The sequence below is a fragment of the Pseudomonas serbica genome (genome assembly GCF_028823535.1).
Taxonomy (GTDB): domain Bacteria; phylum Pseudomonadota; class Gammaproteobacteria; order Pseudomonadales; family Pseudomonadaceae; genus Aquipseudomonas; species Aquipseudomonas serbica.
In genome coordinates this window covers 57,672-173,014 of sequence record NZ_JAQIYM010000012.1, presented here as the reverse complement: position 1 = coordinate 173,014, position 115,343 = coordinate 57,672, and the positions used below count along the sequence as shown (strand labels likewise).

General features: G+C 61.1%; 91 protein-coding genes and 1 pseudogene (1 of these 92 only partly in view). 44 read left to right on the top strand and 48 right to left on the bottom strand.

Annotated elements, in window-relative coordinates; all coding sequences use genetic code 11:
• The first annotated feature begins 404 nt into the window (after positions 1-404).
• Positions 405-1,343, top strand: a complete 939-nt coding sequence (locus NQL71_RS20825) for a hypothetical protein (protein ID WP_274643192.1) — start codon at positions 405-407, stop codon at positions 1,341-1,343.
• A gap of 91 nt (positions 1,344-1,434) precedes the next feature.
• Here NQL71_RS20825 and fabI read toward each other — a convergent pair whose 3' ends face one another.
• From fabI to gloB, 8 genes are all read right to left on the bottom strand, one after another.
• On the bottom strand, positions 1,435-2,229 hold the full coding sequence (gene fabI, locus NQL71_RS20820) for an enoyl-ACP reductase FabI (protein ID WP_025213267.1): 795 nt from the start codon (positions 2,227-2,229) through the stop codon (positions 1,435-1,437).
• Positions 2,230-2,249: 20 nt separating this feature from the next.
• Positions 2,250-3,860, bottom strand: coding sequence for an ABC transporter ATP-binding protein (locus NQL71_RS20815; protein ID WP_046818046.1), 1,611 nt, complete (start codon positions 3,858-3,860; stop codon positions 2,250-2,252).
• Position 3,861: 1 nt separating this feature from the next.
• The gene (locus NQL71_RS20810; RefSeq protein WP_274643191.1) at positions 3,862-4,881 is read right to left on the bottom strand and encodes an ABC transporter permease; all 1,020 of its coding nucleotides are present in this window, start codon (positions 4,879-4,881) and stop codon (positions 3,862-3,864) included.
• A 1-nt stretch (position 4,882) separates the two neighbouring features.
• Entirely contained in the window at positions 4,883-5,956 is a 1,074-nt protein-coding gene (locus NQL71_RS20805) for a microcin C ABC transporter permease YejB (protein WP_046818048.1), read from the bottom strand.
• 4 nt (positions 5,957-5,960) lie between these two features.
• Positions 5,961-7,802: an extracellular solute-binding protein gene (locus NQL71_RS20800; RefSeq protein ID WP_046818049.1), complete on the bottom strand. Its 1,842-nt coding sequence runs from the start codon at positions 7,800-7,802 to the stop codon at positions 5,961-5,963.
• Positions 7,799-9,607, bottom strand: coding sequence for an extracellular solute-binding protein (locus tag NQL71_RS20795; RefSeq protein ID WP_410454528.1), 1,809 nt, complete (start codon positions 9,605-9,607; stop codon positions 7,799-7,801). The genes NQL71_RS20800 and NQL71_RS20795 overlap by 4 nt, the downstream gene beginning before the upstream one ends.
• Before the next feature lie 190 nt (positions 9,608-9,797).
• On the bottom strand, positions 9,798-11,234 hold the full coding sequence (locus NQL71_RS20790; protein ID WP_046818051.1) for a transglycosylase SLT domain-containing protein: 1,437 nt from the start codon (positions 11,232-11,234) through the stop codon (positions 9,798-9,800).
• A 99-nt stretch (positions 11,235-11,333) separates the two neighbouring features.
• Complete coding sequence (gene gloB, locus NQL71_RS20785; protein WP_046818052.1) at positions 11,334-12,101, bottom strand: hydroxyacylglutathione hydrolase; 768 nt, start codon at positions 12,099-12,101, stop codon at positions 11,334-11,336.
• Between the two features lie 65 nt (positions 12,102-12,166).
• Here gloB and NQL71_RS20780 point away from each other — a divergent pair, with 65 nt between their 5' ends.
• The 5 genes from NQL71_RS20780 (at position 12,167) to NQL71_RS20760 (ending at position 17,449) form a co-directional block, all read left to right on the top strand.
• Positions 12,167-12,925, top strand: coding sequence for a class I SAM-dependent methyltransferase (locus tag NQL71_RS20780; protein ID WP_077183796.1), 759 nt, complete (start codon positions 12,167-12,169; stop codon positions 12,923-12,925).
• Positions 12,926-13,016: 91 nt separating this feature from the next.
• Positions 13,017-13,469, top strand: a complete 453-nt coding sequence (rnhA, locus tag NQL71_RS20775; protein ID WP_008062270.1) for a ribonuclease HI — start codon at positions 13,017-13,019, stop codon at positions 13,467-13,469.
• 213 nt (positions 13,470-13,682) lie between these two features.
• Positions 13,683-14,441 carry a DNA polymerase III subunit epsilon gene (dnaQ, locus tag NQL71_RS20770; protein ID WP_046818054.1) on the top strand — a complete coding sequence of 253 codons (759 nt, stop codon included), beginning with the start codon at positions 13,683-13,685 and terminating at the stop codon, positions 14,439-14,441.
• A gap of 123 nt (positions 14,442-14,564) precedes the next feature.
• A complete protein-coding gene (ldcA, locus tag NQL71_RS20765) occupies positions 14,565-16,820 on the top strand; it encodes an Orn/Lys/Arg family decarboxylase (RefSeq protein WP_046818055.1) in 2,256 nt (751 codons plus the stop codon).
• Positions 16,821-16,834: 14 nt separating this feature from the next.
• Positions 16,835-17,449, top strand: a complete 615-nt coding sequence (locus NQL71_RS20760) for a GNAT family N-acetyltransferase (protein WP_046818056.1) — start codon at positions 16,835-16,837, stop codon at positions 17,447-17,449.
• Here the strand turns inward: NQL71_RS20760 and NQL71_RS20755 are convergent.
• Both NQL71_RS20755 and NQL71_RS20750 read right to left on the bottom strand, forming a co-directional pair.
• The gene (locus NQL71_RS20755) at positions 17,415-18,308 is read right to left on the bottom strand and encodes a LysR family transcriptional regulator (protein ID WP_274643190.1); all 894 of its coding nucleotides are present in this window, start codon (positions 18,306-18,308) and stop codon (positions 17,415-17,417) included. The two genes, NQL71_RS20760 and NQL71_RS20755, sit on opposite strands and share 35 nt — an antisense overlap.
• 88 nt (positions 18,309-18,396) lie before the next feature.
• Positions 18,397-18,630, bottom strand: a complete 234-nt coding sequence (locus NQL71_RS20750) for a hypothetical protein (protein WP_077183794.1) — start codon at positions 18,628-18,630, stop codon at positions 18,397-18,399.
• Between the two features lie 183 nt (positions 18,631-18,813).
• Here NQL71_RS20750 and NQL71_RS20745 point away from each other — a divergent pair, with 183 nt between their 5' ends.
• Positions 18,814-19,374 (top strand): NADPH-dependent FMN reductase, encoded by a 561-nt coding sequence (locus NQL71_RS20745; RefSeq protein WP_046818059.1) that lies wholly within the window; start codon positions 18,814-18,816, stop codon positions 19,372-19,374.
• 9 nt (positions 19,375-19,383) lie between these two features.
• Here the strand turns inward: NQL71_RS20745 and NQL71_RS20740 are convergent, their stop codons facing one another.
• On the bottom strand, positions 19,384-20,043 hold the full coding sequence (locus NQL71_RS20740; RefSeq protein WP_077183793.1) for a TetR/AcrR family transcriptional regulator: 660 nt from the start codon (positions 20,041-20,043) through the stop codon (positions 19,384-19,386).
• Between the two features lie 56 nt (positions 20,044-20,099).
• Here NQL71_RS20740 and NQL71_RS20735 point away from each other — a divergent pair, with 56 nt between their 5' ends.
• Positions 20,100-21,203, top strand: a complete 1,104-nt coding sequence (locus NQL71_RS20735; RefSeq protein ID WP_166620187.1) for a DUF2855 family protein — start codon at positions 20,100-20,102, stop codon at positions 21,201-21,203.
• 103 nt (positions 21,204-21,306) lie between these two features.
• Here the strand turns inward: NQL71_RS20735 and NQL71_RS20730 are convergent, their stop codons facing one another.
• Complete coding sequence (locus NQL71_RS20730) at positions 21,307-22,257, bottom strand: DUF1853 family protein (protein ID WP_046818062.1); 951 nt, start codon at positions 22,255-22,257, stop codon at positions 21,307-21,309.
• Between the two features lie 111 nt (positions 22,258-22,368).
• Between NQL71_RS20730 and NQL71_RS20725 the strand changes: the two genes are divergently transcribed.
• The 8 genes from NQL71_RS20725 to NQL71_RS20690 all read left to right on the top strand — a co-directional run bounded on the left by NQL71_RS20725 (position 22,369) and on the right by NQL71_RS20690 (position 32,788).
• Positions 22,369-23,259 (top strand): NAD(+) kinase, encoded by an 891-nt coding sequence (locus NQL71_RS20725; protein ID WP_027923400.1) that lies wholly within the window; start codon positions 22,369-22,371, stop codon positions 23,257-23,259.
• The gene (locus NQL71_RS20720; RefSeq protein ID WP_410454527.1) at positions 23,256-24,230 is read left to right on the top strand and encodes a metallophosphoesterase; all 975 of its coding nucleotides are present in this window, start codon (positions 23,256-23,258) and stop codon (positions 24,228-24,230) included. Before NQL71_RS20725 ends, NQL71_RS20720 begins: the two co-directional genes overlap by 4 nt.
• Positions 24,227-25,096 carry a rhomboid family intramembrane serine protease gene (locus NQL71_RS20715; RefSeq protein ID WP_046818064.1) on the top strand — a complete coding sequence of 290 codons (870 nt, stop codon included), beginning with the start codon at positions 24,227-24,229 and terminating at the stop codon, positions 25,094-25,096. The genes NQL71_RS20720 and NQL71_RS20715 overlap by 4 nt, the downstream gene beginning before the upstream one ends.
• Positions 25,097-25,130: 34 nt before the next feature.
• Positions 25,131-25,391, top strand: coding sequence for a YeaC family protein (locus tag NQL71_RS20710; protein ID WP_020799300.1), 261 nt, complete (start codon positions 25,131-25,133; stop codon positions 25,389-25,391).
• Positions 25,388-26,218, top strand: a complete 831-nt coding sequence (locus tag NQL71_RS20705) for a DUF2797 domain-containing protein (RefSeq protein ID WP_077183792.1) — start codon at positions 25,388-25,390, stop codon at positions 26,216-26,218. The genes NQL71_RS20710 and NQL71_RS20705 overlap by 4 nt, the downstream gene beginning before the upstream one ends.
• Positions 26,219-26,228: 10 nt before the next feature.
• Positions 26,229-28,886: an aminopeptidase N gene (gene pepN, locus NQL71_RS20700; protein WP_274643189.1), complete on the top strand. Its 2,658-nt coding sequence runs from the start codon at positions 26,229-26,231 to the stop codon at positions 28,884-28,886.
• A 430-nt stretch (positions 28,887-29,316) separates the two neighbouring features.
• Positions 29,317-30,375, top strand: coding sequence for a YCF48-related protein (locus NQL71_RS20695; protein WP_274643188.1), 1,059 nt, complete (start codon positions 29,317-29,319; stop codon positions 30,373-30,375).
• 28 nt (positions 30,376-30,403) lie between these two features.
• A complete protein-coding gene (locus tag NQL71_RS20690) occupies positions 30,404-32,788 on the top strand; it encodes an efflux RND transporter permease subunit (protein WP_046818068.1) in 2,385 nt (794 codons plus the stop codon).
• Positions 32,789-32,952: 164 nt separating this feature from the next.
• On the opposite strand, the gene NQL71_RS20685 is transcribed toward NQL71_RS20690, so the two are convergent.
• Complete coding sequence (locus NQL71_RS20685) at positions 32,953-33,672, bottom strand: FadR/GntR family transcriptional regulator (RefSeq protein WP_274643217.1); 720 nt, start codon at positions 33,670-33,672, stop codon at positions 32,953-32,955.
• Between the two features lie 184 nt (positions 33,673-33,856).
• On the bottom strand, positions 33,857-35,593 hold the full coding sequence (locus NQL71_RS20680; protein ID WP_046818070.1) for an IlvD/Edd family dehydratase: 1,737 nt from the start codon (positions 35,591-35,593) through the stop codon (positions 33,857-33,859).
• A gap of 193 nt (positions 35,594-35,786) precedes the next feature.
• Between NQL71_RS20680 and NQL71_RS20675 the strand changes: the two genes are divergently transcribed.
• The 9 genes from NQL71_RS20675 to NQL71_RS20635 all read left to right on the top strand — a co-directional run bounded on the left by NQL71_RS20675 (position 35,787) and on the right by NQL71_RS20635 (position 42,719).
• Positions 35,787-37,109: an MFS transporter gene (locus tag NQL71_RS20675; protein WP_046818071.1), complete on the top strand. Its 1,323-nt coding sequence runs from the start codon at positions 35,787-35,789 to the stop codon at positions 37,107-37,109.
• Between the two features lie 156 nt (positions 37,110-37,265).
• Positions 37,266-38,258, top strand: coding sequence for an AraD1 family protein (gene araD1 / locus NQL71_RS20670; RefSeq protein ID WP_077183787.1), 993 nt, complete (start codon positions 37,266-37,268; stop codon positions 38,256-38,258).
• Positions 38,259-38,268: 10 nt separating this feature from the next.
• Positions 38,269-39,849 (top strand): aldehyde dehydrogenase (NADP(+)), encoded by a 1,581-nt coding sequence (locus tag NQL71_RS20665; RefSeq protein WP_248687507.1) that lies wholly within the window; start codon positions 38,269-38,271, stop codon positions 39,847-39,849.
• A 122-nt stretch (positions 39,850-39,971) separates the two neighbouring features.
• The gene (locus NQL71_RS20660) at positions 39,972-40,313 is read left to right on the top strand and encodes a DUF5629 family protein (protein ID WP_248687506.1); all 342 of its coding nucleotides are present in this window, start codon (positions 39,972-39,974) and stop codon (positions 40,311-40,313) included.
• Positions 40,306-41,475, top strand: a complete 1,170-nt coding sequence (locus NQL71_RS20655; protein WP_274643187.1) for a lactonase family protein — start codon at positions 40,306-40,308, stop codon at positions 41,473-41,475. The genes NQL71_RS20660 and NQL71_RS20655 overlap by 8 nt, the downstream gene beginning before the upstream one ends.
• 156 nt (positions 41,476-41,631) lie before the next feature.
• Entirely contained in the window at positions 41,632-41,811 is a 180-nt protein-coding gene (locus tag NQL71_RS20650; RefSeq protein WP_007941320.1) for a hypothetical protein, read from the top strand.
• A gap of 200 nt (positions 41,812-42,011) precedes the next feature.
• Complete coding sequence (locus NQL71_RS20645) at positions 42,012-42,137, top strand: hypothetical protein (protein WP_265183385.1); 126 nt, start codon at positions 42,012-42,014, stop codon at positions 42,135-42,137.
• A 115-nt stretch (positions 42,138-42,252) separates the two neighbouring features.
• Positions 42,253-42,465: a hypothetical protein gene (locus NQL71_RS20640; RefSeq protein WP_046818075.1), complete on the top strand. Its 213-nt coding sequence runs from the start codon at positions 42,253-42,255 to the stop codon at positions 42,463-42,465.
• Positions 42,462-42,719: a hypothetical protein gene (locus NQL71_RS20635; protein WP_077183782.1), complete on the top strand. Its 258-nt coding sequence runs from the start codon at positions 42,462-42,464 to the stop codon at positions 42,717-42,719. The genes NQL71_RS20640 and NQL71_RS20635 overlap by 4 nt, the downstream gene beginning before the upstream one ends.
• A gap of 36 nt (positions 42,720-42,755) precedes the next feature.
• Here NQL71_RS20635 and NQL71_RS20630 read toward each other — a convergent pair whose 3' ends face one another.
• From NQL71_RS20630 to NQL71_RS20620, 3 genes are read right to left on the bottom strand one after another with little or no spacing between them, the layout of a single operon-like run.
• The gene (locus NQL71_RS20630; protein WP_274643186.1) at positions 42,756-43,352 is read right to left on the bottom strand and encodes a glutathione S-transferase; all 597 of its coding nucleotides are present in this window, start codon (positions 43,350-43,352) and stop codon (positions 42,756-42,758) included.
• Positions 43,349-46,990: an AAA family ATPase gene (locus NQL71_RS20625; protein WP_274643185.1), complete on the bottom strand. Its 3,642-nt coding sequence runs from the start codon at positions 46,988-46,990 to the stop codon at positions 43,349-43,351. Before NQL71_RS20625 ends, NQL71_RS20630 begins: the two co-directional genes overlap by 4 nt.
• A complete protein-coding gene (locus NQL71_RS20620; RefSeq protein ID WP_274643184.1) occupies positions 46,987-48,231 on the bottom strand; it encodes an exonuclease SbcCD subunit D C-terminal domain-containing protein in 1,245 nt (414 codons plus the stop codon). The genes NQL71_RS20625 and NQL71_RS20620 overlap by 4 nt, the downstream gene beginning before the upstream one ends.
• 354 nt (positions 48,232-48,585) lie before the next feature.
• Between NQL71_RS20620 and NQL71_RS20615 the strand changes: the two genes are divergently transcribed.
• Positions 48,586-49,941 carry a lytic polysaccharide monooxygenase gene (locus NQL71_RS20615; RefSeq protein ID WP_274643183.1) on the top strand — a complete coding sequence of 452 codons (1,356 nt, stop codon included), beginning with the start codon at positions 48,586-48,588 and terminating at the stop codon, positions 49,939-49,941.
• Between the two features lie 114 nt (positions 49,942-50,055).
• Here the strand turns inward: NQL71_RS20615 and NQL71_RS20610 are convergent, their stop codons facing one another.
• The 7 genes from NQL71_RS20610 to NQL71_RS20580 form a co-directional block, all read right to left on the bottom strand.
• On the bottom strand, positions 50,056-51,708 hold the full coding sequence (locus NQL71_RS20610; protein ID WP_274643182.1) for a BatD family protein: 1,653 nt from the start codon (positions 51,706-51,708) through the stop codon (positions 50,056-50,058).
• Positions 51,705-53,438 (bottom strand): tetratricopeptide repeat protein, encoded by a 1,734-nt coding sequence (locus tag NQL71_RS20605; RefSeq protein WP_248687499.1) that lies wholly within the window; start codon positions 53,436-53,438, stop codon positions 51,705-51,707. Before NQL71_RS20605 ends, NQL71_RS20610 begins: the two co-directional genes overlap by 4 nt.
• Complete coding sequence (locus NQL71_RS20600) at positions 53,435-54,514, bottom strand: vWA domain-containing protein (RefSeq protein ID WP_046818082.1); 1,080 nt, start codon at positions 54,512-54,514, stop codon at positions 53,435-53,437. The genes NQL71_RS20605 and NQL71_RS20600 overlap by 4 nt, the downstream gene beginning before the upstream one ends.
• Positions 54,507-55,001, bottom strand: a complete 495-nt coding sequence (locus tag NQL71_RS20595; RefSeq protein WP_046818083.1) for a DUF4381 domain-containing protein — start codon at positions 54,999-55,001, stop codon at positions 54,507-54,509. Before NQL71_RS20595 ends, NQL71_RS20600 begins: the two co-directional genes overlap by 8 nt.
• Positions 54,998-55,942 (bottom strand): DUF58 domain-containing protein, encoded by a 945-nt coding sequence (locus NQL71_RS20590; RefSeq protein ID WP_046818084.1) that lies wholly within the window; start codon positions 55,940-55,942, stop codon positions 54,998-55,000. Before NQL71_RS20590 ends, NQL71_RS20595 begins: the two co-directional genes overlap by 4 nt.
• A gap of 5 nt (positions 55,943-55,947) precedes the next feature.
• Positions 55,948-56,907, bottom strand: a complete 960-nt coding sequence (locus NQL71_RS20585; protein ID WP_020800601.1) for an AAA family ATPase — start codon at positions 56,905-56,907, stop codon at positions 55,948-55,950.
• 319 nt (positions 56,908-57,226) lie between these two features.
• Complete coding sequence (locus NQL71_RS20580) at positions 57,227-57,580, bottom strand: hypothetical protein (RefSeq protein WP_046818085.1); 354 nt, start codon at positions 57,578-57,580, stop codon at positions 57,227-57,229.
• Positions 57,581-57,937: 357 nt separating this feature from the next.
• Between NQL71_RS20580 and NQL71_RS20575 the strand changes: the two genes are divergently transcribed.
• Positions 57,938-59,332, top strand: coding sequence for a hypothetical protein (locus NQL71_RS20575; protein ID WP_274643181.1), 1,395 nt, complete (start codon positions 57,938-57,940; stop codon positions 59,330-59,332).
• A 489-nt stretch (positions 59,333-59,821) separates the two neighbouring features.
• A complete protein-coding gene (locus NQL71_RS20570; RefSeq protein ID WP_046818087.1) occupies positions 59,822-64,711 on the top strand; it encodes an NAD-glutamate dehydrogenase in 4,890 nt (1,629 codons plus the stop codon).
• 114 nt (positions 64,712-64,825) lie between these two features.
• Here the strand turns inward: NQL71_RS20570 and NQL71_RS20565 are convergent, their stop codons facing one another.
• The 4 genes from NQL71_RS20565 to pdxR form a co-directional block, all read right to left on the bottom strand.
• The gene (locus NQL71_RS20565) at positions 64,826-65,536 is read right to left on the bottom strand and encodes an ATPase (protein WP_077183777.1); all 711 of its coding nucleotides are present in this window, start codon (positions 65,534-65,536) and stop codon (positions 64,826-64,828) included.
• Between the two features lie 220 nt (positions 65,537-65,756).
• Positions 65,757-66,176: a cupin domain-containing protein gene (locus NQL71_RS20560; RefSeq protein ID WP_274643180.1), complete on the bottom strand. Its 420-nt coding sequence runs from the start codon at positions 66,174-66,176 to the stop codon at positions 65,757-65,759.
• Between the two features lie 196 nt (positions 66,177-66,372).
• Positions 66,373-66,666: a putative quinol monooxygenase gene (locus tag NQL71_RS20555; RefSeq protein ID WP_046818089.1), complete on the bottom strand. Its 294-nt coding sequence runs from the start codon at positions 66,664-66,666 to the stop codon at positions 66,373-66,375.
• Positions 66,667-66,790: 124 nt separating this feature from the next.
• Positions 66,791-68,224: a MocR-like pyridoxine biosynthesis transcription factor PdxR gene (gene pdxR, locus NQL71_RS20550; RefSeq protein ID WP_274643179.1), complete on the bottom strand. Its 1,434-nt coding sequence runs from the start codon at positions 68,222-68,224 to the stop codon at positions 66,791-66,793.
• 205 nt (positions 68,225-68,429) lie between these two features.
• Between pdxR and NQL71_RS20545 the strand changes: the two genes are divergently transcribed.
• From NQL71_RS20545 to NQL71_RS20530, 4 genes are all read left to right on the top strand, one after another.
• Entirely contained in the window at positions 68,430-68,870 is a 441-nt protein-coding gene (locus tag NQL71_RS20545) for a carboxymuconolactone decarboxylase family protein (RefSeq protein WP_274643178.1), read from the top strand.
• 73 nt (positions 68,871-68,943) lie between these two features.
• Positions 68,944-69,921, top strand: coding sequence for a LysR substrate-binding domain-containing protein (locus NQL71_RS20540; RefSeq protein WP_274643177.1), 978 nt, complete (start codon positions 68,944-68,946; stop codon positions 69,919-69,921).
• 81 nt (positions 69,922-70,002) lie between these two features.
• Positions 70,003-70,524 carry a GNAT family N-acetyltransferase gene (locus NQL71_RS20535; protein WP_077183770.1) on the top strand — a complete coding sequence of 174 codons (522 nt, stop codon included), beginning with the start codon at positions 70,003-70,005 and terminating at the stop codon, positions 70,522-70,524.
• Positions 70,525-70,634: 110 nt separating this feature from the next.
• Entirely contained in the window at positions 70,635-71,129 is a 495-nt protein-coding gene (locus tag NQL71_RS20530; RefSeq protein WP_166619936.1) for a hypothetical protein, read from the top strand.
• A 70-nt stretch (positions 71,130-71,199) separates the two neighbouring features.
• Here the strand turns inward: NQL71_RS20530 and NQL71_RS20525 are convergent, their stop codons facing one another.
• From NQL71_RS20525 to NQL71_RS20465, 13 genes are all read right to left on the bottom strand, one after another.
• Entirely contained in the window at positions 71,200-73,560 is a 2,361-nt protein-coding gene (locus NQL71_RS20525) for a tetratricopeptide repeat protein (protein WP_274643176.1), read from the bottom strand.
• Between the two features lie 167 nt (positions 73,561-73,727).
• Positions 73,728-76,241: a fused MFS/spermidine synthase gene (locus NQL71_RS20520; protein ID WP_274643175.1), complete on the bottom strand. Its 2,514-nt coding sequence runs from the start codon at positions 76,239-76,241 to the stop codon at positions 73,728-73,730.
• A gap of 184 nt (positions 76,242-76,425) precedes the next feature.
• Positions 76,426-78,006, bottom strand: coding sequence for an arylsulfatase (locus tag NQL71_RS20515; protein ID WP_046818097.1), 1,581 nt, complete (start codon positions 78,004-78,006; stop codon positions 76,426-76,428).
• A 75-nt stretch (positions 78,007-78,081) separates the two neighbouring features.
• Positions 78,082-79,110, bottom strand: a complete 1,029-nt coding sequence (locus NQL71_RS20510; RefSeq protein WP_046818098.1) for an HAD family hydrolase — start codon at positions 79,108-79,110, stop codon at positions 78,082-78,084.
• Complete coding sequence (locus NQL71_RS20505; protein ID WP_274643174.1) at positions 79,107-80,483, bottom strand: hypothetical protein; 1,377 nt, start codon at positions 80,481-80,483, stop codon at positions 79,107-79,109. Before NQL71_RS20505 ends, NQL71_RS20510 begins: the two co-directional genes overlap by 4 nt.
• Positions 80,480-82,060: a VWA domain-containing protein gene (locus NQL71_RS20500; protein ID WP_274643173.1), complete on the bottom strand. Its 1,581-nt coding sequence runs from the start codon at positions 82,058-82,060 to the stop codon at positions 80,480-80,482. The genes NQL71_RS20505 and NQL71_RS20500 overlap by 4 nt, the downstream gene beginning before the upstream one ends.
• Before the next feature lies 1 nt (position 82,061).
• A complete protein-coding gene (locus tag NQL71_RS20495; protein ID WP_046818101.1) occupies positions 82,062-83,054 on the bottom strand; it encodes a vWA domain-containing protein in 993 nt (330 codons plus the stop codon).
• On the bottom strand, positions 83,041-83,616 hold the full coding sequence (locus tag NQL71_RS20490; RefSeq protein ID WP_274643172.1) for a DUF4381 domain-containing protein: 576 nt from the start codon (positions 83,614-83,616) through the stop codon (positions 83,041-83,043). Before NQL71_RS20490 ends, NQL71_RS20495 begins: the two co-directional genes overlap by 14 nt.
• Complete coding sequence (locus tag NQL71_RS20485) at positions 83,613-84,548, bottom strand: DUF58 domain-containing protein (RefSeq protein WP_046818103.1); 936 nt, start codon at positions 84,546-84,548, stop codon at positions 83,613-83,615. The genes NQL71_RS20490 and NQL71_RS20485 overlap by 4 nt, the downstream gene beginning before the upstream one ends.
• The gene (locus tag NQL71_RS20480; RefSeq protein ID WP_046818104.1) at positions 84,545-85,525 is read right to left on the bottom strand and encodes an AAA family ATPase; all 981 of its coding nucleotides are present in this window, start codon (positions 85,523-85,525) and stop codon (positions 84,545-84,547) included. Before NQL71_RS20480 ends, NQL71_RS20485 begins: the two co-directional genes overlap by 4 nt.
• Before the next feature lie 8 nt (positions 85,526-85,533).
• Complete coding sequence (locus NQL71_RS20475; protein ID WP_046818105.1) at positions 85,534-86,481, bottom strand: SphA family protein; 948 nt, start codon at positions 86,479-86,481, stop codon at positions 85,534-85,536.
• Positions 86,482-86,627: 146 nt separating this feature from the next.
• The gene (locus NQL71_RS20470; protein ID WP_274643171.1) at positions 86,628-88,079 is read right to left on the bottom strand and encodes a DUF1254 domain-containing protein; all 1,452 of its coding nucleotides are present in this window, start codon (positions 88,077-88,079) and stop codon (positions 86,628-86,630) included.
• Between the two features lie 10 nt (positions 88,080-88,089).
• Positions 88,090-88,881, bottom strand: coding sequence for a hypothetical protein (locus NQL71_RS20465; RefSeq protein WP_046818107.1), 792 nt, complete (start codon positions 88,879-88,881; stop codon positions 88,090-88,092).
• A 354-nt stretch (positions 88,882-89,235) separates the two neighbouring features.
• Here NQL71_RS20465 and NQL71_RS20460 point away from each other — a divergent pair, with 354 nt between their 5' ends.
• Entirely contained in the window at positions 89,236-89,535 is a 300-nt protein-coding gene (locus NQL71_RS20460) for a hypothetical protein (RefSeq protein ID WP_274643219.1), read from the top strand.
• A gap of 245 nt (positions 89,536-89,780) precedes the next feature.
• Here the strand turns inward: NQL71_RS20460 and NQL71_RS36990 are convergent.
• Both NQL71_RS36990 and NQL71_RS20445 read right to left on the bottom strand, forming a co-directional pair.
• A pseudogene (locus NQL71_RS36990) lies at positions 89,781-90,275 on the bottom strand (RHS repeat-associated core domain-containing protein); the annotation flags it as partial.
• A 185-nt stretch (positions 90,276-90,460) separates the two neighbouring features.
• Positions 90,461-90,886, bottom strand: coding sequence for a YciI family protein (locus NQL71_RS20445; RefSeq protein ID WP_274643170.1), 426 nt, complete (start codon positions 90,884-90,886; stop codon positions 90,461-90,463).
• A gap of 221 nt (positions 90,887-91,107) precedes the next feature.
• On the opposite strand from NQL71_RS20445, the gene tpx reads away from it, so the two are divergent.
• The 7 genes from tpx to NQL71_RS20410 all read left to right on the top strand — a co-directional run bounded on the left by tpx (position 91,108) and on the right by NQL71_RS20410 (position 103,993).
• Positions 91,108-91,608 carry a thiol peroxidase gene (gene tpx / locus NQL71_RS20440; RefSeq protein ID WP_046032182.1) on the top strand — a complete coding sequence of 167 codons (501 nt, stop codon included), beginning with the start codon at positions 91,108-91,110 and terminating at the stop codon, positions 91,606-91,608.
• 177 nt (positions 91,609-91,785) lie between these two features.
• The gene (locus NQL71_RS20435; protein WP_046818109.1) at positions 91,786-93,102 is read left to right on the top strand and encodes an MdtA/MuxA family multidrug efflux RND transporter periplasmic adaptor subunit; all 1,317 of its coding nucleotides are present in this window, start codon (positions 91,786-91,788) and stop codon (positions 93,100-93,102) included.
• Positions 93,099-96,203 carry an MdtB/MuxB family multidrug efflux RND transporter permease subunit gene (locus NQL71_RS20430; RefSeq protein ID WP_077183759.1) on the top strand — a complete coding sequence of 1,035 codons (3,105 nt, stop codon included), beginning with the start codon at positions 93,099-93,101 and terminating at the stop codon, positions 96,201-96,203. The genes NQL71_RS20435 and NQL71_RS20430 overlap by 4 nt, the downstream gene beginning before the upstream one ends.
• Positions 96,200-99,307: an efflux RND transporter permease subunit gene (locus NQL71_RS20425; RefSeq protein ID WP_274643169.1), complete on the top strand. Its 3,108-nt coding sequence runs from the start codon at positions 96,200-96,202 to the stop codon at positions 99,305-99,307. Before NQL71_RS20430 ends, NQL71_RS20425 begins: the two co-directional genes overlap by 4 nt.
• Positions 99,304-100,785 (top strand): efflux transporter outer membrane subunit, encoded by a 1,482-nt coding sequence (locus tag NQL71_RS20420; RefSeq protein ID WP_046818112.1) that lies wholly within the window; start codon positions 99,304-99,306, stop codon positions 100,783-100,785. Before NQL71_RS20425 ends, NQL71_RS20420 begins: the two co-directional genes overlap by 4 nt.
• A gap of 288 nt (positions 100,786-101,073) precedes the next feature.
• A complete protein-coding gene (locus NQL71_RS20415) occupies positions 101,074-103,155 on the top strand; it encodes a putative bifunctional diguanylate cyclase/phosphodiesterase (RefSeq protein ID WP_274643168.1) in 2,082 nt (693 codons plus the stop codon).
• Positions 103,156-103,246: 91 nt separating this feature from the next.
• Positions 103,247-103,993 (top strand): SDR family oxidoreductase, encoded by a 747-nt coding sequence (locus NQL71_RS20410; RefSeq protein WP_046818114.1) that lies wholly within the window; start codon positions 103,247-103,249, stop codon positions 103,991-103,993.
• Positions 103,994-104,056: 63 nt separating this feature from the next.
• Here the strand turns inward: NQL71_RS20410 and mapR are convergent, their stop codons facing one another.
• The 3 genes from mapR to NQL71_RS20395 all read right to left on the bottom strand — a co-directional run bounded on the left by mapR (position 104,057) and on the right by NQL71_RS20395 (position 107,457).
• Positions 104,057-105,466, bottom strand: coding sequence for a GntR family transcriptional regulator MpaR (mapR, locus tag NQL71_RS20405; protein WP_046818115.1), 1,410 nt, complete (start codon positions 105,464-105,466; stop codon positions 104,057-104,059).
• Between the two features lie 131 nt (positions 105,467-105,597).
• The gene (gene ccoG, locus NQL71_RS20400) at positions 105,598-107,028 is read right to left on the bottom strand and encodes a cytochrome c oxidase accessory protein CcoG (protein WP_274643167.1); all 1,431 of its coding nucleotides are present in this window, start codon (positions 107,026-107,028) and stop codon (positions 105,598-105,600) included.
• 195 nt (positions 107,029-107,223) lie between these two features.
• The gene (locus NQL71_RS20395) at positions 107,224-107,457 is read right to left on the bottom strand and encodes a DUF3203 family protein (RefSeq protein WP_046818117.1); all 234 of its coding nucleotides are present in this window, start codon (positions 107,455-107,457) and stop codon (positions 107,224-107,226) included.
• Positions 107,458-107,584: 127 nt separating this feature from the next.
• On the opposite strand from NQL71_RS20395, the gene NQL71_RS20390 reads away from it, so the two are divergent.
• Positions 107,585-108,088, top strand: a complete 504-nt coding sequence (locus NQL71_RS20390) for an MgtC/SapB family protein (protein ID WP_046818118.1) — start codon at positions 107,585-107,587, stop codon at positions 108,086-108,088.
• A 55-nt stretch (positions 108,089-108,143) separates the two neighbouring features.
• Here the strand turns inward: NQL71_RS20390 and NQL71_RS20385 are convergent, their stop codons facing one another.
• Together NQL71_RS20385 and NQL71_RS20380 are read right to left on the bottom strand one after the other, a co-directional pair.
• Positions 108,144-108,365 carry a hypothetical protein gene (locus NQL71_RS20385; protein ID WP_218586558.1) on the bottom strand — a complete coding sequence of 74 codons (222 nt, stop codon included), beginning with the start codon at positions 108,363-108,365 and terminating at the stop codon, positions 108,144-108,146.
• Between the two features lie 279 nt (positions 108,366-108,644).
• Entirely contained in the window at positions 108,645-108,812 is a 168-nt protein-coding gene (locus NQL71_RS20380) for a hypothetical protein (protein WP_162837839.1), read from the bottom strand.
• A 205-nt stretch (positions 108,813-109,017) separates the two neighbouring features.
• On the opposite strand from NQL71_RS20380, the gene NQL71_RS20375 reads away from it, so the two are divergent.
• The 3 genes from NQL71_RS20375 to glgB form a co-directional block, all read left to right on the top strand.
• Complete coding sequence (locus NQL71_RS20375; RefSeq protein ID WP_248687485.1) at positions 109,018-111,012, top strand: alpha-1,4-glucan--maltose-1-phosphate maltosyltransferase; 1,995 nt, start codon at positions 109,018-109,020, stop codon at positions 111,010-111,012.
• A 155-nt stretch (positions 111,013-111,167) separates the two neighbouring features.
• Entirely contained in the window at positions 111,168-114,509 is a 3,342-nt protein-coding gene (gene treS, locus NQL71_RS20370) for a maltose alpha-D-glucosyltransferase (RefSeq protein WP_274643166.1), read from the top strand.
• Positions 114,510-114,511: 2 nt separating this feature from the next.
• On the top strand, positions 114,512-115,343 hold the 5' end (the start) of the coding sequence (gene glgB, locus NQL71_RS20365) for a 1,4-alpha-glucan branching protein GlgB (RefSeq protein WP_077183748.1). It continues 1,403 nt past the right edge of the window; the window shows 832 of its 2,235 coding nt (coding positions 1-832); its start codon is at positions 114,512-114,514; its stop codon lies off the right edge, out of view.

Genomic DNA, 115,343 nt, shown 5'->3' with positions numbered 1-115,343 from the left:
GGATGTGCCTCGACTGTGGATACAGACCGAGTTTAGCTCCGTGATTTTTGATTGAAAGACGATAATTCTTGCGTCGAGCTCAAACTATTTCTATCAACTGGAACCGTTATGCTACGGGAACTGAAAACCTTTATTCGTTATAGCCAGCGCACACAGCCGATCCAACAGCTGTTCGCGCAATGCCTGATACAAATGGATGGCTGAACACAAATACCAAATTTGTCCGAGTCCAATTTGAGACCGCAGACGAAGTGTGGCCGGTAAAGATACTAATACGGCGTATTGAGACACTAAAGTTGTCATTTTATACAGGTGCCAAACCAGCGCTACGTAGGCAATAGTCCTTCATGTAACCACGCCCGATCTTTTCTCCGTGATCCGTGAAGTTGTGGCAGAGACTGCTTGTGGAAAGAAGGAACCAACTTCCTGAAGGACTGGAACAACGGCTAAACAAGATCGCTCCACCTGATCCTGGACGGCGCAAGCCAGCCTTGACGAGATTTAACGAGAACGGTAGTCCTGATCTGGTTTTTGGTAACAAAATCCTGCCTGGAACAGATACCATTGTTGGACTCTCTGGTTGTTTGCAGGCAGACGCAAAGATATTGCTGCTGGTGAGTAGCTCGGTTAAGGCCGGTGATAAAAAAACCGTTCTTTATCGTCTGCTGCCTGATGGTGATTTCGATCTTGAGTTTGGTGGACAAGGATTCATCGACGTCCGCTTCGACGATCAGCTATCTCAAGGTCAAGCCGTGGCCATCAGTGCCGATGGTAAAATTCTGGTGGGTGGTAATGTCGAGCGAAAGGATCCTGACCAATTGAGCGCGGCGGTTGCCAGGTATTTCCCGGATGGACGTCTTGATCCATCTTTTGGGCGGTCAGGTATGTGGGAGTCGGAGAAGGATAGGACAATTCATAACATGATCGTTGACCAAGACGGTGTTACGGGTGTCGGCCATTACCTTTTGGCTGGGGAGGGGTATGTTGCGAGCATCTCCAGATTAACCCCCGATGGCGCTTGTTCGCCGACGTTCAATAAGGGCAAATCCCTCAACATCGATGTTCCCGCCGATGTTCCCCGCTACTTTGTGAGTTGCGAATCAGTATTAGTGCAATCCGATAAAAGTATTGTCGTTGGTGGTTGGGTGGGGTTTGAGACTTGGGCTTTCTGGTTGCGTATTTTGCCTGATGGTACTCCTGATCCGGCTTTTGGCAGCCAGGGGATTGTCGTTCACGATAGGCCATCCCTTCTCTATAACCTGCATCTGCAAAATGATCAGCAACGTGTGCTCGCTGCAGTTGTCGACACTCGCAGGCCTTATGTCCTTGGGATCCGGCTTTAATCGAGGAGCCCAGGAAGTATTTGGCGCTGTTGATATCACAGGCATTAAAAACCCGCCTGAAAAGGCGGGTTTTTTAGTGGCTAACCGAAGATCACTCTTCGAGGTTGCCCATGGCCGTGGTGTTGAAGCCACCGTCCACGTACATGATTTCGCCGCTGATGCCGGACGCCAGGTCCGAGCACAGGAAGGCGCCGGCGTTGCCGACTTCTTCGATGGTGACATTGCGACGCAGCGGGGTTTGCGCTTCGTTGGCGGCCAGCATCTTGCGGAAGTTCTTGATGCCGGAAGCGGCGAGGGTGCGGATCGGGCCGGCCGATACGCAGTTCACGCGGGTGCCGTCCGGGCCCAGGGAGCCGGCCAGGTAACGTACGCCAGCTTCCAGGGAAGCCTTGGCCATGCCCATCACGTTGTAGTTCGGCATGGTGCGCTCGGCGCCCAGGTACGACAGGGTCAGCAGGCTGCCGTTGCGGCCTTTCATCATTTCGCGGCCGGCCTTGGCCAGGGCCACGAAGCTGTAGGCGCTGATGTCGTGGGCAATGCGGAAACCTTCACGGGTGGTGGCTTCGGTGAAGTCGCCGTCCAGTTGGTCGCCCGGGGCGAAGCCTACGGAGTGCACGATGCAGTCCAGGCCGTCCCACTTCTTGCTCAGTGCTTCGAAGACCTTGGCGATTTCTTCATCGCTGGCCACGTCGCACGGGAAGCACAGCTCAGGGCTCGAGCCCCAGCCTTGGGCGAACTCTTCGACACGACCCTTGAGTTTGTCGTTCTGATAAGTGAAGGCAAGCTCAGCGCCCTCGCGATGCATGGCGGCAGCGATGCCGGATGCGATGGACAGCTTGCTGGCGACACCGACGATCAGTACGCGCTTACCGGCGAGAAAACCCATGTGTTGCTCCTCTTTTCAGGTTATTGCGCAGTGGCTGGTGCCAAAAAGGCGGCTTCCAGCAACTGCTGTGTATACGGATGTTGGGGGGCGGCAAAAATGCTTTGCGCGTCTCCCTGTTCGACCACTTGGCCATGCTTGACCACCATCAGCTGGTGGCTCAGCGCCTTGACGACAGCCAGGTCATGGCTGATGAACAGATACGTCAGGTTGTACTTGCTTTGCAGTGATCGCAACAGCTCGACCACTTGGCGTTGCACGGTGCGGTCGAGGGCCGAAGTCGGCTCGTCCAGCAGTATCAACGCCGGTTTTAGTACCAGTGCCCGGGCAATGGCGATTCTCTGCCGTTGCCCACCGGAAAATTCGTGGGGGTAGCGGTTCCGGGTTTCCGGGTCCAGGCCTACCTCCTTCAATGCTGCAATTATCGCCGCTTCCTGTTCCTCGGCGGTGCCCATCTTGTGGATCCGCAGGCCTTCGCCGACGATCTGGCTTACGCACATGCGCGGGCTCAGGCTGCCGAAGGGGTCCTGGAACACCACCTGCATCTGCCGCCGCAGCGGACGAACCTGCTGCTGCGTCAGGCAGTCTAGCTGCTTGCCTTCAAAACGGATGCCGCCTGTACTGCCGATCAACCGCAAGATCGCCAGGCCCAGCGTGGATTTACCGGAACCGCTTTCGCCCACAATCCCCAGGGTCTGGCCCTGGGGCAGGCTGAAATTGATGCCGTCTACCGCCTTGACGTGGTCCACGGTCTTTTTCAGCAAGCCTTTCTTGATCGGGAACCAGACTTTCAGGTCCTCGACCGCCAGCAAAGGCGGGCCGACGACATTGGTCGCGGGCTTGCCGCTGGGCTCCGCTGCCAGCAGTTCCCGAGTGTACGGGTGCTGCGGCGCGCGGAACAATTCTTCACACGATGCCTGTTCGACGATGCAACCGCGCTGCATGACACATACGCGATGCGCAATTCTTTTAACCAGGTTCAAATCGTGGCTGATCAGCAGCAATGCCATGCCCAGCCGGGCCTGCAGTTCCTTGAGCAATTCGAGGATTTTCAGCTGGACGGTCACGTCCAGCGCGGTGGTCGGCTCGTCGGCAATCAACAGTTCCGGCTCGTTGGCCAGGGCCATGGCGATCATCACCCGCTGGCGCTGGCCACCGGACAATTCGTGGGGCAGGGCCTTGAGACGTTTTTCCGGCTCGGGAATGCCGACCATCTCCAGCAGCTCCAGGGTGCGCTTGGTCGCGACTTTGCCGACCAGGCCCTTGTGGATGCCCAGCACCTCGTTGATCTGTTTCTCGATCGAGTGCAGTGGATTGAGCGAGGTCATCGGCTCCTGGAAGATCATCGCGATCCGGTTGCCACGGATGTGGCGGATGGTTTTTTCTTTCAGCTCCAGCAGGTTCTGCCCGGAATACTCGATGGTCCCCGACGGGTGCCGGGCGAGTGGGTAGGGCAGCAGGCGCAGGATCGAGTGCGCGGTCACCGATTTGCCGGAACCGCTTTCACCCACCAGCGCCAGGGTTTCGCCACGCTTGATGTCGAAGCTGACGCCTTCTACCACCCGCTGGCAACGCTCGCCAACGACAAATTCGACGGCCAGGTCGCGCACTTCGATCAGATTGTCCTGATTCATTTCACTTCCTCGGGTCGAAGGCATCGCGAGCGGACTCGCCGATGAACACCAGCAGACTCAACATCAACGCCAGCACGGCAAACGCGCTCATGCCCAGCCACGGCGCCTGCAGGTTGGATTTGCCCTGGGCCACCAGTTCACCCAGGGACGGGCTGCCGGCCGGCAAGCCGAAGCCGAGGAAGTCCAGGGCGGTCAGGGTGCCGATGGCGCCGGTCAGGATGAACGGCATGAAGGTCATGGTCGAGACCATGGCATTGGGCAGGATGTGGCGGAACATGATCGTGCCATTCTGCATGCCCAGCGCCCGGGCCGCACGTACGTATTCGAGGTTGCGCCCGCGCAGGAACTCGGCGCGCACCACGTCCACCAGGCTCATCCAGGAAAACAGCAGCATGATCCCCAGCAGCCACCAGAAGTTCGGCTGCACGAAACTGGCGAGGATGATCAGCAGGTACAGCACCGGCAAACCCGACCAGATCTCCAGGAAACGCTGCCCGGCCAGATCCACCCAACCCCCGTAGAAACCCTGCAGCGCCCCGGCAATCACACCGATCAGTGAGCTGAGCAGGGTCAGTGTCAGGGCGAACAACACGGAAACCCGGAAGCCGTAGATCACCCGGGCCAGCACATCGCGGCCCTGGTCATCGGTGCCCAGCAGATTGTCGGTCGAGGGTGGCGCGGGGGCTGGCACTTTCAGGTCGTAGTTGATGCTCTGGTAGCTGTAGGGAATCGGCGCCCAAAGCACCCAGGCGTCCTTGGCCTTGAGCAGTTCGCGGATATACGGGCTCTTGTAGTTGGCCTCCAGCGGGAATTCGCCGCCGAAGGTGGTCTCCGGGTAACGCTTGAGCGCCGGGAAGTACCAGCCGTTGTCGTAGTGCACCACCAACGGTTTGTCGTTGGCGATCAACTCGGCGCCGAGGCTGGCGCCGAACAGGATCAGGAACAGCCACAACGACCACCAGCCGCGTTTGTTGGCCTTGAACAGTTCGAAGCGCCGGCGATTGAGAGGGGACAGGTTCATCTCAATGCTCCCGGCTTTCGAAGTCGATGCGCGGATCGACAAAGGTGTAGGTGAGGTCGCCGATCAGCTTCACCACCAGCCCCAGCAGGGTGAAGATGAACAGCGTGCCAAAGACCACCGGGTAATCGCGGTTGATCGCCGCTTCGAAACTCATCAGGCCGAGGCCGTCGAGGGAGAAGATCACTTCCACCAGCAACGAGCCTGTGAAGAAGATGCCGATGAATGCCGAGGGGAACCCGGCGATCACCAGCAACATGGCGTTGCGAAACACGTGGCCATACAGCACGCGGTGATTGGTCAGGCCCTTGGCCTTGGCGGTGACCACGTATTGCTTGTTGATTTCATCGAGGAAGCTGTTCTTGGTCAGCAGGGTCATGGTCGCGAAGTTGCCGATCACCAGGGCAGTCACGGGCAGCGCCAGGTGCCAGAAGTAGTCGAGGATCTTGCCGCCCAGGCTCAACTCGTCGAAGTTGTTCGAGGTCAGCCCGCGCAACGGGAACCAGTCCAGGTAACTGCCGCCGGCAAACACCACGATCAGCAGGATGGCGAACAGGAACGCCGGGATCGCGTAGCCGACGATGATCGCCGAGCTGGTCCAGACGTCGAAGTGGCTGCCGTGCCGGGTGGCCTTGGCGATCCCCAGCGGGATCGACACCAGGTACATGATCAGGGTGCTCCACAGTCCGAGCGAGATCGACACCGGCATCTTCTCCTTGATCAAGTCGATCACCTTGGCATCGCGGAAGAAGCTGTCGCCGAAATCCAGGGAGGCATAGTTCTTGACCATGATCCAGAGGCGTTCCGGCGCCGATTTGTCGAAGCCGTACATGTGCTCGATTTCCTTGATCAGCGCCGGGTCCAGGCCTTGTGCACCACGATAGGCTGAGCCGGCCACCGACACCTCGGCACCGCCGCCGGCGATGCGGCTGGTGGCGCCTTCGAAGCCTTCGAGCTTGGCGATCATCTGTTCCACCGGGCCACCGGGGGCGGCCTGGATGATAACGAAGTTGATCAGCAAAATGCCGAACAGTGTCGGGATGATCAGCAGCAGTCGCCGAAAAATATACGCCAGCATCTGATTACTCCATGCCCGCAGGGTCGGCTTGCAATTTGGTTTCGATCTCTATGGCCGGTTTCGCATCAGGCTTGATCCACCAGGTGTTGACGCCGATGTCGTATTTAGGCGAGACCTTGGGGTGGCCGATGTGGTTCCAGTAGGCCACGCGCCAGGTCTTGATGTGCCAGTTGGGTATCACGTAATAGCCCCATTGCAGGACCCGGTCCAGGGCGCGAGCATGGGCCACCAGGCTGCGGCGCGAGTCGGCGTTGATCAATTGTTCGACCAACTGGTCCACCACAGGGTCCTTGAGGCCCATGGAGTTGCGGCTGCCGGGCTTGTCGGCGGCCGCCGTCATCCAGAACTCGCGCTGTTCGTTGCCCGGCGAATTGGACTGCGGGAAGCTGCCGACGATCATGTCGAAGTCCCGCGAGCGCACTCGGTTGACGTACTGCGAGACGTCGACACGGCGAATCACCAGCTCGATGCCAAGGTCGCTCAGGTTACGCTTGAACGGTAGCAGCACCCGTTCGAATTCGGTCTGGGCCAGGAGGAATTCGATGCTCACCGGTTTGCCGTTGGCGTCGACCATCTTGTCGTCGACGATGCGCCAGCCGGCTTCTTGCAGCAGTTGGTAAGCCTTGCGTTGCTGGGTGCGGATCATGCCGCTGGCGTCGGTCACCGGGTTCTCGAACGCCTCGCTGAACACCTGCTCGGGAATCTTGCCGCGAAACGGGTCGAGGATCGCCAACTGATCGGCGTCCGGCAGGCCGGTGGCGGCCATTTCCGAGTTCTCGAAATAGCTGCGGGTGCGCGCGTAGGCACTGTTGAACAACTGCTTGTTGGTCCATTCGAAGTCCAGCAGCAGGGTCAGGGCCTGGCGCACCCGCACGTCCTGGAACACAGGGCGGCGCAGGTTGAAGACGAAGCCCTGCATGCCGGTGGGGTTGCCGTTGGGGATCTGTTCCTTGATCAGTCGGCCTTCGGTCACCGCCGGGATGTTGTAGGCGTTGGCCCAGTTCTTCGCGGTCATCTCCAGCCAGTAATCGAACTGCCCGGCCTTCAGGGCTTCCAGCGCCACGGTGTTGTCGCGGTAGTAGTCGGTGGTCATCACGTCGAAGTTGTAGAAACCACGGTTGATCGGCAGGTCCTTGCCCCAGTAATCCTTGACCCGCTCATAACGCACCGAGCGCCCGGCCTTGACTTCGGTGACCTTGTACGGGCCGCTGCCCAGCGGCACTTCCAGGTTGCCCTTGTTGAAGTCGCGGCTGGCCCACCAATGCTTGGGCAATACCGGCAACTGTCCGAGGATCAGCGGCAGTTCGCGGTTGTTGCTGTGCTTGAACTTGAAGAGCACCGTGAGCGGATCTTCGGCGACCACGTCGGCGACGTCGCTGTAATAACCGCGGTACATCGGCGCGCCATCCTTGACCAGGGTCTGGAAGCTGAAAACCACGTCTTCGGCGCGTACCGGATGGCCGTCATGGAAGCGCGCTTCGGGCCGCAGGTAGAAACGCACCCAATCGTTGTTCGGCGCTTTTTCGATCTTGCCGGCGATCAGGCCATATTCCGTGAAAGGTTCATCCAGGCTCTGCCGGGCCAGGGTGTCGTAGATCAAGTCGATGTCGTTAGCCGACACGCCCTTGCTGATGAACGGGTTGAGGCTGTCGAAACCGCCGAACCCGGCCTGGCGGAATTTTCCACCCTTGGGCGCGTCCGGGTCGACGTAATCGAAGTGTTTGAAGTCGGCCGGGTATTTCGGCGGCTCGTTGTACAGGGTCAGGGCATGTTGCGGGGCGGCGCAGGCCAGCCCTGCGAACAACAGTGCGCTGGCCTGCAGGAGCAGGGCGCTTGCGGATTTCATCGATCTTTCTCCGAAGATTTCAGCCACCACGCGCTCAGGCCCAGGGTGTAGGGCGGCGTCGTGACGAAGGCCAGCCGGTTGCGGTAGGCCAGGCGGTGATAATTGAGGTACCAGTTGGGAATGATGTAGTGCTGCCACAGCAATACCCGGTCGAGGGCCTTGCCGGCGGCGACCTGTTCGTCACGGCTCTTGGCCGCGAGCAGTTGATCGAGCAGGTGATCAACCAGCGGATTGGCGATCCCCGCGTAGTTCTTGCTGCCCTTGACCCCGACCTGGCTGGAATGAAAGTACTGCCATTGCTCAAGGCCCGGGCTAAGGGTCTGGTTGAGGGTCATCAGGATCATGTCGAAATCGAACTGATCGAGGCGCTGCTTGTACTGGGCCCGATCGACCGTGCGCAGCCTGGCATCGATGCCGATGCTGGTAAGGTTCTCGACGTAGGGCTGGAGGATGCGCTCCAGATTTGGATTGACCAGCAGGATCTCCAGGCGCAGCGGTTGCCCGGCCGCATTCTGCAGGCGCTGGCCATTGAGCTTCCAGCCGGCCTCGGCCAGCAGGGTCAAGGCCTTGCGCATGGTTTCCCGGGGGATGCCCTGGCCCTGGGTCTGCGGCAGGCTGAAGGGCTCGGTAAACAGCTTGGCCGGCAATTGCTCGCGATACGGCTTGAGCAACAGCCACTCATGGCCGACCGGCAGCCCGCTGGCGGTGAATTCGCTGTTGGGGTAGTAACTCATGGCGCGTTTGTAGGCGCCGCTGAACAATGTGCGGTTGGTCCACTCGAAGTCGAACATCAGGCCCAGTGCTTCGCGAACCTTGGCCTCGGCGAAGATCGGGCGGCGGCTGTTCATGAACAGGCCCTGGGTCTGGGTCGGGATCTGGTGCGGGATCTGCGCCTTGATCACCTCGCCACGGCGGCTCGCGGGGAAGCCATAGCCGGTGGCCCAGTTTTTCGCCTGGTGCTCGATATAGATGTCGAACTCGCCAGCCTTGAACGCTTCGAACGCTACGTCGCTGTCACGGTAGAACTCGACTTCCATGCGATCGAAGTTGTACTTCCCCCGGTTGACCGGCAGATCCTTGCCCCAGTAGTCCTTGACCCGCTCGAACACGATCTGGCGCCCTGGATTAACCGATGTGATGCGATACGGTCCGCTGCCCAGCGGCGGTTCGAAGGTGGTCGCCTTGAAGTCGCGACCTTTCCAGTAATGCTGCGGCAACACCGGCAACTCCCCCAGGCGCAGGATCAGCAAGGGATTGCCGGCACGCTTGAAGACGAAACGAATGCGCTGCGGATTGAGGATGTCGACACGCAACACTTCCTGAAGGTTGGTGCGGTATTGCGGATGACCTTCCTTGAGCAGCAGGCGGTAGGAAAATGCCACGTCGTAGGCGGTGATCGGCGTGCCGTCGTGAAAGCGTGCTTCGGGGCGCAGGTTGAATACCACCCAGCTGCGGTCCTCGCTGTATTCCACCGACTGGGCGATCAGGCCGTAACTGGAGGTCGGCTCGTCCCCGGAGGGCGCGTATTGGCCGGTGCCGACCATCAGCGGCTCGTTCAGCTCGTTGATGCCGTACTGCAGGAAATTCGCCGTGGTCACCGGGCTGGTGCCCTTGAAGGTGTAGGGGTTGAGCGTATCGAAGGTGCCAAATGCCATGACCCGCAAGGTACCGCCCTTGGGCGCTTGCGGGTTGACCCAGTCGAAGTGGGTAAATCTGGCCGGGTACTTGAGCGTGCCGAACTGCGCATAACCATGGCTTTCGCTGATCGTCGCGCTTGCGGTGGAGCTCAAGGCCAGGCTGATCAGGAGCGGGAGGAGGGGACGCTTCAAATAAGGAATCCGATCCGGGCGGCTTGGGCATTGTGGATCGTACAGTAACAGCTTGTATGGACAGGAAAAAGACGGCGGTTGATGGGGGTGCCGGTTGTGCGACGGCGGTGCGGGGAGGTCGGGTAACATGCGGATAAAAAAAGCCCCTGAATTCAGGGGCTCATTTTTAATGCGGGTTGGAAACCGTCAGCATCTGCCCCGGCTTCAACGCCTGGCCGACACGAGGATTCCAGCGCTTGAGGTGCTGCATTTCAACGTTGAAGCGCTTGGCCACCATGTACAGCGAGTCGCCTTGCTGAACCTTGTATTGCGACTGCGGCTTCTGGGTCTTGGACTTGGCCGCGACCACGGTGTTGATGCGCCCCGAGTTGCGCTTGCTGGTGTCTTGCATGACCAGCGTCTGGCCCGGCTTGAGATTCTTGCCGCTCAGCTTGTTCCAGCGTTGCAGGTCCTTGACGGCGACATTGTTGGCCTTGGCAATGGAGCCCAGGTTGTCGCCGCGCTTGACACGATAGCTCCGTTTGGCACTCGCCAGTTGAGTATCGTTCGAGCGTTCGAAAACCGGTTTGAGCGGCTTCTTGCTGATCAACTCTTCCGGGCGCATGGTCTGCAGGCTGGTGGTCAGTAGCTGTGCCTTGGACGTGGGGACGAGCAAGTGCTGCGGACCGTCGATAGTGGTGCGCTGCTTGAAAGCGGGGTTGAGCTGGAACAGCTCGTCTTCGTCGATGTTTGCCACCGCGGCGACCTTGGACAGGTCCATGCGCTGGTTGATTTCGACGACCTGGAAATACGGTTCGTTGGCGATCGGGTTGAGGTTCACGCCGTAGGCATCCGGCGCCATTACCACCTGCGAGAGTGCCAGCAACTTCGGCACATAGGCCTGGGTTTCGGCGGGCAGTGGCAGGTTCCAGTAGTCGGTTGGCAGGCCGAGTCTCTCGTTGCGCTCGATGGCGCGGCTGACCGTGCCTTCACCGGCGTTGTAGGCGGCCAGGGCCAGCAGCCAGTCGCCGTTGAACATGTCGTGCAGGCGAGTCAGGTAATCCATGGCCGCCGTGGTCGAGGCGGTGATGTCGCGACGGCCATCATAGAAACGGGTCTGGCGCAGGTTGAAGTAACGCCCGGTGGAGGGAATGAATTGCCACAGGCCCACCGCATTGGCCCGGGAATAGGCCATGGGGTTGTAGGCGCTTTCAATCACTGGCAACAGCGCCAGTTCCAGCGGCATGTTGCGCTCTTCGAGGCGTTCGACGATGTAGTGGATGTACAGGCTGCCGCGGTCGCCGGCGTTTTCGAGGAAGGACGGATTGCTGGCGAACCACAGGCGCTGTTGCTCGATGCGCGGGTTGACGCCCAGGCCGTCCTGGAGCTGGAAGCCTTGGCGCATGCGTTCCCAGACATCCTGCGGAACCTGCGGTGTGGGTTTCTCGCTGAGCCAGACGGGCTTCTGCTTGGCGCGCGCGGCAATGTTCGGCGTATGCGCCGCATCGGTCTGCGGCGCATGACTGGAACAGCCCGCCAATGTCGCGGACACAGCCACCGCTATGGCTTGCGCCAGGCGGGTGAGGGCGTCCGAATTGATGGCTTTGCGTATAGATGACGACATTGGCTGGAAGTAAGTTCCGGGCAAAAATGTCGGGCGATTCTAGAAAGCGCACCCTCTGCGGTCAACCTTTCAGAGTTTTTGGACCATCGTGCAAACAGCTCAGAACGTATCTTTCCAGGCCCTTAGTGCAGCAAAAACCATATCGGGCGCGGAGTTATCGGTGCCGGTCCGTTCATCCGCTTTTTCTTTAACGGATGTTTCGCCGGTGCGCAAAAACGGATTTGTACGCTTTTCCAGGGCCACCGTGGAGGGCAGCGTGATGACCCCGGCTTCCCGCTGGCGGGTCACGCTGGCCAGGCGTTCGAGGGTGTCGACGTTGCCGGGTTCGACCGCGACAGCGAAGCGCAGATTGCTCAGGGTGTACTCATGGGTACAGAACACCTGCGTTTCCCCGGGCAGGGCGGCGAGGCGCGACAACGAGCTGTACATTTGCCTTGGCGTGCCTTCGAACAGGCGTCCGCAGCCGGCGGCGAAGAGGGTGTCGCCACAAAACAGCAGGCCGGTGTGATAATAGGCAATGTGTCCCAGGGTATGGCCGGGAACAGCGATGATGTCGAAATCATGGCCTAGCACATTGATGCGATCGTTGTCCTCGAGGGCCACGTCCCGCGCCGGGATGTTTTCGCTGGCCGGGCCGTAGACGGTCGCGTCTGTCGCTTTCTTCAGCGCTTCGACGCCGCCGACATGGTCATGGTGGTGGTGAGTGATCAGAATATCGCTCAAGGTCCATTGCGGGTTGTCCTTGAGCCAGGCTTGTACTGGCGCGGCATCGCCCGGATCGACCACCGCACAGCGGTGGGTACGGGGATCTTGTAACAACCAGATGTAGTTGTCGGTGAAGGCGGGCAGGGCAGTGATCTGTATCATCGTCGGATTCGCCAAGCGGAAAACAATGGCGCATCTTAGAACTTCCTGGCGCGTTGGAGAATGCAATGACCGATAAAGCGTTCGCTCAGGCTGATCCTGACTGGCTGGCGTTGATCAGCGCAGCCCGTGAGTGGCTGTCCGGCCCCCTCGGGCAATTGCTGCTGGATGAAGAACGGCGCATGCTCGAAGACGAGCTGGGGCGCTTCTTCGGTGGCTACCTGGTGCATTACGGGCCGTCGGCCCAGACGCCGCCGTCGGCGCCGCAGGTGCAGCGCAACGTGCGCCTGGGTGCGCCGTTGCCCGGGGTCGAGATCGTCTGCGAGGAACAGGCCTGGCCGCTCAGTGAGCATGCCGCCGATGTGGTGGTGCTGCAGCACGGGCTGGATTTCTGCCTGTCGCCCCACGGTTTGCTGCGCGAGGCGGCGAGCAGTGTGCGGCCAGGTGGGCACTTGCTGATCATCGGCATCAATCCCTGGAGCACCTGGGGGTTGCGTCACGTATTTGCCCATGACGGCTTGCGCAAAGCGCGCTGCATATCCCCGTCGCGGGTGGCCGACTGGTTGAACCTGCTGGGGTTCGCGCTGGAGAAACGCCGCTTCGGGTGCTATCGTCCGCCGCTGGCTTCGCCCACCTGGCAGACTCGTCTGGCCGGTTGGGAGCGCAAGGCCGGTGACTGGCAGCTGGGCGGTGGCGGCTTCTATCTATTGGTCGCGCGCAAGATCGTGGTGGGCCTGCGGCCAGTCCGTCAGGAACGTCGCGAGCCGATGGGCAAGCTGATCCCGTTGCCGATGGCCAAGGTCAATCGTCGCAACATCGAACCGTGATACTCCCTTTTTTCCGGCCGGGGTAAAACCCGGTCCTGGGCGTCGTCGATCATCGATTGGCGAGCCACTGTATTTTTCTGGATAGATTGGCATGAGCGATAGCGTAGAACTCTTCACCGATGGCGCCTGCAAGGGCAACCCTGGTCCTGGCGGATGGGGCGCATTGCTGGTGTGCAAGGGGGTCGAGAAGGAACTTTGGGGCGGCGAAGCCAACACCACCAACAACCGCATGGAACTGATGGGCGCGATTCGCGGCCTGGAAGAACTCAAGCGATCGTGCGACGTATTGCTGGTAACCGACTCCCAATACGTGATGAAAGGCATCAACGAGTGGATGGCCAACTGGAAAAAGCGCGGCTGGAAAACCGCCGCGAAAGAGCCGGTTAAAAACGCCGACCTGTGGAAGTTGCTCGACGAGCAGGTCAATCGCCATAACGTCACCTGGAAATGGGTACGTGGGCACATTGGCCATCACGGCAACGAACGGGCCGACCAACTGGCCAACCGTGGCGTGGATGAAGTGCGTGGCTTCAAGCAAGCGTGATTTGAGCTCGACCGATGCACCGAGTCGCGACCTTCGCGAGCAAGCCCGCTCCCACATTTGATCTCCTTGAGCGCAAATCTTGCACTCCCCAGCGATCCAGTGTGGGAGCGGGCTTGCTCGCGAAGGGGGCGACACGCTCTATCTGAAAGACCCCGGCAGGCGTGTTAACATCGCCGCTTTTGCACGATTGACCGATTGAGAGCTGAGCACCCGATGGCCACCAGATCCGTTGTACTCGATACCGAAACCACCGGCATGCCGGTGACCGACGGCCACCGGATTATCGAAATCGGTTGTGTCGAGTTGGTCGGACGGCGCCTGACCGGCCGGCATTTTCACGTTTACCTGCAACCGGATCGCGAAAGTGACGAAGGTGCCATCGGCGTCCACGGCATCACCAACGAGTTCCTGGTGGGCAAGCCGCGCTTCGCCGAGGTGGCCGAAGAGTTCTTCGAGTTCATCAAGGGCGCGCAGCTGATCATCCATAACGCGGCATTCGACGTTGGCTTCATCAACAACGAATTTGCCCTGATGGGCCAGCACGATCGCGCGGACATCACGCAACACTGCTCGATCCTCGACACCCTGTTGATGGCCCGGGAACGTCACCCAGGGCAGCGCAACAGCCTCGATGCCTTGTGCAAGCGCTATGGCGTCGACAACTCCGGCCGTGAGCTGCACGGCGCCTTGCTCGACTCCGAGATCCTGGCCGACGTCTACCTGACCATGACCGGCGGCCAGACCAGCCTGTCCCTGGCGGGCAATGCCTCGGACGGCAATGGCTCGGGTGAGGGGGCGGACAACTCCGCCACGGAAATCCGCCGCCTGCCAGCCGACCGCCAGCCAACGCGCATCATTCGCGCCAGTGAAGAGGACCTGGCCCAGCACATGGCTCGCCTGGAAATCATCAGCAAGTCCGCCGGTGGGCCGGCGCTGTGGCTGCAGTTGGCAGAGGCCAAGGCCTCGGCGTAGATCCTGCCCTTGATAAGGCGCAGCTGACCCATTTCAGTGCGTCGAACTCGCCACATCCGCTCCAACCCTCTACCCTGAGGTGATTGGCAGTCTCTAGCCTGCCGCCTCAGGACACTGAGCACCATGTATAAAGATCTGAAATTCCCGGTCCTGATCGTCCATCGCGACATCAAGGCCGACACCGTCGCTGGCGATCGCGTGCGGGGTATCGCCAGGGAACTGGAGCAGGAAGGTTTCAGTATCGTCTCGGCGATGGATTACACCGAAGGCAGGCTGGTGGCTTCGACCCATCACGGCCTTTCGTGCATGCTGATTGCGGCAGAAGACGCCAGTGCTCATTCGCATCTGTTACAGAATATGGCCGAGCTGATCGGGCTGGCGAGGGTGCGCGCGCCGGATTTGCCCATCTTCGCCCTGGGTGAGCAAGTGACCCTGGAAAACGCGCCTGCCGATGCCATGGCCGAGCTCAACCAGTTGCGCGGTATTCTCTACTTGTTCGAAGACACCGTACCTTTCCTTGCACGCCAGGTGGCGCGAGCCGCGCGCAAGTACCTGGATGGCTTGCTGCCGCCATTCTTCAAGGCGTTGGTGCAGCACACCGCCGATTCCAACTATTCCTGGCACACACCCGGTCACGGCGGAGGGGTGGCGTATCACAAAAGCCCGGTGGGGCAGGCGTTCCACCAGTTTTTCGGGGAAAACACCCTGCGTTCGGATTTATCGGTATCGGTGCCGGAACTGGGCTCGCTGCTGGACCACACCGGGCCCCTGGCCGAGGCGGAGGCGCGTGCGGCCCGTAACTTTGGCGCCGATCACACCTTCTTCGTGATCAACGGCACCTCGACTGCGAACAAGATCGTCTGGCACTCCATGGTCGCTCGTGACGACCTGGTGCTGGTGGACCGCAATTGCCACAAGTCGGTGTTGCACTCGATCATCATGACCGGTGCCATCCCGCTGTATCTGTGCCCGGAGCGCAACGAGCTGGGGATCATCGGGCCGATTCCACTGAGCGAGTTCAGCCGCGAATCGATCCAGGCCAAGATCGACGCCAGTCCGTTGACCCGGGGCCGCGCGCCAAAGGTCAAGCTGGCGGTGGTGACCAATTCGACCTATGACGGCCTCTGCTACAACGCCGAGCTGATCAAGCAGCAGTTGGGCAACAGTGTCGAGGTCTTGCACTTTGACGAGGCCTGGTACGCCTACGCGGCGTTCCATGAGTTCTTTGCCGGGCGCTACGGCATGGGCACGTCGCGCAGTGAAGACAGTCCGCTGGTATTCACTACCCATTCCACGCACAAGTTGCTGGCGGCCTTCAGCCAGGCGTCGATGATTCATGTGCAGGACGGTGGCGCCCGGCAGCTGGACCGCGATCGATTCAACGAAGCCTTCATGATGCACATTTCCACGTCGCCACAGTACGGCATCATCGCTTCGCTGGATGTGGCGTCGGCGATGATGGAGGGCGGGGCCGGGCGTTCGCTGTTGCAGGAAATGTTCGACGAAGCCCTGAGTTTTCGCCGGGCACTGGCTAATCTGCGCCAGCACATCGCCGCCGACGATTGGTGGTTTTCCATCTGGCAGCCGCCGTCGGTGGAAGGTATCGACCGGGTGGTGACCGCGGACTGGCTATTGCACCCGGCGGATGACTGGCACGGCTTTGGCGAGGTGAGCGATGATTATGTCTTGCTCGATCCGATCAAGGTCAGCCTGGTGATGCCGGGCCTGACCGCGGGCGGCGCGCTCAGCGAACGCGGAATTCCGGCGGCGGTGGTCAGCAAGTTTCTTTGGGAACGCGGGCTGGTAGTCGAAAAGACCGGGCTTTATTCGTTCCTGGTGTTGTTCTCGATGGGCATCACCAAGGGCAAGTGGAGCACGCTGCTGACCGAGCTGCTGGAGTTCAAGCGCAGCTACGACGCCAACGTCAGCCTGGCCAGCTGCTTGCCTTGCGTCGCGCAGCAGCATGGTGCGCGCTATCAGGGCATGGGCTTGCGTGACCTGTGCGATCAGTTGCACGCCTGTTATCGCAGTAATGCCACGGCCAAGCACCTCAAGCGGATGTACACGGTGCTGCCGCAAATCGCCATGAAGCCGGCGGACGCCTATGATCAGTTAGTACGTGGCGAAGTCGAAGCGGTCTCGATCGATGCCCTGCAGGGGCGCATCGCAGCCGTCATGCTGGTGCCATACCCGCCGGGCATTCCGTTGATCATGCCCGGCGAGCGATTTACCGAGGCGACCCGCTCGATCATCGACTACCTGGCGTTTGCTCGCACGTTCGACAGCAGCTTCCCGGGTTTCGTCGCTGACGTGCATGGATTGCAACATGAAGACGAGGGCAATGGACGGCACTACACCGTCGATTGCATCAAGGAATGAGGACCTTTCCCAGTATGCAACCGGTCATGAATCCGAATTACCCAGGGCTGTCGGTGCGTGTGGCCGACGAGGGCTTTGCCGCCTACATCTGGGGCAGTGATTTCAGTTTTGAAGTCGCCGCCTACGGTACTCCCGCAATAGGACACCCCGTGGAGCAGTGGCGGGTCACGCCAATCACCCCTTATCGCAAGTGCTATGGCATCGATCCGGAGGAGTTCAGCAGCTTTCGCGATGCCCCCGACAGTGCGATTTTCATGGCGTACCTGGACGATGAACCCGTGGGCCACCTGGTGATCAGTACCAATTGGAATGGCTTTGCCCATATCGACGAACTGGCGGTGCATGCACCGGCCAGGCGACACGGTGTGGCCAAGGCGTTGCTGGATGTGGCGCAGTTCTGGAGTCGCAAGAAGAAACTGCCTGGCATCATGCTCGAAACCCAGAACAACAACCTGGGTGCCTGCCGGTTATACGAGCGTTGCGGTTACGTGGTCGGCGGCATTGACCATCTGCGTTATCGGGGTATTGATCCCAACACTGCCGAAGTGGCGCTGTTCTGGTATCGATTGTTCGACAACCCGCTGGAACACCCGATCAGTTCGCCAACATCACCACGGCTTGTTCCGTGATGATCGTTAGCAACGCCTGGACGGCGGGCGAGGGCTCGCCGTTCTTCAGCGTCAGGGCATAAAGGCTGACCGGTACGGCCGGTGCCAGCGGGCAGGCATCGAGTCCGCCCCCTTTGGCGCCGAGGGCGGTGAAAGGGTCGACAATGGCCAGGCCTTCGCCGGCCTCGACCATGCTGCGCATCATCTGGTGAGTCTGCACCCGGGTCTGTATGACCGGGGCCGGCCGCAGGGCATGCAGTTTGTGTTCAAGTGCCGGGCTGAGCGGGTCATTGCCTTCCAGGCCCACCATCGCCTGGCCGGCCAGGTCCTGTAGCGAGATGTATTTCTGTTTGGGTTGCAGCCAGCCGTGGGGGGCGAGCAGTTGCAGCTTGCCCTGGGCGATCGGCTGGCAATGAATATCGGCGTGATCGGGATCATGCAGGCTCAGGCCCAGATCGCTTTCGCGCAGCAGCAGGCTTCGGACGATGTCGCGGGTGGGTTGACTCAAGAGGGTGCAAGGTGCGTCGGGCAGGCGTCGGCGCAGGGCAGCGATGCTTTGCGGCAACAGATGCTGGGCCAGGGGCGGGGTGCAGATGATACGCAGCGGTGGCGCCAGGTATTGCCGCAGGCTATTGGCCAGGCGCTGCAGCGGTTCGAGGGCATCGTAGACACGGGTGATTTCAACCTGCAACTCCCGCGCTTCACGTGTGGCCTGCAGGCGCCCGCGAACACTGGCGAACAGCATGAAACCCAACTGATCCTCGGCGTCACGCAAGATGCGTTCGACTTCGGCCACCGGCAACTGCAGCCATTCGGCGGCGGTGCCCAGGTGACCGGTCTGCAGGAGCGCCTGGATCACTTCGATATGGCGTAAGCGCATGCGTGAAGTCCATGTTCAGCAGGTGAAGGAGTCAGCAACTGAATCCTAACCCAAGTCTGCGCATCTGCCTTCTGCTCATAACATCGAGTTATGAAACGACGTTTACCGGTTCGCGGGTGATAGTCACGCCCGACTGCACCAGCATGAATTCGTTTTCATCGAGCTTGTTCACGCGATCGCCAATGGCCAGCTTGTAGGTGGTGACGGGCGTCGAACCGGCAAAACCGTCTACCGGCGGGGTGGATTCCTGGAACTCATGTACGGAATAAATGCGGCCTTCCGCGTCTCTTGCATGGAACTGACCGACGAGTACTGCTGCCATCTGCTTAGAACCTCTGGAGATAAATCACTCAATGTGCGGTTGGATAGACCGCCATCGAGTACGGTAAGTTTTCCTGCACAAAAAAAATATAATCAGGACGCGATATACCCGCATTCATTGGTTGAACTCTCGCCTGATCATCTATAACTACAGGCTCCTCCCACGGACAATCGAGAGTCATCCATGAGCAACGTCTATAACATCGCCGTAGTGGTTGGCAGCCTGCGCAAAGCATCGATCAACCGCAAGGTCGCCCTCGCGCTGGCGGATCTGGCGCCGGCCAACCTCAAGCTGAACATCGTCGAAATCGGTGATCTGCCGCTCTACAACGAAGACATCGATGGTGCTTCACCGCCGGCAGCCTACAGTACTTTCCGACAACAAGTCAGTTCATCCGACGCAGTGCTGTTCGTCACCCCGGAATACAACCGTTCAGTGCCGGCCCCGTTGAAAAACGCCATCGACGTGGGTTCGCGGCCCTATGGCAAGAGTGCCTGGAGTGGCAAGCCGGGGGCAGTGATCAGTGTTTCGCCGGGTGCGGTCGGTGGGTTCGGTGCAAACCATAACCTGCGCCAGTCCATGGTGTTTCTCGATGTGCCGATGATGCAGCAGCCGGAAGCCTACCTGGGTGGCGCCGGTTCGGCGTTTGACGAGGCGGGCAACCTGTCCGAATCGGTCAGGCCGTTCCTGCAAAAGTTTATCGATGCCTACGGGAAGTGGGTCGAACAGCACAAAAAGCTTTGATGGCTGGGATTACATAGCGCTGGCCAGTCGGCCACAGATCAGCGTTTCCATTTCCGACAACCATGCGGCGGTTTGCGCCGCCGCAGGTTGCGCGGTGACGCAGTAACGCCGTCCACCCCAAGCCATGATGACCCAGGCATCGATCGTTGCCTGGGAGGGCTGTACTGGCAAGTCGGTACAGGCCGCGAACGCTTCACGCCATTTTCGTGACAGTTCGTCGAACACCCTTCGATGATGTTTCGGCTCGGCGATCTGGTGTTCGATGAGCGACACGGCATGGTTGAACAGGGGCTGGCGAGCATCAAAGGGATTGCAGGTCATGTAGATGAGGCGTTTGATCCGGGTCGGCCAGTCCAGGTCATTCGCTTTGACAACGGATTCATCCAGGTGCCGTAACAGGGCATCCAGTTGATGCCGTATGTAACCGGACAGCAAAGCCTCCTTGCTCGGGAAATAGTCATACAGCGTACCAATCGCTACGCCAGCCTCCAGGGCCACCTCCCGGGTGGTCAAGCCGGACCAGCCATTTCTCTGCCAAATCCGAACAAAAGCCTGGTAAATCGCTTCGACGGTGAAAATCGCCCGGGCCTGGCTCGGCCGTTTCAGCGGTTTTGCCCGGGGATTGACGGTGGGCTCGCCGCCCTTGGAGTTTCCGAACCCGCTCTTCATCGGCTGCCATTACTCTGGTGCTACCCGCCACACTTGCGCAGCAGGAGACTGGAAAGATGCAAAGTTCAAGTACGGTAACACGGCTGATAACCCGTAAAAACGCCCTTGACCAAAGCCGGATCGAACGAGTGCAACGAAGCCTGATCCCGGCAGTCGGCGAGGTGATTCTGAAGATTGACCGTTGCGCGCTGACGACCAACAACATTACCTACGCCGCCTATGGCCATTCGATGAACTACTGGGGATTTTTCCCTACAGGTTTGCCGGACTGGGGGCATGTCCCAGCCTGGGGCTTTGCCGACGTCGTGGCCTCTGAGGTGTCGGGCATCAAGGTTGGGGAGCGCTTCTACGGGTACTTTCCGCTGGCCAGTCATCTTTGGATGCGCCCCGAGCGGGTCACCGAGCGTGGTTTCTACGACGGTGCCGAGCATCGACTCGGGTTGACCTCGGCATACAACCAATACACCCGTTGCAGCTGGGATTCGTACTACAGCCCGGCAACCGAAAACCTGCAGATTTTGCTCAAGCCGCTGTTCCTGACCTCTTCAATGCTCGCAGACTTTTTGCAGGACAAGCAGTTCTTCGGCGCAACCCGACTGGTGTTCTCCAGCGCTTCGAGCAAAACCGCCTACGGCAGCGCAGCCTGTCTGGGTGATCATCCCGAGCTGGAACGGGTAGCACTGACCTCGGCCGGCAATAAAGCCTTTGTCGAGGCCCTCGGTTGTTACCAGCGAGTGGTGTCTTACGCGGAGCTGGCGAGCCTGCCCAATGACCGTCCTACGCTGTATGTGGATTTTTCCGGCGACCTGGATCTGCGTGACCGGGTGCACCGGCATTTTGCCGGGCGGTTGGTCTACAGCTGCTTTGCCGGCTCGGCACAGAGCACCGATGAGGCCCGGTTGACGGCTATCGAGGGGCCGCAACCGGTGTTCTTCTTTGCGCCAATCCAGATCCGTAAACGCAATGCCGATTGGGGGCCGGAAGGTGTCAGTCAGCACATCGGTGAGGGGTTGCTGGCGTTTTTCCAGAAGGTGACGGCCGGAGAATCGCCGTTGCTGGAGGTGGTGGAGAGTCAGGGTTACGAGGCGGCCCAGGCGGTTATTTGCCGTTTGTTTCATGGAGAGGTCGCGCCGGTGGTGGGGCATGTGATTCGGTTGTAACCGAGACGGCCCCTTCGCGAGCAGGCTCGCTCCCACAGTTCAAATGCAGTCCCTTGTGGGAGCGAGCCTGCTCGCGAAGAGGCCAGTTCAGACGCCAAGAAACTCAACCTTGCCCCGGCACATTCGGCCAAAGATCCGCCACCAGAAACAATCGTTCGGCTTCCTCCCAATCGCCCAGGGCATTTTCCGTCAGGCGCACCAGCAGTTGCGCTGGCGCCAGCGGCTCCAGATCGCTCAGCCAGGCATTCAGTTGTTCCTCGTCCCACGTCTGCTCCGCCGGGTAGTGCGCCGGTGCCAGCCAGGCATGGCGGGGCAAGGGTTGCCAGCGGCCCGGCGGACTCTGGGCGAAAAACGCCGACCAGTCCTTCTGATGCAACCAGCGACCGCGCAAGTGCTGCGGGTGCGCGCCACTGGGTGATGCGGCCTGCCCCGGCCACGGGTAGAGCAAATAACCGCCCAGCCACAAATGCGCGTTGAACTGCCGGATGTCCAGCGCCGCCAACACTTCGCGACTCTCCGGGCGCGCGGAGATCGGCAGTTGATGCTGGCTCAGGTGCGCCAGTTTGCGGTCCAGCCGATCGTGGCAACCCGGGCCGAGCCATTGCGCAGTGTCGTGCCCGTCGCCATTTTGCGGGCCGAGATACAGTTTGATCGCCAGTTCCAGGTGATGCACGCCATCGCGATCGCGCAGCAGCATGTCCAACTCGCCCAGGGTGTGACCTTCGCGGCGGATCGGCATATTGGCGGCAATCAACTCGATACCCGGCGCATGCTGCACGGCGAACTGCCAGAGACGCTCATAGTACAGGCCCAGGCGTCGGGTACGGGCCTGGGCCAGCCAGTGCAGCAAACCGTAACTGTCCCGATCCAGTTTTCGCAGCCAGCTTTCGAGGTGTTCCGGGGCCTGCACCCAGTCGCTGCCGGCCAGCGGATGACGTTGCGGCCATGGCGTGGCGCTGAGCATCGGCGGGGCGAGGATGACCCACGCCAGGTCGCGCACTTCGGGGTGGCGCAACTGGTGGGGTAACTGCAGCAAATCTGGAAATAGGATCATCTTGCGAGCATAGCCCGAATCGTGGGTACACCTTGAGGCTGAAAGGATTTTGTCTATGCCGCGCTTTCGCCCATAATCGTGCTTTTCGCCGTCGCAGAGCTTAGGGGCCCCATGGAGCAATTTCGCAATATCGGCATCATCGGTCGCCTGGGCAGTTCCCAGGTGCTGGATACCGTACGCCGACTGAAACGTTTTCTGCTCGATCGTCACCTGCACGTGATCCTCGAAGACACCATTGCCGAAGTCCTGCCGGGCCACGGTTTGCAAACCTCGTCGCGCAAGATGCTGGGTGAGGTCTGTGACATGGTCATCGTGGTGGGCGGTGATGGCAGTCTGCTGGGGGCGGCCCGAGCCCTGGCCAAGCACAATATCCCGGTGCTCGGCATCAACCGTGGCAGCCTGGGCTTTCTCACCGACATCCGCCCCGATGAGCTGGAAGTCAAGGTCGCCGAAGTGCTTGACGGCCACTATCTGGTAGAAAACCGCTTCCTGCTGCAGGCCGAAGTTCGCCGTCATGCCGAAGCCATTGGCCAGGGCGATGCGCTGAACGATGTGGTGCTGCACCCCGGCAAATCGACGCGCATGATCGAATTCGAACTGTACATCGATGGCCAGTTCGTCTGCAGTCAGAAAGCCGACGGCCTGATCGTCGCCACACCGACCGGCTCCACGGCCTATGCGCTCTCTGCCGGTGGCCCGATCATGCATCCCAAGCTCGACGCTATTGTGATTGTGCCGATGTACCCCCATACCTTGTCAGGCAGGCCGATTGTGGTCGATGGCAACAGTGAGCTGAAAATCGTCGTGTCCAAGGATATGCAGATCTACCCGCAAGTCTCGTGTGACGGGCAGAACCACTTTACCTGTGCGCCCGGCGACACCATCACCATCAGCAAGAAAGCCCAGAAGTTGCGGCTGATCCACCCGCTCGACCACAACTACTATGAAGTGTGCCGGACCAAGCTCGGCTGGGGCAGCCGGTTGGGTGGTGGAGGCGACTGATGCTCGATCCCGCGCGTAGCTACGACCTGATCGGTGACGTGCACGGTTGCGCTCTGACCCTTGAGCACTTGCTCGACCGGCTCGGTTACCACAAGCAAGCGGGCGTCTGGCGCCATGCCTCGCGCATGGCGGTGTTCGTCGGCGATATCATCGACCGCGGACCGCGGATTCGCGAGGCCTTGCACATCGTCCACGATATGGTCGAAGCTGGCCAGGCGCTGTGCATCATGGGCAACCACGAGTTCAACGCCCTGGGCTGGGTCACCCCGGCACTGCCTGGCAGCGGCAAGCAGTTCGTGCGCGAGCACACCCCGCGCCATGCGCGCCTGCTGCACGAGACCCTGACCCAGTTCGAAAACCATCCGGCGGACTGGCATGACTTCCAGCAGTGGTTCTATGAACTGCCGCTGTTCGTCGATGCCGGGCGCTTCCGGGTGGTGCATGCCTGTTGGGACGCCGGCTTGATCGAGCCGCTGCGGGCCTTGTTCCCCGATGGCTGCGTCGACGAGCATTTCCTCCAGGCCTCGGCCATCCCCGGCAGTTTCGCCTGCACCGTGTTCGACCGCCTGTTGCGTGGTACCGACATGCGCCTGCCCCATGGCCTGACCATGACCAGTGGCGACGGCCTGACACGCTCGTTCTTCCGGACCAAATTCTGGGAAGACGATCCGCAAACCTACGGAGACATCGTGTTCCAGCCTGACGCATTACCCGACCCGGTGGCCCGAACCCCGCTGTCGTCAACGGAAAAAAACAACCTGCTGCGCTACGGCGCCGACGAGCCGTTGCTGTTCGTCGGCCATTACTGGCGCAGCGGCAAACCGGCGCCGATTCGTCCGAACCTGGCGTGCCTGGACTACAGTGCAGTGCTCTACGGAAAGCTGGTGGCCTATCGCCTGGACCAGGAAAGCCGGCTCGACCCGCACAAATTCGTCTGGGTCGATGTCGAGCGACCGGAGGTGTTGCAATGAGCACCATCGCAGTCTTGCGCCTGCCGCTGGCGGTCGATCTGAGTGGTTTCGTCCAGTTGCTGCAACGCATGCAGGTACCGCATCGGGTCAGCGAGGAAGCGGGTGAGCAGGTGCTGTGGGTGCCGGCGAACATCAGCGACGACGTGCGGGTGTTGTACGAACGTTATCCGCAGGGCGATCCGGAGCAGAAACTCGACATTCCGGTGGCACAGTCGACTCGTCGACCGAACTTCGCCTCGCAGCTCCGCCATGGCAAAGCCACCGCGACGGTGCTGCTGCTGAGCCTGGTCGTCGGCGCGCTGACGTTGCTTGGCGATAACCTGACCACCTTGCGCTGGCTGACGTTTCTCGATTTTCGCGTGGTCGGCGAGTACATCCATTTCGTGCCATTGGCGGACAGCCTGGCAGCGGGGCAATGGTGGCGCCTGGTGACGCCGATGCTGATCCACTTCGGCATCCTGCACCTGGCCATGAACGGCATGTGGTACTGGGAGCTGGGGCGGCGCATCGAATCGCGCCAGGGCAGTGTCAATCTCATCGGCCTGACCTTGTTGTTCAGCCTCGTGTCCAACTATGCCCAGTATCTCTTCAGCGGCCCGACCCTGTTTGGCGGCTTGTCCGGGGTGCTGTACGGCCTGCTCGGGCACTGCTGGATCTTTCAGGTTCTGTCGCCGAACAGCGCCTATCGTCTGCCCCGTGGGGTGTTGGCGATGATGCTGATATGGCTGCTGCTGTGCCTGTCCGGGCTGGTCTCGATGATCGGCTTCGGCGAAATTGCCAACGCGGCCCACGTTGGCGGGTTGCTCGTCGGATGCTTGACCGGCTTGTTGGGTGGTTTGTACAACCGCCGTAAACTGGCCGCCTAAAACTTTTATGTGATTCAAAGAGCACGGAGACCCAATGTCCTCTTTTAACGAAATGATCAAGAACATCACCCCGGACATCTACCAGAGCCTGAAGCTGGCGGTGGAAATCGGAAAATGGTCCGATGGTGGCAAGCTCACCGCCGAACAACGCGAACTGTCGTTGCAGGCGATGATCGCCTGGGAAATCAAGAACCTGCCTGAAGAAGAACGTACTGGCTACATGGGCCCGCAGGAATGTAGCTCCAAGTCGATTCAAGTGCCCAATATCCTGTTCAAGTCGGATGCCATCCATTGATCGAGATTGGCCGCGGTGCAATCAGTAAAATGTCGGCGCGCCTGGACGGGCCGAACGTGCAATACGCATTTCGCCTGGGCGACGTCGAGGTTCCGGTCAATCCGTTGATCGGCACCACGGTGCGCCTGGAATACCTGGGGTCGATCCACTGCACCCATTGCGGACGCAAGACCAAGACCAGTTTCAGCCAGGGTTACTGCTACCCGTGCATGACCAAGCTGGCCCAGTGCGACGTGTGCATCATGAGCCCGGAACGCTGCCATTTCGACGCCGGCACCTGCCGGGAGCCGGAGTGGGGCCAGACGTTCTGCATGACCGATCACATCGTTTACCTGTCGAATTCCTCAGGGGTCAAGGTCGGGATCACCCGCGCCACCCAGTTGCCGACCCGCTGGATCGACCAGGGCGCCAGTCAGGCGTTGCCGATCATGCGCGTTGCGACCCGCCAGCAATCAGGCTTCGTCGAAGACCTGTTCCGCAGCCAGGTCGCCGACAAGACCAACTGGCGTGCCTTGCTCAAGGGCGATGCGGTGTCGGTGGATCTGCCGCAGATCCGTGACCAGTTGTTCGACAGCTGCGCCGAGGGCCTGCAAGGCTTGCAGGAACGATTCGGCCTGCAGGCGATCCAGACGATTGCCGACGTTGAACCGCTCGAGATCCGCTTTCCGGTCGAGCAGTACCCGGCGAAGATCGTCAGCTTCAACCTGGACAAGAACCCGATTGCCGAGGGCACGCTGATGGGAATCAAGGGCCAATACCTGATTTTCGATACCGGCGTGATCAACATTCGTAAATACACGGCTTATCAGCTCGCCGTGCATCGTTAAGGACTCCAGCATGCGCACCGAACAACCGAAGATGATCTACCTCAAGGACTATCAGGCGCCCGAGTACCTGATCGACGAAACGCACCTGACCTTCGAGTTGTTCGAGGACCACAGCCTGGTCCATGCGCAACTGGTGATGCGCCGCAACCCCGAGCGTGGCCCGGGCCTGCCGCCGCTGGTGCTGGATGGTCAACAGCTGGAACTGCTGGCGGTCACTCTGGCCGACCAGGAACTTTGCGCAGGCCAGTACCAGCTGACCGAAAATCACCTGACCCTGCACCCGACCAGCACCAACTTCACGGTCGACACCAGCGTCAAGATCCACCCGGAAACCAACACCGCGCTGGAAGGCCTGTACAAGTCTGGCACGATGTTCTGCACCCAATGCGAGGCCGAAGGCTTCCGCAAGATCACCTATTACCTCGACCGCCCTGACGTGATGAGCACGTTCACCACCACGGTGGTCGCCGAGCAGCACAGCTATCCGGTGCTGCTGTCCAACGGCAACCCGATTGCCTCGGGTCCCGGCGAAGACGGCCGGCACTGGGCGACCTGGGAAGATCCGTTCAAGAAACCGGCTTATCTGTTTGCCCTGGTGGCCGGTGATTTGTGGTGCGTCGAAGACAGCTTCACCACCATGAGCGAGCGCACCGTGGCCCTGCGCATCTATGTCGAGCCGGAAAACATCGACAAATGCCAGCACGCCATGAACAGCCTGAAAAAATCCATGCGCTGGGACGAAGAGGTTTACGGTCGCGAGTACGATCTGGACATTTTCATGATCGTCGCGGTGAATGACTTCAACATGGGCGCCATGGAGAACAAGGGGCTCAACATCTTCAACTCCAGCGCCGTGCTGGCCAAGGCCGAGACCGCCACCGACGCCGCGCACCAGCGGGTCGAGGCCATCGTGGCCCACGAATACTTCCACAACTGGTCAGGCAACCGCGTAACCTGCCGCGACTGGTTCCAGTTGTCGCTCAAGGAAGGCTTCACCGTGTTCCGCGATTCCGGCTTCTCCGCCGACATGAACTCGGCGACGGTCAAGCGCATCCAGGACGTCGCCTACCTGCGTACCCACCAGTTCGCCGAAGACGCAGGTCCCATGGCCCACGCGGTGCGTCCGGACAGCTTCATCGAGATCTCCAACTTCTACACCCTGACCGTGTACGAAAAGGGCTCGGAAGTGGTCGGCATGATCCACACCCTGCTGGGCGCCGAAGGCTTCCGTAAGGGCAGTGACCTGTATTTCGAACGCCATGACGGCCAGGCCGTGACCTGCGATGACTTCATCAAGGCCATGGAAGATGCCAACGGCGTCGACCTGACCCAGTTCAAGCGCTGGTACAGCCAGGCTGGCACACCTCGTTTGGCGGTGAGCGAGTCCTACGACGCCGCGGCGAAAACCTACAGCCTGACCTTCCGCCAGAGCTGCCCGCCAACGCCGGACAAGGTGGAAAAACTGCCGTTCGTGATTCCGGTCGAACTCGGCCTGCTGGATAGCCAGGGCGGTGAAATGGCTCTGCGCCTTGCCGGTGAGGCGGCGGCGCAAGGCACTTCCCGCGTCATCTCGGTAACCGAAGCCGAGCAGACGTTCACTTTCGTCGACATCGCCGAACAGCCGCTGCCTTCGCTGCTGCGGGGCTTCTCGGCACCGGTGAAACTGAGCTTCCCGTATAACCGTGACCAACTGATGTTCCTGATGCAGCACGACAGCGACGGCTTCAATCGCTGGGATGCCGGTCAACAATTGTCGGTGCAGGTACTGCAGGAACTGATCGCCCAACAGCAGAAGGGCGAAGCGCTGGTGCTGGATCAGCGTCTGGTTGCGGCCTTGCGGACCGTTCTGTCGGATGAGTCGCTGGACCAGGCGATGGTCGCCGAAATGCTGTCGCTGCCAAGCGAAGCCTATCTCACCGAAATCAGTGAAGTCGCTGATGTCGAAGCCATCCACATCGCCCGCGAGTTTGCCCGCAAACAACTGGCCGATGCGTTGTTCGAAGGGCTATGGCTGCGTTACCAGGCCAACCGCGACCTGTCCAAGCAGACTCCGTACGTGGCCGAAGCCGAGCATTTCGCCCGTCGTGCATTGCAGAACATTGCGCTGTCGTACCTGATGCTCAGCGGCAAGCCTGAAGTGCTGGCAGCGACGCTGGAACAGTTCGAGGCCTGCGACAACATGACCGAACGCCTGACCGCGCTCGCCGTGCTGGTCAACTCGCCGTTCGAAGAGCAAAAAGCCAAGGCCCTGGCCAGCTTCGCCGAGCACTTCAAGGACAACCCGCTGGTCATGGATCAGTGGTTCAGCGTCCAGGCCGGCAGTGTGTTGCCCGGTGGCCTGGATCGGGTCAAGGCATTGATGCAGCACCCGGCGTTCAACATCAAGAACCCGAACAAGGTACGGGCGCTGATCGGCGCATTCGCCGGGCAGAACCTGATCAACTTCCATGCGGCGGATGGTTTCGGGTATCGCTTCCTGGCGGACCTGGTGATCGAGTTGAACGGCTTCAATCCGCAGATTGCTTCGCGGCAGTTGGCGCCTTTGACTCGGTGGCGCAAATACGATGATGCTCGCCAGGCACTGATGAAGGGTGAGCTGGAGCGGATTCGGGCTTCGGGTCAGCTGTCCAGTGATGTGTTTGAAGTGGTCAGCAAAAGCCTGGCTTGAGGTTGGTGTTGTTCCCGCAGGGTTCACTCGGACCCTGCGAGGGCATATCTCCCACAGGTGTACACCGATCAACCTGTAGGAGCCGGCTTGCTGGCGATGGCGGCCAGACAGCCGACCTGTTTTTATTGACTGTGTACAGATCCGTTATGTAGGTAACGGATATGTACACGAACCCAAAACCTAAATCCTGAAGACAGCAATCACCCCACCTGATACCCAATCATTCAGAAATACCCCATCCCCCTGCGGTTAACAAAACATAACGTGCCGTCGATTGTCAGCCCTTCAAAAACACCGATAGGATAAGCCAGCTTCCGAAGGGGCTCTGGATTGCGGGTTTCAAGACTATGTGAAACAGGTCAACCCGCGAATACCCCTTACGGCGCCCTGAAAGGTTGAATGACCTAACAATAATAATGGGGGAAGGTCTATGAGTGAGCCTGTCATGGGTGTGGGTACCTGCCGCCCGCCGGCATTGCGCAAGTTCGCGTTGCTGGCTACAGCGCTCTCGCTGTTGGGCTGTGCCGTGTGGTCGGCACCGGCACCGGTGCTGGCCGCTGACGCGCCGGCATCCGACGTTGTTTATTCCGTTGAATCGGCCAAGGCCAGCAAAAGCCTGGTGCTCGATGTCGCGCACGCCGGCAAGCGCCTGGTGGCGGTCGGGGATCGCGGGCACATTCTGTATTCCGATGACCAGGGCGCGACCTGGACACAGGCCAAGGTGCCAACCCGGCAGCTGCTGACCTCGGTGTTCTTTGTCGATGACAAGCACGGCTGGGCCGTCGGGCATGATGCGCAGATCCTCGCCAGCGAGGACGGCGGTATCACCTGGACCAAGCAATTCGAAGACCTGAAACGCGAATCGCCACTGCTCGACGTCTGGTTCCAGGACGCCAGCAGCGGCTTTGCCGTGGGCGCCTATGGGGCGTTGATGGCCACCACCGACGGCGGGAAAAACTGGGAAGACGTCAGCGATCGCCTGGACAACGAAGACCAGTTCCACCTCAACGCCATCACTTCGGTGAAGGATGCCGGCCTGTTCATCGTGGGCGAGCAGGGCAGCATGTTCCGCTCGGCCGATTGGGGCCAGACCTGGGAAAAGCTCGAAGGCCCGTATGAGGGTTCGCTGTTCGGTGTGATCGGCACCGCGCAACCCAATACGCTGTTGGCGTATGGTCTGCGCGGCAACCTCTACCGCTCCACGGATTTCGGCAGCAACTGGGAAAAAGTCGAACTCAAGGCTGAACGCGGTAATCTGGAATTCGGCCTGTCCGGCGCTACATTGCTTGACGATGGGTCGATCGTGATCGTTGGCAACGGCGGTTCCGTGATCAGTAGCAGCGACAACGGCGAAACCTTCAGCGTCTTTAACCGTCGGGATCGTATCTCGCTCTCGTCGGTGGTCGCCGCAGGCAATGGCAATCTGATTCTGGTTGGACAGGGCGGCGTTCGCGCCACTTCGCCGAACGGCGCAGAGCTGGGCAAATGAGCCGGGTTAATAATAAGAAGGCGCAGCGATGACTTCCTTAAGCACACATCATCAGGACAAGGCGACGTTCCTCGAGCGCCTGATCTTCAACAACCGCCCGGCAGTGATTACGATCTGCTTGCTGGTGAGTATTTTCCTGTTCTGGCAGGCGACGCTGATCCGGCCGTCCACCAGCTTCGAAAAAATGATCCCGCTCGAGCATCCCTTCATCCAAAAGATGATGGAGCACCGTAACGATCTGGCGAACCTGGGCAACACCGTGCGCATTTCGGTGGAAGCCACCGATGGCGACATCTTCTCCAAGGAATACATGGAGACCCTGCGCCAGATCAACGACGAGGTGTTCTATATCTCCGGTGTCGATCGCTCCGGCCTCAAGTCGCTGTGGAGCCCGAGCATTCGCTGGACGGAAGTGACCGAAGAGGGCTTCGCGGGCGGTGAAGTGATTCCGCAGAGCTACAACGGCTCCCAGCAAAGCCTCGACTTGCTGCGCAACAACGTGCTCAAGTCAGGGCAGGTCGGGCGGCTGGTGGCCAACGACTTCAAGTCGAGTATCGTCGACATCCCGCTGCTGGAGTCCTACCCGGACCCGCAGGACCAGGGCAAGTTGCTGGCGCTGGACTATCGCAAGTTCTCCCACGAGCTCGAAGACAAGATCCGCAACAAGTTCGAAGCACAGAACCCGAACGTGAAGATCCACATCGTCGGTTTCGCCAAGAAAGTCGGTGACTTGATCGACGGCCTGGTGATGGTCGTGATGTTCTTCGGCATCGCCTTCGTCATCACCCTGATTCTCCTGCTGTGGTTCACCAACTGCCTGCGCAGTACCGTCGCCGTGTTGAGCACAACGCTGGTGGCCGTGATCTGGCAGCTGGGCTTGATGCACTTCTTCGGCTTCGGGCTGGATCCGTACTCGATGCTGGTGCCGTTCCTAATCTTCGCCATCGGTATTTCCCACGGCGTGCAGAAGATCAACGGTATCGCCCTGCAATCGAGCGAAGCGGAAAACGCCCTGACGGCCGCGCGACGCACATTCCGCCAGCTGTTCCTGCCGGGGATGATCGCGATTCTCGCCGATGCCGTGGGCTTCATCACGCTGCTGATCATCGATATTGGTGTCATCCGTGAGCTGGCCATCGGCGCTTCCATCGGTGTGGCGGTAATCGTATTCACCAACCTGATCCTGTTGCCGGTGGCGATTTCCTATGTCGGCATCAGCAAGCGTGCGGTCGAGCGCAGCAAGAAAGACGCGGTGCGTGAACATCCGTTCTGGCGCCTGCTGGCGAACTTTGCCAGCGCGAAAGTGGCCCCGGTTTCCATTCTGCTGGCACTGATCGCCTTTGGCGGCGGCCTCTGGTACAGCCAGAACCTGAAAATCGGTGACCTCGACCAGGGCGCGCCGGAACTGCGCCCGGACTCGCGTTACAACAAGGACAACAACTTCATCATCAGCAACTACTCCACCAGTTCCGATGTGTTGGTGGTGATGGTCAAGACCAAGGCCGAAGGCTGCTCGCGCTACGAAGCCATGGCGCCGATCGACGAGCTGATGTGGAAGATGCAGAACACCGAGGGCGTGCAGTCGGCGATTTCCCTGGTCACCGTGTCCAAGCAGATGATCAAGGGCATGAACGAGGGCAACCTGAAATGGGAAACCCTGTCGCGTAACCCGGACGTGCTGAACAACTCCATCGCCCGTGCCGATGGCCTGTACAACAACAGCTGTTCATTGGCGCCGGTACTGGTGTTCCTCAACGATCACAAGGCCGAAACCCTGGATCGTGCGGTGCATGCGGTGCAGGAGTTCGCCAAGGCGAACAATACCGAGAACCTGGAGTTCATCCTGGCGGCCGGTAACGCGGGAATCGAGGCAGCCACCAACGAAGTGATCAAGAAGTCCGAACTGACCATCTTGATCCTGGTGTACATCTGCGTCGCGGTCATGTGCATGATCACCTTCCGCTCCTGGGCGGCGACCCTGTGCATCGTGCTGCCACTGGTGCTGACCTCGGTACTCGGCAACGCGCTGATGGCCTTCATGGGCATCGGCGTGAAAGTCGCGACCCTGCCGGTCGTGGCGCTCGGGGTGGGGATTGGCGTGGACTACGGCATCTACATCTACAGCCGACTGGAAAGCTTCCTGCGTGCTGGCCTGCCGTTGCAGGAGGCGTACTACCAGACGCTGAAATCCACCGGCAAGGCGGTACTGTTTACCGGTTTGTGCCTGGCGATCGGCGTGTGCACCTGGATCTTCTCGGCCATCAAGTTCCAGGCCGACATGGGCCTGATGCTGACCTTCATGTTGCTGTGGAACATGTTCGGCGCCCTGTGGCTGCTGCCGGCGCTGGCGCGGTTCCTGATCAAGCCGGAGAAACTGGCGGGGCAGAAGGGCAATTCGTTGTTTGCTCACTGATCCACGCTGAAATGAAAAAGCCGCAACCCTGGTTGCGGCTTTTTTGCATCTCAAATTCACAACCAACCCCTGTAGGAGCTGGCTTGCCAGCGATGGCGTGTCAGCCGACATCAATGTGTCTGACACACCATCGCTGTAAGCCAGCTCCTACAGGGGATCGTGTTTTATGAAGGATCGCTGCCAAGCACCACATTCAACGCACTGCGCGCATCATCCAGCTGCACCAGCGTGGCATGGCGCGCACCCAGCGCATCGCGATTTTCGATGGCCGTGAGAATCGCCTTGTGCCGTGGCAGGGCCAGCTCATGCAGGTTCGGCCGCTGGTTGGAATGCTTCAACGCCTCGGCAATCGCTACCGAGAGCATGTTGCACAGGTTCGCCAGCAAGTCGTTGTGGGTCGCATCGGCAATACGGCTGTGGAAATCCAGGTCCGGTTGCAGCAAGGCTTCCGGCGTCGGCGCAGCTTCCATGCGTTGGTAGGCTTCACCGATGGCGGCGATATCCGCGTCGGTGGCGAACTGCGCGGCGAGTGCGGCGGCGGCCGGTTCGATGATGCTGCGCACACTGGTCAGCAGGTCAAAGAACTGGTTTTGCGGGCTGCTTTGCATCAGCCAATGCAGGACGTCCGGGTCAAGCATGTGCCATTCCTTGCGCGGCTTGACCACCGTGCCGACCCGTGGACGGGAATACACCAGGCCCTTGGCGACCAGCACACGGGTGGCTTCGCGCAAGACGGGCCGGCTTACCGCGTATTCCTCGCACAGCAAGGCTTCGGCAGGCAGCTTGTCATCGGGCTGGAAGCGTCCGGAAACGATCTGCATGCCCAGTTCCTGGACGATGCGCGAGTGCATGCTTTTGCGGTCGGAGGGTTTGCGGTAATCCATGGGGAACGGCGCGGTCCTGGGCGGTGGAGATGCGGGCATGATAACAGGCACGGCACAATACTGAGGCGGGCATGGAGCAAATGTGGGAGCGAGCCTGCTCGCGAAGGCGGTTTATCATTCAACACTTATATTGACTGACACTACGCTTTCGCGAGCAGGCTCGCTCCCACAGGGCTTTGTGTAATCAGTGAGAATGACGCGGCACTTCGGCCCCACGGCAGCCGACCAGGAAGTCGAAGTCGCACCCTTGATCCGCCTGCAGCACATGGTCGATGTACAGCTGGCGATAGCCGCCCACCAGCAATTGCTGGGGTGGTTGCAGGTCCGCCATGCGGGCCGCCAGTTCGGCATCCGGGATGTCCAGGTGCAACCGGCCGCTGGCGCAGTCCAGCTCAATCCAGTCGCCTTCCTTCACCGCCGCCAAAGGCCCACCGGCCGCCGCTTCCGGTGCCACGTGCAGCACCACGGTGCCATACGCCGTACCGCTCATGCGCGCATCGGAAATGCGCACCATGTCGGTCACGCCCTGGGCCAGCAGCTTGGCCGGCAAGCCCATGTTGCCAACTTCGGCCATGCCCGGATAACCCTTGGGTCCGCAGTTCTTCATGACCAGGATCGAGTTGGCGTCCACGTCGAGTTCCGGATCGTTGATCCGCGCCTTGTACATGTCGAAGTTTTCGAACACCACCGCACGTCCACGGTGCTGCATCAGCTCTGCGCTGGCGGCGGAGGGCTTGAGCACCGCACCCAGCGGCGCCAGGTTGCCGCGCAACACGCAGATCCCGCCATCGGCGCGGATCGGGTTGTCGAGGGTACGGATCACTTCGTCTTCGCCATAGATCGGCGCATCCTTGGTGTTCTCGCCGATGGATTTGCCGTTGACGGTCAAGGCGTTCGGGTTCGGGATCAGATTGGCTTCGCCGAGGCGGCGTAATACTGCTGGCAGACCGCCGGCGTAGTAGAACTCTTCCATCAGGAAACGACCGGACGGTTGCAGGTCGACGATGGTCGGCATGCCGCGACCGATGCGCGTCCAGTCGTCCAGGTCCAACTCCACGCCGATGCGGCCGGCGATGGCCTTGAGGTGAATCACGGCGTTGGTCGAACCGCCGATGGCGGCGTTGACCCGGATCGCGTTCTCAAAGGCTTCCTTGGTCAGGATCTTTGACAGCTTCAGGTCTTCACGAACCATTTCCACCGCACGCATGCCGGACATGTGTGCCAATACATAGCGACGCGCGTCAACGGCGGGAATCGCCGCGTTGTGGGGCAGGGAGGTGCCCAGTGCTTCGGCCATGCAAGCCATGGTCGAGGCGGTGCCCATGGTGTTGCAGGTACCGGCCGAGCGGGACATGCCGCCCTCGGCCGCGAGGAAGTCATCGATGGTGATAGTGCCGGCCTTGACCTGTTCGCTGAGCTGCCAGACCACGGTGCCCGAGCCAATGTCCTTGCCCTTGTGCTTGCCGTTGAGCATCGGCCCGCCAGTGACGACGATCGCTGGCACGTCGCAACTGGCCGCGCCCATCAGCAATGCCGGGGTGGTCTTGTCACAACCGGTCAGCAGCACCACGCCATCGATGGGGTTGCCGCGAATCGCTTCTTCGACGTCCATGCTCGCCAGGTTGCGGGTCAGCATGGCGGTTGGGCGCAGGTTGGATTCACCGTTGGAGAACACCGGAAATTCCACCGGGAAGCCCCCGGCCTCGATCACGCCGCGCTTGACGTGTTCCGCAATCTGGCGGAAATGCGCGTTGCACGGGGTCAGTTCCGACCAGGTATTGCAAATGCCGATGATCGGCTTGCCATGGAACTGGTGGTCGGCGATGCCCTGATTCTTCATCCAGCTGCGGTACATGAAGCCGTTTTTATCGGCGGTGCCAAACCATTGGGCGGAGCGCAGGGTGGGTTTCTTATCAGACATGATCGCTTCTCTTATTGTATGACTATATTGTTCGAGCTGAAGCGTAACATAAGCGCAAATTCGTCTCTTTGGAAGTGTTGTTGGTTAAATAGTATTACTATATAGTCCTTTTCAGCGGAGGGATGGCCCTGACGGTTTGCCGTGAGAGGCGTCCCCCGAGGTTCTATAAAAACAACAATCGGAGACCGATCTCATGAGCCAGGAACTGCGGCTGATACGTCGCATCACGCTGAAACTGATTCCCTTCCTGATCCTGCTGTACCTGATCGCCTATGTGGATCGCTCCGCGGTAGGGTTCGCCAAATTGCACATGGGCGCCGACATCGGTCTGGGTGACGCGGCGTACGGGCTGGGCGCGGGGCTGTTCTTCATTGGCTATTTCCTCCTGGAAATCCCCAGCAACCTGATGCTTGACCGTTTTGGTGCGCGGCGCTGGTTCGCGCGGATCATGGTCACCTGGGGCGCCATCACCATCGGCATGGCCTTCGTCCAGGGGCCGAACAGCTTTTACCTGATGCGCTTTCTGCTCGGTGCAGCGGAAGCCGGATTCTTTCCAGGCGTTCTCTACTACATCACCCAGTGGTTCCCGGTGCGCCATCGCGGCAAGATCCTGGGCCTGTTCATCCTCTCCCAACCTATCGCGATGATGATCACCGGGCCCGTGTCCGGCGGTCTGCTGGGCATGGAAGGCATTCTTGGCCTGCATGGCTGGCAGTGGCTGTTCATCGTCATCGGCACCCCGGCGATCCTGCTGACCTGGCCGGTGCTGCGCTGGTTGCCGGATGGTCCGCAACAGGTGAAATGGATGGATCAGGCGGAAAAGGACTGGCTCAGTGGCGAGCTGAAAAAGGACCTGGAACTGTACGGCCAGACCCGTCACGGCAACCCGCTGCACGCCCTCAAGGACAAACGCGTATTGCTGCTGGCGCTGTTCTACCTGCCGGTGACACTGAGCATCTATGGCCTGGGCCTATGGCTGCCGACCCTGATCAAGCAGTTTGGCGGCACCGACCTGGTGACCGGGTTTGTCTCATCGGTGCCGTACATCTTCGGGATTATTGGTCTGCTGATCATCCCGCGCAGCTCCGATCGATTGAATGATCGTTACGGCCATCTGGCGGTGCTGTACGTGTTGGGTGCCATCGGCTTGTTCTTCAGCGCGTGGCTCTCGGTGCCGGTGTTGCAATTGGCGGCGTTGTGCCTGGTGGCGTTCTCGCTGTTTTCCTGCACGGCGATTTTCTGGACCTTGCCCGGTCGCTTTTTTGCCGGCGCGAGTGCGGCGGCGGGGATTGCATTGATCAACTCGGTGGGCAACCTGGGCGGCTACATCGGTCCGTTCGTGATTGGCGCACTCAAGGAATACACCGGCAACCTGGCGTCGGGGCTGTATTTCCTGTCCTGCGTGATGCTGTTCGGCCTGGTGTTGACCGGTGTGGTGTATCGCCTGTTGGAGCGCAAGCATGTGTTGCCGGCGGATGAGTTCGCCGCCAGTGCCCGTGGCGCGACCCGCACCTGACCCAGACATTTGGCAATCACCATCACCCCTGTGGGAGCGGGCTTGCTCGCGAATGCGCAGTGTCAGTCACCTGTGACGTTGTATGTGACGACCTCTTCGCGAGCAAGCCCGCTCCCACAGTTGGATCTGTAGCGTTTTCGATAATGGAGAAAATTCATGCGTTTGGTTCAGTTCGAATTGAGTAACGGCGAACGCCGCGTAGGCGTGGTCGAGGAAGGATTGGTCCGTGAAGTCCAAGACGCCCGCACGGTGCGCGACCTGGCGCTGGCGGCCATCGAGGCGGGGGTCAATCTTGAGCAGCAGGTGCGCAGCCTCGGGTTGGGCATCAGCCATGACTACGCCGAGCTGCTGGCGCAGCTGCGCATCTTGCCACCGCTGGATCACCCGGACCCGGCGCACATGCTGGTCAGTGGCACCGGCCTGACCCACCTGGGCAGCGCGTCGGCCCGGGACAAGATGCACCAGCAGGCCGGTGATGAAGCTTTGATGACCGACACCATGCGCATCTTCAAGTGGGGCGTGGAGGGCGGCAAACCCGCGACGGGCCAGGCGGGTGTGCAGCCGGAATGGTTCTACAAGGGCGACGGCAGCATCGTCGTACGCCCTGGCCAGCCGTTCCCGCTGCCACCCTTTGCCGAAGACGCCGGAGAAGAGCCCGAACTCAGCGGCCTGTACGTCATAGGTCACGACGGCAAGCCGTACCGCCTCGGTTTTGCCGTCGGCAACGAGTTTTCCGATCACGTCATGGAGCGCAAGAACTACCTGTACCTGGCCCACTCGAAGCTGCGCAGTTGCAGCTATGGACCAGAGCTGCGGGTCGGCGAACTGCCGCAACACCTGGTTGGTACCAGCCGCATCCTGCGCGACGGCCAGGTGCTGTGGCAGGACGAGTTTCTCAGCGGCGAGGCGAACATGTGCCACAGCCTGGCGAACCTTGAGTACCACCACTTCAAGTACAGCCAGTTCCTGCGTCCGGGTGATGTGCACATTCACTTCTTCGGCACCGCGACCCTGTCCTTTGCCGATGGCATTCGCACGCAACCTGGCGATGTGTTCGAGATCAGCCAGGGTGAATTCGGCGCGCCATTGATCAATGGCATCGCTCCTGTCGATGCGGCTTTCGCACCCGGCACCGTCGGCACTCTTTAAGGAGGTACCTATGACCCCAATTCTTGGCCACAACTACATCGGCGGCCAGCGCAGCGCGTTGGGCAGCGTGACTTTGCACAGCGTCGACGCCGAAACCGGTGAGGCATTGCCCTACGCCTTCATTCAGGCGACGCCCGACGAAGTCGACGCCGCCGCCAGGGCCGCCGCCGCGGCGTATCCGGCTTACCGCCGCTTGAGTGCCGAGCGTCGCGCACAATTTCTCGATGCGATCGCCGATGAACTGGATGCGCTGGGGGATGAGTTCGTATCCCTGGTGTGCCGCGAAACCGCGCTGCCTGCCGCACGGATCATCGGCGAGCGTGGCCGCACCAGCGGGCAGATGCGCCTGTTCGCCAAGGTGCTGCGGCGTGGCGATTTCTATGGCGCGCGCATCGACCGGGCCTTGCCTGAGCGTCAGCCATTGCCGCGTCCCGACCTGCGCCAATACCGTATCGGGCTGGGGCCGGTGGCAGTATTCGGGGCGAGTAATTTTCCGCTGGCGTTTTCCACGGCCGGGGGCGACACCGCGTCGGCTTTGGCCGCCGGCTGCCCGGTGGTGTTCAAGGCCCATGGCGGCCACATGGCCACGGCCGAGCAGGTAGCCGATGCGATGATTCGCGCGGCGGAAAAAACCGCCATGCCGGCCGGCGTGTTCAATATGATCTATGGCGGTGGGGTGGGCGAAGCACTGGTCAAGCATCCGGCCATCCAGGCAGTGGGCTTTACCGGTTCGCTAAAAGGCGGTCGAGCCTTGTGCGACATGGCTGCGGCTCGCCCGCAACCGATCCCGGTATTCGCCGAGATGTCGAGCATCAACCCAGTGATCGTGCTGCCCCAGGCGCTGCTGGCGCGCACGGAAACCATCGCCCGTGGCCTGTCGGCTTCGGTGGTCCAGGGTTGCGGTCAGTTCTGCACCAACCCCGGCCTGGTGATCGGCATCCGCTCGCCGCAGTTCACGGCCTTCCTCCAGTTACTGGCCGACATGATGGCCGATGAACCGGCGCAGACCATGCTCAACGCCGGGACGCTGGGCAGCTATGCGAAGGGCTTGCAAGCGCTCCTCGATCATCCTCGTATCGAGCACCTGGCGGGCCATCCGCAACAAGGGCGGCAGGCGCAGCCGCAACTGTTCAAAGCTGATGTCAGCCTGCTGATCGAGGGTGATGAAGTCCTGCAAGCGGAAGTGTTCGGCCCGACCACCGTGGTGGTCGAAGTGGCGGACCAGGCACAACTGAGCGCCGCGCTGAACGGGTTGCACGGCCAATTGACCGCGACCATCCTCGGCGAGCAAGCGGACTTCGAGCAGTTCAGCGAGCTGACCGGGTTGCTGGAGCAGAAGGTCGGGCGAATCCTGCTCAATGGTTACCCAACCGGCGTGGAGGTCTGCGATTCGATGGTCCATGGCGGGCCGTATCCGGCGACGTCGGATGCCCGCGGCACGTCGGTGGGCACCCTGGCCATCGACCGCTTCCTGCGCCCCGTATGTTTCCAGAACTATCCGGATAGCTTGCTGCCGGATGCGCTGAAAAACAGCAATCCACTGCGCATTCAGCGATTGGTGGATGGCCAACCGTCTCGTGAAGCGATCTAACAGCCAAATACGATTCCTTGTGGGAGCGGGCTTGCTCGCGAAGGAGGCCGACCAATCAATAGGGATGTCCCTGACCCATCGCTTTCGCGAGCAAGCCCGCTCCCACATTGGTATGAGGCGCAATGAGCTATCATTGCGTTTTTCCCATTCAAAGATTGACTGCCATGACTGCCGTTACAGACACCTTGCTAAACGCCCTCGAACACTGCGGGATGGTGGAAATCGATGGGCTGCATGCCTTCGAATTCGCCCTCGATGAAGACGATAACCTGCATATCGAATGCATGGATGGTCGAAATGCCCTGCACTGGGAGTTCACCCCCGCGCAAATTCAGGCGGCAACGTTCGATGCGACCCTGCAAAGCTGGCTGATCAACGACAACGATGGCGAACACCGCCTGGTCTGCCTCGGCGATGTCATCAGCGGCGACAACGACGACGATGATGATCAACAGGATGCGTAACCTCTGGCCGCTGTTGATCGCTGGCAGCATCGGTGCAATGGGCGTCCAGGTGGCCGCCGCCGACGACTATCAATTGCTCGTGGGTTCCTACACGGCCGGCCAGAGCCAGGGCATTTATCGCCTGGCCTTCGACAGTGCCACCGGACAGATCGACCCCAAGCCACTGCAGGTGGTCAAGAGCGAAAACCCGTCCTGGCTGACCCTGTCCAAGGACCAGCAGCGCCTGTTCGTGGTCAATGAAAACGGCCCGGGCCAGGCCGATCCGGTCGGGCGCGTGAGCAGTTTCGCCATCGATCCCAAGACTCATGCCCTTAGCCTGATCAACCAGGTGCAAACCCTGGGCAACGAGCCGACGCATTCGAGCCTGAGCAGTGATGCGAGCCATTTGTTCGTCAGCAACTACTCGGTGGCTGAAGACCCGGGCGGCACCCTGGCGGTGATACCGGTAGCGGCCGATGGCACGCTCAAATCGGTGGTGCAGTTGAGCAGCCATACGGCCAGCCGGGTCAACCCCGAGCGGCAGATGTCGGCGCATGTGCATTCGACGGTCTCGTCGCCGGACGGAAAATACGTTTTTTCCAACGACTTGGGGGCAGACAAGGTGTTCGCCTACCGCTTCGACCCCAAGGCCAATCCTGACTTGCCGTTGACCCCGGCCACTCCTGCATTCGTCCAGCTGCCACCCGGTAGCGGGCCGCGCCATTTGCTGTTCAGTGCCGATGGCAAACATGCCTGGCTGACCATGGAAATGAGCGCGCAAGTGGCGGTGTTCGATTACCGTGACGGCAAGCTCGAGCAAACCCAGAGGGTCGATCTGGCTGCCGGCCAACCGGTTTCGGACAAGGCCGCCGCGGCATTGCATGCATCGAAGGACGGCAAGTTTCTGTATGTCAGCAACCGTGGCACCGCCAACCAGTTGCTGGTGTTCGCCATCGACCCGGCGACCGGCCATCTCAAGGAACTGCAACGTCGCGCGGTTGAGGGCGATCATCCAAGGGAGTTCAGCCTTGATCCAAGTGGCAAGTTCCTGCTGATCGCCAACCAGAAAAGCAACCAGATTATCGTCGTCGAACGCGATGCCACGACCGGCTTGCTGGGCAAAACCGTGCAAAAGCTGCCGATGGATGCGCCCAGCGACTTGAAATTCCTGGTGCGTCAATAGGCCGCAGGCCTCGTGTGGTGGGGCCTGCATCCTTCTATCAATGCGGGTGATATGTGGAAGTGCTACAAAGCATTTCAAGCTGCTAAGCCTCGAAGGTTAAGTTTGCTTCACGGCCCCACCGGGCACGCAAGCCAACTGACTTCGAGGTACACCCGCATGAACTTCAATCTCTTCTCCGTAATCGCCGCTTCCGCCATTTCCGCCACCGTTGCGCTGCCTGCCAGTGCTAACGTTGAAATCAGCGACAAGAAATCCCACACCCAGAGCTACACCCAGAAATACCTGCAACAGAGTGCCAACTTCTACGCCGCGCTGGATCACAAAGCCCAGCACTGAAATTCCAGTCCTGCCGCCTTTATGCAGGAGCGAAGTCACTTGCCGTTCGAAGCCCAGGCCGCGAAAGGCGTTGAAGTGATGTCGCTCCTGCATAACGCGTTTGCGACAAGCCATCCTGTAATGCTTGATATCAGGAGGCCATGTCTCTAAATTTGACGCTGATTTTTTGACTCCTCCTTCTACAGAAAAGGATTGCCAAAATGACCCTGCGTCTCGCCGTTGTGCTGTTGTTCCTCTACTCGACCCCAATCCTGTCCGCTGCGGTACCCGTTCCCGGCGAACCCGACGCTGCCCGCGAGCGCATGATGAGTTTTATTGAAGACTGAGATAGTCTGGATCAATGATCAACGAAGTTGATATTTGCTATGCATCAGACTCGTTGGTTACCGGTACTTTTTTGATTGATTCTGTGGACTCTGAAACATGTCCACGGAGCTCATCATGGCCAGCACCCTCATCACCTCAGCCAAACACGGCGCCTATGTGGCTATCGGTCTTTACCTGGTCATGGTGCTGGTTGTCAGTCTTTCGCCGCAGTCGCAGCAAAGTATCGAACCACCGATTCATGTCGCGCACCCTGGCATCCAGTTCGAACATCGCGCGCAACAGGCGATGGTCGATCCGGCAGAACTGGCGGGAGTGGGCGGAGCATGAACCGTTGCAAACTTTTGGTCATCGCATTCCTGGCCTTCATCACCAACGGATTTTCCTTGCTGGGGATAGGGCAAGGTTCGATAGGCGGGGTAGCCCGGGCCATCGAAGCCAACCACAACATCGCGCGCAACATCGAAACGGCAAAGGCCATGGGCATGCTGGCCGGCAATCCGCCGATCAAATCCGATGAAGGTTTTTTCGGACCGTTTCACGTCGATTGCTCGGCGATAGGCATGTGCGAAGTACTAGCCTGAGAACAGCACCACCCCTGTAGCGGCTGGCGCAGGGGCTTATTTCTTCATGATTGATGTGAACAAATCGGACTCCAGAAACCGCTGCAGCCACGCTTGCAAACGTCGATAGGGCGTTTGCGCGAACCACTCGCGATCGACATGGGCGAATTGCCGTACGAACGGCATCAGCGCCACGTCGGCCAGGCTTGGGTGATCCGTAAGCAAGTAGTCGCGTCCTTCCAGTAACTCATCCAGCTTGCGCAAGAACACCTCGCCTTCGGCGCGATAGAACGCCATCGGTTGTTCCGGATAGCGCTCGGCATACTTGTAGCGGTTCAGATGCACCTTGAAGCGTTGATCGTTCTCCTCGATCAACGCTTCAATGGCCAGTTGGCCTTGCGGATCCTCCTTGAGCCACCAGTCCTGCGGGTCATGGTGCGCCAGGGCCCAGCGCATGATGTCCAGGCTTTCATCGATGACCTGGCCGTCCACGTTCAGCACCGGCACCGTGCCTTTGCTCGACAGTGCGAGCATCTCGGCGGGTTTGGCCTTCAGGCTGACTTCGACAATGTCCACGGCCACTTCGCAGTAGCGCAGCGCCATGCGTGCCCGCATGGCGTAGGGGCAGCGGCGGAACGAGTAGAGCGTGATCATTTCACCTCCAGAGTGCTCAGGCCGTTGCCCTGGCGACGGACCTGGATCTGCACCGGAATCCGTTCATGCATTTCCTGCACATGGGAAATCACCGCGACCTTGCGCCCCTGGGCTTGCAGGCCGTCGAGGGCGTCCATCGCCAGTTGCAGGGATTCCGGGTCGAGGCTGCCGAAACCTTCGTCGATGAACAGTGATTCGATTTTCAGCGTACTCGAGGCCATCGATGCCAGGCCCAACGCCAGGGCCAGCGACACCAGGAAGGTCTCGCCACCGGACAGCGAATGAACCGAACGCAGTTCATCGCCCATCTCGGTGTCCATCACCAGCAAACCCAGCATGCTGCCGCCGCGTTTCAGACGGTAGCGCCGCACCAGTTGGCGCAATTGCACGTTGGCGTGGTGCACCAGCAGGTCGAGGTTGTAGGCCTGGGCGATCTTGCGGAAGGTGTCTCCGGTGGCCGAACCGATCAACGCGTTCAAGCGTGCCCAGCGCTGGTATTCGGCATAGGCGTCGGCGATCTGTTGCGCGAGGGCCTGATTGGCGTTCTGCCGGCGCTGGTCCTCGGCCTGTTCGGCACGCAGTTGCGCGCAGAGCTGTTCGCTGACGTCGAACTGGGTTTGCAACTCGCTGAGCGCGCTGGCGAGCTGTTCGGCATCCAGGTTGCCGTTGTGCTGTGCCTGATGCTCGAGCAGGCGCTTGTCGCGCTCCTGTAGCAGGACAGTGGCTTGTTCGATGGCTTTTTCGCTGTGCTGCAAGCGTTGACGCAGTTCGCTGACATGGGCGTCGTCGACCCGCAGGAGGTCTTCGAGGCCCGCGTCATCCAGTTCCGGGTGACGGGCGCGCCAGTCAGCGATTTTGTCGCCGAGTTCGCGCTGCTCGCTTTCCAGGATGTGCAAACGCTCTTGCTGCGCCTTGAGTTCAGCAGCGATTCGCACCCGCTGCGTGAGTACGTTTTGCAGTTCCGCGGCCGTGCTGGTTTCGGCGTTGCGCGCCTGTTCCACGTCCTGCTCCAGCTGCTGCTGCCACTGTTCGGCACTGGCGTGGGAGGCGAGCAATTGTCCGAGCGCCTGCTGGCTGGCCTGTTGTTGCGCGGCCAGTGCAGTGAACTGCAGCTCGGCGGTTTGCAGTTGCTGTACGCGGGTCTGCTGGCGATCCTGTTCCTTCTCCAGGTGTTGCTGGCGCTGTTGCTGCTCGGCCAGCTCTTCCTTTTGCTGATCGAGTTGCGCCAGGCGCTCGACGATCTGCCGATCCAGCTGCATGAAGGTCGCGGCAGGCTCGCTGCGCAGCGCTTGTAGGGTTGTGGCGGGCAGCAGGTTGGCGAACGCGCCGAGCTCTTCGTCGAGGCGTTGGCGGTCATTGCCCAGTTCACGCTGCTGATTGTCCAGATGCTGGGCCGCTTGCTGGTGCGCGATTTCAGCGTGGCGCAGTTGCTGGGTCAGGCGCGCGGCGTCCTGTTGCAGGGTGAGCAGGGCGGTTTGCCGTTGTTCGTCCTGGGTGATGCTCTGGTTCAACTGGGCATTTTGCTGGTTGAGCCAGGCGCCACGCTTGGCGTAGTCCTGATTGAGCAGTGGGGTGGCCAGCGGATGCGCTTCAAGGCTTGGCGTCAGGGCTTGCTGCTGGGTGGCCAGTCGTTCCTGCTGTTGCAGCAGTTCTTTTTGCTGGGCGATCAGTCCGCCCACTTCCCCACGCAGTTCGGTGAGCTTTTCCTTGAGCAGATCGACTGCTTTTTGTGCCGTGGCCTGTTCGCTTTCATCAAAGCGACCCAGGCTTTGCAGCAGGGCTTCGGGCTGATGATAGGGATGCTCGTTACTGCCGCAGACCGGGCAGGGCTGGTCGTCCTGCAACTGCGCGCGCAGCTCCTCGACACTGGCGCTGCGGGCCAGGCGCTGGCGCTCCAGCAGCTCGCGGGTGACGGTCAGGGTCTGCTCGGCGACGACGAGCTCAGCCTTGGCCTTTACCCCGTCCTGGGTCAGGCGCTCGCGTTCCTGTTGCGCAGCCACCTGGCGTTGTTGCAACTCGGCGCCGCGCTTATCCAGGTCCTGCTGGCTGTCCCACAGCCGCGTCAGGTCTTCGATGGCACGCAGTTGCTTGCGGTTGTCCTGCAACAGGCTGGCGAGGATGCCGATCTGTTCGGCGACGGCATCCGGCTCGGCGCCGGCCTCCTTGAACAGCACCTCAAGCTGCTGTTTCTGCGCAGTGAACGCCTGCGCGGTGCGCAGGGCATTCTGTTCGAGGCTGGCCAGTTCGGCCTGTCCCTTGTTCAGTCGATTGCCGATCAGCATCAGCTGTTGCAGGCGATCGCGGTAGGCATTCCAGGCTTCGCTCAACGGCGCCAGGTGAGCGCTTTGCTCAAGTTGCGCAGCCATGCGCTGCAGGTGTTCGGCAGCCCGGGCCTGTTGCTCGTGCAAGGTTTGAATCGCGCCTTGGCCCTGAGTGCAGGCCTGCTCGGCGGTCTGCCTGGCTTCGGCGCTGAGTGCCGCATCCTTGGCCAGGCGGGCGAGGGTGCTTTGTTCCTCGAACGCCTGACGCAATAGTGGAGCACAGTCAGTTTGCCGTTGCTGCGCTTCGCTCAACGCGATCCGGCTTGCCCCGAGTTGCTGTTCCAGCAGCGCCTGACGCTCACCGAGTTCGCCATGCTGGCGGGTATGTTGGGCGATTTGCTCGGCCAGGGGCGTGAGTAACGCATCGACCTCGGCCTTGCGGGCGAACTGGTGCCGCTGCGGGGCGAGCTGTTCGAGGCGCGTCAGCTGCAAGCGCTCGCCGGCCAGGCTTTCCCAGGTTTGGCGGGCACTGTGCAGTTGTTCGGCAGCAGCCAATTGCGCGTCATGCAAACGGCGCAGCTCCAGGAGCCAGGCATGCTGCAACTCAAGTTGCTTGAGCTGCGCCTGCTGATGTCTAAGCTGCTGTTGCGCGGCGTTGAAGCGCTCATCGAGCTCGGCACGGGCCTCAGGCGCCAGTGGCGTGACGCCGCTGGCCTGGTCCTGCAGCTGTTTGTGGGCCTCACGGGCTTCCTTGGTCTTGTCGAAGGCCCGACGGCCCAAGCGGGTGTAGAGCGCGGTGTCGGTGAGTTTTTCCAGCAGTTCGCTGCGGTCGTTGTCATCGGCCTTGAGGAAGGCACTGAACTCGCTCTGCGCCAACAGTACGGCGCGGGTGAACTGTTCAAAATTCAGGCCCAGTGCGGCCTCGAGTTGGGTCTTGTATTCACCTTTCTGGCTGGCCAGCAGTTGATCCTGATCGAGGTCGCGCAGGCTCTGGCGACTGGCTTGCAGCTTGCCACCGGCCTTTTCCCGGGCGCGATTGGCTTCCCAGCGTGCGCGATAACGACGGCCATCGACACCGACGAAATCCACTTCGGCATAACCTTCGCCGGTGCCGCGGCGCAACAGGGTGCGGGGGTCGCCGGTGCCGATTTCGCCATCGGCGTCCGGCACCTTGGCGTCACGCCCGGTGTTGTTCAGGCGCGGGACTGCGCCGAACAGGGCCAGGCACAAGGCGTCGAGCAGGGTGCTCTTGCCCGCGCCGGTGGGGCCGGTGATGGCGAACAGTCCGGCGCTGGCCAGCGGTTCGGCGGTGAAGTCGATTTCAAACGGCCCGGCCAGGGAGGCGAGGTTTTTCAGGCGGATGGCGAGGATCTTCATGGCTGTTCGTCCTCCATCTGCACGTCCTGCAGCAGCTCGGCAAAGTCCTTGAGGGTCTGCTCGTCGACCTCGCTGCCGTAGTTGTCCTGCCAGGCGCGGCTGAACAGTTCATGGGGCGTGAGCTGGTCCAGCTCGATCAACGCGCCAGACTCGTCGGCGCCTTCGCGGTTGCCGTTTCCCGCATATTCGGCGGCGATGCGCACCAGGCGCACGGCCTTGCCCAGCAGGGCGCTTTCCACTTGATGGCGCAAGTCCGGTTGCGGCTCGTCGAGGCGCACCCGCACTTCCAGCCAGGGCTGGCGCTGGTAGTCGGCCAACAGGTCGATGATCGGCAGGTCGGCCAGTTGCACGAGGATATCGGCCAAGGGCGCAGGGCCGATACGTTGCAGGTTCACTGAGCGGGGGATCAGTTTCGCTTCGACGCGGACCAGGGTTTCGCCGTCGAGCGTGACATCGAGAATCTGATGCTGGTAGCCGATCTCGGAGAATGACAACGGAATGGGCGAGCCGCTATAGCGAATGCGCTCCTCGCCATTGACCTTCTGTGGCTTGTGCAAATGTCCCAGGGCGACGTAGCTGATGGAGGCGCCGAACAGGCTGGCGGGCAGTGCTTCGGCGTTGCCGATGATCAGGCTGCGTTCGGAGTCTTCCGACACCGAACCGCCGGCCATGTGCGCGTGGCTGATGGCGATCAGCGCCTGACCGGATTGACGCTTGGCATTGGCCGCTGCGATCAGCCATTCGTGAACCTGGCCGATGCCGCGCAGATAGTTATCGCCCAGATGCGCACCGGTGACTTCGGCCGGGCGCAGGAACGGCAGCGCCAGGCACCAGGCGGCAATTTCGCCTCGGGCATCGGGCAGCGGCAGCAACAGGCGCTCGGCATCCAGTTGTCCGTCATCGAGCCACAGCACGCGGCCCAGGGCGTGGGTGCGCAAGCGGCGCATCAAGGGGGCGGGCAGCTCGATCCGCGAACCGGAATCATGGTTGCCGGCAATCATGACGATGGTCAGCAGTGGTTGTTGCTCATGGGCGCTGACGATGAAGTCGTAAAGGCGTTCCTGGGCTTTGACCGGCGGGTTGACCGTGTCGAAGATGTCGCCGGCGATCAGCAGCACATCCGGCTGATCCAGTTTGAGCTGGCGCAGCAGCCACTCGAGAAAACAGCCGTGCTCGAAATCGCGATCCTGGCCGTGCAGGTTCTGCCCGAGGTGCCAGTCGGAGGTGTGGAACAGACGCAAGGCGAACTCCGCTACAAAAAAGGTGATGGCCGCCAAAAGACACATGACAGCGGCTAAAGGGCTGAGAGTTTACTGGCAAAAGACTGTTGTTGCTGAACACCTTTAAGGGCGAGACGTCGACACCCGGGGAAGAACACCGACGACCGTCTGTCCCCACTGTCACATCTGTCAGTAGCCTCTATTCACGAGCCAGGTATCCAATGGGTTGGAGCATGGAGCCTAATAGTTCAACCGACAGGGTGTGCCTTTCAATAGATAAAGAGATGAGGCGGGTCGAGCTGAAACTGAAGTGGTTGGGGCGTTACATGCGATCCGAAAAATCGAAGCATGAACGGTCGTCAATGGAGAAATACTATGTCACAGGATCGTCCGAACACTATCAGTAGAAGTAACAATCCGCGTCATGGCCACGTTTTTTCACCCTCTTCACGGGCACATTTTGAGTGGTTGGCGGGGAGACTCGACGAAGGAGCGCTTAATCAACGCGAGTCCGGCAAGTTTTTTCCTCTGACTGCCGGCGGACTCCGAGATGTGTTTGCAAAGGATGACGACGCCAACGTCCCGCCGCCACCGGATGGAAAAATTGCCAGTGCCAATCAACTGACCGGCGCAGTACTGGATGAACCCGGGAGTCACTGGCAAAAGCATGACGTGCGAAGTGGCGAAATACTGGACATTTCCTGGAATTTCAGCGCAAAGCACGCGACTCGGCGCTGGAACTATTTCATCACGAAGGCAGATTGGGATCCTGCCAAGGTCCTGTCGCGGGATCAGTTTGAGGTAGAGCCGTTCTACACAGTGCAAATCAACCTGCAGCCGCATTGGGCTCATGGCGAGCAAATGTTGCCCGCTTCACCCACTAGCCATGGCGTCCCGCTACCAAAACGGCTCGGGTACAACGTGTGTCTGGCGGTGTGGGAAGTTGCCAATACTTCGATGGCTTTTTACCAAGTGATTGACCTGAATTTTCTGCCTCCGGAAGGCGGCGGTGAATTGCCTGATCCACCGACCGGGCTGGCTGCTGTCAGGGTCACTGACAAGCAGGTATTGTTGAATTGGAATGCAGGAACCGGCTCCATTCCGATCGCCTCCTACCGCATTTCGCGTAACGGAAGCTTCCTGGTTGGTGTAGACGCTCCGAATCTTGCTTTTGCCGATAACAGCGTGGCACCTGAAACCCTGTACAACTATGCCATCAGCGCAGTCGATGATCACGGCAATGTTTCCGCACCGAGCCGGCCGATTCAAGTGCACACCTTGCCAGAAGGCGGAGAGGGGCCTACCGCACCGACGAACCTGCACAGCATGGGTCAGACCGCACAAAGCGTCACCCTGATGTGGGGGGCAGCTACCGGCACGGCGCCGATAGTCGACTACCTGATCTATCGGGACGACATTCACGTCAAAACCGTGAGCGCGGTCCAGACCTCTTTTGACGACTCTGGCCTCACACCAGATACCCAGTATCGTTACGCTGTGAAAGCGCGCGACCTCAACAACAAGCTTTCGTTATCCAGTAACGTCCTGAGCGTCAGGACCCTGAGTGATGGCGGTGAGTATCCATCGTGGAAACTGGGTACTCAGTACGCAAAGAATGACGTGGTGAGCCACGCTGGACAGAACTGGTCGTGCATTCAGGCCCATACGGCACACGTAGAGGAGTGGGCGCCTGGGGCGGGGGACAATGTGCTTTGGAGGGCACAATCCTGACCTGTTGAAAGGGTCGCCTTGAATCGCTGAAAGGCGTTAAAGATCGCAGCCTGCGGCAGCGCCTTGCACGGCGGATAACCTGCAGGAGCTACCGCAGGTTGCGAACTTTAGATCTTATTTCGGATACAGCGGCGGCAACCCACTGTCGCCAACCGGATCCTGAACCCGTTCGGCGATCGGGATCGTCCGGATAGCCCGCCATAAGTCTTCCCCTTGCCAATGCTGGCCGGTTTCGCTGTAGAGCGCGCCGTTCAAACCGTCGAGGGCGTCGGACAGGGGGACGAAGCGGGCGGCCATGTCGGCCAGGGTCTCCGGCTGCTGGCGGGCCCAGGCGTCGAGCGCCTGGCGGGTGGCGTGGGAATCGTTGGCCTGGCAGGCACGCTTGAGGTCATCGAGCACCGTGCGGGGGCTGGGGCCGGTTTGCGCTGCACGCAGGATCGCCGGTTGCCAGCGTGCCCGCCACCACAGGCCGAATCCCAACAGGGTGGTGCAGGCCAGGATCAGGGTGCTGAGTTTCCAGCGCCAGAGGGTTTCGCTGCTCGTATTGTTCTCGAGCGCCGAGGTACTGGCCGGTGTGTCGACCATCAGGCTTGGATTGGCCGCCACCTGCAGGGTCCGGGCGGGCAGGCTACTGTGCTCCAGATGGTCTTCGAAGGTGTTCCACCAGACCACCTCGACCGAAGGCAACTCAATGGCGCCGCTGCGCGAAGGCACCAGGGCTTCGCGATCCTCGCGACTGCCTACCAGGCCTCGCTCGCTGTTCTGGTTGCCCAGCACCGGTTGATCGGGATAGCGCCGCAGGCCACTGACCTCGGTACCGGGCAGAGGGGGCAGTTGCGAACTGGCCAGGCCCTCGGCCTTGATTGTCAGGCTACGGGTGAGCGAATCACCGACCTGGACGTGCTCCGGCTCCGGATTCCAGCTTTCGCTCAGCGTCAGGTCGCGCGCCGGTAGCCAGGGCAGGTCGGCAGGATAGGTGACGGGCTTGGCTTTGACCGGTAGGAGGATTTCACTGGAGCTGACGCGCATCAATTTGCCGGATTTCGGCGTCTGGGAGCTGGCGTCCTGGACGGGTTGCGCGTCCACCAGCGCGGCATTGAATATTTGCCCTGGAATGATCAATTCACCGCTGTGTTGCGGGTAGATCGCGTAGCGCATTTCGATGACACCGTGGCGTATGCCGTTGATGTCTTTCTCGTAGGTGCGTGACTCGCCCAGCTGTTCGATGCGGGCGTCGGGAATCTGCAAGGGCGGCAGGCTGCTGTCGTCGTACAGCGACACCGAATGGTAGATGCGCAAGGTCAGGATCGCCTGGGCCTGCACATACACACTGGTTTGATCGAGGCTGGCTTCGATGAACACCGGTGCCTGCTTGACAGGGCTGGCCTGGGTGTCGCTTTCGACCACCTGCACGGTGATCGGCTGGCTCTGGACGTCGCCCAGCTTGAGCGGGGGGATTTCCACGGTGCCGTTGTGCAATGGCAGCAGCGTGACGATCCAGCGGGTCGTGGCCTGGTTGTCGCCATTGAGCGTGTTCAACTGGTTGACCTGGCGGGTGCCACGCACTTCGAACAGTGGCTCCAGTGGCGTCAGGTCCGGCTTGCCGAATTGAGTCACATCGTTCGATTCCAGGGTCAGTTCGATCGTCTCGCCGGAGTTCAGGCGAGCCCGGTCGACACTGGCGACCAGCTCGGCTGCCTGGGCCTGGGCGGCACAAAGTAGCAAGGCGGGCAGCGGGGCAAGCAGGAAGGCGGTGAAGCGGGTCATCGAGTTTTTCCCTGATCCTGATGTTGTTGCTGTTCGTACCAGAATTTGCGTCTGAGCAATTCACCCGGATCATCCGGGATCTGCCTTAGCCATTGCTCCAGCGCCTGTTGCTGCTCGGCGTCGAGACTGGCACTGGCCGGGGGCATGGGGGCAATGGTGTGCTGTTCGTCGCCCAGTTCGCTGCCCGGGACCTCGTTGGTGCCGGGACGAGGCGGTGTCGTGGCGGGTGGCTCGGTGGCGGCTTGCGTCTGTTCGCCAGCGGCTTCGGGTTCTGCGGATGTCGACGGCTGCGCAGCGGCACTCGGTGGTGATGGCTGCTCCGAATCGCTGCTCGCCTCCTCGGCGGCTTTCTCCGGCGCGGGCGGGCTGGCCTTCTGCTTGAGCAGGCTTTCCACCAAGGCCTTGTTGGTCAGTGCCGGACGCAGATCCGGTTGCCGTTCGAGGGCCTGCTCATAGGCATCCACTGCTGCCTCCAGTTCGCCGCTCTTGGCCAGGGCGTTGCCACGATTGTAGTGGGCATGGGCGTCGTTGCCCTCGGCGAACCGCTGGGCGGCGCCGCTGTAGTCGCCGGCTTCGTAGAGGGCCACGCCTTGCCACCGGTGATCTTCGAAGTGCCGGGCGGCCTCGGCCGGGCGTTTCTGCTTGAGTAATTGCAGGCCCTGCTGGTCGGGGCGTAGCCACAGGTCCTGGAAGTCGAAGGCATGGCTCGGTTGCGGCAGCATCAACAACAGCGGCAGGCAGAACAACCAGCCGCGACGACCGGCGCAGGCGGCCAGCAACAACAGCGGCAACAGCAGCCAATAGCCCTGGTCGGCCCAAGTGTCGAGGCGCAGGGTCTGGCCGTCGTTGCGCAGGTTGCGCGGACCGTCGAGCAGGCCGAGGGCGCGCAGATCGGCGTCGCTCAGGCGCGCGTGGCGGTAGTGTCCGTCCAGATCGTTGACGAAGGACTTCAAGCCGGGTTCATCCAGCCGGGACACCAGAATTGCCCCCTGTTCGTCCTTGAGGAAACTGCCATCTTCCTGGGTGATGGGGGCGCCTTCGGCGGTGCCGATACCGAGCATCAGAAATTGCGTCGACTTGCCGCTCAAGGCGCGGCTGATGCCCAGGCGCTCCGGCTCACTCAACGAGGAGCCGATCAACAGGATCCGGCCATCGCCCAGTGCGGCCTGTTCCAGCAAGGCCAGGGCCTTGACCACCGCCAGGTCGGCACGCTGGCCGACTTCGGGCATCAACGACGGCTTGAGTGCATCGAGCAGGTTGCGGCTGGTGGACAGGTCGTCCGATAGCGGCACCAGGGTGTGGGCGCTGCCGGCGTAGACGACGATTGCAGTCTGCGCGTCGTTGCGGCTTTGCAGCAGGTCGAAGAGTTTGCGCCGGGCCTGTTCAAGGCGGTTCGGCTGAACGTCGGTGGCGAGCATTTGCGGGGTCAGCTCAAGGATCACCACCAGCGGATCGGCGGGTTTCTGGCTGATCTGTTCGACGCGGGCAAAGCTCGGTCCCACCAAGGCGACCACGGCGATGAACCAGGCCGCGCCCAGGGCCACCCACGGCAATTTGCTTTCGCGCCCACTGCCGCCACTGAGCAATGCGGCGTGAAACGCCGGTGGCAGGATCATCTGCCAGCGCCCGGCGCGCTTCTGCCGATGCCACAGTTGCCAAAGCAACCAGCCTAGCAGCGGCAGCGACAGCAGCCACCACGGGCGGAAAAAATACGGCCAGAAGGCGCTCATCGGCGCCTCCGCAGGCGCAGGCGTTTGAGGCGCTGGCGCCAGTCAGGCAATGGCGATTGCAAGAACAGGTCCTTGTTGAAAATTCGTTGCAGCGGGTTATCCGGCCACAGCTCGCGCACCACCAGCAGCATGCTCAGCCACAACGCCAGCGCCAGCGGCCAGTGATACAACGCCTTGGCCGGACGGGCCTGGGTCGGTTGCTGGGTCACAGGCTCCAGTTGGTCGAGGGTGTCCTTGATCGATTGCAGTTCCTGGCCATCGCGAGCGCGAAAGTACTGGCCGCCGGTGGCGTCGGCGATCGCCTTCAGGGTGGGTTCGTCCAGATCCAGGCTCGGATTGATCCCCAGGAACCCCGGGGTGCCGCTTTGTTCCGGGTCGGCGCCGATGCCGATCGGGTAGATTTTCACCCCTTCCTTGGCTGCCAGGCGCGCGGCGGTAAGCGGATCGATTTCGCCACCGTTGTTGGCGCCATCGGTGACCAGGATCAGCACGCGACTTTGCGCCGGGCGTTGCCGCAGGCGCTTGAGGGCCAGCCCGATGGCGTCACCGATGGCCGTGTTCTTGCCGGCGATGCCGATTCGCGCTTCGTCGAGCCAGACGCGCACGGTATGGCGGTCGAACGTCAGGGGCGCCTGCACGTAGGCCCGGCTGCCGAACAGGATCAGCCCAACTCGGTCGCCGTCGCGACTTTCGAGGAAGTCGCCAAGCAAATGCTGAACCAGGGTGAGGCGGCTGACGTCATCGTCCTGCCACTGCATATCGGGAAAGTCCATCGAGCCGGACACGTCCACCGCCACCAGCAGATCGCGGCCACTGGCGGCAATCGGCAGCGGCTCACCGAGCCATTGCGGGCGCGCGGCGGCGCTCAACAACAGCAGCCAGAGCAGCAGGAACGGCGCCTGTTGGCGCCAGGCCGGCAAGTTGGCCCGGGCGCGGCGCTTGGCCAGGCCTTCGAGGTCTGCGAGGAAACTGACCTTGAGTGCCGGTTCGCCACTGTCGGCCACCGGCAACAGCATACGCATCAGCCAGGGCAGCGGCAGCAGGGCGAAGATCCACGGCCAGGCGAACTCAAACATGTTTGCGAATCCATGTATCGACCGCCTGGGTCAGGCCGGCGATGGCCTTGTCGTCGAGCTTGCATTCGGGCTTGTAGGCGCCTTCGACCAGCACCATCCAGCGGGTCAGGCCGGCGGCGGGGCAACGGTTGTCGAGAAAGGCCAGCCATTTGCGGCCATTGAGGGTATGGCTCTGGCTGTAGGGGTAATGGTTGCGGCACAGTCGCTTAAGCAGGCCATTGAGCTGCTGCAGCCAGGCACCGGCGGGCGCGCCATCGTAAGGCTTGGGCAGGCGCGCCAGTTCCGCCAGCGCGGCCACACGCACCGGGTCCAGCGGTTGTTCGACAGGGGCGACCGGTTGTTTGCGGGCAAACAGGTGCCGCAGCTTCCATAGGCCAAAGCCGATGGCCGGCAGCAACAACAGCAGCAACCACCAACCCGGCGCCGGCGGCCAGAAATCCACCGGGGGCGGGGTAATCAGGGGTTGCAGTTGCTCGAGACCGCTCATCGACCTTTCCCCGGTTTCTGTGGGTTGAGGTACTCGCGCAGCTGCTCGACCATTTCACTTTGCGTGCTCAGCGGCATCAGCAACACCCGCAGCTTTTGCGCCAGCAACTCCCAGCGGGCGATGCGTGTTTCGGCCTGGGCGCGGTACGCCTGGCGCAGGTCGAAATTGAGGGTGTCGAGTTCCAGTTGCGCGCCACGCTCGGCGAAGCGCAACAGGCCAGCGGCGGGCAGGGCGTGATCCAAAGGGTCGGACAGCGGCAGCAACAACAGGTCGCAATGGCGCGACAACAGGCTCAGCTGTTGTTCGGCGCTTTCGGACAAGGCACGCTCGTCGCAGATCACGATCGCCAGGCTGCCGGGCCGCAATACCTCCCGCGCGCGACGCAAGGCAATGCCGAACGCATCGCGATCAGGCTCGCTTTCGGTGTGCAGCGACTGGTTGACCCGCACCAGGCGGTTGAGCAATTGCAGCAGGCTTTGTTTGCTGCGCCTCGGCTTGATTTCGTAATGCTCGTTGTCGCCGAACACCAGGCCGCCGACCCGGTCGTTATGCCCCAGCGCGGCCCAGCCGATCAGGCTCGCGGCCTGGGCGGCGAGCACCGACTTGAACATCAGGCCCGAGCCGAAAAACAGACGACGGCTCTGCTCGACCATGATGAAAATTGGCCGCTCACGTTCTTCGTGAAACAGCTTGGTGTGGGGTTCCTGGGTACGCGCGGTCACGCGCCAGTCGATGGTGCGCACATCGTCGCCGGCCTGGTAGACCCGCACCTGGTCGAAATCCACCCCACGGCCGCGCAGCTTGGAATGGTGCAGGCCGATCAGCGGGCTGCGCTGGCTCGGCGTGGAAAACAGCTGCACTTCGCGCACGCGGTGACGCATCTCGATCAGCTCGGCGAGCGTGACGCGGATGCCCGGTTGGGGCGGCAGGAGCGCGTTCATCGGGCTCAAGCGACAGCAACGACGTCGAGAATGCGCTGGACCACCCGGTCCTGGTCGATCCCGGCAGCCTCGGCTTCAAAGGACAGGATGATGCGGTGGCGCAACACGTCGAACAGTACCGCCTGGATGTCCTCGGGGCTGACAAAGTCGCGCCCGGCCAGCCAGGCGTGGGCCCGGGCGCAGCGATCGAGGGCGATCGAGCCACGGGGACTGGCGCCGTAGGCAATCCACTCGGCCATTTCCGGGTCGAACTTGCCCGGGGTGCGGGTGGCCATGACCAGTTGCACCAGGTATTCCTCCACGGCATCGGCCATGTACAGGCCGAGGATTTCCTTGCGCGCGGCGAAGATCGCCTGCTGGCTGACCCGGCGTTCAGGCTTGGTTTCGCCATTGAGGGCTTCACCGCGGGCTTGCTGCAGGATCCGCCGTTCGACGGCGGCATCGGGGAAGCCAATTTTCACGTGCATCAGGAAGCGGTCGAGCTGGGCTTCCGGCAGCGGGTAGGTGCCTTCCTGCTCGATGGGGTTCTGCGTGGCCATTACCAGGAACAGCGGCGACAGTTCATAGGTACTGCGCCCGACACTGACCTGGCGCTCGGCCATGGCTTCGAGCAATGCCGATTGAACCTTGGCCGGGGCGCGGTTGATTTCGTCCGCCAGCACCAGGTTATGGAAGATCGGGCCTTGCTGGAACACGAAGCTGCCGGTTTCCGGGCGATAGATCTCGGTACCGGTGATATCGGCAGGCAACAGGTCGGGGGTGAACTGGATGCGATGGAACTGTGCTTCGATGCCTTCTGCCAATTCCTTGATGGCCTTGGTCTTGGCCAGGCCAGGAGCGCCCTCGACCAGCATGTGGCCGTCGGCAAGCAGGGCGATGAGCAAGCGCTCGATGAGTTTTTCCTGGCCGAGAATCTGCGTTGAAAGAAAGGTTCGCAGCGCTAGCAGCGCTTCACGATGTTCCATCGATGACTGTTCCTGCAAAAGGGTGGCCGAGGACGTTCGGAAATACGCCAGGGCTGGGGGCGTTACTTTAATCCATCGCGGGGGGCGGCGACTAACGGCATTTTGTGCAAAGTGCGGGAAATGGTGGGGATTTGCGGGATTTTCGCAGGGCGATGCTCTTGGGATAACTGTCAGGGCCTCATCGCTGGCAAGCCAGCTCCTACAGCTATTGGTGGTGTGCAAGCAATCTGTGCAGTCCGAAAGCCAACCCATCTCTCGCGACCGAACGCGATCTACTGCAGGAGCTGGCTTGCCAGCGATAGGGCCGGTACAGGCACCCTCAAATCTGGCTGACGAACGTCCCGGTACCGTCAAGAATGTTCTTCAGGGTTTCCTGGACTTCCGCCAGATCCACCATGTCCGGGTTGAAGGTAATCTCCAGCACATCATCCCCATTCAACGCATCGGCATCCGCCGCGGCGATTTCGATCTTCAGCAGGGTAGGGCTGAGGGTCACCTTCACGCCATCGAGGGTCGAAGGCTCGCCATCGAGGGTGATTTCCAGCTCATCCTCATCCGGGTACCGGCTCATGAGGAACATCTCACCCTTTTCGCTATGGCAGCACAGCATCGCCATGTCGTCTTCTTCTTCATCGCAAGGGTTGACGATCAAGAGGGCGGTGGTCATTTGCATGGGGAATTCCTGGCTCGGCGAGCGTGATGAACGTTACGAAAAAGCAATTCTGCCAGTCCGCAGACATTTGTGCTGCCTCAGGTTGCTGGAGCGGCGGAAAAAGACCGATTTTCATTATTGACCTGATGTATGGAAAAGCATTTGAAGTTTGACTCTGTGAATGGTGAAAGGTGTTTCTCACAGACTTTTCCTCCCTTCCCATAGGAAATTTCCTTTGCCCTTGCAGGAGGTTTGTGAGGGCTAAAAATAACGTCCGGACGCAGGTTTTTTACTTGTATTGGCCCATTTCAATCCCTTAGCGTGAACGCCCAGACGCAAAGGAGTGCGCAGTCAATCACGAAAAAAGGACCTCTTTCGATGAGTCAGTATTTCGAACGGGCGGATGAGATCAAGCACCTGTCCGGGGAACAAATCGAGCATCTGTATCAGCGCTACCTGGACGGTGAAAAAAGTGCCGACCTGAAGATCGAGTTCAACATTGCGCCTGAAGTCCGCAGTTTGTTGAAAATATTGCCCCCCATCATCAGCAAGGACCTGACCTGCCCCTACTGCGACCTGCCCATGTGGGTGCGTCGGCACGCAAAGGGCACCCCAGTTTCAATTCGTAAGCCTTTCAAGTGCGTAGGTTGCGAGCACTATCACCATGAGCCCGGCCAGCAGGGGCGAATGAAGCGCTGTACCTGCCATGAGTGCTACAAGCTGCGCCAGCAGGAAATCGCCGACCAGGCGCAGCGCGATCGTCTCGAGCTGGCCAAACGCTACGCCATACCACGTCCGTCGGTGCCTTTTGCAGCGCTGGGCTTCGTACAGAAACTGGCTCTGCTCGCCTTGCTGGACGATGGCCAGGTTGACGGCGTCGAGCGCATTGCCTCGCTCGCCACCGGGCTCAGGAGCGAACCACTGGCACCCACTGACGAGGCCAGTGAAGCGCTGGTGAGGAACCTGTACGAGAGCGGCGCGTTGGAGGTCGATCTGGAGGGCGACATCAAGGCCTTCGATCGAGCGTCCGGCTACTTGATCAAAGACTTTTCTTCCGTGCGCTGGCTACCCAATATCGCGCTTGAGCCCGGCATACGCAGCACTCGCGACGCACTGTACCGGGCTTTGTATCAAGAGCTGTCCGGCAATGTTTTGCCCGCCTGGAAAAGCGAACTGTACGCGTTGATGTTGAGCCTGGCCCGGGACGAATCTATTCAGTACATCCAGGTGTTGGCCAGTGAAGTGAGTTTCGTGTTCAGTGCCCAGGGGCGCGCCCAAACCGTCGTCGGCCAGCTTCTGCAGGACTTCTCGGTAAGCCATATCTACTACTTTGCCCGGTTGGCGGTGAAGAATGCCGCGCATTTTTACGCCACCGGCAATTCAAAAGGGCGCAACCACGCCTGCAACACCATCCCCGGCAGCATGTTGGGCACGGCGCAGGATGCCAAGGCGCGAAACTGGCGCAAAACCGCCTATCGCGATTCGCGGGTGCCGCAGTCGGCCTTACACCGAATCCTGTACGACGTGGTGCTCAAGGACAGCGGAGCCGGTTTCTCCAAGTCTCCGGGCCTCTACTGGCGTGACGAGCTGGTGCCGCGGTTTTTCTCCGGCAATGCCTGCGGGGCGGACCTGGCCGGGCACCTGCAGCTGTTCTGCCGCGAGTGTGACTCAACCAACGTCGATGCGAGCATGGACAGGATGACGGTTCAAATGCTCTGTTACGACTGCGCGACAGTGAGCAAATTTCAGGCGATTGAAGACTTGATCGACTGAATCGGTCGCGGTTTCTACAAACAGCCCCCATAGCGTCCATGCTCGGCCCAGCAATCATGGACGCTGTCAATTTTTGGTTGGGGCGGGGCAGACGCGTCCCGACCCTTGGTTTTGGTACGGATGTCCCGCAAAAACCGTGCAATCAGCCCCGAAATCTTCTTCGGCTGCTAGTGTTGATCAATGCGCGCCTGCACAGCAGCGTACCGTTGACCGAATATGTCGCAGCACCGCAAGCATGGGCCTTGCCGCACTCGTTAAGCTGCGCAACGGATGAGCACCCGTAAAGGCATTGCGCTGCACGCAGCCCAGTCGCTTTTGCAGATGCCCATTCACGGAAGGTGAATGTGACCCGAGTGTCTCGTTTAGCTTCACCCACCTGTCACCCTGTTTCCTCTGCCCGAGAATCAGGAGCAGGGTGACGGGTAGCCCCTGAAAGGGGTTTTGCACGCGACGCTTTCATCAATAACAAGCCCAAGCGGAGTACCACAGATGGCGTTCTTCACCGCAGCCAGCAAAGCCGACTTCCAGCACCAACTGCAAGCGGCACTGGCGCAGCACATCAGTGAACAGGCACTGCCACAAGTGGCGCTGTTCGCTGAACAATTCTTCGGCATCATTTCCCTGGATGAACTGACCCAACGTCGGTTGTCTGACCTCGCTGGCTGTACTCTTTCTGCGTGGCGCCTGCTTGAGCGCTTCGATCACGCGCAACCACAAGTGCGCGTCTACAACCCCGATTACGAACGTCACGGCTGGCAGTCGACCCACACCGCGGTCGAAGTCTTGCACCACGACCTGCCGTTCCTGGTGGACTCGGTGCGTACCGAGCTGAACCGTCGCGGCTACAGCATTCACACCCTGCAAACCACGGTGCTGAGCGTACGCCGTGGCAGCAAGGGCGAGCTGCTGGAAATCCTGCCCAAAGGCACCCAGGGCGACGACGTGCTGCAAGAGTCGTTGATGTACCTGGAAATCGACCGTTGCGCCAACAACGCCGAACTGAACGTGCTGGCCAAAGAGCTGGAGCAAGTGCTCGCTGAAGTGCGCGTGGCGGTGGGCGATTTCGAGCCCATGAAAGCCAAGGTCCAGGAAATCCTCACCAACCTGGACAACAGCCGGTTCGCCGTCGATGCCGACGAAAAGAGCGAAATCAAGAGTTTCCTGGAATGGCTGGTGGGCAACCACTTCACCTTCCTCGGCTACGAAGAGTTCGTGGTCAGCGATGAAGCCGATGGCGGCCACATCGTCTATGACAAGGACTCCTTCCTCGGCCTGACCAAACTGCTGCGCGCCGGCCTGAGCTACGATGACCTGCGCATCGAAGACTACGCCGTGAATTACCTGCGCGAACCGACCCTGCTGTCGTTCGCCAAGGCGGCGCACCCAAGCCGTGTGCACCGTCCGGCCTACCCGGACTACGTGTCGATTCGCGAAATCGATGCCGACGGCAAGGTCATCAAGGAATGCCGCTTCATGGGCCTGTACACCTCCTCGGTGTATGGCGAGAGCGTGCGGGTCATCCCGTACATCCGCCGCAAGGTCGCGGAAATCGAACGCCGTTCGGGCTTCCAGGCCAAGGCTCACCTGGGCAAGGAACTGGCCCAGGTGCTCGAAGTACTGCCGCGCGACGATCTGTTCCAGACCCCGGTGGACGAGCTGTTCAGCACCGTGATGTCGATCGTGCAGATCCAGGAACGCAACAAGATCCGCGTGTTCCTGCGCAAGGACCCATACGGTCGTTTCTGCTACTGCCTGGCCTACGTGCCGCGTGATATCTACTCCACCGAAGTACGGCAGAAGATCCAGCAAGTGCTGATGGATCGCCTGAAAGCCTCGGACTGCGAGTTCTGGACCTTCTTCTCCGAGTCCGTGCTGGCCCGTGTGCAACTGATCCTGCGCGTCGACCCGAAAAACCGCATCGACATCGACCCGCAGCAACTGGAAAACGAAGTGATCCAGGCCTGCCGCAGCTGGCAGGACGATTACTCGGCGCTGACCGTCGAAAGCTTCGGCGAAGCCCAGGGCACCAACGTGCTGGCCGACTTCCCGAAAGGCTTCCCGGCCGGTTACCGCGAGCGTTTCGCCGCGCATTCGGCTGTGGTCGACATGCAGCACCTGCTGAGCCTCAACGACAAGAACCCGCTGGTGATGAGCTTCTATCAGCCGCTGGGCCAGGTCGGTCAGCGTGAGCTGCATTGCAAGCTGTACCACGCCGATACCCCGTTGGCCCTGTCCGACGTCCTGCCGATCCTGGAAAACCTCGGCCTGCGCGTGCTGGGCGAATTCCCGTACCGCCTGCGCCACACCAATGGCCGCGAGTTCTGGATCCACGATTTCGCCTTCACCGCCGCCGAAGGCCTGGACCTCGACATCCAGCAACTCAACGACACGCTGCAGGACGCGTTCGTCCACATCGTGCGCGGCGATGCCGAGAATGATGCGTTCAACCGCCTGGTACTGACCGCCGGCCTGCCATGGCGTGACGTGGCGCTGCTGCGTGCCTACGCCCGTTACCTCAAGCAGATCCGCCTGGGCTTCGACCTCGGCTACATCGCCAGCACCCTGAACAACCACACCGACATCGCTCGCGAGCTGACCCGGTTGTTCAAGACCCGCTTCTACCTGGCACGCAAGCTGAGCAGCGACGACCTCGAGCAACGTCTGGAGCATGCGATCCTGACCGCACTGGACGATGTGCAGGTACTGAACGAAGACCGCATCCTGCGTCGCTACCTGGACCTGATCAAGGCCACCCTGCGGACCAACTTCTACCAGACCGACGCCAACGGCCAAAACAAGTCGTACTTCAGCTTCAAGTTCAATCCACACTTGATCCCCGAGCTGCCCAAGCCGGTGCCGAAGTTCGAGATTTTCGTCTACTCGCCACGCGTCGAAGGCGTGCACCTGCGCTTCGGCAACGTTGCCCGTGGCGGCCTGCGCTGGTCCGACCGTGAAGAAGACTTCCGTACCGAAGTCCTGGGCCTGGTAAAAGCCCAGCAAGTGAAGAACTCGGTGATCGTGCCGGTGGGTGCCAAGGGCGGCTTCCTGCCGCGTCGCCTGCCACTGGGCGGCAGCCGTGACGAGATCGCGGCCGAGGGCATCGCCTGCTACCGCATCTTCATTTCGGGCCTGTTGGACATCACCGACAACCTGAAAGACGGCGCCCTGGTGCCGCCGGCCAATGTCGTGCGTCATGACGACGATGACCCGTACCTGGTGGTTGCCGCGGACAAGGGCACCGCGACCTTCTCCGACATCGCCAACGGCATCGCCATCGACTACGGCTTCTGGCTGGGTGACGCGTTCGCGTCCGGTGGTTCGGCCGGTTACGACCACAAGAAAATGGGCATCACCGCCAAGGGCGCGTGGGTTGGCGTACAACGCCACTTCCGCGAGCGCGGCATCAATGTCCAGGAAGACAGCATCACTGTAGTGGGCGTCGGCGACATGGCCGGTGACGTGTTCGGTAACGGCTTGCTGATGTCCGACAAGCTGCAACTGGTCGCAGCGTTCAACCACCTGCACATCTTCATCGACCCGAACCCGAACCCGGCGACCAGCTTCGCCGAGCGTCAGCGCCTGTTCGACCTGCCACGTTCGGCCTGGTCGGATTACGACACCAGCATCATGTCCGAAGGCGGCGGTATCTTCTCCCGTAGCGCCAAGAGCATCGCGATTTCCCCGCAGATGCAGGAGCGTTTCGACATCCAGGCCGACAAGCTGACCCCGACCGAACTGCTCAATGCCTTGCTCAAGGCACCAGTGGACCTGTTGTGGAACGGCGGTATCGGTACCTACGTCAAGGCCAGCAGCGAAAGCCACGCCGATGTGGGTGACAAGGCCAACGATGCACTGCGCGTGAACGGCAACGAGCTGCGCTGCAAAGTGGTGGGCGAGGGCGGTAACCTCGGCATGACCCAACTGGGTCGCGTGGAGTTTGGCCTCAATGGCGGCGGTTCCAACACCGACTTCATCGACAACGCCGGTGGTGTGGACTGCTCCGACCACGAAGTGAACATCAAGATCCTGCTGAACGAAGTGGTTCAGGCTGGCGACATGACCGACAAGCAACGTAACCAGTTGCTGGCGAGCATGACCGACGAAGTCGGTGGCCTGGTACTGGGCAACAACTACAAGCAGACCCAGGCCCTGTCCCTGGCAGCCCGTCGCGCCTTGCCACGGATTGCCGAATACAAGCGCCTGATGAACGATCTGGAAGGTCGCGGCAAGCTGGATCGCGCCATCGAGTTCCTGCCCAACGAAGAAGCGCTCAACGAGCGCATCGCCGAAGGCCATGGCCTGACCCGTGCCGAGCTGTCGGTGCTGATCTCCTACAGCAAGATCGACCTCAAGGAGCAGCTGCTGGGTTCCCTGGTGCCGGACGACGACTACCTGACCCGCGACATGGAAACCGCTTTCCCGCCAACGCTGGTAAGCAAGTTCTCCGCAGCCATGCGTCGTCACCGTCTGAAGCGCGAAATCGTTAGCACCCAGATCGCCAACGACCTGGTCAACCACATGGGCATCACCTTCGTTCAGCGACTCAAGGAGTCGACCGGCATGAGCCCGGCGAATGTCGCCGGCGCCTATGTGATCGTGCGTGACATTTTCCACCTCCCGCACTGGTTCCGTCAGATCGAAGCCCTGGACTACCAGGTTTCCGCCGACGTGCAACTGGAGCTGATGGACGAGCTGATGCGCCTGGGCCGTCGCGCTACGCGCTGGTTCCTGCGTGCCCGTCGCAACGAGCAGAACGCTGCCCGTGACGTCGCGCACTTCGGTCCGCACCTGAAGGAGCTGGGTCTCAAGCTCGACGAACTGCTCAGTGGCGAGATCCGCGAAAACTGGCAATCGCGCTATCAGGCGTACGTCCAGGCCGGTGTGCCGGAGTTGCTGGCGCGTATGGTTGCGGGCACCTCGCACCTGTACACCCTGCTGCCGATTATCGAGGCCTCCGACGTGACCGGCCAGAACCCTGCGGACGTGGCCAAGGCCTACTTCGCGGTGGGTAGCGCGCTGGATATCACCTGGTACCTGCAACAGATCAGTGCCCTGCCGGTTGAAAACAACTGGCAGGCCCTGGCCCGTGAAGCGTTCCGCGATGACGTCGACTGGCAGCAACGTGCGATCACCATCTCGGTCCTGCAACAGGGCGACGGCACCCAGGACGTGGAAACACGCCTGTCGCTGTGGATGGCGCAGCACGGCAGCATGATCGAACGCTGGCGCGCCATGCTGGTGGAAATCCGTGCCGCCAGCGGCACGGACTACGCCATGTACGCAGTGGCCAACCGTGAACTGCTGGACCTGGCGTTGAGCGGGCAAGCGGTGGTGACAGCCCCTGCAACTGCCAGCGCAGAGCTGGAACCGGCGGCCTGATCAGCCGTTGAATGAAAAAGCCCCGCATTGAGAGATGCGGGGCTTTTTTTGGCCTGGGTTTTTATAGCGTCAATTCCGGCCCCTTCGTTGGAGCGCCACCCGGGGGCCTATCTTTCAATACAACTTATGACCTTGTTTACTATCAATCATCGACACTTTATCTGTCGGCCTGGTCAATAAATTACTGAGCGACTGGTCAAACTTCTGCAGTGCCCTTACTTGCACATTCTGCTGTTCGTTAATATCGGCGACGATCTCTTCACTGCGTTTAAAGTCTGCCCACACCGGGCTCAGTGCTACGGCGTCATGACCTTTTGCAGTGCCAATGTAGTTGAAGTTGCGATCATAGAAGTCGGCACTGACATGAGCCTCGACGTCCGAACTGCGCGAGGTGATCAACTGGCTGCGGCTGTCGACGATGGCGACCACGTCCGGTTGCGCCGCCCTGAGGCTCTGCATGTCCGGGTAAACCGTGACCGAACCGAACTGGCGTTGCAGCGAGGCCTTGACCCAGTCCACGGCCAGATCAGGCTTGGACGTGGCGACATAGGCGTCGTGGATCGGTTGAACCAGCAGGCTCTGGCCGAAACCGGTGCCGGCATTGGCTTGGTAGTCCTGCAGATAGGCGCGATTTTCCTGGGTGTTGCGGCTGTACACCACGCCCAGGGAAACATGGTTACCGTTGGGAATAAGGGTTGTACTGCTGCGACCCACCGGTTCGGTGAAGATACCGTCCAGCGATGAAACCGCGGACGGAGCAGTGGGAATCGAGCAGCCGGCTAATAGCGCTGCCATCGTCAACGTACTGACCAGTACAAGTTTCATGGTGTTTCTCCGGTGAAACAATATCAAAGTCGGAAAGTTAATGGCCGGGCAATAACCGGCGCTGTCTCCAGACTAAACCGGTCGTGGAATAATCAAACAGCCCTAATCAACGGGTGGATAGTTTTGTTTGATTTAAAGAGCGTTGGTTAATTGCCGGGAGAAATAAAAAGTCCCGAATCGTCTGATTCGGGATTTATAGTTATGGCTGTTCGTTCAGCGATCAGTTTTTCAAGGGTACAAGTACTTTTTCGTCCGGCGACAACACCATGAATACCAGCAATTTTGCAGGCTCGGTCGCGCTGGCGTTTTTCGACACCAGGTGTTCGGAGCCGGCGGCTTCGTACCAGTATTCGCCGGCCTTGTAGGTCACCGCTTTCTCGCCCTTTACCTGAGAAACAATGGACCCCGAGAGGACGTACGCCATGGCGGTACCGTCGTGTTTGTGGGCGATGGATGATTGGCCGGGCTCATAGTCGACCTCGATCATCAGCGCCTTCTTGCCCGGTACGTTTTTCAGCATCTGGTCCTGCAATACCGTGACTTTTTCCGAAGGGTCGCCGGCTTCATGGGCGAAGGCCGAAGAGGACAGGATCAGGGCGAGGGCAGCAAGGGGAGCGGCACAGAAACGCAAGACGTTCATGGTTCATTAACCTGCAGGGGTGAGTTGTCAGGGACCAATCTATTGCGTCAGGGGGGGCAAACAAACAGCCAATTTTCGCGAAGGCGAGGGGACCAATATGCGGCGCGGAACGAAAAAGATCGCAGTCCCCGACAACGTTTGCAGAGGTACCCATACTCTGCAAGCGCGGCCAAGGGCTGCGATCTTTAATCGGGTCTTATCTGATCGGAAAGCTGTTGAAGTCGACGGCATTGGCCAGTTGGCAATCGATCAGGTCGATGAAGCCTTGCACCTGGGGACTGTTGAAGTGTGATTGCATGGCCGTTTCCGATTGCCAGTGGGCGCTGACAGTCCAGCGATTACTGTCCTCAGGGCAGCGGTCGACCATATAGGATTCACAGCCCGGTAGTTCGCGCAGGGTGTCGACAATCTTTTGCAATTGCTGACCCAGTTCATCCGAGCGGCCGGCGACGGCCTGAACCTTTACGGTATTGATTACGTTGTAGGACATTGGCACTCACTCCTGAATCAGGCCGGACGTATCCTGCTCATTGAGGGATAACGCCTATGCAGGATAGGCCTGCTCCCCCGGACCACCAATAGCCAATCGCTGAATAAAGGCGCAGACCAATGCGTCAGGCAACCTGCTGCAGAATGTCCCGAAAACGATCCAGGGCGATGTCGATGTCCAGGGTCTCGATGGCGCCAAACCCCAAGAAAAACCCGTCCTGGGGCGCTTGCTGGTAGAAAAAGCTGTCGATGGCATAGAGCCCGACTTCAACCTTTTTCGCCAGTTCGATCACCAGCGCCACATCGATCGGTACCCTGCACAGCACCACCATGTGAAAACCCGCGGTGGTTGGCACTGCCTCAAGCCAGGGCGAGAGATCACCGGCCATGCGCGCCAGGATCCGCTCACGCCGGCCCGCGTAGATCGTATGGCAACGACGGATGTGCTTGAGCAGGCAGCCTTCAGCGATGAATTTGGCCAGCGCCCACTGGGGCAAGGTGGAGGTATGCAGGTCGGTCAGTTGTTTGGCGCGCACCACCGCCTCGAGGATGGCGGGCGGCAGGATCGCGTAACCCAGGCGCAGCTCCGGCAGCAGGGTTTTCGAGAAGGTCCCGACGTAGGCGACGATCCCGCGATCATCCATGCTTTGCAGCGAGTCTGTGGGGCGGCCTTCGTAGCGGAACTCGCTGTCGTAGTCGTCCTCGATGATGATCGCGCCCAGTTCATGGGCCTTGGCCAGCAATGCGACTCGTCGCTCCTGGCTCATGGGCATGCCCAAGGGGAATTGGTGCGAGGGGGTGACGTAGATCAGCCGCGTGCCGAGAGGGATCTTGTCCACCACAATGCCCTCGGCGTCCACCGGCACGCCAATCACCGTGGCGCCGTGAGTGCCGAACAGCAGGCGTGCCGGCGGATACCCGGGGTCTTCCATGGCCACGATGCTGCCCGGGCGCGTCAATACTCGGGAAATCAGGTCCAGCGCCTGTTGTGCGCCATTGCACACCACCACGTCCTCATCCTGGCAATTGACCCCGCGAGAAAAAGCGATGTGCTGCGCGATGGCATTGCGCAGCGCAGGCAGGCCTTCGGGCAGGCTGTAGAAACCCTTGGACCCGGCAATCTGGCGCAACGCATGGGAGGTGCAGCGCCGCCAGTCGTCCTGGGGAAACTGGCCCTTGCTGGTGGCGCCGCCAATGAAGTCGTAACGCAGCGAGCCTTCGAGCGTCGGGTGACGCAGGAACACCGGCAGCTTGCGCCATGATTCGATCACCTCGAACCCGGCGAGCTCGTTATGGCTCTGCTTGCGCTGAACTTTGGAGGCCCGCGCGTTGACGTAGGTGCCTTTGCCGATCATCCCGGTGAGAAAGTTCTCATAGGTCAACTGCGCATAGGTATCGGAAATGGTCTTGCGCGAGATGCCCAGTTGCTCGGCCAGCAGGCGACTTGGCGGCAGTTGTGTCCCGGCTGCCAGGCGGCCCGATTCGATAGCGCCGCGCAGTTGCTTGTACAACTGGCCCGCCAGGTCCTTGCGGCCGTTGATGACGACATGTAGTTCCATACCGGCAAGGCTCCAGGGCAATTGAGTCGCGTGTGCATCGGGCCAGATTAACCTCAACCGGTGTTCATGCAGTAGTTGCGTGGTGGAAAAACCGCCAATTGGTCTGCGGCCCGGTGGTCCACGGAAAATTCGCATAATTGGATGTGTAACGCAGCGTTATCAACGACTACCTTGAGGACACACCGTCGCTACCCGAGGTCGCGCCATGAACCCCCGCCTGGATTACTACAGCGCCTCGCCCAAGGCGATGAAAGCGATGATCGCCATGGAAGCCCTGACCATCCACCTGAGCATCGAGCCGTCGCTGCTGCACCTGGTCAAGATCCGTGCCTCGCAGCTCAATGGCTGTGCGTTCTGCACCGACATGCACTCGGTGGATGCCCGGCGTCTGGGTGAAACCGACCGCCGCCTGTATTGCATCATGGTCTGGCGCGACAGCAATTTCTTCAACCCGCGCGAGAGGGCAGCCCTGGCCTGGACCGAGGCGGTGACGCTGCTTTCGCAAAGCCATGTGCCGGACGACGTCTACGAGCAGGCGCGAGGGGAATTCAGCGAAGGCGAACTGGTGGACCTGACCATCGCTGTCACCACCATCAACAGCTGGAACCGCCTGGCCGTGAGCTTTCGACAGGCGCCCAGCGCCTGAACCGCTGTCACACGTCGTTCATGCACGATGCTCAAAATGGAGCTCCCACTGATAGATCGACAGGGAGTCATCGATGTCATTCATGGAAACCAGCGACGACCCGCTTTTAGCGCAATATCCCGCCTCTCTCGATAAAACCCCTTCCTGGCGCAACCGTGCGGCGCAAATCGATCCGCAACAGGCACGGTGCTTCAGCATTACTGCCCGTTGCGGCTGCTTCATGCAGGCCGCCCGGCGCCTCAATATCAAGGCAACCCTGTTGCGCAAGCACTTGGCTCAGCTCGAAAAGCAGTTGCAGTGTTCGTTGTTTGGTCCTTCGGAGAACGGTCTGGTGCTCAGTCGTGACGGCCTGCAACTGCACAGGCAGTTGACAGCGCTGGCCCATGAACGGGAGCTGCCGGTGATCGAGCAGCCACGGGTGCGACTTGCGGTCGCCGAGACCATCCTGCACGACATCCTCGGTCGCGATCTGGTGGCGTTGCTGCGACGCAATGCCAGTGCTCGCCTGGACATCATCAGCCTCGATAGCGAATTGTCCCTGCAGGCCGTCAGCGCCGATGTCGTGGTGTGGCTGGCGGGTACCGACTCGCCGCTGCCGAGCCCGAGTTTCGCCGTCAGCGAGCCCCGTTGCCTGGCGCGACTCGACTACATGCCTCATATCGCCAAGCGTTATTCGCGGGTCGCCGCGCGCCCGGAGGGCCTCGATGACCTCGCCGATTTCATGCTCGTGCAATGGCAGCACGATCGGCAAATCGACAGTTTTCGGCCCTGGAACGACCTGGTCGACCAGCGCCTGGCCGGCGTCGTGCAGTCGCATTCCTATGAGCTGATGCTGGAGATGGTCCGTTGCAGCGCCTGCATCGGCCTGTTGCCCGCCTACATGCGCCACTTCGACCGTGGCTTGATCGGCTTGCCGGGGCTGTTCAGCCCGTCGATGCAGCGCCAGGTGTGGATGGCGGTGAATGTCGAGTCAGAGGGCGAGGTGCAGGTGCAGGCGATTGTCGAGTTGATCCTCAGTACCTTCGAAGAGCGACGGGAGTGGTTTTTGTAGGCGCTCGCTCCTACAGGGGCTTTGCCATCAATGATGCGTTAGAGTAGGCAGACCCTGTCTGCCATCAAGGATGAATCCCCCATGACCGCCACCGACGCCGTCATCACCCTGGAACGCCTCAACGATTCCCACGTTGCAGGCATTACCGAGCTTTACCGCGACCCGCTTGTCGCACGTCAAACGTTGCAAATGCCGTTCCCGTCCACCGAGACCTGGCACAAACGCATGGCGACGGACAACGAGCGGGTCATTCAACTGGTGGCCCTGCACCAAGGGACGGTGATCGGCAGCCTCACCCTGGAACAATTTTCCCGTATCCGTCGAAGCCATGTCGGTAATTTCGGCATGGGCGTTGCGCCCGCGTGGCAGGGCAAGGGCGTGGGCTCGAAACTGTTGGCGGCGGCGCTGGATATCGCGGACAACTGGATGAACCTGCGGCGGGTCGAGCTGAGCGTGTATGCCGACAACGCAGCCGCCATCGGCCTGTACCGCAAGTTCGGCTTCGAAGACGAAGGGCTGTTTCGCGACTATGCGGTGCGCGACGGCGCCTACGTCGATACCTTGAGCATGGCGCGCCTGCGGCGCATGCCCAAGGCTGATTGATCGCACGTCCTGAGGTAAATGCCACCGCTCGTGCTTTTAGTCGTACGCCGGTGGCACGCATCTGCCATGCTCAATGTCCGCAGCACCGCTCCAATCAAAGGAACACCGCAATGGACGATGTACAGCAACTGGGCGAGATGCTTCGCCACTACGCAGAAAGCGAAGCGCACAAGAAACAGTTGTTCGAGGCGCAATCGAGCGAGTGGGCGAGGCGCATTGATGAGTTGTTCGATCAGATCCAGCAGTGGCTGGAGCCGGTCAAGGCCCCCCATTTGCTGGAAGTGAGCCGCGAGGCGTATGTCGCGTCGGGGCCCAGTGTTCCGGTGGAGACATCCACCTTCAAGACGGAAAAGCTCAGCATCCTGATCGCCGGCAAGCCGGTGGAGTTCGTGCCCGATGTGATGGGTGTCGGCGGCCAGATTTCACTGGCGGTGATGGGGTTTACTGCGGCGCGTTATGGCAGCGTCTCGCTGGTGTGCCTGCCACCGTCCACGAACTGGCAGTGGCGCAAGACCAATGGCCTGAAAGACCCGGACACCTTTGCCTTCGATGCGAACTTCCTGGCCCAGCAGTTGCAGAGCCTGATTCCCCGCGAGCGCGGCTGATCCTGCAAGGCGGGCACAACCCCTGTACGAGCGGGCTTGCCCGCGAAGGGGCCTTCGGATCAGTCGTCGATCACTTCAGCGCCGGATCCCCCATGTTCATCTTCTTCCAACCCTGCAACAGCACCTGGGCCTTGGGTTCCTGGCCGTTATCCAGGTAGTACTGGATCAACGACAAACGGGCATTGCGGTTGGCCGGCTGCACTTTCAACAGCCTTTCCAACTCCTCGCACGCGGCATCGACCTTGCCACTGTCATGCAGGGCCACGGCCAGTACGTAGCCGTACTGCGCACTCTGCGGTTCCAGTTGCGCGGCCTTGCGCAGGAACGGCATGGCCTGTTCGGCTTTGCCGGCACGCACCAGCGACAAGCCCTGGGTGTGTTGCAGCAGCGCAGCGTCGGGATGTGCCTTGAGGCTAAGCGCCATCAGTGCCTGGGCTTCCTGACTGCGGCCGTTGGCTTCCAGCCACTGCACCAGGGTCACCAGCGCCGGGTAGAAGTTCGGGTCGCGCTGCAGTGATGTGCGCAACAAACCTTCGACTTCGCCACCGCGGCCGCTGGCCTGGTACAACATGGCCAGGTTGAGGTTGGCTTCGGCGCGTTCGGCCAGGCTTTTTTGCACAGCCTCGTATTCGCCGATAGCAACCTCCCAGTTGCCCTGGGCGCTGCCCAGGCCGTTGCGGGCCACGCTGAGCAAGTCGCGGGCAGCGGCGATGCGCACGGCCTTCACCGGATCGCTCAGCAAGGGCGACAGCAGCGCTGCACGCTCGGGCGGCGGCAGGAAGGCGCTGATGGCACGGATGGCGCTTTCACGCACTTGCGGGGCCGGGTTGCCCAGGTCCTTGGTCGCCAGTTTCAGCGCCTGTTCACTGGGATACAGCGGCAACTCGGCCAACAGCGTCGCCCGTTGAATCGCCGGCAGGTTGCTGCGTTGCAGCTGCTCGTACAAGGCTTGCGCCGCGCCGGGCTGGCCGTTGCGGATCAGCCACAGGCTTTCGTCGTAGCGCGGGGCCTGCACGACGCTGGCGTTGGCGGTGTTCCATAGCTTGAACTGCTCGGTGACCTTGTCGCCGGCCTTGCCCTGATGGCAGGTCAGGCAGGCGTCCGGTGTGCCGAGTTTCTTCGCACGCTCGGGGTTGGGGATGCTGAAGCTGTGGTCATGCCGCAAGTCATTGCCCATGTAGAACTTGCCGGGCATGTGGCAATCCACGCACTGTGAACCCGGCTGGCCCATGGTGTGGCGGGTGTGTTCGACGGAATCGTAGTTCTTCGCTTGCAGGCCTTTGCCATCGACGGTGTCCACCGGTGTCTTGCCAGCGGTGTTGTGGCATTGCAGGCAGACGCCATTGCCCGGTGCCTTGAGTTGCGTGCTGTGGGGGTTGTGGCAGTTGCTGCAGCGCACACCCTTGTCGGACATTTTGCTCTGGGCGAAGGAGCCGTGCTCGAACACTTCGTCCTTGATCTTGCCGTCCAGGGCGTACAGCTCGCGGGTCAGGGCGCTTGGCAGGTAATCGTCCATCAGGCGCTTGCCGACGGTGAAGCCATCACCCAGCGGCGCGCGGCGCGAGTGGCAGCGGGCGCAGGTTTCGATTTCGACGGTGGCGTTCTTGTCCTTGAGGTCGACGGCAAAACCCGCGTGGACCAGGTCGGTCTTTTTCGCCGTCCATTCCAAGTGATTGGAGGCCGGGCCGTGACAGGCCTGGCAACCGACGCCGAGGCTGTTCCACTGGCCGTCGAAGGTGTTTTTCGCGGCATCGAAATTGCGCTTGTAGCCGGTGGTGTGGCACTCGACGCACATGAAGTTGGCGTTCTGGCTGGGTTGGCTCCAGTGCAGCGGGTCCTTGAAGGTCACGCCCTGGCCCGGGTAGAGATGAAACCAGCGGTGCTTCTCGGTATCCCAGGCGATGCCCAGGGCTTGCAGGCGACCGTCGCCCACCTCGATCAGGTACTGCTGCAACGGTGCGATGCCGAAGGTGTAGGCGACCTTGAAGTCGGCGTTCTTGCCGTCGATGCCGGGGGTGTTGACCCAGAATCCGTCGTCCTTTCGCGAGAACCGGGTGGTTTCGTTCTCGGCCTTGAAGGTGACGCTGTTGAAGTCGCCGAGCATCGTCTCGGCATTGGCTGGCTGCATCGCCAACTGATGATGGGAACCTTGCCAGTCCTTGACCTGGGCGCTGTGGCAGCCTTGGCATTGTTGTTCGTCGACCATGTTCGCCGGCGCCATGGCAACGGGTTGTGGCTTGGCGGGCTGGACGACAGGGGCGCTGACTGGCGCAGGGGGCACGGGGGCCGGTTGGCTGCTGAACAGGAACCAGCCGATGCCCGCGACCGCCATCAGCAGGACGCCGATGGTGACGGGAAACAGGTAGCGATTGATCAGGGTCGGTGGCGAATCAGGGTTTGGGCTTGCTGCTTTATTTTTATGTGTCGGCATTACGACTTCCGTAGTCCAGGTGCGTTTGCCGTCAGGCGCGCGTTGATGCTCGAGGCAGCTTTGCCGCAAGGGCGGCGTGTGTCAATTGGTGATTGTGATGAAGCGGATGGCCCCATCGCTGGCAAGCCAGCTCCTGCAGGAGCGAGCCTGCTCGCGAAAGCGATCTGTCATTCCCCGACAAACCAGCGGAAATACGGATTCCCCCCATCCCCGCGCATCACCTCGCGCACATCCCTGGCCCAGGCATCCCGATCACCGTCGTAGGCGTGCAGGCTTGCCCGGTAGAACTGCATCAGGCGTTGCCGGTGAGCATCCATTCGCTCGTTGAACCCGGCTTCGGCATTCACCAGCGGCGGCGCGACGTGCAATTCCAGCAGGGCCGGCAGCACGCGGCTGATTTCCCTGGCCCGCACCCAAGGCGCGTATTCGATGCGCGGCTGATCGTCCGTCACCGCCGGTGCATCGGCGGCGAAACGTTCCAGGCCGGCGCGATCGGTCACCCAGGTCGCGAGCAGCGCGGCGGCCGAGCCGATGCCGACGTCCTGCAAGGTGCTGCGCACGCTGTCCTGCTGGAAGCGTTGGCTGATTTTCGCCGCATCCAGTTCGATCGGCTCCATTGAGCCCACCAGCAGCATCTCGTGGAACTCGCTGGTCCACAGCGTGGCGTAGGGGAAGACATCGAGGAAGCTACGCACCAGGGAACGCGAGTCGTCGATGTTCTGCGTGGGCAATGGCAGCCATTGGGCGACCAGGCCCTGTTTGTGCAGGCGACTGGCGGCCAGTTGATAGAAGTCCCGGGAATACAGGTTGACCACGCCGGCCGCGGAGGGCGGTGGCGGTTCCAGAGTGATCAGGTCATAGGGTTGCGGGTTGCGCAGCAGTTCCTGGCGACCGTCGCGCAGGCGCACGTCGACACTCGGGTCGGCCGCGGCATCGAAATTGCCCTTGAACAAGGGCGCCGCCTTGATCACCGATGGCAGCAGTTCGGCGACCACCCGATGCTCAAGGCCCGGATAGCGGGTCAGGGCGCCCGCGGTGATGCCCGTGCCGAAACCGATCACCAGCGCCGAGCGTGGTTCGCCGTTGTGGATCACCAGCGGCAATAGCGCCTGAATGCGCATGTAGCGCAGCGAAGGCATGGCATCGCCGGTATTGGACACACCCTGGATGTACAAGCGCTGGAACGCCCGCTGGCCCTTGCCCTGGGTAACCACGGCAACGGTGCCGCCGCGTCCTTCCTCGTAGAACGCCAAGGTGCCGTTGCGCGCGCCGGGTAAAAGGCTGGCCAATTTGTCCACTGGGGTCAGCAGCGCCAGCGCCAGCGAGACCAGGCCGACCGCGATCACGCCCTGGCGCCGAGCTTTCTTCACGCCGTGACCCTTGCGCACCGCGAAGTAGCCAATCGCGGCGGCGATGATCGCCAGCAATCCGAGGGTACGCACCAGCCCAAGCAGCGGGATCAGCACAAAACCACAGAGCATCACCCCGACGATGCCACCGAGGGTGTTGAACGCCACCACCTCACCGACATTACGCCCGACATGTTCGCGCCCGACACTCAAGCGCAGCGCCACGGGAAACGCCGCGCCGAGCAGCACGGTCGGCACGAACACGATGCACAGTGCGGCCACCGCAAAGCGTACGCTCATGCCCAGCAATTCACTGGCACCCAATGACAGCACCCAGGCTTCGGATGCGCTCTGCGCGAGCACCAGCCAGCGCCCCAGCAGGGCAATCTCCAGCAATGCGACCAAGCCGGCACCGGCGATCAGCAGGCCGAACACGCCCCAGGGATCGCGCAGGCGATCAACCCTACGGGCGAGCAGGGCGCTGCCCAGGAACAGCCCGGTGAGGTAGGTCGCCAATACCACGGCAAAAGCGTAGGTGCGGGTACTCATGAACTGCACGATGGATTGCGACCAGACCACTTCGTAACCCAGGGCCACGCCGCCGGCGATCGAGTAGAGCCAAAGAGCCAGGCGATCCGGAGCTTTTTCGGCATGCTGTTTGACCGGTGCCTGAACGACTGGCGAGCGCTGGCGCTGGAACCACAGGGCGCCAGCGGCGGCCAGCAGATTGAGCATCGCGGCGGCCAGGGCACTGCCACGCACGCCGAGGGTGGCGATCAGCACGAACGCGGCGAGCAGGGTGCCGGCGATGGCGCCGGCGGTGTTGGCCGCGTACAGGTGGCCGCCGGCCTTGCCCAGTTGCTGCGGGTCGCTGGCCAGGGAGCGAACAAGGACCGGCAGGGTGCCACCCATCAGCAGCGCCGGAGCGCCCACCAGCGCAAACGGTAACACCCAGGCCAGCAGGCCGATGTGCTGCTCCAGCCAGGCAAACGGGCTGGCCGCGACGCTCATGGCGAACGTCGCACCGACCCCCAGCAGCGCCACCAACACTTCCAGCCCGGCATACAGCAGTACTGGCTGCTGCAGGCGATCCGCCCAGCGCCCGAACAGCAAGCCGCCCAAGGCCAATCCTGCAAAAAATGCACTGATCCCGGTGGTGATGGCGTACACCTCGACGCCCACCACCAGCGACAGCTGCTTGATCCACAGCACCTGGTACACCAGCGCCGCAGCACCGGAGACGAACAGCAACAGGGCGGGGATCAACAGCGCCGGGGAGGCGACGTGAGGGGCAGGTATGGCCGACGACTTGCTGGCGACACGTGAGGACATTGCGGATTGCCTTGTTCCGGTTCAAGAACACCTGTGACTGTGCCGTCCCTTTCGCGAGCATGCCCGCTCCCACATTTGGAACGCGGTCCCCTGTGGGAGCGGGCTTGCTCGCGAAGGGGCCGATGCGGTCCCAAGCCAAAAATAAGTCCGCTCGCCGGTGAAGGCGAGCGGCGGTCGAGCAGTCCTACTGTGCAGCTTTCATTTTTTCTTCGATCTTGGCGTCCACCGCCTGACGAATCTGGTCGATGCTAAAGCTCGCCGGCCGTTGGCTTGGCGGGTAGTCGACGAAGGTCTGCAGGAACGCTGCCGATTTCATCACGGCTATTTCGGTCAGGTAGACGTTCTTGGTCATCCAGTCAGCGTACTGATCGGAAACCACGTCAGCACGTTCATACGGGTCCATGCGCAGGTTGAAGATTTTCGGTACCCGCAGGCAAACGAAGGGTTCGCTCCAGACTTTGAATCCACCGGGTTCGCGCTGTTCGCAGAACACCACCTTCCAGTTGTCGTAACGCATGGAAACCAGTACGCCATCATCGTTGAAGTAGTAGAACTCCTTGCGATCGCTTTTAGGTTGTTGGCCGGTCAGGTAAGGCAGTTGGTTGTAGCCGTCCAGGTGCACCTTGAAGTTGGTGCCGCCGGAAGTGGGTGCCCAGCCTTTGAGCAGCTTGTTTTTTACGTCGGGCTCACCCACGGCAGCCAGCAAGGTCGGGAACCAGTCCAGGCCCGAGAACATCTCGTTGGACACTTCACCGGCCTTGATCTTGCCCGGCCAGCGAACCATCGCCGGAACGCGATAGGCGCCTTCCCAGTTGGAGTTTTTCTCATTGCGGAACGCCGTGGTCGCCGCGTCCGGCCAGGAGAACTGGTTAGGACCGTTGTCGGTGGTGTAGACGACGATGGTGTTGTCGGCGATTTTCAGGTCGTCGAGGGTTTTCAGCAATTTGCCGACGTCACCGTCATGCTCGATCATGCCATCGGCATAGTCGTTGCCGGCCATGCCGCTTTGGCCCTTCATCGACTCGCGCACGTGGGTGAAAAGGTGCATGCGCGTGGTGTTCATCCAGACGAAAAACGGCTTGTCCGCCTTGGCTTGTTTTTCGATGAACGCCTGGGCCGCCGCGGTGGTTTCGTCGTCGATGGTTTCCATGCGCTTGGTGGTCAGCGCACCGGTGTCCTCGATCTTGCCGTCAGCAAAACTATGAATCACACCGCGGGGCGTGAAGGCCTTGGTGAACTCAGGATTGTCCTTGGGCCAGTTGGGACGTTCCGGCTCTTCTTCGGCGTTGAGGTGGTACAGGTTGCCGAAGAACTCGTCGAAACCGTGGTTGGTCGGCAGGTATTCATCGCGGTCGCCGAGGTGGTTCTTGCCGAACTGACCGGTGGCATAGCCCTGCGACTTGAGCGCCTGAGCGATGGTGATGTCACGTTTTTGCAGGCCCACTGTCGCGCCTGGCAGACCGACCTTCGCCAATCCAGTGCGCAGCACGGTCTGCCCGGTAATGAAGGACGATCGTCCTGCCGTGCAACTGTTCTCCGCGTAATAGTCGGTGAACATCATGCCTTCCTTGGCGATGCGGTCGATGTTCGGCGTCTTGTAGCCGACCACCCCCATGGAATAGGCACTGATGTTGGTCTGGCCGATGTCGTCGCCAAAAATCACGAGAATGTTGGGTTTATCGGCAGCCCCGGCCGTTGCCGAAATTGCCATCACCGACGTCGCGACCAAGGCGAGTTTCGGTAGCCACTTGCGTATGCGAGTCATAAGACTTGCTCCTTTTTGCTCATTGGCGTCGTTGGAATACGACAAACGTTTATTGCAGTCCTGCGTCACGCTTTCTTATTGCACTTGCCCGGTTGTGGCGGCATCGAACGGATAGATCCGGCGCCATTCGGCGGCCATGTCGACGACTGTCCAGCCACGTTTGTTTGCTTCGTCCAGCGCCTTGTCCAGGCGGCCGATCTGCGACTGGCGGTCATAGGCCCATTCGCGCTTGGCGTCGGTGTGATGCACCAGCCCCATGAATCGTTTGCCCGACCCTGCGGCCGTCCACTGCAGCATCTGCAGGTCGCCATCGGAGTTGCCGAAGGCGAGAATCGGTCGACGGCCGATCACCGCGTCGATGCTCACCGGCTTGCCCGGTCCGTCATCGTTGTGCGCCAGTTTCGGGGTGCGCAGGATCGACGCCTGGCCATCCTTGTATTCAAAGGTGGTGACGAATGTAGTACCGATCACCTGTTCGGGCGGGATGCCGTAGACCTTTTCGGCGAAGGCGCGCATGAAGGCGGTGTCGCCACCGGAAACGATGTAAGTCTTGAAGTTCTGGCTGCGCAGGTAGTCGAGCATTTCCAGCATCGGCTGGAAGATCATCTCGGTGTAGGGCTTGCCGGTTTTCGGGTGGCGAGCCTGGGTCAGCCAGGTCTTGGCGTAGTCGTCGAAGGCTTCGGTGGTCATGCCGGTGTGGGTCGCACCGAAGATTTTCATCATGCCGTCGAGGCCGCTGGCGGCCAGGGCCTTGTGATCGTTTTCCAACACGGCCTGGAACGGCTGGGTGGTTTTCCATTCCGGGTGCTGCGCGGCGGTGCGCTTGACCTCTTCCAGGGCGAACAGCAGTTCGAAATACATCGGCTGCTCGCTCCACAGGGTGCCGTCGTTATCGAACACGGCGATGCGGTCCTCGGGTTTGACGAAGTCCTTGCTGCCTTGATCGGTCACCGCCTGGACGAACTCGATGATGTTCTTTTTCGACGGACCGTCGTTCCACGACGGCAGTGGCTCGGCGGCCTGCACCAGCAAAGGCAGGCTCAGGGCCAGGGCAAACAGCAGTTTTAACCCGTGGAACTGGCGGCGCGCTATCGGGTTTGTCATGGGAAATCCTTCTCGTGAACTGGGTTGAGTGGGCGCAGTGCGGTAGCGAGTGATTCCTGTTCGTGCCCGGCCTGACTATGCAGCGTAGTCAAGGATTCCTTGAGTTGGTGCAACGCCTGATCTTTGGTTGGCTGACGGCCGTAGCACGCGCGCAGGAAAGCTTGCAGGCGCGGGCCGAAACCGGTCAGCTTCAGGCCGTTGCGGCTGCGTCGGGTCCACAGGTACAGGGCGCCCAGTTGTGGCGGCTGGCCATCCAGTTGCGCCGGGATCTGCCGCCAGGCGTAGTCGGGCGATTGCAGCCACGCCGCGTGGCGGGCACGGCGCCGGGCCTGCCAGGCGAGGTGCGCGCGGTGCATGTACGGGCGGGCAAACCAGGCGAGCAAAACCACGGCTGACAGCAGTGCCAGCAGGCCCAGGGCGAAACCCGAGAGGTGCAGGCGATGGCTCTGGCCGAGTTTTTTCAGGTCTTCGCTGATCGAGAACACGGGCTTGTAGGCGCTGTTGGCGGCGGCGTCGAAGCTCACGGCCGGGACCTGGGCGGTGCGGGTCTGCTGGCTGCTGGCGTCCCACCATTTCAGCTCGATGGCCGGCAGGCTGTGCTGGCCTTGGGTGTCGATGCGGTAGGTCACGCTGTCGATGCGCTGGCCGCCGGTGAAGTGGCCGCGCCCATCGTCCAGATTGCTGATTTGCGGGCTTTTCGGGTAGCGGCTCAGACCGCTGACGTCGCCCAGGGACGGCGTGGGCAGCGACATGGCCAGGGCGCCGTCAGCCTGAAGCGTAACCTCTCGGGTGAGGCTGTCGCCGACTTTCAGCGGCGAGGACGAATTGACGATCTTCTGGCTGAACCGCAGTTTTTGCGCGACCAGCACCGGCTCGCCAGGCTGGAAACCCGGCGGTTGCGTCGCGGTGAAGTGCAGCGGTTGGCTTTGTGCACTGAGTTCCGTGGTGGCTTGGCCCGGGGTCACTCGTACCGTCAGCGGCGGGATGTCGAACGCCTGGGCCAGGTTTGGCGTGATCAGGTAGGTGTAGCGCATGCCGTTGAAGGATTTGCCGTCGAGCGTCTGGTTCAGGTGTTCGGCGTGGCCGTCGGACGGCATTACCAGCGCGCCGGGCAGTTTGAGGCCGGGCAGGGTGGGGGCGCTGGTGAACCAGGTGTCGGTGAGCACGTCCAGGTGCAATTCGACGAGGCTGCCGACCATGGCGGTTTCGGCGGGCTGCAGGCTGGCCTGGATGCGCAGGTCGGGTTCGGCGGCGAGGGTGGTGGTGCTGATCAGCAAGGTGAGCAAGAGACAAGGGAGCAGGGTGCGGCGCATATCTCCTGTAGGAGCTGGCTTGCCAGCGAAGGGAGCGACACGGTCTTTCAGACTGATCATGGCCTGGTCCCCACCTGATCCTGCAAACTGAACTTCTGTTTCAGGAACTTCGCCGGCGATGTCGTCAGGTTCTGCAACCACTGAGCATCCGACGCCGCCTGTTCGGTTTGCACCTGTTTGCTCTGGCCCTTGCCCGGTGCCTTGTCCATCTTGATTTCGTCCGGCTTGACCTCAGGGGCGTTTTTCTCCGCGTCTTCGGTGTCTTTCTGCAGGGCGATGGCCAGGGCCAGGTTGGCCGCGGCTTCAGGAAACTGTGGCTGCAGCTTCAGCGCCTGGGTGTAAGCCGCAATGGCCTGGTCGAACTTGAAACGGCGCACGTAGATGTTGCCCAGATAGAAATACGCCTGGGGCGTTTCCAGCCGCGCGAAGCTGGCCAGGGCCAGGTCGAAATCGGCTGCGTTGTAGGCGGCGATGCCTTTCCAGTACGGGTCGACAAAATGCGCGGCGGCCTGGGGGAAGTGTTCGTGCTCGAAGGCCCAGCGACCTTGCTGGTCGGGGGTGAAAAATGCGTCGGTCAAGGCGTTGGCCTGTGCCGGGGCGGGCTGCAAGCCGATACCGATGGCCAGTAAAAGACCGGCCATCCAATTCACGCTCCATCCCTTGCGCACACTGAAAAACGCCAGCAACAGCAGCGGCCAGCACAACCAGTAACCGGCATCCTTCCAGTGCAACTCTCGCTGTTCATCGCTGGCACTCTGGAAATGCTGCTGGGCGTGGAGATCGATCCAATCCAGGTCGTCGTTGTTGAGCGTCAGGCTGCCCAGCGGCGCGTCCAGGGCTGAGGCCAGTTGCTTGAGGGCAGCCTGATCGAAACTGCCCAGCGCCGGGCGACCATTGCTGTCGGTGCGCGGCTGGCCGTTGGCATCGTGGATGATCCCGCCGTCTTCGCTGCCGACCGCGAGAATCAGCGCTTGCAGCGCGCCGTCGGCCAGTTGTTTGTCGAGGCCGGCCAGGGCCGAGGTGTCGGCGCCGTCGGTGATCAGCAACAGGGTGCCTGGGGTTTTTTCCGCCGCCAGCAGGCGCTTGGCCTGGTCGATCACCGCGCCGACGTTTTTCCCCGGTTTGCCGATCAGCTCGGTGCCCAGCGCCTGGATGAAGGTGTCGAGCAAGGCCGGGTCGTCCGTCGGTGGCAATACCAGGTGCGCGCTACCGGCGTAGGCGATCAGCGCATTGCGCGCGCCGGCGCGCCGCTGGATCAGGTCATGCAGCTTGTGCTTGGCCGCTTCCAGGCGACTGGGTTGCACGTCGTTGGCGTCCATGGACGGCGACAGGTCAATGGCGATGATCAGCGGCGCACGGTTCTCCAGGAAATCCGGGCGATCCTGTTCCCAGGTCGGCCCGGCAGCGGCAACCGCGCCGAGCATCAACAGCGCACAGACCAGGTGCACCGGGCGCAACCATTGCTGATCCTGGGGGGTAATCAGCAAATGCGGCAGCAGGTGTTCGGCGATGTTGCCGCGCAGACGCCGCTGCAAGTCGCGGCTACGGCGCCACAGCAGTGGCAACAACGCGGCAAAAGGCAACAGCAACAGCCAAAGTGGGCGCAGGAAGTGGAAGTCGCTGAGATTGATCTCCATTTCAGGCCTCCTGCCGCTGACGTGCGATGGACAGGCGTGGACGCAGCAGGGCGAACAGGTGATAGAGCGCGAGCAGGGCGATCGCCACCCCGAGTGGCCACCAGAACAGATCGCGTTTGGGTTGATGGCTGAGGGTTTTCACCTGATGCGGGGTGAGCTGGTCGAGGGTGCTGTAGACCTGGTCCAGGGCGTTGCGGTCTTCGGCACGGAAGAACTTGCCACCGGTGGTCGTGGCGATCTGCTGCAAGCCCTGCAAGTTGACCTTGGCTTCACCGGAAGCCGTGGGGTCGCCGATGCCGATGGTGTGGATCACCACGCCTTTGGCCGCGGCCATCTCTGCGGCGTGATCCGGGGTGATGGCGCTGCTGGTGTCATTGCCGTCTGTAAGCAAAATCAGGACTTTTTCCTGTTCATGGGCCTGGTCGAGCAGTTTCAGGCTCAGGCCGATGGCATCGCCGATCGCCGTGTTGGGGCCGGCCATGCCAATACCGGTGTCGTCCAGCAACAGCGACAGGCTGGCGTGATCGAGAGTCAATGGCGCCTGCGGGTAGGCGCCGCTGCCGAACACGATCAAGCCCAGGCGATCCTCTTTGCGTTTGTCGATAAAGCCATGCACCACGTCCTTGACCGCTGCCAGGCGATTGATCTGCTGGCCGTTGGCGTCGGTGAAATCGGTGGTTTCCATGGACTGGGAAATGTCGATGGCCAGCATCAGGTCGCGTACCGGTTGCTGGCGCTCGATGGGTTTTTCCACGTACACCGGCCGTGACGCGGCCAGCAGCAACAGCGCCCACACCAACAGGTTGAGCAGCATTTGCCAGTGATTGGTGCGCGTGCCGGCCTGGCTCGGCGCCTGGCCGACCGCGCGGCTCATGGCGGCGAAAAACGGCACCCGCACCGCGCTGCGCGCCTCTCGATAATCGGGCAGGTAGCGATAACCCAGCCACGGCAAGGGCAGCAGCACCAATAGCCAGGGGTAATCAAGCTGCCACATGATGATGCTCCACCCAGTGTTTGCAGGTGTTGAACAGTTGCTGGCGCTGCTCGTTGGGCATGGCGCGCAATACGGCATCGGGTGCGTAGGCCAGTTGGGCCAGCTGTTGGCTGAAGTCGGCGGGCAAGGCGGCTTTACTGTGCCGTTGCAGGAAGGCCTGCCAATCCCCACTCCCAAGCGCACCGGGACCCTGCAGGAGCTGGCTTGCCAGCGATGAGGCCCTTGAGTCGTGTGGTGTTCTGGCGGCCGCCTTCGCTGGCAAGCCAGCTCCTACAAGGGTTTTGTTCGGCATGGAGATGGCGGTGCGCTTGAGCAATTCTGGAAGCTCGCGCAGCGCATTCAGATCATCACTGCGCTTTTGCAACTGCGCCAAGCGCACCAGCGCCTCACGCCGATAGCGATCCCGCCGCCATTGCCAGTAACGCCTCGCGCTCAACAGCACAATTGCAACCACAAACACTGCCAACAACACCCACCAACCCCAGGTCTGCGGCGCGTAGCTGACCGGCGCGGGCAGGGCGATCTCCTTGAGTTGCTCGATGCTCGGGATATCAGGGCTCATCGCCGGGCTCCCGCGCGCTTGCCCAGCTCGGCGCGCAGTTGCTCATGCGCTTCGGTGGCGGTGCTGAACATCATCAACGGCACCTGGCTGCGCCGCAGCAGGGTGGCCACGTCCTTGAGCCGACCGCTGAGGAAATCACCCAACGGCTGGTGCACTTGACGACGCTCCACTGCCAGTTCCACCTGCATCTGGCCCTGGGTGATCAGCAGGCGGCCATTCCTGGGCAGGTTCAGCGCCAGCGGATCGTAGACCTGCATGGCGATCACATCGTTATGCGTCGCCAGCTGGCGCATCAGCTGCAAGGTGCGCTCGCCCGCGCCGGCAAAGTCGCTGACGATGCAGATCAGATGATCATGCCCGGCCAGCGCCAGGCACTGCTGCAGGACCTTGTCCAGCTGGTCTTCGCCCTCGGCGTCGGCGTTGGCCGCATTGAGTTCCTGGTTCTGTTGGGCGATGCGGCTGCACAGCGCTTCGATGCGCTTGCGGCTGCGCAGGGGCGCGATGCTGTCGATTCGCTGGTCGTTGAACACCAGCCCGCCGACCCGATCCCCCGCGTTGAACACCATCCATGCCGCCAGGGCGCCGAGTTCAGCGGCGAGCGCGGATTTGAAGCTGCGTTGCGAGCCGAAAAACATCGACATGCGCAGGTCTACGACAATCAACGCCGGACGGTCGCGCTCTTCGGTAAAGGTGCGCACCACCGGTTTGCCGGTGCGCAGCGAGGCGCGCCAGTCGAGGTGACGCAAGTCGTCCCCCGGTTGATAGCGGCGCAATTCATCGAAATTCAGCCCACGGCCACGCAAGCGCGACGCATGGTTGCCGGCGAGAATGCTGCCTTGGGGTTGGCGGGCAGCAAAACTCAGGTCGCGCGCCTTGAACTCCAGCGCCATCAATTGCGCCAGAGAGACGTAGACCAGCCCATCAATGTTCATGCGGGAATCGCAACTTTGTCGAGCAAGCGGTCGAGCACCTGATCGGCCGTCACGCCGTCGGCCACAGCGTCGTAGCTCAGTTGCAGGCGATGGCGCAGCACCGGGTGCACCACGGCGCGCACGTTGTCCGGTGAGACGAAGTCCTGGCCCTGCAGCCAGGCGTCGGCGCGGGCGCAGCGATCCAGGCCGATGCCGCCGCGCGGGCTGGCGCCGATGTTGATCCAGCGCCCGAGGTCGGCGTCGTAATCGGCCGGGTGGCGGGTGGCATTGATGATGTCGATCAGGTAGCGGTCGATGGCGGGGGATACATGCACCGCACTGACTTCCCGGCGGGCGGCGAAGATCACCTCCTGGGACAGCTCGAAGCCTTGCACCGGCGCAGTCCTCGCACCCAACGCCACTTCTTCCTCGCGCAACAGGCGCAGCACCTGGCCCTCGTTTTGCGCGCTCGGGTAATCCAGCAGCACCTTCATCAGGAAGCGGTCCATCTGCGCCTCGGGCAGCGGGTAGGTGCCTTCCTGTTCGATCGGGTTCTGCGTCGCCACCACGATGAACAGTTCCGGCAGCGCATGGCTGTTGCCGGCCACGGTGATCTGCCGTTCTTCCATGGCTTCGAGCAGCGCTGCCTGGACCTTGGCCGGGGCGCGGTTGATTTCGTCGGCCAGGATCAGGTTGCCGAACAACGGTCCCGGCTGGAAGCGGATCTCGTTCTTGCCCTCGACCTGGTGCAGCACCTCGGCGCCGGTAATGTCCGACGGCAGCAGGTCCGGGGTGAACTGGATGCGACTCATCTTCGCGTCCAGGTGCTTGGCCAGCGCCTTCACCGTCCGGGTCTTGGCCAGCCCCGGCAGGCTTTCCAGCAACAGGTGCCCATTGGCCAGCAGGCCGACGAGAATCTGCCGGATCACCTGGTCCTGGCCGAGCACCGCTTCGGCGATGCTCGCTTGCAGGGCGTTGAGGTCGTTGAGTGCGCTCATGTTGGCTCCTAGAAAAATGCCAGGGTCATGTTGGCGGCGATGCCGTTGCCTTCAGGCCGGTTCTTGGTGTCGAACTCCGGCACCCAGCGCAGGCTGAAGTTGGCCTGGGCATCGGCGAACTTGCCGGTCCAGCCAATCGCCGGGCCGGCACCGACCGAACGCCCGCGAAAGCCGCTGCTGGCGCCCGACCCGGAGTCATCGTTGATCTGCTGGATGTAACCCGCCGCCATGCCGGCCGCCCAGCCGTTGCCGAAACCGTGGGTCCACAGCAAATCGAAGGTGAAGAGGTCGCCGTTCTGGTAGTCCGTGTCGTCGTTCTCGGTATAGAACTCCAGCCCGCTGGAAAGCGTGAACTCGCCACCCTTGCCGTCGAGATGGGTGAAGGCCACGGTGGGCATGAAGGTGTAGGTGTTCTGCCCGGCGTTGGCCAGGCGATTGACGTTGTAGGCGCCGGTGGGCACGTAGATCGGCAGCGAGAACGAGATGTGGTTGACCTCGTCGAAGTGATAACCGGCGGCGATCGGCGTCACCAGCATGTCGGCGAACTGGGTGGCCTTATCCTCGGTGCCCAGGGTGCGGCCACGGGGGCCGGTGATGCTCGCGGTGACGTCGGTGTACTGCACCGGCACGCCGATGGCCGAGGCGTAGTTCCAGCGCCCCTTGCCGGTATCCCAGACATGGGTGAAGTTGGCCATGGTGTAGGACACCTTCATGTCCAGATCGGAACTGATCGCACCACCTATCGGTATCTGAGAGTTGCCCTTGAGGTCACCGTCGTACCAGATGCTGGTCAGGGACATCACCCAACCCGGTTCCGGTGGCACGATCCCGGCGTTGGAAAACACTTGTTGCCCGGTGATCGGCCGGCCAACGCCACCCTCGGCTGCCAGTAACAGCGGACAACTGCCGACCAGGCACAGCGCCAACAACGGGCGCACTACGTAAGGCTTGATCATGACTTGCTCCGCTTATTGATTGTGTGGGTTAACAGGGGTCATCAACGGCATCTGCCATTGGCCGTGGTGGCTTGCGGTTTTGGCAGATACAAGGGCGGATAACAGAATGCGGTTATTCATGACTCTTCCTTATTGAACACTCGGCGTCATTCCACGGCCGTGATGTCGTCGAGTTTCCAGCTCTTGTCGAAATAGGCCAGGGTCGGGGCATACAGGCGGAAATAGCTGAACCAGTGTTTGCCCGGCAGGGTCTGCACCCAGTTGCTTTCGAAACCTTCTGGCGCGGTGGGGCCGAAGTACAGGTCCACTGAGCCATCGGCGTTCTTTTTCAGGTCCTGGCGCGATGACAGGTCGGCCTTGCGCTGCGGGTTGTCGATCAGGCAGCGGCTGTCGATGTCATAAACCGTCATCGACCAGAACTGCTTGGCCGGCGGATTGGCGTCGACGTGCAGGCGATAGCTCTTGGCGCCGTCGAGCCAGTTGCCCTTGGCGTCGGTATAGGCGCCGAGGTAGGTCTGGCCCAGCCCCGGGGTTTTCGACACCATGCCTTTGGTGTTGGTGACCGCCTCGTAGAACCAGGCGCTGCGCTCCCACAGTTGGTCGTAGTAAGCGACGCGCTGGGACGGATCGCTGATGTTCAACACCGTGTCCCACTGCCGGTCCGGCCAGTATCGGGCGCCGGGAAAGCGTTTGGCGAAGGTGTTGGCCTTGGCGATCAGTTCGCCGATTTGTGCACCCTGTTCCAGGGCCTTGCGCTGGGCATCGGTCGGGTTGAACGGTTTGTGCTTTTCGATGCCCAGGCTGGCGAGCATGGCCATGTAGAAGCGATCCCGCTCGTTGACCGGTTCTTTCTGGATGACCTGGTGCAAGCGTTCCCAGTACGCCATGCCCCTTGGCTGGGTGCCGGACCAGGCTTTGCCGCCGGGGGAGAGCAGTTTGGTCTGGCCGGGCTCGCTACGTTTGGCGTAGGGGTACATCCGGAATTGCTCGACCAGCGCCTTGCCCTTGGCGGGGTCGGGGTCGAGCACGCGAAAACCCACCAGCACATTCATGGTGTGCGACTTGGCCAGGTAATACTTGCCCGCATCGGCCGGTGGCTCGGTGCCCGGGGGCAGCACCAGGTATTTGCCGCCCTTGCCTTCGTCCGGGCCGGTCTGGCCCATGTCGATGATTGCCCGTTGCCAGAAATCGCCAATACCGCCTGCGGTGGGGCCAGGGGGTAACTCGATCACCAGCGGGCCGGTTTCATTGAGATCGACAAAACCCAGGATGTAGGGCGTGGTGGCGTTGGCGGTGATGACCCCGAGCTTGTCCTCGTAACTGTCGAGCACCATCAGGTCACCGCTGCGGGCGCCCAGTTTGTCGCGGAACTCTTCCTGCCATTGCGCGTAGGACACCAGCGGCAAGGCCCACAGGTAACTCTGGGTGGCCTGCTGGAAATCCAGTTCGGCGTAGAGTTTGGCGATGGCGTCATGGGCCGGCAAATCACCCTCCATGGCGATCTTGCCGATCCGGCTGTCCAGTTCCTGGGCACCGACCCCGCAACTGACGAACATCGTCATCAGGCTGAAACCGGCTGCGCGAAGGGCAACGTGCATTGGGGATTCCTTATTGACCGAACGTGGCGTTGAGGCCGACGAACAAGGTGAATTGCGGCATGCCATCGCCTTTTTTCTCGACGGTCCATTGCGGTTCAACAAAGGCGTTGACGATATTAGGCCCGTCTTTCCACACTTTGCCGCCACCCAAACCGAGTGGGATGTAGTGGGTGTCGTTCTTCAGGTCGTAGGTCCAGATGCCGGTGGAGCGCAGGTACCAGCCTTTTTCCAGGTTATGGATGATGAAGGGCTGCATCGTTGCGCTTTCGACATTGGGCCGGTCGTGGTCGCCAGCGAACGAGCTCTGGTACTGAACCAGGGCGCCCAACAGGCCGCGGGGTGAAGCGTCGATCGCCACCGCGGCCAGGCCGCCTTGCCATTTGCCGGTGCCGAGTTCGTCCTGGTCGGCGGTGGGGGCGGTGATCATCGGCCCGATACCCAACTGCACGCCTTCGGTCTTCACCAGGAAAATATCGAACAGGTTCAGGTCGCCTTCGCCGGTGCTGTAGCCACTGTTCGGGTCCGGGTGGGTACTGATCGGCGCCGTGGCGCGTATCAGTTGCGGCACAGCGATGTAATCGTTGGGCGCAATCGGCAGCGTGCCGCGTATCAGCAGGTCATTGGTATGGATATTGGAGTCGTAGTACCTGGGGGTGTAGTAATCCTGAGCGCTCATGCCTGGCGCGAAGTTCAGTGGATTGTTGCTTTTATTGGCGGTGTCCGCGTTCTCCGCCTGGACGCAAACAACAGGCGCAAGCAAGGTCGCCAAAAAAAAGGCGTAGGTCCCCATTTTGTTCAGCATGATTCCCCGATTCCTTGGTGGCTCATTTGGATAACTCGGCACTTGGCGGCCGTTACTACGTAAGCTCTTTCCTATCAGCCTGTAGGACATGTCTGTAGACGCTAGCAGCTAACCACTAAATCGCTAGTCGAAAGGGTTAATTCCTTGGTTTTGTCTACGCGTTCGCAATAATTTTGTGTACCAAAAAGTTAATGCGAATCAGGGGGTTGGCTATGTGACGGGCGCTAAAATGACAGTCACCGGCCAGGCATTCGCACAGGCGCCAGTGAGGCATCTTGATACGAGGCAGCAGGGTTTCGTCATTATTCGCGCCTGATCCGGGATATTTGAGTGGATGAGTCCAGGCGAGATGAAATGTTTCCATCGGTGTCCAGAGTTAAGATCCTGTCTTCAAAATGCACCCGAGCTGATCCTGAAGGGGGTGGGGGAACTGTTCTTAGTGCCTCGTCGGGTATCAAACCAACATTGATGCGTCTGCCAGAGCCAGACCAGTCCGAATCTGATGAAATCGAGCCTCGCCTTGAGCCTGATGATGTCGTCGTAGTAGAGCTATTCGATCCGAATGAGTTGACCGAACTGTTCGATCCGAACGAGCCAGGCGGAAGATGGGAAACGGTCGACACTGATGAACGGGTTGCACTGGAGGACGAATAGATTGACTCCAGTGAGCCGTTCAATCTGGATCGATGCTGATTGCTCAATCCTCCTGAGGCGGGCCAGTAGGTGAACGGTTGCACCGTGACGGGAGCCCGTTGAGTGGCTGTAAGACTCGTCGCAGGCGATACGGGAGTTGGGGTTGCCTGCTGCAGGTGATTAACTGAGCTTCCTGATCCCTGTGCGAGTCGTCTCCAGCGTACAAATACGGTAAGGATATTGAATGGGGAAATATGTCCTGTTGGATCATTTCGGTTAATCGGGTCACCTAAGCAGTATGCATGGGAATTAATCCCCCCATTCCCAAAAGGACTCCAGCTGTCCGGACTGTTGAAACGCATCAACACTGTATTGAATATCCGATAGCCGATCCCCAAAAAATAATGACCAGTCACCGGATCTCGTCGTTCGCCGTTGAACCCCAACAAACTGAGCAATCCGTTGCTTATAGAGTGATGCCCGTAGGGTGAGTAGGAGATGGTTCGATGCTGAGTCGGATTGATGGCGATCAGTACCGAGCGCTGCTGATCGGTCGCCAGCAAGCTGGTTTTTACCGCATTGCCATCGTGTTGCTGCTGCGCCAGGTGTCGTTCTTCGTGCTGGAAAATCGAGTACGTCAGCGTTCCCTGTATCTCAGTGGCCAGCAGATTCTTGCAGTAAAAATGCCGGGATTCGGCATCGCTTAGCGGCAATGTCCCGACAAGCCGGTCAAGAGGATCGTATGAGTATCGGCAGAGCATGATGTTGCGCATTGCAAGCGCTCCCGAAGCCGTTAGGGAAGGGCTTGAGCTTCATCTTCGGCGACTCGGTTGTCCACTAGCAGAACTGATAGGTTGTTCCTTAGGGGAATTCTCTGAAATCGTGTTGTTTGTGGCAAGGGAACGTGCGCCCTCGCCACACTGGTTTTGAGTTACCAGTTAAAATTTCAGCTCTTGTTCCCTTGCCCGAACGCGCGCTCTTCCTGCTCGCGCAACTCCGGTGTCAACTCCGCGCCGAAATCATCCAGTTCGAACACCTGGCGGATCTCGATCTCGGCTTCGGTGCCCGGCATCGGGTTGGGGCAGCGCTTGACCCACTCGATGGCTTCTTCTTTCGACTTGACTTGCCACAGCCAGAAACCGGCGATCAGCTCCTTGGTTTCAGCGAAGGGGCCGTCGATGACCGTGCGTTTATCGCCGGAAAAGCGCACACGGGCGCCTTTGCTGCTCGGTTGCAGGCCTTCGCCGGCGAGAAGGATGCCGGCCTTGGCCAGCTCCTCGTTGTAGTTGCCCATGGCAGTCAGCAGTTCGGTGCTGGGCATGATGCCGGCTTCGGAGTCCTGGCTGGCCTTGATGATGATCATGAAACGCATGGTGTTGTCTCCGTTGGATTTGGGTTGTTCACTTATAGTCGAACGATCGCCGGCCGAATCGACAACGGTGTCGCAACAAATTCCTGTGGCCAAGGGTTGTATGCAATCCTGTGGGTCGACACATGACAATTTATGTTTGGCCATAGGTCGTCGGACAATTTCGTGGTTAACTTCTGCCTCTTCAAAATTCTCCACCACCAACGTTCAGAAGGACTCCGTTCATGGCTCAAGTCACTCTTAAAGGCAACCCGGTTCAAGTCAACGGCCAACTGCCTCAAGCCGGTTCCAAGGCGCCAGCCTTTTCCCTGGTTGCCGGCAATCTGTCTGACGTCACCCTGAAAGACTTTGCCGGCAAGCGCAAAGTGCTGAACATCTTCCCAAGCGTCGACACCCCGACCTGCGCCACTTCGGTGCGCAAGTTCAACGCCCAGGCCAACGATGTCGCCAACACCGTGGTGCTGTGCATCTCCGCTGACCTGCCATTCGCCCAGGCTCGCTTCTGCGGCGCCGAAGGCCTGGAAAACGTACAGAACCTGTCGACCCTGCGCGGTGCCGAGTTCATCGAGAACTACGGCGTGGCCATCGCCGACGGCCCGCTCAAAGGCCTGACCGCCCGTGCCGTGGTGGTACTGGACGAGAACGACAACGTGCTGCACAGCGAGCTGGTCAAGGAAATCGCTGAAGAACCGAACTACGAAGCGGCCCTTGCCGTTCTGAAATAAGTCAGGTTTTACAATTGTTAACGGCCTGGCCCTGTCCAGGCCGTTTTCATTTGTGTTTCAGTATCTTGGATATCTCTCCTGTTACGTAAGCCGAAGGTAAATTGCCGGTAAAGGCGCTTTGCTTATCACCCACCAGTGCTTATCGTTCAGCCTCATGTAAAACAAGCCCACGCCCCAATGGTTGATCACTCAATGCAATCCTCCGTTTCCCGTAGTCCCCGTCGCTGGCTGTTTGGCCTGCTGGTCCTGTTGGTCATCGCCGTCCTGTGCTGGAAATTCTGGCCGGGCAGCGCTGTGCCGAAAGAGGGCGCAGGGCAAAAAGCCGTGTCCGGGCACACCGGCAGGTCAGGCGGGATGCGCCCGGGGTTCGGCGGTGCTGCAGGGCCGGTGCCGGTGCGTGTGGCGCCGGCGGTCACCGGTGACTTCCCGCTGTATTACAAGGCCCTGGGCACGGTGACGGCGCTGAACACCATCAACGTGCGCAGCCGCGTCGGCGGTGAGCTGGTCAAGATCCATTTCGAGGAAGGGCAGATGGTCAAGGCTGGCGACCTGCTGGCAGAAATCGACCCGCGTCCTTACCAGAACGCCTTGCTCCAGGCAGAGGGCACCTTGCTGCAGAACCAGGCGCAGTTGAAGAACGCCCAGGTGGATGTCGAGCGTTATACCGGCCTGTACCGCGAGGACAGCATCGCCAAGCAGACCCTGGACACCGCCGTGGCGCTGGTCGGTCAGTACCAGGGCACGGTCAAGACCAACCAGGCGGCGGTCAACGACGCCAAGCTCAATCTCGAATTCACCCGGATCCGCGCACCGATCGCCGGTCGCGTCGGCCTGCGCCAGCTGGACGTCGGCAACCTGGTGGCGGCCAACGACACCACCGCGCTGGCAATCATCACCCAGACCCAGCCCATCAGCGTGGCCTTCACCTTGCCGGAAAACAGCCTCGACGTGGTGCTGGCGCGCTATCGCAGCGGTGCCAAGCTGCCGGCCGAGGCCTGGGATCGCGGCGACACCAAGTTGCAGGCCACCGGCGTGCTGCAGAGCCTGGACAACCAGATCGACGTCACCACCGGCACCCTGAAATTCAAGGCGCGCTACGAGAACCGCGACCAGTCGCTGTTCCCCAACCAGTTCGTCAATGTGCGCCTGCTGGCGGACACCCTCAAGGGCGTGGTACTTGCGCCATCCGCGGCGATCCAGTTCGGCACCAACGGCACCTTCGTCTATGCCCTGGACGGCGACAAGAAGGTCAAGATCCGTCAATTGAAAATCGGCGCCAGCGACGGCGAGAACACCGTGGTCACTGAAGGCCTGTCTGCGGGTGAAAGGGTGGTGCTGGAGGGCACCGATCGCCTCAAGGACGGCAGCGAGGTGGAAGTGGTCAACGACCCGCAGCAAGTGCCGACCAACCCGGCCGGCCACCTGCAGGGCAAATCGGCGGCCACCACGACTGAACCGGCACCTGCCGACAAGGCGAAAAAGGGCGGCGCATGAATCTCTCGCGGCTGTTCATCCTTCGCCCGGTAGCGACCACCCTGAGCATGCTGGCCATTATCCTGGCCGGCGTGATCGCCTATCGCCTGTTGCCGGTGTCGGCCTTGCCCCAGGTCGATTACCCGACCATTCGCGTCATGACCCTGTACCCCGGCGCGAGCCCGGATGTCATGACCAGCGCCGTGACCGCACCGCTCGAGCGCCAGTTCGGGCAGATGCCCGGCCTGACCCAGATGGCGTCCACCAGCTCCGGCGGCGCCTCGGTGCTGACCCTGCGGTTCAGCCTCGACATCAACATGGATGTCGCCGAGCAACAGGTGCAGGCGGCGATCAACGCCGCGACCAACCTGTTGCCCAAGGATTTGCCGGCACCGCCGGTGTACAACAAGGTCAACCCGGCCGATACCCCGGTACTGACCCTGGCCATCACCTCCAAGACCATGCTGTTGCCCAAGCTCAATGACCTGGTCGACACCCGCATGGCGCAGAAGATCGCCCAGATCAGCGGCGTCGGCATGGTCAGCATTGCCGGTGGCCAGCGCCAGGCGGTGCGGATCAAGGTCAACCCTGAGGCCCTGGCGGCCAACGGCCTGAACCTGTCGGACGTGCGCACCCTGATCGGCGCCTCCAACGTCAACCAGCCCAAGGGCAACTTCGACGGCCCGACCCGGGTGTCGATGCTCGATGCCAACGATCAACTGACCTCGCCCAAGGACTACGCCAACCTGATCCTGGCCTACGCCAATGGCGCGCCGTTGCGGCTCAAGGACGTGGCGGAAATCGTCGACGGCGCGGAAAACGAACGCCTGGCGGCCTGGGCCAATGAAAACCAGGCGGTGCTGCTGAACATCCAGCGCCAGCCCGGGGCCAACGTGATTGAAGTGGTGGACCGGATCAAGGCCTTGCTGCCGAGCATCACCGACAACCTGCCGGCCGGCCTCGATGTCACCGTGCTGACCGACCGCACCCAGACCATTCGCGCCTCGGTCACCGACGTTCAACACGAATTGCTGATCGCCATCGCCCTGGTGGTGATGGTCACCTTCCTGTTCCTGCGCCGGGCCAGTGCGACGATCATTCCGTCGGTGGCCGTGCCGCTGTCGCTGATCGGCACCTTCGGCGTGATGTACCTGGCCGGTTTCTCGGTCAACAACCTGACCCTGATGGCCCTGACCATTGCCACTGGTTTCGTGGTGGACGATGCGATCGTGATGCTGGAGAACATTTCCCGGTTCATCGAAGAGGGCGACAGCCCATTGAATGCAGCGCTCAAGGGCGCCAAGCAGATCGGCTTCACCCTGATTTCCCTGACCCTGTCGCTGATCGCCGTGCTGATCCCGCTGCTGTTCATGGCCGATGTGGTGGGGCGGCTGTTCCGCGAATTCGCCATCACCCTGGCGGTGGCAATCCTGATTTCCCTGGTGGTGTCCCTGACCCTGACACCGATGATGTGCGCGCGGTTGCTCAAACGCGAACCCAAGGAAGAAGAGCAGGGCCGTTTCTACCGCGCCAGTGGCGCAACCATTGATTGGATGATCGCGGCTTACGGGCGAAAGTTAAAGTGGGTTCTCAAGCATCAACCCCTGACCCTGATGGTGGCCATCGGCACGCTGGCGCTGACGGTGTTCCTGTACATGGTGGTGCCCAAGGGCTTTTTCCCGGTGCAGGACACCGGGGTGATCCAGGGCATTTCCGAAGCGCCGCAGTCGATTTCCTTCGCTTTGATGAGCGAGCGCCAGCAGGAACTGGCCAAGGTGATCCTGGCGGATCCGGCAGTCGAGAGCCTGTCGTCCTACATCGGTGTCGACGGCGACAACTCGACGCTCAATAGCGGTCGGTTGCTGATCAACCTCAAGTCCCACAGCAACCGCGACCTGAGCGCCACTGAGGTGATCGCGCGCTTGCAACCGGAGCTGGACAAACTGGTAGGCATTCGACTGTACATGCAACCGGTGCAGGACCTGACCATCGAAGACCGGGTCAGTCGCACGCAGTATCAGTTCAGCATGTCGTCGCCGGATGCCGAACTGCTCAGTCTGTGGAGCGGGCGCCTGGTCGAGGCCCTGGCCCAACGGCCGGAGCTGACCGACGTCGCCAGCGACTTGCAGGACAAAGGCTTGCAGGTCTACCTGGTGATCGACCGCGACGCCGCGTCGCGGGTCGGGGTGTCGGTGTCGAACATCACCGATGCCCTGTACGACGCCTTCGGTCAGCGGCAGATTTCCACGATCTACACCCAGGCCAGCCAATACCGCGTGGTGTTGCAATCGCAGTCCGGGGAGAAGATCGGCCCGCAGGCGCTGGAGCAGATCCACGTCAAGACCACCGATGGCGGGCAGGTGCGCCTGTCCAGCCTGGCGCACATCGAAGAGCGCCAGGCGCAACTGGCGATCACCCACATCGGCCAGTTCCCGGCGGTGATGATGTCGTTCAACCTGGCCCCCGGCGTGGCGCTGGGGCATGCGGTGGAGATCATCGAGCAGGTACAGCAGGACATCGGCATGCCGATTGGCGTGCAGACCCAGTTCCAGGGCGCGGCCGAAGCCTTCCAGGCGTCGCTGTCGAGCACCTTGCTGCTGATCCTCGCGGCGGTGGTGACCATGTACATCGTGCTGGGCGTGCTCTACGAGAGCTACATCCATCCCATCACCATTCTTTCGACCCTGCCCTCGGCGGCGGTCGGCGCCTTGCTGGCGTTGATCCTCAGCGGCAATGACCTGGGCATGATCGCGATCATCGGCATCATCCTGCTGATCGGTATCGTCAAGAAGAACGCGATCATGATGATCGACTTCGCCCTCGACGCCGAACGCAACCAGGGCATGGACCCGGAGACGGCGATCTATCAGGCGGCGCTGCTGCGTTTCCGGCCGATCCTGATGACCACCCTGGCGGCCCTGTTTGGTGCGGTACCGTTGATGTTGGCCACCGGTTCCGGCGCGGAATTGCGTCAACCGTTGGGTCTGGTGATGGTCGGCGGCTTGCTCTTGAGCCAGGTCCTGACCCTGTTCACCACGCCGGTGATCTACCTGTATTTCGACCGTCTCGGTCGGCGCTGGGGTCGCAAGCCTGAAGCCGTGGAAGCGGTAGAGCAGCCATGAACCTCTCCGGTCCTTTCATCAAACGCCCGGTGGCAACCATGTTGCTCAGCCTGGCGATCATGCTGTTGGGCGGGGTAAGTTTCGGCCTGCTGCCGGTCTCACCGTTGCCGCAGATGGACTTCCCGGTGATCGTGGTCCAGGCCAGCCTGCCTGGCGCCAGCCCCGAGGTCATGGCCTCAACCGTGGCCACGCCGCTGGAACGTTCCTTCGGCGCCATCGCCGGGGTCAACACCATGAGCAGCCGTTCCAGCCAGGGCTCGACCCGGGTCATCCTGCAATTCGACCTGGACCGCGACATCAACGGTGCGGCGCGGGAAGTGCAGGCGGCGATCAACGCCTCGCGCAACCTGCTGCCCAGCGGCATGCGCAGCATGCCGACCTACAAGAAGGTCAACCCGTCCCAGGCGCCGATCATGGTGCTGTCGCTGACCTCGGACGTGCTGGAAAAAGGCCAGCTCTATGACCTGGCGTCGACCATCCTGTCCCAGAGCCTGTCGCAAGTGCAGGGCGTCGGCGAAGTGCAGATCGGCGGCAGCTCCCTGCCGGCGGTGCGCATCGAACTCGAACCCCAGGCGCTGAACCAGTACGGTGTAGCCCTGGACGATGTGCGCAACACCATCGCCAACGCCAACGTGCGCCGACCCAAGGGCTCGGTGGAGGATGACCAGCGGCTGTGGCAGGTGCAGGCCAACGACCAGCTGGAAAAGGCCAAGGACTACGAGTCGCTGATCATCCACTACGCGGACGGCGCAGCCCTGCGCCTGAAGGACGTGGCCAAGGTCAGCGACGGTGTCGAGGACCGCTACAACAGCGGCTTCTTCAATAACGATTCGGCGGTGCTGCTGGTGATCAACCGCCAGGCCGGTGCCAACATTATCGAGACCGTCAACGAGATCAAGGCCCAGTTACCGGCGTTGCAGGCCGTACTGCCGGCCAGCGTCAAGCTGAACCTGGCCATGGACCGCTCGCCGGTGATCAAGGCCACGCTGCACGAAGCGGAAATGACCTTGCTGATCGCCGTGGCCCTGGTGATCCTGGTGGTGTTCCTGTTTCTCGGCAGCTTCCGCGCCTCGCTGATCCCGACGCTGGCGGTCCCGGTATCGCTGGTCGGCACGTTTGCCGTGATGTACCTCTACGGTTTCTCACTGAATAACCTGTCGCTGATGGCGTTGATCCTGGCCACCGGGCTGGTGGTAGACGATGCCATCGTGGTGCTGGAGAACATCTCCCGGCACATCGACGCGGGTGTGCGGCCGATGAAGGCGGCGTACCTCGGCGCCCAGGAAGTCGGCTTCACCTTGCTGTCGATGAACGTGTCGCTGGTGGCGGTGTTCCTGTCGATCCTGTTCATGGGCGGGATCATCGAGAGCCTGTTCCGCGAATTCTCCATCACCCTGGCGGCAGCGATCGTGGTGTCGCTGGTGGTCTCGCTGACACTGACGCCCATGCTCTGCGCGCGCTGGCTCAAGCCGCACACGCCGGGCCAGGAGAACCGCCTGCAGCGCTGGAGCCAGCGGGCCAACGACTGGATGGTCGGCAAATACGCTACCAGCCTCGATTGGGTGTTGCGTCACCGGCGCCTGACTTTGCTTAGTCTGTTTTTGACAATCGGCGTTAACATTGCGCTGTATATCGTTGTTCCTAAAACATTTTTACCGCAGCAAGACACCGGCCAACTGATCGGTTTCGTGCGTGGTGACGATGGCCTGTCGTTCAGCGTAATGCAGCCGAAAATGGAGACCTTCCGCCGCGCCGTGCTCAAGGACGACGCGGTGGAAAGCGTCGCCGGGTTCATCGGTGGCACCAACGGCACCAACAACGCCTTCATGCTGGTGCGCCTGAAACCGATCAAGGAACGCAGTATTTCCGCGCAAAAGGTCATCGAGCGCCTGCGCAAGGAAATGCCCAAGGTCGCCGGCGCGCAACTGATGCTGATGGCCGACCAGGACCTGCAGTTTGGCGGTGGTCGCGAACAGACCTCGTCGCAGTATTCCTACATCCTGCAAAGCGGTGACCTGGGCGCGTTGCGCGAGTGGTACCCGAAAGTGGTGACCGCACTCAAGGCGCTGCCGGAACTGACAGCGATCGATGCCCGCGAAGGCCGAGGCGCCCAGCAGGTGACGCTGATCGTCGACCGCGACCAGGCCAAGCGCCTGGGCGTGGACATGGACATGGTCACGGCGGTGCTCAACAACGCCTACAGCCAGCGGCAGATCTCGACCATCTACGACAGCCTCAACCAGTATCAGGTGGTGATGGAGGTCAATCCGAAGTATGCCCAGGACCCGATCACGCTCAAGCAGGTGCAGGTGATCACGGCGGACGGCGCGCGGATTCCGCTGTCGACCATCGCCCATTACGAGAACAGCCTGGCCGACGATCGGGTCAGCCATGAAGGCCAGTTCGCCTCGGAAAACATCGCCTTCGACATGGCCGAAGGCGTGACCGTGGAGCAGGGCAGTGCCGCCATCGAGCGGGCGATTGCCGCGGTGGGCCTTCCGGAGGACGTCATCGCGAAAATGGCCGGCACCACCGATGCCTTTGCCGCGACCCAGAAGAGCCAGCCGTGGATGATCCTCGGCGCGCTGGTGGCGGTGTACCTGGTGCTGGGCGTGCTCTATGAGAGCTACATTCATCCGCTGACCATTCTCTCGACCTTGCCTTCGGCGGGTGTCGGCGCGCTGCTGTCGATCTATGCCCTGGGCGGCGAGTTCAGCCTGATTTCGTTGCTCGGCCTGTTCCTGCTGATCGGTGTGGTGAAGAAAAACGCCATCCTGATGATCGACCTGGCATTGCAGCTTGAGCGCCATCAGGGCATGGCACCGCTGGAGTCGATTCGCAATGCCTGCCTGCAACGTTTGCGGCCGATCCTGATGACCACCCTGGCTGCGATCCTCGGCGCGTTGCCGCTGTTGTTGAGCCGCGCGGAAGGGGCGGAAATGCGCCAGCCGCTGGGCCTGACCATTATCGGCGGGTTGATCTTCAGCCAGGTGCTGACCCTCTACACCACCCCGGTGGTTTACCTCTATCTCGACAAACTGCGCCATCGCTTCAACCACTGGCGTGGGGTGCGTACCGATGCTGCCCTGGAAACTCCGCTATGACTGACCGTTCGCTGTTTAACCTGGCTGCACCGCTGATCACTGCCCGCGGCTCGCGCTTGCTGAGCCTGACGCTGTGCGTGGCGATGCTTAGCGCCTGCGCCGTGGGACCGGATTACCAGCGCCCGCAAACCGCGGAACCGGCGCAGTACAAGGAAGCGGCCGGCTGGCGCCAGGCCAATCCGAGTGATTCCCTGGCCCGGGGTGCGTGGTGGGAGCTGTACGGCGATCAGCAACTCAATGGCTTGATCGAAAAACTCAACAGCGCCAACCAGACCGTTGCCCAGTCCGAAGCCCAGTACCGCCAGGCCCAGGCCTTGGTACGCAGCGCCCGGGGCGCGTTTTTTCCGACGGTGGACCTGACCTTGGGGAAAAACCGTTCCAGCCAGGGCACCGGCAGCAGCAGTTCCAGCCTGACCAGTTCGTCCAGCGGTATTCGCGACACCTACACGGCCCAGGCCGGGGTCAGTTGGGAAGCCGATGTCTGGGGCAAATTGCGCCGCGGTCTTGAGGCCGACACCGCCAATGCCCAGGCGAGTTTCGCCGACCTGGCGGCAATGCGCCTGAGCCAGCAGTCGGAGCTGGTGCAGAACTACCTGCAACTGCGGGTGATGGACGAGCAGAAGCGCTTGCTTCAAGCAACCGTCGCGGCCTACCAGCGCTCACTGAAAATGACCGAAAACCAGTACCGTGCCGGGGTCTCCGGCAAGGACGCGGTGGCTCAGGCGCAGACGCAACTCAAGGGCACCGAGGCGGACATGGTCGACCTGATCTGGCAACGTGCCCAGCTGGAAAACGCCATCGCCGTGCTGATCGGCTTGCCACCGGCCCAATTCAGTTTGGCGGAAACCCAAACCATCCCCGCCCTGCCAGCGGTGCCACTGAGCTTGCCTTCACAACTGCTGGAGCGCCGCCCAGACATTGCCTCGGCCGAGCGCTCGGTGATTGCCGCCAACGCCAACATCGGCGTGGCCAAGGCCGCTTATTACCCGGACCTGACCCTGAGCTTGAACGGCGGCTACAGCAGCAGCACGTCGAAAGACCTGTTCAGCCTGCCGAATCGTTTCTGGTCGGTCGGCCCACAACTGGCCATGACCTTGTTCGACGGTGGACAGCGTTCTGCGGAAGTGGATCGCAGTGAGGCGGCTTACGACGAAACCGTGGCCAAGTACCGGCAGACCGTCCTCGACGGCTTCCGCGAGGTGGAGAACTATCTGGTCCAGCTCAAGGTGCTGCAGGACGAAGCCGTGGTACGCCAGCAGGCGCTGGACGCAGCACGTGAATCGCTGCGCCTGACCGAGAACCAGTACAAGGCGGGGGTGATCGCCTATCTGGATGTGGTGGTGGTCCAGGCCGCGGCCTTGAACAATGAACGCAGCACCCTGGACCTGCTGCAGAACCGCCTGATCGCCAGTGTGCAGTTGATTGCGGCGCTGGGGGGTGGATGGGATGGGCAGCTTGAGGTGAGTGATACCCCCTGATCGCCGACCCATCTCCCACGGCCGTACCCGATCCCTGTATGAGCTGGCTTGCCAGCGAAGGCGTTTGAAAGACTGGCGCAAGGTTCGAGGACGCCTTCTCCGGCAAGCCAGCTCCTACAGGGGCACGCGTGCGGACGGAGTTAATGTAAAACCTTAAAACAAGCGTTTCATCGGGCTGCTGGCCTTTTGCTCATTTTCTGAGTGTCGTTCTCATTTGGAATCAGTACAATCGCCGCATTTACACCTCCGAGAACGGAAGCAGTACGGGGGTGATTACGAGACACTTCCATGCTCATCGGTAGTTATTCCCCAACGCTGGTCATCATTTCGCTCTGTGTGGCAATCCTCGCCTCATACACCGCACTGGACCTGACCGGGCGCATTGCCACGGCCAAGGGCCGGGCTGTGCATTGGTGGACGGCGGGCGGGGCGTTTGCCATGGGCGTCGGTGTGTGGTCGATGCATTTCATCGGCATGCTCGCCTTCAAGTTGCCCATCGACCTGGGGTACGACCTCTCCATCACCATGCTGTCGCTGCTGATCGGCATCCTGTCCTGCGGCTTCGCCCTGTGGCTGGTGAGTCAGGCGCAGCTACCGATATGGCAGCTGGGGTTCGGTGCGCTGATCATGGGGGCCGGGATCAGTGCCATGCATTACACGGGCATGGCGGCCATGCGCATGCAGCCTGGCATCGATTACGACCCTGCGCTGTTCAGCGCGTCATTGTGCATAGCGGTTGGTGCCTCGGGCGCTGCACTCTGGATTGCCTTCCGCCTGCGCCAGCACACGCCTCATGTGCGCCTGATCCGTGGTGGCGCGGCGGTGATCATGGGCATTGCCATCGTCGGCATGCACTACACCGGCATGGCCGCCGCGCAGTTCCCCGCCGGCAGCTTTTGCGGCGCAACCGTCAATGGCCTGCAAGGCAACGGCCTCGACAACCTGGTCCTGATCACCACCCTGGCGGTATTGAGCATTGCCTTGCTGACCTCGATCCTCGATGCGCGCCTTGAAGCCCGGACCGCCAACCTTGCGCAGTCGCTGACCGAAGCCAATCGCGAACTGACCCAACTGGCCCTGCACGACACGCTGACCGGCCTGCCCAATCGGGTGTTGCTGGCCGACCGCATCGATCAGGGGATGTCCAGGGTCGACAACGAGGGGGGATGCCTGGCGTTGATGTTCATCGATCTTGATGGCTTCAAGCCGGTCAATGACGCTTTCGGCCACCATATGGGCGACCAGTTGCTGCGTGAAGTCAGCCTGCGCCTGCGTGAAGATCTACGTGGCCAGGACACCCTGGCGCGCATCGGCGGCGATGAGTTCGTGCTGCTGGTGCAATTGAGCGAGCCGGACGACGCGATGAACCTCGCGGCCCGCCAGGTCAGCCTGATCGGTCGCGCCTTCCGGGTGGCCGAACATGACTTGCAGATCTCCGCCAGCGTCGGCATCGCCCTGTACCCGGGCAATGGTCAGACCGCTCACGAACTGTTGATGAACGCCGACGCGGCGATGTATCACGCCAAGGGGACGGGCAAGAACGGCTACAGCTTCTTCGATGCCTCGATGAACAACAACGCGCGCAAGCAGCTGCAATTGCTGCAAGACCTGCGCAATGCCGTGGAGCAGAAAGAGTTCAGCCTGCACTACCAGCCAAAATTCGATGCCAACAATGGCCTTCCTGTCGGCGCCGAAGCGTTGTTGCGCTGGCAGCATCCGACCCAGGGCATGCTGCTGCCGGACAAATTCATCGAGCTGGCGGAGAAGACCGGGCTGATCATTCCCATCGGCGAATGGGTCCTCAACGAAGCCTGCCGCCAGATGCGCGAATGGTATGTGCTCGGTTACACCGACTGGCGCATCGCGGTGAACCTCTCGGCCTTGCAGTTCTGCCATGCAGGCCTGGTGCAGAGCGTCGCCAAGGCGCTGGCCACGCACCATTTGCCGGCCAACAGCCTGACCCTGGAAATCACTGAAACCACGGCCATGAGCGATGCCGATGCGAGCATGACGGTACTGCAGGAGCTGTCGGACATGGGCGTCGACCTGTCCATTGACGACTTTGGCACCGGCTACTCGAGCTTGATGTACCTCAAGCGCCTGCCGGCCAACGAGCTGAAAATCGACCGCGGTTTTGTCCGCGACCTGGAACGTGACAGCGATGACGCCGCCATCGTTTCGGCCATCGTCGCCCTCGGTCAGGCACTGGGCTTGCGGATCGTCGCCGAAGGTGTGGAAACGGGCTCGCAGCAGGACTTCCTGACTCAGCTCGGTTGCGACTCTTTGCAAGGCTATCTACTGGGGCACCCGTTGCCGGCCGAACGCTTCATGAAGGAAATCCACCGTTCCGAGCAATTGGCCCTGGCTTGATCTGCCGGGATCCATTACGGTTTCATGCAAAATCCGCCAATGGCGGTTATTCTTCCCCCGACTGCAAAGGCTTTAATTGGGGAAAGTGTGCATGGACAAAGTCATCGTCATCACCGGCGGAAGTCGCGGTATTGGTGCGGCAACAGCGCTGTTGGCCGCCAAACAAGGCTATCGGATCTGCATCAACTACCAGTCCGATGAACAGGCGGCGCAAACGGTGCTGGACCAGGTCCGGGCGTTAGGCGCCCAAGCCATCGCAGTGCGCGCCGACGTCAGCATCGAAGATGAAGTCGTCGCCTTGTTCAACCGGGTGGACAGCGAGTTGGGCCGAGTCACGGCGCTGGTGAACAACGCCGGCACTGTCGGGCAAAAGTCCCGGGTCGACGAAATGTCCGAATTCCGCATCCTCAAGATCCTCAAGACCAACGTGCTGGCACCAGTACTCTGCGCCAAGCACGCCATCCTGCGCATGTCGCCCAAGCACGGCGGGCAGGGCGGCAGCATCGTCAACGTCTCCTCAGTTGCCGCGCGCCTGGGGGCACCCAACGAGTACGTCGACTATGCAGCCTCCAAGGGCGCGCTTGACACCTTCACCATTGGCCTGTCCAAGGAAGTGGCGGGTGAGGGGATTCGGGTCAATGCGGTACGGCCGGGCTATATCTATACCGATTTCCATGCGCTGAGCGGCGATCCGGATCGGGTCAGCAAGCTGGAGTCGGCGATTCCGATGGCCCGTGGCGGGCGACCGGACGAAGTGGCGGAGGCGATTGTATGGTTGCTGTCGGACAAGGCGTCCTACGCGACGGGGACCTTTGTCGATTTGGGTGGCGGTCGGTAAGTATTCAGGATCAACAGATCGCAGCCAGCCTGTAGGCGCTGCCGTAGGCTGCGATCTTTGCTTTTAGAAGGATCTGACAATCCGCCCCAGCGTCTCCATCGCCTTTTCCGCCGCCTCATCCCAAGGGCTCCCATAATTCAACCGAATGCAGTTGCTGAACCGCTGCGTCGGCGAAAAAATCGGCCCCGGCGCAATGCTGATGCCCTGTGCCAATGCCATCTGGAACAACTTCAATGAATCCATCTGCTCGGGCAGTTCCAGCCAGAGGAAGTAGCCGCCCGCCGGCTGGCTGACGCGGGTTTGCGCCGGGAAATAGCGGGCAATGGCCGACAGCATGGCGCTTTGCTGTTCCTCCAGGGCGTACCGCAGCCTGCGCAAATGCCGGTCATAGCCGCCGTGCTGCAGGTAATCGGCGATGGCGGCCTGGGCCGGCATCGAAGCACAGAGCGAGGTCATGAGTTTGAGCCGTTCGATCTTCTGCGCATAACGCCCGGCAGCGACCCAGCCGATGCGGTAACCCGGTGCCAGGCTCTTGGCGAACGAGCCGCAATGCATCACCAGGCCTTCGGTATCAAATGCCTTGGCGGGTTTGGGCGCCTGTTGGCCGTAATAGAGTTCGGCGTAGACGTCGTCCTCGATCAGCGGCACCTGATGGCTGCGCAGCAATTCCACCAGTTCGCGTTTTTTCGCTTCGGGCATTGTCGCGCCCATGGGGTTGTGGAAACTGGTCATGCACCAGCAGGCCTTGATCGGATGCCGTTCCAGGGTTTGCGCCAGCACTTTGAGGTCGATGCCGTCGCGCGGATGTACGGGGATTTCCACGGCCTTGAGTTTCAAACGTTCCAGCACTTGCAGGCAGGCGTAGAACGCCGGGGCTTCGATGGCCACCAGGTCGCCGGGTTGCGTCACCGCTTGCAGGCACAGGTTCAGCGCTTCCAGGGCGCCGTTGGTGATCAGCAGTTCCTCCATCGGCAGCATCAGGCCGCCGACCATGTAGCGCAGGGCGATCTGCCGGCGCAGTTGCGGGTTGCCCGGCGACATGTCGGTGACCACCATGCGCGGGTCCATCTCGCGGCTGGCGCTGGCCAGCGAGCGTGACAACCGTTGCAGCGGAAACAGGGTCGGGCTGGGGAATGCCGAGCCGAAGGCTACGGTGTTCGGGTCCTTGATCGAGTCGAGGACCGAAAACACCAGTTCGCTGACGTCGACTTCCGTGGATTCAGTGACCTGGCTGCTGATCTGCGGCTCGGAAAACGGCCGTGGCGCGTGGGCGTTGACGAAGTAGCCGGAACGCGGGCGGGCGCGAATCAGGCCGCGGCGCTCGAGCAGGTAATACGCCTGGAACACCGTGGATGGGCTGACCCCGTAGGTCTGGCTGGCATAGCGCACCGACGGCACGCGCTGGCCCGGCCCGAGGACACCGGTGCGGATCAGTTCAGCGATATCATCGGCGAATTTTTCGTAGCGTTTCATCCTAAGCCCGGATTGGTGTCATTCAGAAAAAATGAGGTGAGTTTTTCGCGAGCAGGCTCGCTCCCACAAGAACGAGGCAGTACCTGTGGGAGCGAGCCTGCTCGCGAATGGCAGCACCGCAGTCTAAGGGATCAACGGTTCATCGGCGCAACAAACCGGCTCTTCGCCTCGCTGAAGACGCCTGGCTCATCGCTGTCGACGACCTTGAAGCTGATGCCCTGCGAGCTGCTGCCCGGCCGCTGCGTGGTCATTGCCACCGATACCGGCACATCGACGATCTCGCCCGGCGCCAGGCTCAGCTCGGTCTTGCCATGCAACTGGAAGCCGTCGCCGTCGACCAGGGCCAGGCGGTAGTCCTGGCGTTGCTGAGTTTTGTTGATGACCTTCAGGCTATAGATGTTCTCGATCTGCCCCTGACTGTTCTCGCGGAACAGGCCGCGGTCCTTGCTGACGTCCAGCGACACCATCGGCCGCTCCATCAGCGCGACGACCAGGGCAACGATCATCACCAGCAGCACGGCGGTGTAACCGATCAAACGTGGCCGCAACAGGTGAGTCTTGCCGCCTTGCAACTGATGCTCCGAGGTATAGCTGATCAGGCCGCGTTCGTAGCCCATCTTGTCCATGATCGAATCACAGGCGTCGATGCACGCCGCGCAGCCGATGCACTCCATTTGCAAGCCGTCGCGAATGTCGATGCCGGTCGGGCACACCTGCACGCACAGCTGGCAATCGATGCAATCACCCAGGCCGACCTCGGCCGGCTTGGCCTCGCGCTTGCGCGGGCCACGGTTCTCGCCGCGGGCCACGTCGTAGGAAATGGTCAGGGTGTCCTTGTCGAACATCACGCTCTGGAATCGCGCATATGGGCACATGTGCATGCACACCGCTTCGCGCAGCCAGCCGGCATTGATGTAGGTGGCGCCGGTAAAGAACAGCACCCAGAACAGGCTGACGCCGCCCATGTGCAGGGTCAGCATCTCTTCGGCCAGTGGGCGGATCGGGGTGAAATAGCCGACGAAGGTCAGGCCGGTCAACAGGCTGATCGCCAGCCACAAGCTGTGCTTGGCCGAACGGCGCATCAATTTGTTCAGCCCCCAAGGCGCCGTTTGCAGCTTGATGCGCTGGTTTCGCTCACCTTCGGTGATTTTCTCGCACCACATGAAGATCCAGGTCCAGGAGCTCTGTGGGCAGGTGTATCCGCACCAGACGCGGCCGGCGAACACGGTGATCGCGAACAGGCCGAACGCGGCAATGATCAACAGTGCCGAGAGCAGGATGAAATCCTGCGGCCAGAACGTCGCGCCAAAAATGTGGAATTTGCTTTCCGAAAGGTCCCAGAGCACCGCCTGGCGACCGCCCCAGTCCAGCCACACGGTACCGAAGAACAACAGGAACAGAACACCCGCGCCGCTGATGCGCAGGCTACGGAACAGACCGGTGAAGCTGCGGGTATGGATCAGGTTGTCGCTGGACTTGGCCTTCATCTTTGTACGCGAAGGCTCAAAAGTCTTGACTGGGGCGGCACTCTCAAGGGTTCGGACGGGGATTCTATCGCTCATGGTCTTTCGCTCATCAGCCTCCATCAGGCATGAGCACTATGAGCGGCGATCTGTTTTCATAACAGACTCAGGTATTGCATTAAAAACCGGATCAGATGCGCGCGTACAGTCCTTCTGCGACAAGTTGAAGCACCTGTCGCAGCTGGTCGCAGACGTTTATGTCAGGCACTTGCGGTTTAGGTTGATCTGCGTCAGTCAAATCACCGAATCACTGTCGGTGGCCTTCAAATGCCGGCGACCGTCCACCGCACCTGCAACGGTCAAAGCGTCGGCTTCTGCTTCGGTGATGTAGATCCGCTGGCCGTTAAGGTCAACCGCCGACATGGCTTTGGCCCCGTCGGTAACAATGGTCACATCGGGGCACAGGCGAATTTCCTCGCCGTTTTCGGTGGTAAAGAAGCAGGTCTCGTTTTCGATGCGTACGGTCATGACGTGATCCTTGTTTTTACGACTGATGCATCATTAGGCTACCTGCGCCGAGCATCGTTCTGTGCAACTGATTAATGGTTGCTGCGGTCCATGCTCCATGACCATTGCTGTTATCAAGGAAAGTGCGATGAACGCCTGGTGGCATGAAGTCTGGGTGACCCTGCAAGCCGAGTTCGCCGACATCGGCGATGCCGCGCAATTGACCCGCATCACCGTGCGCCTGCTGATGGCCGCGGTGCTGGGCGGTATTCTCGGTTTCGAGCGCGAACACAAGGGCAAGGCCGCGGGAGTGCGCACCCATATGCTGGTGGCGCTGGGTGCGGCGTTGTTCGTGCTGGTACCGCAAATGTCCGGCTCCCAGGCCGACGCCATGAGCCGGGTGGTGCAAGGGGTGATCGCCGGGATCGGCTTCCTCGGCGCCGGCACCATTTTGAAAAACCAGGAAGGCGACGAAGGCCATGTCAAGGGCCTGACCACTGCCGCCGGCCTGTGGATGACCGCCGCCATTGGCGTGTCCGCCGGGTTGGGGCGGGAGGCGACGGCGGTGCTCAGTACGTTGTTGGCATTGTTGATTCTTGGCGTGATGCCGAGGATCGTGAAGCTGATCGATAAAGACAAAGACCCTCTGTAGGAGCTCAAGCCCCTATCGCCAGCAAGCCGGCTCCTACAGATTGGCGCAGTGTCCATCAATTAACGTCCACCGACGAACCTGTAGGAGCTGGCTTGCCAGCGAAGGCGGCCGCCGGGTACTCCGCGCAGCGCTGCTCATTCGATAGCTCATGCTGGCTATAGTCGAACTCACCAAGAAGCAGATGATCGTCCAACTCCTTGAGTATCGAGCTTCTAGCGTCCTCTCGTAGATTGCGCTCGGTATGGAAGCAGAGAAATTCGTAGTTGAAGATTTTCAATGTGAGGCCAGCCATCGATCAAGGGTTCACGGATAAGCGCGTTTTCCTCTGCGCTTGCTCGTTCTGTGAATCTGCCGACGTTAAAAAAGATCATGCTCATGGCTGGCCGTACTCAAGGTGGGTGGCGTCGTCAGTATGTCGCTCGATAAGCGCAATATAACCGCCTTACCGGCAGATAAAATTCACTTCAGGACCGGTACTACGCACCCCGTAGGCAACGTCCTTCGGCTTAGTCCTGCAATCGATCCCCCGGTGCGCCAGGGGAGCGATCAACTGTCTTCATTCAGGGGTCACAATCACCGGTGGCATGGTCGTCGGTGGTTCTTCCCTGGGTGGCGGGTTGCTGCCGGGTGGTTCCTGCTCGGGCACAGGTTGCGGATCAGAGGGTGGAATCACCGGGTTATCGATGTTCGGATCAGGGGTTTCTGCCGGGAATGGATTGTTCATCGTTGATGTCTCCAGTGGCACATGGCGTGAGTCGTGCTTAAGTTGGTTGACCACTGTGTGCAGGATTTGATTCCCGGTAGATCCCGCTGAACTTTTCCCGGCGGCCGGCGTTCGGAACCTAAGTGAGTTCATTCCAGGGTGAATTACTCGGCGGGATGGCAACCAGACACAAGAGCGTCCATGGGGCGTAAAGGAGTGATGCTCGATGACTGCTGAAAAACCGACTGAACTGAGCTACAACCCGCACATGCCGCTTTCACAGGCGTTGTTGCTGCCGCGAATCGTGATCGAAAATACCCTGCCAACCCTGGAGGGCGGGCAGTTTGCGGTCAAGGCCGTGGTCGGCGAGGACGTGGTGGTGACCAGCAAGGTGTTCGCCGACGGTCACGACAAGCTGGCCGTGCGGGTACGCTGGCGGGCCGAGGGCGACGAGATCTGGCAAAGCGAGGTCATGGCCGAGCTGGGCAATAACGGTTGGCAAGGCCGATTTCGGGTAGAGAGTCAGGGCCGGTATGTGTTCTGCATCGAAGCCTGGATCGATCAATTCGCCAGTTTTCGCTACGAACTGGAAAAAAAGCACACCGCTGGCGTGCCCGTCAGTCTGGAGTTGCAGGAAGGCCGCCTGCATGTGCAGCAAGCCGCCGAACGCGCCGAAGGGCCGCTCAGCGAGGCGTTGGCAGCCTTGCACCATGAGTTGTCGGGCCTGCTCGAAACCGAGCAGGTGGCACTGTTCCTGCACCAGCGTAGCGCCGAGTTGATGGCTCAGGCCGATCATCGTGCCTACCTGAGCCTCAGCCCGGAATACCCGGTCGACGTCGAGCGACAGCTTGCGCAGTTTGCCAGTTGGTACGAACTGTTCCCGCGCTCGATTACCGACGATCCCAAGCGCCATGGCACTTTCAACGATGTGCATTCACGGCTGCCGATGATCCAGGACATGGGCTTCGACGTGCTGTATTTCCCGCCAATCCACCCGATCGGTCGCAGTTATCGCAAGGGCCCCAACAACTCGTTGACCGCCGGACCTGACGATCCGGGCAGCCCCTATGCGATCGGCAGTGAAGAGGGCGGGCATGAGGCGATTCATTCGCAGCTGGGTAGTCGCGAAGATTTTCGTCGACTGGTGGCGGCGGCTGCGGACCATGGATTGGAGATCGCCCTCGATTTCGCCATCCAGTGCTCCCAGGACCATCCATGGCTCAAGCAGCACCCTGGCTGGTTCAACTGGCGGCCCGATGGCACGATCAAATACGCCGAAAACCCACCGAAAAAATACCAGGACATCGTCAACGTCGACTTCTATGCCGTCGAGGCAATCCCAAGCCTGTGGATCGAACTGCGTGACATCGTCGTAGGCTGGGTGCAGGAGGGCGTGAAGATATTTCGCGTCGACAACCCGCACACCAAACCGCTGCCGTTCTGGCAATGGCTGATCGCCGACGTTCGTGCGCTATACCCGGAGGTGATTTTCCTGGCCGAAGCTTTTACTACCCCGGCAATGATGGCGCGACTGGGCAAGGTCGGTTATTCCCAGAGCTACACCTATTTCACCTGGCGCAACACCAAGGCGGAGTTGGCGACCTATTTCACCGAACTCAACGAATCGCCGTGGCGCGAATGCTACCGGCCGAATTTCTTCGTCAATACACCGGACATCAACCCGGCGTTCCTGCACGAATCGGGGCGCCCCGGTTTTCTCATTCGTGCGGCGCTGGCGACCATGGGCTCGGGGCTGTGGGGCATGTATTCGGGGTTCGAGCTGTGCGAGTCGGCGCCGGTGCCGGGCAAGGAGGAATATCTCGACTCGGAGAAGTACGAGATCCGCCCCAGGGACTTCAACGCGCCCGGCAACATCATTGCCGAAATCGCCCAACTCAACCGCATCCGCCGACAAAACCCGGCACTGCATACGCATCTGGGCCTTAAGGTCTACAACGCCTGGAACGACAACATCCTTTACTTCGGCAAGCGCAGCGCCGACGGCAGTAATTTCATTCTGGTCGCGGTGAACCTGGACCCCCATAACCCGCAAGAAGCGAATTTCGAGCTGCCACTGTGGGAAATGGGCTTGCCCGATGACGCCAGCACTCAAGGCGAAGACTTGATGAATGGCCATCGCTGGACCTGGCACGGCAAGTACCAGTTCATGCGCCTGGACCCGGCGTATCAGCCGTTCGGTATCTGGAGAATTACTGTTTAGTCCATGATCGTTCCCACGCTCTGCGTGGGGATGTCGCCCCTGGACGCTCTGCGTCCACCGCTGTGACGCAGAGCGTCACGGGATGCATTCCCACGCAGAGCGTGGGAACGATTTCGGTGAGAAGGGTGCTCTTTCGAATTCAACAGGAGTTTCAAATGGCGAAGAAACCCAAGGCAGCCACGTTCATCAAGGATCCGCTCTGGTACAAGGACGCGGTCATCTATCAAGTCCACGTCAAATCCTATTTCGATTCAAATAACGACGGAATCGGTGATTTTCCCGGTCTGATCGCCAAACTCGACTACATTGCCGACCTGGGCGTCAATACCATCTGGTTGCTGCCGTTCTATCCCTCGCCACGCCGCGACGACGGCTATGACATCGCCGAGTACCGGGGCGTCCATAGCGACTACGGCACCATGGCCGACGCAAAACGCTTTATTGCCGAGGCGCACAAGCGCGGTTTGCGGGTGATTACCGAACTGGTCATCAACCATACCTCGGACCAGCACTCGTGGTTCCAGCGCGCACGCAAGGCGAAAAAAGGCTCCGCAGCCCGAGACTTCTACGTGTGGTCCGATGACGACCAAAAATATGACGGCACCCGCATCATCTTTCTCGACACCGAAAAATCCAACTGGACCTGGGACCCGGTGGCCGGCCAATACTTCTGGCACCGCTTCTACTCCCACCAGCCAGACCTGAATTTCGACAACCCGCAGGTCATGAAAGCCGTGCTGTCGGTGATGCGCTACTGGCTCGACATGGGCATCGACGGCTTGCGCCTCGACGCCATCCCGTACCTGATCGAGCGCGACGGCACCAACAACGAGAACCTGCCTGAAACCCACGACGTACTTAAGCAGATCCGCGCCGAAATCGACGCCCATTACCCGGACCGCATGCTCCTGGCCGAGGCAAACCAATGGCCGGAAGACACTCAACTGTATTTTGGCGACACCGATAAGTCCGGCCTGAACGGTGACGAATGCCACATGGCGTTTCACTTCCCGCTGATGCCGCGCATGTACATGGCACTGGCCCAGGAAGATCGCTTTCCGATCACCGACATCTTGCGCCAGACCCCGGAGATTCCGGCCAATTGCCAGTGGGCAATCTTCCTGCGCAACCACGATGAGCTCACCCTGGAGATGGTTACCGACAAGGAGCGTGACTACCTGTGGAATTACTACGCAGCCGACCGTCGGGCGCGGATCAACCTGGGTATTCGCCGGCGCCTGGCGCCGCTGATGGAGCGTGATCGCCGGCGCGTGGAGCTGCTCAACAGTCTATTGCTATCGATGCCTGGCACGCCGACCTTGTACTACGGTGATGAAATCGGCATGGGCGACAACATCTACCTCGGCGATCGCGACGGCGTGCGCACGCCGATGCAGTGGTCGATCGACCGCAATGGCGGGTTCTCCCGGGCTGATCCCGCCAGCCTGGTACTGCCACCGATCATGGACCCGCAATACGGCTACCTGTCGGTCAATGTCGAGACCCAGGCCGGCGATCCGCATTCGCTGTTGAACTGGACCCGGCGCATGCTCACGGTGCGCAAGCAGTCCAAGGCCTTCGGTCGGGGCACCTTGAAAATGCTTTCACCGGCCAACCGCCGGGTGCTGGCCTATACCCGCGAATACACCGGCCCTGACGGCAAGCACGAAATCATCCTGTGTGTGGCCAACGTTTCGCGCAGCGCCCAAGCGGTGGAACTGGACCTGTCCGCATACGTCGGCATGGTGCCGGTGGAGATGCTCGGCGGTAACGCCTTTCCACCGATCGGCCAATTGAGTTTCCTCCTGACCCTGGCGCCCTACGGTTTCTACTGGTTCGGCCTCGCCGCGGAAAACCAGATGCCGAGCTGGCACGTGGAGCCGGCGCAGAGCCTGCCGGACTTCACCACGCTGGTGCTGAAAAAACGCATGGAAGAACTGCTCGAGGCCCCATCGCGCGCGACGCTGGAGCAGGGCATCCTGCCAAACTGGCTGCAGAACCGCCGCTGGTTCGCCGGCAAGGATGCGGCCATCGAACAGGTTCACCTGGCCTACGGCGTGCGTTTTGGCGATGCCCAGCATCCGGTATTGTTGAGTGAAATCGAAGTCACCAGCGCAGGCGTGACCAGCCGCTATCAGCTGCCGTTCGGCTTCATTGCCGAGGACCAGGTCGGCACCGCGTTGCCCCAGCAGCTGGCCCTGTCGCGGGTGCGCCGTGGTCCGCAGGTTGGCTTGATCACCGATGCCTTCAGTCTGGAAAACTTTGTCCGCACGGTGCTGCAAGGCATGCACGACAACAGGGTGTTGCCGTCGGACGGCGGCGAAATCCGTTTCGAACCCACCGCCGAACTGGCCAAACTGGGCCTGACGGCGGAGTCGGATGTGCGTTACCTGTCCGCCGAGCAATCCAACAGTTCAGTGGTGGTCGGCAATAGCCTGGTACTGAAGCTGATCCGCAAGGTCGCGTCGGGTGTGCACCCGGAACTGGAAATGAGCGCGTACCTGACCGCGGCCGGCTTCGCCAATATCTCGCCGTTGCTGGGGTCGGTGGTGCGTCGGGATGCGGCGGGCGAAGACAACCTGCTGATGATTGCCCAGGGTTACCTGAGCAACCAGGGCGATGCCTGGGAGTGGACCCAGAACAACCTGGAGCGGGCGTTGCGCGACGAGCTCGCCGATGCCATGTCCGAACAGGAGCAACACTACAACGCCCTCGGTGAATTGAAGGATTTCGCCGCCATGCTCGGCCAGCGCCTGGGTGAAATGCATCAGGTACTGGCGGCGCCGAGCGACAACCCTGACTTTGCCCCGTACACCACCACCCAAAAGGATGCGCTGGCGACGGGCAAGGATGTTGTGGCACAAATCGAGCATGCGTTGAAGCTGCTCAAGCAACATCAAAATGAACTGAACCCGGCGGACAAAACCCTGGTCAGCCGTTTACTGGACAATAAAAAGGTCATCCTCAGCCATGTCCAGGAGCTGGCCAAGAAAACCGCCGGTGGCCTGCGGATCCGCGTGCATGGCGACTTGCACCTGGGGCAGGTGCTGGTGATCAAGGGCGATGCCTACCTGATCGACTTCGAAGGCGAGCCGGCGCGACCGCTGCCGGAACGACGGGGCAAACATAGCCCGTACAAGGATGTCAGCGGCGTGCTGCGTTCCTTCGATTACGCGGCGGCCATGACCATCAACGTGCACAACGTTGATAACACCGACCAGGCCCAGGCGGCTCGCCAGCGGGTCGGCGATCGGTATTTAAGTGAGGCAAGACAGGCATTTATCCACGCTTATCGGCTGGCGGCAGCTACGCTAGGCCATGCGTGGCAAGATCCTGAAGGCGAAGATGCCGCGTTGGCATTGTTCGGTCTGGAGAAGGCAGCTTATGAAGTGGCCTACGAGGCGGAAAATCGCCCCGCTTGGCTGCCCGTGCCGTTGCACGGTTTATATGGATTAATGAGTGGGCTTAAACCCTTTTCCGATCTTGGTGGAGAGTAGTCATGAGTTTCTCGAACAAGGAAACGGGTCAACATCACAGTGAAGCGCTGCTACCCAAGGCGCGGGATATCGATGCGCTGGTGCGTGCCGAGCATCGCGATCCCTTTGCCATTCTCGGCCCCCACGGCGATGGTGCCGGCGGACAATTCATCCGGGCTTATCTGCCGGGCGCCTTGAGCGTGCAGGTGGTGGACAAGGCATCCGGCGACGAGTTGGGCAATCTTGAAGCGACCCAGACCCCCGGGCTGTTCGTCGGGCATTTCCCGCGGGCTCAGCCGTACTTGTTGCGAACCCGCTGGGCCGGGGGCGAGCAGATTTCCGAAGACCCCTATAGTTTTGGACCGTTGCTGGGCGAGATGGATTTGTACCTGTTCGCCGAGGGCAATCACCGCGACCTGAGCAGCGCCCTGGGCGCGCAATTGAAGACCGTGGACGGGGTCGATGGCGTGCGTTTCGCCGTGTGGGCACCGAACGCCCGGAGGGTGTCAGTGGTGGGGGATTTCAACGTCTGGGACGGCCGTCGCCATCCTATGCGCCTGCGCCACCCTACCGGTGTCTGGGAACTGTTCATTCCACGCCTGCAGGCGGGGGAGGCTTATAAGTACGAAATCCTCGGCAAGGACGGGATCCTGCCACTCAAGGCCGACCCCATGGCGCTGGCCACCAGCCTGCCGCCGGACACCGCTTCGAAGGTCGCACCGCCGCTACGGATCGACTGGCAGGATCAGGACTGGATGCAGACCCGCGGGGAGCGCCAGCGCCCGACGGCACCGTTGTCGATCTACGAACTGCACGCCGGTTCCTGGCAATGCGAGCTGGACGACCTGGGCGAAG

Bases quoted from the DNA above. Each gene is read 5' to 3' on its own strand.
- NQL71_RS20520 (WP_274643175.1), bottom strand. From the start codon at position 76,241: ATGTCCTCACGTGTCGCCAGCAAGTCGTCGGCCATACCTGCCCCTCAC.
- NQL71_RS20485 (WP_046818103.1), bottom strand. From the start codon at position 84,548: ATGAACATTGATGGGCTGGTCTACGTCTCTCTGGCGCAATTGATGGCG.
- gloB (WP_046818052.1), bottom strand. From the start codon at position 12,101: ATGATACAGATCACTGCCCTGCCCGCCTTCACCGACAACTACATCTGG.
- mapR (WP_046818115.1), bottom strand. From the start codon at position 105,466: ATGAAACGCTACGAAAAATTCGCCGATGATATCGCTGAACTGATCCGC.
- NQL71_RS20750 (WP_077183794.1), bottom strand. From the start codon at position 18,630: ATGGCAGCAGTACTCGTCGGTCAGTTCCATGCAAGAGACGCGGAAGGC.
- NQL71_RS20805 (WP_046818048.1), bottom strand. From the start codon at position 5,956: ATGCTGGCGTATATTTTTCGGCGACTGCTGCTGATCATCCCGACACTG.
- NQL71_RS20425 (WP_274643169.1), top strand. From the start codon at position 96,200: ATGAACCTCTCCGGTCCTTTCATCAAACGCCCGGTGGCAACCATGTTG.
- tpx (WP_046032182.1), top strand. From the start codon at position 91,108: ATGGCTCAAGTCACTCTTAAAGGCAACCCGGTTCAAGTCAACGGCCAA.
- ldcA (WP_046818055.1), top strand. From the start codon at position 14,565: ATGTATAAAGATCTGAAATTCCCGGTCCTGATCGTCCATCGCGACATC.
- NQL71_RS20515 (WP_046818097.1), bottom strand. From the start codon at position 78,006: ATGACTCGCATACGCAAGTGGCTACCGAAACTCGCCTTGGTCGCGACG.
- NQL71_RS20390 (WP_046818118.1), top strand. From the start codon at position 107,585: ATGAACGCCTGGTGGCATGAAGTCTGGGTGACCCTGCAAGCCGAGTTC.
- fabI (WP_025213267.1), bottom strand. From the start codon at position 2,229: ATGGGTTTTCTCGCCGGTAAGCGCGTACTGATCGTCGGTGTCGCCAGC.
- NQL71_RS20510 (WP_046818098.1), bottom strand. From the start codon at position 79,110: ATGACAAACCCGATAGCGCGCCGCCAGTTCCACGGGTTAAAACTGCTG.
- NQL71_RS20460 (WP_274643219.1), top strand. From the start codon at position 89,236: ATGTTTCCATCGGTGTCCAGAGTTAAGATCCTGTCTTCAAAATGCACC.
- NQL71_RS20435 (WP_046818109.1), top strand. From the start codon at position 91,786: ATGGTTGATCACTCAATGCAATCCTCCGTTTCCCGTAGTCCCCGTCGC.
- rnhA (WP_008062270.1), top strand. From the start codon at position 13,017: ATGAGCGATAGCGTAGAACTCTTCACCGATGGCGCCTGCAAGGGCAAC.
- NQL71_RS20665 (WP_248687507.1), top strand. From the start codon at position 38,269: ATGACCCCAATTCTTGGCCACAACTACATCGGCGGCCAGCGCAGCGCG.
- NQL71_RS20815 (WP_046818046.1), bottom strand. From the start codon at position 3,860: ATGAATCAGGACAATCTGATCGAAGTGCGCGACCTGGCCGTCGAATTT.
- NQL71_RS20625 (WP_274643185.1), bottom strand. From the start codon at position 46,990: ATGAAGATCCTCGCCATCCGCCTGAAAAACCTCGCCTCCCTGGCCGGG.
- NQL71_RS20710 (WP_020799300.1), top strand. From the start codon at position 25,131: ATGTCCTCTTTTAACGAAATGATCAAGAACATCACCCCGGACATCTAC.
- NQL71_RS20560 (WP_274643180.1), bottom strand. From the start codon at position 66,176: ATGAACGTCTTGCGTTTCTGTGCCGCTCCCCTTGCTGCCCTCGCCCTG.
- NQL71_RS20725 (WP_027923400.1), top strand. From the start codon at position 22,369: ATGGAGCAATTTCGCAATATCGGCATCATCGGTCGCCTGGGCAGTTCC.
- NQL71_RS20760 (WP_046818056.1), top strand. From the start codon at position 16,835: ATGCAACCGGTCATGAATCCGAATTACCCAGGGCTGTCGGTGCGTGTG.
- NQL71_RS20600 (WP_046818082.1), bottom strand. From the start codon at position 54,514: ATGTTTGAGTTCGCCTGGCCGTGGATCTTCGCCCTGCTGCCGCTGCCC.
- NQL71_RS20655 (WP_274643187.1), top strand. From the start codon at position 40,306: ATGCGTAACCTCTGGCCGCTGTTGATCGCTGGCAGCATCGGTGCAATG.
- NQL71_RS20690 (WP_046818068.1), top strand. From the start codon at position 30,404: ATGACTTCCTTAAGCACACATCATCAGGACAAGGCGACGTTCCTCGAG.
- NQL71_RS20660 (WP_248687506.1), top strand. From the start codon at position 39,972: ATGAGCTATCATTGCGTTTTTCCCATTCAAAGATTGACTGCCATGACT.
- NQL71_RS20790 (WP_046818051.1), bottom strand. From the start codon at position 11,234: ATGTCGTCATCTATACGCAAAGCCATCAATTCGGACGCCCTCACCCGC.
- NQL71_RS20745 (WP_046818059.1), top strand. From the start codon at position 18,814: ATGAGCAACGTCTATAACATCGCCGTAGTGGTTGGCAGCCTGCGCAAA.
- NQL71_RS20545 (WP_274643178.1), top strand. From the start codon at position 68,430: ATGAACCCCCGCCTGGATTACTACAGCGCCTCGCCCAAGGCGATGAAA.
- NQL71_RS20555 (WP_046818089.1), bottom strand. From the start codon at position 66,666: ATGTCCTACAACGTAATCAATACCGTAAAGGTTCAGGCCGTCGCCGGC.
- NQL71_RS20610 (WP_274643182.1), bottom strand. From the start codon at position 51,708: ATGACCCGCTTCACCGCCTTCCTGCTTGCCCCGCTGCCCGCCTTGCTA.
- NQL71_RS20695 (WP_274643188.1), top strand. From the start codon at position 29,317: ATGAGTGAGCCTGTCATGGGTGTGGGTACCTGCCGCCCGCCGGCATTG.
- NQL71_RS20590 (WP_046818084.1), bottom strand. From the start codon at position 55,942: ATGAACGCGCTCCTGCCGCCCCAACCGGGCATCCGCGTCACGCTCGCC.
- NQL71_RS20565 (WP_077183777.1), bottom strand. From the start codon at position 65,536: ATGAAACTTGTACTGGTCAGTACGTTGACGATGGCAGCGCTATTAGCC.
- NQL71_RS20730 (WP_046818062.1), bottom strand. From the start codon at position 22,257: ATGATCCTATTTCCAGATTTGCTGCAGTTACCCCACCAGTTGCGCCAC.
- NQL71_RS20605 (WP_248687499.1), bottom strand. From the start codon at position 53,438: ATGAGCGCCTTCTGGCCGTATTTTTTCCGCCCGTGGTGGCTGCTGTCG.
- NQL71_RS20430 (WP_077183759.1), top strand. From the start codon at position 93,099: ATGAATCTCTCGCGGCTGTTCATCCTTCGCCCGGTAGCGACCACCCTG.
- NQL71_RS20755 (WP_274643190.1), bottom strand. From the start codon at position 18,308: ATGCGCTTACGCCATATCGAAGTGATCCAGGCGCTCCTGCAGACCGGT.
- NQL71_RS20410 (WP_046818114.1), top strand. From the start codon at position 103,247: ATGGACAAAGTCATCGTCATCACCGGCGGAAGTCGCGGTATTGGTGCG.
- NQL71_RS20595 (WP_046818083.1), bottom strand. From the start codon at position 55,001: ATGAGCGGTCTCGAGCAACTGCAACCCCTGATTACCCCGCCCCCGGTG.
- NQL71_RS20475 (WP_046818105.1), bottom strand. From the start codon at position 86,481: ATGATCAAGCCTTACGTAGTGCGCCCGTTGTTGGCGCTGTGCCTGGTC.
- NQL71_RS20715 (WP_046818064.1), top strand. From the start codon at position 24,227: ATGAGCACCATCGCAGTCTTGCGCCTGCCGCTGGCGGTCGATCTGAGT.
- dnaQ (WP_046818054.1), top strand. From the start codon at position 13,683: ATGGCCACCAGATCCGTTGTACTCGATACCGAAACCACCGGCATGCCG.
- NQL71_RS20585 (WP_020800601.1), bottom strand. From the start codon at position 56,907: ATGGAACATCGTGAAGCGCTGCTAGCGCTGCGAACCTTTCTTTCAACG.
- NQL71_RS20535 (WP_077183770.1), top strand. From the start codon at position 70,003: ATGACCGCCACCGACGCCGTCATCACCCTGGAACGCCTCAACGATTCC.
- ccoG (WP_274643167.1), bottom strand. From the start codon at position 107,028: ATGAGCGATAGAATCCCCGTCCGAACCCTTGAGAGTGCCGCCCCAGTC.
- NQL71_RS20445 (WP_274643170.1), bottom strand. From the start codon at position 90,886: ATGCGTTTCATGATCATCATCAAGGCCAGCCAGGACTCCGAAGCCGGC.
- NQL71_RS20490 (WP_274643172.1), bottom strand. From the start codon at position 83,616: ATGAGCCCTGATATCCCGAGCATCGAGCAACTCAAGGAGATCGCCCTG.
- NQL71_RS20810 (WP_274643191.1), bottom strand. From the start codon at position 4,881: ATGAACCTGTCCCCTCTCAATCGCCGGCGCTTCGAACTGTTCAAGGCC.
- NQL71_RS20615 (WP_274643183.1), top strand. From the start codon at position 48,586: ATGTCACAGGATCGTCCGAACACTATCAGTAGAAGTAACAATCCGCGT.
- NQL71_RS20680 (WP_046818070.1), bottom strand. From the start codon at position 35,593: ATGTCTGATAAGAAACCCACCCTGCGCTCCGCCCAATGGTTTGGCACC.
- NQL71_RS20740 (WP_077183793.1), bottom strand. From the start codon at position 20,043: ATGAAGAGCGGGTTCGGAAACTCCAAGGGCGGCGAGCCCACCGTCAAT.
- NQL71_RS20800 (WP_046818049.1), bottom strand. From the start codon at position 7,802: ATGAAATCCGCAAGCGCCCTGCTCCTGCAGGCCAGCGCACTGTTGTTC.
- NQL71_RS20420 (WP_046818112.1), top strand. From the start codon at position 99,304: ATGACTGACCGTTCGCTGTTTAACCTGGCTGCACCGCTGATCACTGCC.
- NQL71_RS20525 (WP_274643176.1), bottom strand. From the start codon at position 73,560: ATGCCGACACATAAAAATAAAGCAGCAAGCCCAAACCCTGATTCGCCA.
- NQL71_RS20480 (WP_046818104.1), bottom strand. From the start codon at position 85,525: ATGAGCGCACTCAACGACCTCAACGCCCTGCAAGCGAGCATCGCCGAA.
- NQL71_RS20415 (WP_274643168.1), top strand. From the start codon at position 101,074: ATGCTCATCGGTAGTTATTCCCCAACGCTGGTCATCATTTCGCTCTGT.
- NQL71_RS20635 (WP_077183782.1), top strand. From the start codon at position 42,462: ATGAACCGTTGCAAACTTTTGGTCATCGCATTCCTGGCCTTCATCACC.
- araD1 (WP_077183787.1), top strand. From the start codon at position 37,266: ATGCGTTTGGTTCAGTTCGAATTGAGTAACGGCGAACGCCGCGTAGGC.
- NQL71_RS20630 (WP_274643186.1), bottom strand. From the start codon at position 43,352: ATGATCACGCTCTACTCGTTCCGCCGCTGCCCCTACGCCATGCGGGCA.
- NQL71_RS20540 (WP_274643177.1), top strand. From the start codon at position 68,944: ATGTCATTCATGGAAACCAGCGACGACCCGCTTTTAGCGCAATATCCC.
- NQL71_RS20645 (WP_265183385.1), top strand. From the start codon at position 42,012: ATGACCCTGCGTCTCGCCGTTGTGCTGTTGTTCCTCTACTCGACCCCA.
- NQL71_RS20470 (WP_274643171.1), bottom strand. From the start codon at position 88,079: ATGCACGTTGCCCTTCGCGCAGCCGGTTTCAGCCTGATGACGATGTTC.
- NQL71_RS20375 (WP_248687485.1), top strand. From the start codon at position 109,018: ATGACTGCTGAAAAACCGACTGAACTGAGCTACAACCCGCACATGCCG.
- NQL71_RS20650 (WP_007941320.1), top strand. From the start codon at position 41,632: ATGAACTTCAATCTCTTCTCCGTAATCGCCGCTTCCGCCATTTCCGCC.
- NQL71_RS20495 (WP_046818101.1), bottom strand. From the start codon at position 83,054: ATGTGGCAGCTTGATTACCCCTGGCTATTGGTGCTGCTGCCCTTGCCG.
- pepN (WP_274643189.1), top strand. From the start codon at position 26,229: ATGCGCACCGAACAACCGAAGATGATCTACCTCAAGGACTATCAGGCG.
- NQL71_RS20675 (WP_046818071.1), top strand. From the start codon at position 35,787: ATGAGCCAGGAACTGCGGCTGATACGTCGCATCACGCTGAAACTGATT.
- pdxR (WP_274643179.1), bottom strand. From the start codon at position 68,224: ATGGAACTACATGTCGTCATCAACGGCCGCAAGGACCTGGCGGGCCAG.
- NQL71_RS20380 (WP_162837839.1), bottom strand. From the start codon at position 108,812: ATGAACAATCCATTCCCGGCAGAAACCCCTGATCCGAACATCGATAAC.
- NQL71_RS20505 (WP_274643174.1), bottom strand. From the start codon at position 80,483: ATGATCAGTCTGAAAGACCGTGTCGCTCCCTTCGCTGGCAAGCCAGCT.
- NQL71_RS20685 (WP_274643217.1), bottom strand. From the start codon at position 33,672: ATGGATTACCGCAAACCCTCCGACCGCAAAAGCATGCACTCGCGCATC.
- NQL71_RS20570 (WP_046818087.1), top strand. From the start codon at position 59,822: ATGGCGTTCTTCACCGCAGCCAGCAAAGCCGACTTCCAGCACCAACTG.
- NQL71_RS20735 (WP_166620187.1), top strand. From the start codon at position 20,100: ATGCAAAGTTCAAGTACGGTAACACGGCTGATAACCCGTAAAAACGCC.
- NQL71_RS20575 (WP_274643181.1), top strand. From the start codon at position 57,938: ATGAGTCAGTATTTCGAACGGGCGGATGAGATCAAGCACCTGTCCGGG.
- NQL71_RS20465 (WP_046818107.1), bottom strand. From the start codon at position 88,881: ATGCTGAACAAAATGGGGACCTACGCCTTTTTTTTGGCGACCTTGCTT.
- NQL71_RS20530 (WP_166619936.1), top strand. From the start codon at position 70,635: ATGGACGATGTACAGCAACTGGGCGAGATGCTTCGCCACTACGCAGAA.
- NQL71_RS20580 (WP_046818085.1), bottom strand. From the start codon at position 57,580: ATGCAAATGACCACCGCCCTCTTGATCGTCAACCCTTGCGATGAAGAA.
- NQL71_RS20395 (WP_046818117.1), bottom strand. From the start codon at position 107,457: ATGACCGTACGCATCGAAAACGAGACCTGCTTCTTTACCACCGAAAAC.
- NQL71_RS20780 (WP_077183796.1), top strand. From the start codon at position 12,167: ATGACCGATAAAGCGTTCGCTCAGGCTGATCCTGACTGGCTGGCGTTG.
- treS (WP_274643166.1), top strand. From the start codon at position 111,168: ATGGCGAAGAAACCCAAGGCAGCCACGTTCATCAAGGATCCGCTCTGG.
- NQL71_RS20640 (WP_046818075.1), top strand. From the start codon at position 42,253: ATGGCCAGCACCCTCATCACCTCAGCCAAACACGGCGCCTATGTGGCT.
- NQL71_RS20500 (WP_274643173.1), bottom strand. From the start codon at position 82,060: ATGGAGATCAATCTCAGCGACTTCCACTTCCTGCGCCCACTTTGGCTG.